Source organism: Halomicrobium zhouii (assembly GCF_900114435.1).
GTDB classification, from domain to species: domain Archaea; phylum Halobacteriota; class Halobacteria; order Halobacteriales; family Haloarculaceae; genus Halomicrobium; species Halomicrobium zhouii.
Genome location: NZ_FOZK01000004.1, coordinates 55,434 through 165,680, shown reverse-complemented (window position 1 = coordinate 165,680; position 110,247 = coordinate 55,434). Strand labels below are relative to the sequence as shown.

General features: G+C 63.9%; 117 protein-coding genes and 6 pseudogenes (1 of these 123 cut by a window edge). 64 read left to right on the top strand and 59 right to left on the bottom strand.

Features of this window, described 5'->3' with window-relative positions:
* Window positions 1–122: the end of a redoxin domain-containing protein gene (locus BM337_RS17945; RefSeq protein ID WP_089818510.1), read on the top strand. 358 nt of this gene lie to the left of the window's left edge; only the last 122 of its 480 coding nucleotides appear in the window; its start codon lies off the left edge, out of view; it ends in the stop codon at window positions 120–122.
* Here BM337_RS17945 and BM337_RS17940 read toward each other — a convergent pair.
* The 3 genes from BM337_RS17940 to BM337_RS17930 form a co-directional block, all read right to left on the bottom strand.
* The gene (locus BM337_RS17940) at window positions 119–976 is read right to left on the bottom strand and encodes an MBL fold metallo-hydrolase (protein WP_089818508.1); all 858 of its coding nucleotides are present in this window, start codon (window positions 974–976) and stop codon (window positions 119–121) included. The genes BM337_RS17945 and BM337_RS17940 overlap by 4 nt on opposite strands.
* Before the next feature lie 35 nt (window positions 977–1,011).
* Window positions 1,012–1,881 carry a bile acid:sodium symporter family protein gene (locus BM337_RS17935; protein ID WP_089818506.1) on the bottom strand — a complete coding sequence of 290 codons (870 nt, stop codon included), beginning with the start codon at window positions 1,879–1,881 and terminating at the stop codon, window positions 1,012–1,014.
* A 409-nt stretch (window positions 1,882–2,290) separates the two neighbouring features.
* Complete coding sequence (locus tag BM337_RS17930) at window positions 2,291–2,923, bottom strand: hypothetical protein (RefSeq protein ID WP_177227670.1); 633 nt, start codon at window positions 2,921–2,923, stop codon at window positions 2,291–2,293.
* Window positions 2,924–3,038: 115 nt separating this feature from the next.
* On the opposite strand from BM337_RS17930, the gene BM337_RS17925 reads away from it, so the two are divergent.
* Entirely contained in the window at window positions 3,039–3,848 is an 810-nt protein-coding gene (locus BM337_RS17925; RefSeq protein ID WP_089818504.1) for a DUF8170 family protein, read from the top strand.
* 54 nt (window positions 3,849–3,902) lie between these two features.
* Here the strand turns inward: BM337_RS17925 and BM337_RS17920 are convergent, their stop codons facing one another.
* The 5 genes from BM337_RS17920 to BM337_RS17900 all read right to left on the bottom strand — a co-directional run bounded on the left by BM337_RS17920 (window position 3,903) and on the right by BM337_RS17900 (window position 7,563).
* Window positions 3,903–4,559, bottom strand: a complete 657-nt coding sequence (locus BM337_RS17920) for a lactate utilization protein (RefSeq protein WP_089818502.1) — start codon at window positions 4,557–4,559, stop codon at window positions 3,903–3,905.
* A gap of 187 nt (window positions 4,560–4,746) precedes the next feature.
* Window positions 4,747–5,193, bottom strand: coding sequence for a low molecular weight phosphatase family protein (locus BM337_RS17915; protein ID WP_089818500.1), 447 nt, complete (start codon window positions 5,191–5,193; stop codon window positions 4,747–4,749).
* A 10-nt stretch (window positions 5,194–5,203) separates the two neighbouring features.
* Window positions 5,204–6,367 carry an ACR3 family arsenite efflux transporter gene (gene arsB / locus BM337_RS17910; protein ID WP_089818498.1) on the bottom strand — a complete coding sequence of 388 codons (1,164 nt, stop codon included), beginning with the start codon at window positions 6,365–6,367 and terminating at the stop codon, window positions 5,204–5,206.
* Window positions 6,360–6,758 (bottom strand): ArsR/SmtB family transcription factor, encoded by a 399-nt coding sequence (locus BM337_RS17905; protein ID WP_089818496.1) that lies wholly within the window; start codon window positions 6,756–6,758, stop codon window positions 6,360–6,362. Before BM337_RS17905 ends, arsB begins: the two co-directional genes overlap by 8 nt.
* A 244-nt stretch (window positions 6,759–7,002) precedes the next feature.
* Window positions 7,003–7,563 (bottom strand): class I SAM-dependent methyltransferase, encoded by a 561-nt coding sequence (locus BM337_RS17900; protein WP_089818493.1) that lies wholly within the window; start codon window positions 7,561–7,563, stop codon window positions 7,003–7,005.
* Between the two features lie 285 nt (window positions 7,564–7,848).
* On the opposite strand from BM337_RS17900, the gene trxA (BM337_RS17895) reads away from it, so the two are divergent.
* The 15 genes from trxA (BM337_RS17895) to BM337_RS17825 all read left to right on the top strand — a co-directional run bounded on the left by trxA (BM337_RS17895) (window position 7,849) and on the right by BM337_RS17825 (window position 19,923).
* Window positions 7,849–8,268, top strand: coding sequence for a thioredoxin (gene trxA / locus BM337_RS17895; RefSeq protein ID WP_089818491.1), 420 nt, complete (start codon window positions 7,849–7,851; stop codon window positions 8,266–8,268).
* Window positions 8,269–8,433: 165 nt separating this feature from the next.
* On the top strand, window positions 8,434–9,171 hold the full coding sequence (locus tag BM337_RS17890) for a DsbA family protein (RefSeq protein ID WP_089818489.1): 738 nt from the start codon (window positions 8,434–8,436) through the stop codon (window positions 9,169–9,171).
* Entirely contained in the window at window positions 9,168–9,761 is a 594-nt protein-coding gene (locus tag BM337_RS17885) for a hypothetical protein (RefSeq protein WP_245778697.1), read from the top strand. The genes BM337_RS17890 and BM337_RS17885 overlap by 4 nt, the downstream gene beginning before the upstream one ends.
* 53 nt (window positions 9,762–9,814) lie before the next feature.
* Window positions 9,815–10,228, top strand: a complete 414-nt coding sequence (locus tag BM337_RS17880) for a hypothetical protein (protein ID WP_089818487.1) — start codon at window positions 9,815–9,817, stop codon at window positions 10,226–10,228.
* Window positions 10,229–10,327: 99 nt separating this feature from the next.
* A complete protein-coding gene (locus tag BM337_RS17875; protein WP_245778696.1) occupies window positions 10,328–10,624 on the top strand; it encodes a hypothetical protein in 297 nt (98 codons plus the stop codon).
* 142 nt (window positions 10,625–10,766) lie between these two features.
* The gene (locus BM337_RS17870; protein WP_089818485.1) at window positions 10,767–11,177 is read left to right on the top strand and encodes a helix-turn-helix domain-containing protein; all 411 of its coding nucleotides are present in this window, start codon (window positions 10,767–10,769) and stop codon (window positions 11,175–11,177) included.
* 216 nt (window positions 11,178–11,393) lie between these two features.
* Complete coding sequence (locus BM337_RS17865; RefSeq protein WP_089818483.1) at window positions 11,394–12,746, top strand: FAD-dependent oxidoreductase; 1,353 nt, start codon at window positions 11,394–11,396, stop codon at window positions 12,744–12,746.
* Window positions 12,743–13,966: a M20 family metallopeptidase gene (locus tag BM337_RS17860; RefSeq protein ID WP_089818481.1), complete on the top strand. Its 1,224-nt coding sequence runs from the start codon at window positions 12,743–12,745 to the stop codon at window positions 13,964–13,966. Before BM337_RS17865 ends, BM337_RS17860 begins: the two co-directional genes overlap by 4 nt.
* A gap of 166 nt (window positions 13,967–14,132) precedes the next feature.
* Window positions 14,133–15,545: a multicopper oxidase family protein gene (locus BM337_RS17855; RefSeq protein WP_089818479.1), complete on the top strand. Its 1,413-nt coding sequence runs from the start codon at window positions 14,133–14,135 to the stop codon at window positions 15,543–15,545.
* Window positions 15,546–15,624: 79 nt separating this feature from the next.
* Complete coding sequence (locus BM337_RS17850; RefSeq protein WP_089818477.1) at window positions 15,625–15,843, top strand: YgaP family membrane protein; 219 nt, start codon at window positions 15,625–15,627, stop codon at window positions 15,841–15,843.
* A gap of 2 nt (window positions 15,844–15,845) precedes the next feature.
* On the top strand, window positions 15,846–16,439 hold the full coding sequence (locus BM337_RS17845) for a class I SAM-dependent methyltransferase (protein WP_089818475.1): 594 nt from the start codon (window positions 15,846–15,848) through the stop codon (window positions 16,437–16,439).
* A gap of 146 nt (window positions 16,440–16,585) precedes the next feature.
* Window positions 16,586–16,828 carry a sulfurtransferase TusA family protein gene (locus BM337_RS17840; protein WP_089818473.1) on the top strand — a complete coding sequence of 81 codons (243 nt, stop codon included), beginning with the start codon at window positions 16,586–16,588 and terminating at the stop codon, window positions 16,826–16,828.
* Entirely contained in the window at window positions 16,825–17,970 is a 1,146-nt protein-coding gene (locus BM337_RS17835) for an NAD(P)/FAD-dependent oxidoreductase (protein ID WP_089818471.1), read from the top strand. Before BM337_RS17840 ends, BM337_RS17835 begins: the two co-directional genes overlap by 4 nt.
* 2 nt (window positions 17,971–17,972) lie before the next feature.
* Window positions 17,973–18,617, top strand: coding sequence for a helical membrane plugin domain-containing protein (locus BM337_RS17830; RefSeq protein ID WP_089818469.1), 645 nt, complete (start codon window positions 17,973–17,975; stop codon window positions 18,615–18,617).
* A 190-nt stretch (window positions 18,618–18,807) separates the two neighbouring features.
* The gene (locus BM337_RS17825; RefSeq protein ID WP_089818467.1) at window positions 18,808–19,923 is read left to right on the top strand and encodes an aminotransferase class V-fold PLP-dependent enzyme; all 1,116 of its coding nucleotides are present in this window, start codon (window positions 18,808–18,810) and stop codon (window positions 19,921–19,923) included.
* A 39-nt stretch (window positions 19,924–19,962) separates the two neighbouring features.
* Here the strand turns inward: BM337_RS17825 and BM337_RS17820 are convergent, their stop codons facing one another.
* Genes BM337_RS17820 through BM337_RS17810 form a run of 3 tightly spaced genes read right to left on the bottom strand, consistent with a single transcriptional unit; the run spans window position 19,963 to window position 21,054 of the window.
* Window positions 19,963–20,184 carry a HalOD1 output domain-containing protein gene (locus BM337_RS17820; RefSeq protein WP_245778694.1) on the bottom strand — a complete coding sequence of 74 codons (222 nt, stop codon included), beginning with the start codon at window positions 20,182–20,184 and terminating at the stop codon, window positions 19,963–19,965.
* A gap of 44 nt (window positions 20,185–20,228) precedes the next feature.
* Entirely contained in the window at window positions 20,229–20,807 is a 579-nt protein-coding gene (locus tag BM337_RS17815; RefSeq protein ID WP_089818463.1) for a DsrE/DsrF/DrsH-like family protein, read from the bottom strand.
* Between the two features lies 1 nt (window position 20,808).
* On the bottom strand, window positions 20,809–21,054 hold the full coding sequence (locus BM337_RS17810; RefSeq protein ID WP_089818462.1) for a sulfurtransferase TusA family protein: 246 nt from the start codon (window positions 21,052–21,054) through the stop codon (window positions 20,809–20,811).
* 249 nt (window positions 21,055–21,303) lie between these two features.
* On the opposite strand from BM337_RS17810, the gene BM337_RS17805 reads away from it, so the two are divergent.
* The 4 genes from BM337_RS17805 (at window position 21,304) to BM337_RS17790 (ending at window position 24,787) form a co-directional block, all read left to right on the top strand.
* The gene (locus BM337_RS17805) at window positions 21,304–22,497 is read left to right on the top strand and encodes an MBL fold metallo-hydrolase (RefSeq protein ID WP_089818460.1); all 1,194 of its coding nucleotides are present in this window, start codon (window positions 21,304–21,306) and stop codon (window positions 22,495–22,497) included.
* A gap of 15 nt (window positions 22,498–22,512) precedes the next feature.
* Window positions 22,513–23,067, top strand: coding sequence for a YeeE/YedE family protein (locus BM337_RS17800; RefSeq protein ID WP_089818459.1), 555 nt, complete (start codon window positions 22,513–22,515; stop codon window positions 23,065–23,067).
* A gap of 1 nt (window position 23,068) precedes the next feature.
* The gene (locus BM337_RS17795; protein ID WP_089818457.1) at window positions 23,069–23,530 is read left to right on the top strand and encodes a YeeE/YedE family protein; all 462 of its coding nucleotides are present in this window, start codon (window positions 23,069–23,071) and stop codon (window positions 23,528–23,530) included.
* A gap of 75 nt (window positions 23,531–23,605) precedes the next feature.
* Window positions 23,606–24,787 carry an inorganic phosphate transporter gene (locus tag BM337_RS17790; protein ID WP_089818455.1) on the top strand — a complete coding sequence of 394 codons (1,182 nt, stop codon included), beginning with the start codon at window positions 23,606–23,608 and terminating at the stop codon, window positions 24,785–24,787.
* An 18-nt stretch (window positions 24,788–24,805) separates the two neighbouring features.
* Here BM337_RS17790 and BM337_RS17785 read toward each other — a convergent pair whose 3' ends face one another.
* From BM337_RS17785 to BM337_RS17775, 3 genes are all read right to left on the bottom strand, one after another.
* Complete coding sequence (locus tag BM337_RS17785; RefSeq protein WP_089818453.1) at window positions 24,806–25,234, bottom strand: toxin-antitoxin system TumE family protein; 429 nt, start codon at window positions 25,232–25,234, stop codon at window positions 24,806–24,808.
* Window positions 25,227–25,793, bottom strand: coding sequence for a DUF7342 family protein (locus BM337_RS17780; protein ID WP_089818451.1), 567 nt, complete (start codon window positions 25,791–25,793; stop codon window positions 25,227–25,229). The genes BM337_RS17785 and BM337_RS17780 overlap by 8 nt, the downstream gene beginning before the upstream one ends.
* A gap of 366 nt (window positions 25,794–26,159) precedes the next feature.
* Window positions 26,160–26,996: a universal stress protein gene (locus tag BM337_RS17775; protein ID WP_089818449.1), complete on the bottom strand. Its 837-nt coding sequence runs from the start codon at window positions 26,994–26,996 to the stop codon at window positions 26,160–26,162.
* Window positions 26,997–27,387: 391 nt separating this feature from the next.
* Between BM337_RS17775 and BM337_RS21290 the strand changes: the two genes are divergently transcribed.
* The 9 genes from BM337_RS21290 to BM337_RS17735 all read left to right on the top strand — a co-directional run bounded on the left by BM337_RS21290 (window position 27,388) and on the right by BM337_RS17735 (window position 34,051).
* Entirely contained in the window at window positions 27,388–27,537 is a 150-nt protein-coding gene (locus BM337_RS21290; protein WP_177227668.1) for a DUF7512 family protein, read from the top strand.
* A 1-nt stretch (window position 27,538) separates the two neighbouring features.
* Window positions 27,539–28,570 carry a sulfite exporter TauE/SafE family protein gene (locus BM337_RS17770; RefSeq protein WP_089818447.1) on the top strand — a complete coding sequence of 344 codons (1,032 nt, stop codon included), beginning with the start codon at window positions 27,539–27,541 and terminating at the stop codon, window positions 28,568–28,570.
* 84 nt (window positions 28,571–28,654) lie between these two features.
* On the top strand, window positions 28,655–29,056 hold the full coding sequence (locus tag BM337_RS17765; RefSeq protein WP_089818445.1) for a helix-turn-helix domain-containing protein: 402 nt from the start codon (window positions 28,655–28,657) through the stop codon (window positions 29,054–29,056).
* A 386-nt stretch (window positions 29,057–29,442) separates the two neighbouring features.
* The gene (locus tag BM337_RS17760) at window positions 29,443–30,864 is read left to right on the top strand and encodes a cytochrome ubiquinol oxidase subunit I (protein ID WP_089818443.1); all 1,422 of its coding nucleotides are present in this window, start codon (window positions 29,443–29,445) and stop codon (window positions 30,862–30,864) included.
* Window positions 30,857–31,858, top strand: a complete 1,002-nt coding sequence (gene cydB / locus BM337_RS17755; RefSeq protein WP_089818442.1) for a cytochrome d ubiquinol oxidase subunit II — start codon at window positions 30,857–30,859, stop codon at window positions 31,856–31,858. Before BM337_RS17760 ends, cydB begins: the two co-directional genes overlap by 8 nt.
* Window positions 31,858–32,094 (top strand): hypothetical protein, encoded by a 237-nt coding sequence (locus BM337_RS17750; protein ID WP_089818440.1) that lies wholly within the window; start codon window positions 31,858–31,860, stop codon window positions 32,092–32,094. The genes cydB and BM337_RS17750 overlap by 1 nt, the downstream gene beginning before the upstream one ends.
* 98 nt (window positions 32,095–32,192) lie before the next feature.
* The gene (gene trxA / locus BM337_RS17745; RefSeq protein WP_089818438.1) at window positions 32,193–32,552 is read left to right on the top strand and encodes a thioredoxin; all 360 of its coding nucleotides are present in this window, start codon (window positions 32,193–32,195) and stop codon (window positions 32,550–32,552) included.
* On the top strand, window positions 32,553–33,599 hold the full coding sequence (locus BM337_RS17740) for an NAD(P)/FAD-dependent oxidoreductase (RefSeq protein ID WP_089818436.1): 1,047 nt from the start codon (window positions 32,553–32,555) through the stop codon (window positions 33,597–33,599).
* Complete coding sequence (locus BM337_RS17735; RefSeq protein ID WP_342713988.1) at window positions 33,599–34,051, top strand: DUF7968 family protein; 453 nt, start codon at window positions 33,599–33,601, stop codon at window positions 34,049–34,051. The genes BM337_RS17740 and BM337_RS17735 overlap by 1 nt, the downstream gene beginning before the upstream one ends.
* A gap of 30 nt (window positions 34,052–34,081) precedes the next feature.
* Here the strand turns inward: BM337_RS17735 and BM337_RS17730 are convergent, their stop codons facing one another.
* The 5 genes from BM337_RS17730 to BM337_RS17710 form a co-directional block, all read right to left on the bottom strand.
* Window positions 34,082–34,441, bottom strand: a complete 360-nt coding sequence (locus BM337_RS17730; protein WP_089818434.1) for an SHOCT domain-containing protein — start codon at window positions 34,439–34,441, stop codon at window positions 34,082–34,084.
* Window positions 34,442–34,444: 3 nt separating this feature from the next.
* A complete protein-coding gene (locus BM337_RS17725; protein WP_089818432.1) occupies window positions 34,445–34,879 on the bottom strand; it encodes a DUF302 domain-containing protein in 435 nt (144 codons plus the stop codon).
* 126 nt (window positions 34,880–35,005) lie between these two features.
* A complete protein-coding gene (locus BM337_RS17720) occupies window positions 35,006–35,440 on the bottom strand; it encodes a universal stress protein (protein ID WP_089818430.1) in 435 nt (144 codons plus the stop codon).
* Between the two features lie 225 nt (window positions 35,441–35,665).
* Window positions 35,666–36,424: a glucose 1-dehydrogenase gene (locus BM337_RS17715; RefSeq protein ID WP_089818428.1), complete on the bottom strand. Its 759-nt coding sequence runs from the start codon at window positions 36,422–36,424 to the stop codon at window positions 35,666–35,668.
* 107 nt (window positions 36,425–36,531) lie between these two features.
* Window positions 36,532–37,254 (bottom strand): TVP38/TMEM64 family protein, encoded by a 723-nt coding sequence (locus tag BM337_RS17710; protein WP_089818426.1) that lies wholly within the window; start codon window positions 37,252–37,254, stop codon window positions 36,532–36,534.
* A gap of 310 nt (window positions 37,255–37,564) precedes the next feature.
* Between BM337_RS17710 and BM337_RS17705 the strand changes: the two genes are divergently transcribed.
* From BM337_RS17705 to BM337_RS17690, 4 genes are all read left to right on the top strand, one after another.
* Entirely contained in the window at window positions 37,565–38,818 is a 1,254-nt protein-coding gene (locus tag BM337_RS17705) for an MgtC/SapB family protein (protein ID WP_089818424.1), read from the top strand.
* 117 nt (window positions 38,819–38,935) lie between these two features.
* On the top strand, window positions 38,936–39,364 hold the full coding sequence (locus BM337_RS17700) for a universal stress protein (protein WP_089818422.1): 429 nt from the start codon (window positions 38,936–38,938) through the stop codon (window positions 39,362–39,364).
* A 158-nt stretch (window positions 39,365–39,522) separates the two neighbouring features.
* Window positions 39,523–40,422, top strand: coding sequence for a universal stress protein (locus BM337_RS17695; protein WP_089818420.1), 900 nt, complete (start codon window positions 39,523–39,525; stop codon window positions 40,420–40,422).
* A 67-nt stretch (window positions 40,423–40,489) separates the two neighbouring features.
* The gene (locus BM337_RS17690; protein ID WP_089818418.1) at window positions 40,490–40,936 is read left to right on the top strand and encodes a pyridoxamine 5'-phosphate oxidase family protein; all 447 of its coding nucleotides are present in this window, start codon (window positions 40,490–40,492) and stop codon (window positions 40,934–40,936) included.
* Between the two features lie 16 nt (window positions 40,937–40,952).
* On the opposite strand, the gene BM337_RS17685 is transcribed toward BM337_RS17690, so the two are convergent.
* A complete protein-coding gene (locus tag BM337_RS17685; RefSeq protein WP_089818416.1) occupies window positions 40,953–41,534 on the bottom strand; it encodes a VIT1/CCC1 transporter family protein in 582 nt (193 codons plus the stop codon).
* Between the two features lie 5 nt (window positions 41,535–41,539).
* Entirely contained in the window at window positions 41,540–41,830 is a 291-nt protein-coding gene (locus BM337_RS17680) for a DUF211 domain-containing protein (RefSeq protein ID WP_089818414.1), read from the bottom strand.
* Between the two features lie 158 nt (window positions 41,831–41,988).
* Between BM337_RS17680 and BM337_RS17675 the strand changes: the two genes are divergently transcribed.
* A complete protein-coding gene (locus BM337_RS17675; protein WP_089818412.1) occupies window positions 41,989–42,849 on the top strand; it encodes a universal stress protein in 861 nt (286 codons plus the stop codon).
* Window positions 42,850–42,933: 84 nt separating this feature from the next.
* On the opposite strand, the gene BM337_RS17670 is transcribed toward BM337_RS17675, so the two are convergent.
* On the bottom strand, window positions 42,934–43,353 hold the full coding sequence (locus tag BM337_RS17670) for a universal stress protein (RefSeq protein ID WP_089818410.1): 420 nt from the start codon (window positions 43,351–43,353) through the stop codon (window positions 42,934–42,936).
* A gap of 219 nt (window positions 43,354–43,572) precedes the next feature.
* On the opposite strand from BM337_RS17670, the gene BM337_RS17665 reads away from it, so the two are divergent.
* Both BM337_RS17665 and BM337_RS17660 read left to right on the top strand, forming a co-directional pair.
* Window positions 43,573–44,790 carry a CBS domain-containing protein gene (locus tag BM337_RS17665; protein WP_089818407.1) on the top strand — a complete coding sequence of 406 codons (1,218 nt, stop codon included), beginning with the start codon at window positions 43,573–43,575 and terminating at the stop codon, window positions 44,788–44,790.
* Window positions 44,791–45,024: 234 nt separating this feature from the next.
* Entirely contained in the window at window positions 45,025–45,729 is a 705-nt protein-coding gene (locus BM337_RS17660; RefSeq protein ID WP_089818405.1) for a DUF2238 domain-containing protein, read from the top strand.
* A 27-nt stretch (window positions 45,730–45,756) separates the two neighbouring features.
* Here BM337_RS17660 and BM337_RS17655 read toward each other — a convergent pair whose 3' ends face one another.
* Window positions 45,757–46,653: a universal stress protein gene (locus BM337_RS17655; protein WP_089818402.1), complete on the bottom strand. Its 897-nt coding sequence runs from the start codon at window positions 46,651–46,653 to the stop codon at window positions 45,757–45,759.
* 135 nt (window positions 46,654–46,788) lie between these two features.
* Between BM337_RS17655 and BM337_RS17650 the strand changes: the two genes are divergently transcribed.
* Window positions 46,789–47,250 carry a DUF2267 domain-containing protein gene (locus BM337_RS17650; protein WP_089818400.1) on the top strand — a complete coding sequence of 154 codons (462 nt, stop codon included), beginning with the start codon at window positions 46,789–46,791 and terminating at the stop codon, window positions 47,248–47,250.
* Window positions 47,251–47,284: 34 nt separating this feature from the next.
* Window positions 47,285–47,734 carry a pyridoxamine 5'-phosphate oxidase family protein gene (locus BM337_RS17645; protein WP_089818398.1) on the top strand — a complete coding sequence of 150 codons (450 nt, stop codon included), beginning with the start codon at window positions 47,285–47,287 and terminating at the stop codon, window positions 47,732–47,734.
* Window positions 47,735–47,749: 15 nt separating this feature from the next.
* Here the strand turns inward: BM337_RS17645 and BM337_RS17640 are convergent, their stop codons facing one another.
* Window positions 47,750–48,325, bottom strand: a complete 576-nt coding sequence (locus BM337_RS17640; RefSeq protein ID WP_089818713.1) for a cysteine hydrolase family protein — start codon at window positions 48,323–48,325, stop codon at window positions 47,750–47,752.
* Window positions 48,322–49,167, bottom strand: a complete 846-nt coding sequence (locus BM337_RS17635) for a YqcI/YcgG family protein (RefSeq protein WP_089818396.1) — start codon at window positions 49,165–49,167, stop codon at window positions 48,322–48,324. The genes BM337_RS17640 and BM337_RS17635 overlap by 4 nt, the downstream gene beginning before the upstream one ends.
* 157 nt (window positions 49,168–49,324) lie before the next feature.
* Between BM337_RS17635 and BM337_RS17630 the strand changes: the two genes are divergently transcribed.
* Window positions 49,325–49,690, top strand: a complete 366-nt coding sequence (locus BM337_RS17630; protein ID WP_089818394.1) for a hypothetical protein — start codon at window positions 49,325–49,327, stop codon at window positions 49,688–49,690.
* Between the two features lie 68 nt (window positions 49,691–49,758).
* Window positions 49,759–52,383 carry a cation-translocating P-type ATPase gene (locus BM337_RS17625; protein WP_089818392.1) on the top strand — a complete coding sequence of 875 codons (2,625 nt, stop codon included), beginning with the start codon at window positions 49,759–49,761 and terminating at the stop codon, window positions 52,381–52,383.
* Here the strand turns inward: BM337_RS17625 and BM337_RS17620 are convergent, their stop codons facing one another.
* Window positions 52,384–53,775: an ATP-binding protein gene (locus BM337_RS17620; protein WP_089818390.1), complete on the bottom strand. Its 1,392-nt coding sequence runs from the start codon at window positions 53,773–53,775 to the stop codon at window positions 52,384–52,386.
* A 266-nt stretch (window positions 53,776–54,041) separates the two neighbouring features.
* On the opposite strand from BM337_RS17620, the gene BM337_RS17615 reads away from it, so the two are divergent.
* On the top strand, window positions 54,042–54,551 hold the full coding sequence (locus BM337_RS17615; protein WP_089818388.1) for a universal stress protein: 510 nt from the start codon (window positions 54,042–54,044) through the stop codon (window positions 54,549–54,551).
* A 39-nt stretch (window positions 54,552–54,590) separates the two neighbouring features.
* On the opposite strand, the gene BM337_RS17610 is transcribed toward BM337_RS17615, so the two are convergent.
* Both BM337_RS17610 and BM337_RS21285 read right to left on the bottom strand, forming a co-directional pair.
* A complete protein-coding gene (locus tag BM337_RS17610) occupies window positions 54,591–54,947 on the bottom strand; it encodes a DUF8147 domain-containing protein (protein ID WP_143117752.1) in 357 nt (118 codons plus the stop codon).
* Window positions 54,944–55,105 (bottom strand): hypothetical protein, encoded by a 162-nt coding sequence (locus BM337_RS21285; protein WP_177227665.1) that lies wholly within the window; start codon window positions 55,103–55,105, stop codon window positions 54,944–54,946. Before BM337_RS21285 ends, BM337_RS17610 begins: the two co-directional genes overlap by 4 nt.
* Before the next feature lie 245 nt (window positions 55,106–55,350).
* Here BM337_RS21285 and BM337_RS17605 point away from each other — a divergent pair, with 245 nt between their 5' ends.
* Together BM337_RS17605 and BM337_RS17600 are read left to right on the top strand one after the other, a co-directional pair.
* Window positions 55,351–56,349, top strand: a complete 999-nt coding sequence (locus BM337_RS17605) for a two pore domain potassium channel family protein (RefSeq protein WP_089818710.1) — start codon at window positions 55,351–55,353, stop codon at window positions 56,347–56,349.
* Window positions 56,346–56,876: a DUF421 domain-containing protein gene (locus tag BM337_RS17600; RefSeq protein ID WP_089818384.1), complete on the top strand. Its 531-nt coding sequence runs from the start codon at window positions 56,346–56,348 to the stop codon at window positions 56,874–56,876. Before BM337_RS17605 ends, BM337_RS17600 begins: the two co-directional genes overlap by 4 nt.
* 250 nt (window positions 56,877–57,126) lie before the next feature.
* Here the strand turns inward: BM337_RS17600 and BM337_RS20780 are convergent, their stop codons facing one another.
* The gene (locus tag BM337_RS20780; protein WP_143117751.1) at window positions 57,127–57,735 is read right to left on the bottom strand and encodes a hypothetical protein; all 609 of its coding nucleotides are present in this window, start codon (window positions 57,733–57,735) and stop codon (window positions 57,127–57,129) included.
* 9 nt (window positions 57,736–57,744) lie between these two features.
* A complete protein-coding gene (locus BM337_RS20775; RefSeq protein WP_143117750.1) occupies window positions 57,745–58,059 on the bottom strand; it encodes a hypothetical protein in 315 nt (104 codons plus the stop codon).
* 75 nt (window positions 58,060–58,134) lie between these two features.
* Here BM337_RS20775 and BM337_RS21280 point away from each other — a divergent pair, with 75 nt between their 5' ends.
* On the top strand, window positions 58,135–58,281 hold the full coding sequence (locus BM337_RS21280) for a hypothetical protein (RefSeq protein WP_177227663.1): 147 nt from the start codon (window positions 58,135–58,137) through the stop codon (window positions 58,279–58,281).
* A gap of 188 nt (window positions 58,282–58,469) precedes the next feature.
* Here BM337_RS21280 and BM337_RS17590 read toward each other — a convergent pair whose 3' ends face one another.
* The 6 genes from BM337_RS17590 to BM337_RS17565 all read right to left on the bottom strand — a co-directional run bounded on the left by BM337_RS17590 (window position 58,470) and on the right by BM337_RS17565 (window position 65,699).
* Window positions 58,470–58,772 carry a hypothetical protein gene (locus BM337_RS17590; protein WP_218155589.1) on the bottom strand — a complete coding sequence of 101 codons (303 nt, stop codon included), beginning with the start codon at window positions 58,770–58,772 and terminating at the stop codon, window positions 58,470–58,472.
* Window positions 58,773–59,212: 440 nt separating this feature from the next.
* Window positions 59,213–60,202, bottom strand: coding sequence for an AbrB/MazE/SpoVT family DNA-binding domain-containing protein (locus tag BM337_RS17585; protein WP_089818380.1), 990 nt, complete (start codon window positions 60,200–60,202; stop codon window positions 59,213–59,215).
* Window positions 60,203–60,204: 2 nt separating this feature from the next.
* The gene (pstB, locus tag BM337_RS17580) at window positions 60,205–61,194 is read right to left on the bottom strand and encodes a phosphate ABC transporter ATP-binding protein PstB (RefSeq protein ID WP_449271697.1); all 990 of its coding nucleotides are present in this window, start codon (window positions 61,192–61,194) and stop codon (window positions 60,205–60,207) included.
* 11 nt (window positions 61,195–61,205) lie between these two features.
* A complete protein-coding gene (gene pstA, locus BM337_RS17575; RefSeq protein ID WP_089818376.1) occupies window positions 61,206–63,392 on the bottom strand; it encodes a phosphate ABC transporter permease PstA in 2,187 nt (728 codons plus the stop codon).
* The gene (gene pstC, locus BM337_RS17570) at window positions 63,389–64,498 is read right to left on the bottom strand and encodes a phosphate ABC transporter permease subunit PstC (RefSeq protein ID WP_089818374.1); all 1,110 of its coding nucleotides are present in this window, start codon (window positions 64,496–64,498) and stop codon (window positions 63,389–63,391) included. The genes pstA and pstC overlap by 4 nt, the downstream gene beginning before the upstream one ends.
* 67 nt (window positions 64,499–64,565) lie before the next feature.
* On the bottom strand, window positions 64,566–65,699 hold the full coding sequence (locus BM337_RS17565) for a PstS family phosphate ABC transporter substrate-binding protein (protein ID WP_089818372.1): 1,134 nt from the start codon (window positions 65,697–65,699) through the stop codon (window positions 64,566–64,568).
* Window positions 65,700–66,159: 460 nt separating this feature from the next.
* Here BM337_RS17565 and BM337_RS17560 point away from each other — a divergent pair, with 460 nt between their 5' ends.
* From BM337_RS17560 to BM337_RS17540, 5 genes are all read left to right on the top strand, one after another.
* Window positions 66,160–67,419, top strand: a complete 1,260-nt coding sequence (locus BM337_RS17560; RefSeq protein ID WP_089818370.1) for a tyrosine-type recombinase/integrase — start codon at window positions 66,160–66,162, stop codon at window positions 67,417–67,419.
* Between the two features lie 613 nt (window positions 67,420–68,032).
* Window positions 68,033–68,944: a ParA family protein gene (locus tag BM337_RS17555; RefSeq protein ID WP_089818368.1), complete on the top strand. Its 912-nt coding sequence runs from the start codon at window positions 68,033–68,035 to the stop codon at window positions 68,942–68,944.
* Window positions 68,941–69,546, top strand: coding sequence for a DUF7970 domain-containing protein (locus BM337_RS17550; RefSeq protein ID WP_089818366.1), 606 nt, complete (start codon window positions 68,941–68,943; stop codon window positions 69,544–69,546). Before BM337_RS17555 ends, BM337_RS17550 begins: the two co-directional genes overlap by 4 nt.
* 259 nt (window positions 69,547–69,805) lie before the next feature.
* Window positions 69,806–70,537, top strand: coding sequence for a ZIP family metal transporter (locus tag BM337_RS17545; RefSeq protein WP_089818364.1), 732 nt, complete (start codon window positions 69,806–69,808; stop codon window positions 70,535–70,537).
* A gap of 119 nt (window positions 70,538–70,656) precedes the next feature.
* Complete coding sequence (locus tag BM337_RS17540; RefSeq protein ID WP_089818363.1) at window positions 70,657–70,884, top strand: DUF7970 domain-containing protein; 228 nt, start codon at window positions 70,657–70,659, stop codon at window positions 70,882–70,884.
* Window positions 70,885–70,960: 76 nt separating this feature from the next.
* On the opposite strand, the gene BM337_RS17535 is transcribed toward BM337_RS17540, so the two are convergent.
* The 9 genes from BM337_RS17535 to BM337_RS21980 all read right to left on the bottom strand — a co-directional run bounded on the left by BM337_RS17535 (window position 70,961) and on the right by BM337_RS21980 (window position 81,759).
* A complete protein-coding gene (locus BM337_RS17535) occupies window positions 70,961–74,056 on the bottom strand; it encodes a VirB4 family type IV secretion system protein (RefSeq protein WP_089818361.1) in 3,096 nt (1,031 codons plus the stop codon).
* Window positions 74,057–74,058: 2 nt separating this feature from the next.
* Window positions 74,059–75,192, bottom strand: a complete 1,134-nt coding sequence (locus BM337_RS17530) for a TrbL/VirB6 family protein (RefSeq protein ID WP_143117749.1) — start codon at window positions 75,190–75,192, stop codon at window positions 74,059–74,061.
* 423 nt (window positions 75,193–75,615) lie between these two features.
* Window positions 75,616–76,083 (bottom strand): hypothetical protein, encoded by a 468-nt coding sequence (locus BM337_RS17525; RefSeq protein ID WP_089818358.1) that lies wholly within the window; start codon window positions 76,081–76,083, stop codon window positions 75,616–75,618.
* 95 nt (window positions 76,084–76,178) lie between these two features.
* Window positions 76,179–76,775 carry a hypothetical protein gene (locus BM337_RS17520; RefSeq protein ID WP_089818356.1) on the bottom strand — a complete coding sequence of 199 codons (597 nt, stop codon included), beginning with the start codon at window positions 76,773–76,775 and terminating at the stop codon, window positions 76,179–76,181.
* A 39-nt stretch (window positions 76,776–76,814) separates the two neighbouring features.
* Window positions 76,815–78,614, bottom strand: a complete 1,800-nt coding sequence (locus BM337_RS17515; RefSeq protein ID WP_089818355.1) for a type IV secretory system conjugative DNA transfer family protein — start codon at window positions 78,612–78,614, stop codon at window positions 76,815–76,817.
* On the bottom strand, window positions 78,604–79,119 hold the full coding sequence (locus BM337_RS17510; RefSeq protein WP_089818352.1) for a hypothetical protein: 516 nt from the start codon (window positions 79,117–79,119) through the stop codon (window positions 78,604–78,606). The genes BM337_RS17515 and BM337_RS17510 overlap by 11 nt, the downstream gene beginning before the upstream one ends.
* Entirely contained in the window at window positions 79,116–79,628 is a 513-nt protein-coding gene (locus BM337_RS17505; RefSeq protein WP_089818350.1) for a hypothetical protein, read from the bottom strand. The genes BM337_RS17510 and BM337_RS17505 overlap by 4 nt, the downstream gene beginning before the upstream one ends.
* A 1,006-nt stretch (window positions 79,629–80,634) precedes the next feature.
* On the bottom strand, window positions 80,635–81,207 hold the full coding sequence (locus BM337_RS17500; protein WP_089818348.1) for a hypothetical protein: 573 nt from the start codon (window positions 81,205–81,207) through the stop codon (window positions 80,635–80,637).
* Window positions 81,208–81,378: 171 nt separating this feature from the next.
* Window positions 81,379–81,759 carry a DUF7509 family protein gene (locus tag BM337_RS21980; RefSeq protein ID WP_089818346.1) on the bottom strand — a complete coding sequence of 127 codons (381 nt, stop codon included), beginning with the start codon at window positions 81,757–81,759 and terminating at the stop codon, window positions 81,379–81,381.
* Window positions 81,760–81,882: 123 nt separating this feature from the next.
* On the opposite strand from BM337_RS21980, the gene tnpA reads away from it, so the two are divergent.
* Window positions 81,883–82,272, top strand: coding sequence for an IS200/IS605 family transposase (gene tnpA / locus BM337_RS17490; RefSeq protein WP_089818344.1), 390 nt, complete (start codon window positions 81,883–81,885; stop codon window positions 82,270–82,272).
* On the top strand, window positions 82,269–83,507 hold the full coding sequence (locus BM337_RS17485; RefSeq protein WP_089818342.1) for an RNA-guided endonuclease InsQ/TnpB family protein: 1,239 nt from the start codon (window positions 82,269–82,271) through the stop codon (window positions 83,505–83,507). The genes tnpA and BM337_RS17485 overlap by 4 nt, the downstream gene beginning before the upstream one ends.
* Before the next feature lie 71 nt (window positions 83,508–83,578).
* Here the strand turns inward: BM337_RS17485 and BM337_RS17480 are convergent, their stop codons facing one another.
* Window positions 83,579–83,992 carry a DUF7509 family protein gene (locus tag BM337_RS17480; RefSeq protein WP_089818340.1) on the bottom strand — a complete coding sequence of 138 codons (414 nt, stop codon included), beginning with the start codon at window positions 83,990–83,992 and terminating at the stop codon, window positions 83,579–83,581.
* 142 nt (window positions 83,993–84,134) lie between these two features.
* Here BM337_RS17480 and BM337_RS17475 point away from each other — a divergent pair, with 142 nt between their 5' ends.
* Window positions 84,135–84,527 carry a winged helix-turn-helix domain-containing protein gene (locus BM337_RS17475; RefSeq protein ID WP_089818338.1) on the top strand — a complete coding sequence of 131 codons (393 nt, stop codon included), beginning with the start codon at window positions 84,135–84,137 and terminating at the stop codon, window positions 84,525–84,527.
* 44 nt (window positions 84,528–84,571) lie between these two features.
* Here BM337_RS17475 and BM337_RS21830 read toward each other — a convergent pair.
* Window positions 84,572–84,685: pseudogene (locus tag BM337_RS21830) on the bottom strand (AAA family ATPase); the annotation flags it as partial.
* A gap of 323 nt (window positions 84,686–85,008) precedes the next feature.
* Here BM337_RS21830 and BM337_RS17470 point away from each other — a divergent pair.
* The 3 genes from BM337_RS17470 to BM337_RS20765 all read left to right on the top strand — a co-directional run bounded on the left by BM337_RS17470 (window position 85,009) and on the right by BM337_RS20765 (window position 87,925).
* A complete protein-coding gene (locus BM337_RS17470; RefSeq protein ID WP_089818336.1) occupies window positions 85,009–85,698 on the top strand; it encodes a hypothetical protein in 690 nt (229 codons plus the stop codon).
* Between the two features lie 138 nt (window positions 85,699–85,836).
* Window positions 85,837–86,661: a hypothetical protein gene (locus BM337_RS21275; protein WP_177227661.1), complete on the top strand. Its 825-nt coding sequence runs from the start codon at window positions 85,837–85,839 to the stop codon at window positions 86,659–86,661.
* Between the two features lie 697 nt (window positions 86,662–87,358).
* A complete protein-coding gene (locus BM337_RS20765) occupies window positions 87,359–87,925 on the top strand; it encodes a hypothetical protein (protein ID WP_143117747.1) in 567 nt (188 codons plus the stop codon).
* A gap of 171 nt (window positions 87,926–88,096) precedes the next feature.
* On the opposite strand, the pseudogene BM337_RS17460 reads toward BM337_RS20765, so the two are convergent.
* The 5 genes and pseudogenes from BM337_RS17460 to BM337_RS17440 form a co-directional block, all read right to left on the bottom strand.
* Window positions 88,097–89,365 (bottom strand): annotated as a pseudogene (locus tag BM337_RS17460) (type B DNA-directed DNA polymerase); the annotation flags it as partial.
* A 553-nt stretch (window positions 89,366–89,918) separates the two neighbouring features.
* Window positions 89,919–90,122 (bottom strand): DUF2061 domain-containing protein, encoded by a 204-nt coding sequence (locus BM337_RS21665; RefSeq protein WP_089818708.1) that lies wholly within the window; start codon window positions 90,120–90,122, stop codon window positions 89,919–89,921.
* 229 nt (window positions 90,123–90,351) lie between these two features.
* Window positions 90,352–90,658, bottom strand: a pseudogene (locus BM337_RS21660) (hypothetical protein).
* A gap of 3 nt (window positions 90,659–90,661) precedes the next feature.
* Window positions 90,662–91,186: pseudogene (locus BM337_RS17445) on the bottom strand (hypothetical protein); the annotation flags it as partial.
* Window positions 91,187–91,304: 118 nt separating this feature from the next.
* Window positions 91,305–92,231 carry a DMT family transporter gene (locus BM337_RS17440; RefSeq protein WP_089818331.1) on the bottom strand — a complete coding sequence of 309 codons (927 nt, stop codon included), beginning with the start codon at window positions 92,229–92,231 and terminating at the stop codon, window positions 91,305–91,307.
* A 2,107-nt stretch (window positions 92,232–94,338) separates the two neighbouring features.
* Between BM337_RS17440 and BM337_RS17435 the strand changes: the two genes are divergently transcribed.
* Together BM337_RS17435 and BM337_RS21655 are read left to right on the top strand one after the other, a co-directional pair.
* Entirely contained in the window at window positions 94,339–95,628 is a 1,290-nt protein-coding gene (locus BM337_RS17435) for an orc1/cdc6 family replication initiation protein (protein ID WP_177227680.1), read from the top strand.
* 630 nt (window positions 95,629–96,258) lie between these two features.
* Window positions 96,259–96,584 (top strand): annotated as a pseudogene (locus tag BM337_RS21655) (cell division control protein Cdc6); the annotation flags it as partial.
* Window positions 96,585–96,837: 253 nt separating this feature from the next.
* On the opposite strand, the gene BM337_RS17425 reads toward BM337_RS21655, so the two are convergent.
* Both BM337_RS17425 and BM337_RS17420 read right to left on the bottom strand, forming a co-directional pair.
* Window positions 96,838–97,263 (bottom strand): HVO_A0114 family putative DNA-binding protein, encoded by a 426-nt coding sequence (locus BM337_RS17425; protein WP_089818327.1) that lies wholly within the window; start codon window positions 97,261–97,263, stop codon window positions 96,838–96,840.
* Complete coding sequence (locus BM337_RS17420; protein WP_089818325.1) at window positions 97,244–97,558, bottom strand: toxin-antitoxin system TumE family protein; 315 nt, start codon at window positions 97,556–97,558, stop codon at window positions 97,244–97,246. Before BM337_RS17420 ends, BM337_RS17425 begins: the two co-directional genes overlap by 20 nt.
* Window positions 97,559–97,873: 315 nt before the next feature.
* Between BM337_RS17420 and BM337_RS17415 the strand changes: the two genes are divergently transcribed.
* A complete protein-coding gene (locus BM337_RS17415; protein WP_089818324.1) occupies window positions 97,874–98,374 on the top strand; it encodes a hypothetical protein in 501 nt (166 codons plus the stop codon).
* Here BM337_RS17415 and BM337_RS17410 read toward each other — a convergent pair.
* A complete protein-coding gene (locus BM337_RS17410) occupies window positions 98,368–102,603 on the bottom strand; it encodes an Eco57I restriction-modification methylase domain-containing protein (RefSeq protein WP_089818322.1) in 4,236 nt (1,411 codons plus the stop codon). The genes BM337_RS17415 and BM337_RS17410 overlap by 7 nt on opposite strands.
* A 275-nt stretch (window positions 102,604–102,878) precedes the next feature.
* Here BM337_RS17410 and BM337_RS17405 point away from each other — a divergent pair, with 275 nt between their 5' ends.
* Both BM337_RS17405 and BM337_RS17400 read left to right on the top strand, forming a co-directional pair.
* Window positions 102,879–103,955: a transcription initiation factor IIB family protein gene (locus BM337_RS17405; RefSeq protein WP_089818320.1), complete on the top strand. Its 1,077-nt coding sequence runs from the start codon at window positions 102,879–102,881 to the stop codon at window positions 103,953–103,955.
* 226 nt (window positions 103,956–104,181) lie between these two features.
* The gene (locus BM337_RS17400) at window positions 104,182–104,457 is read left to right on the top strand and encodes a TRASH domain-containing protein (RefSeq protein WP_089818318.1); all 276 of its coding nucleotides are present in this window, start codon (window positions 104,182–104,184) and stop codon (window positions 104,455–104,457) included.
* A gap of 17 nt (window positions 104,458–104,474) precedes the next feature.
* Here the strand turns inward: BM337_RS17400 and BM337_RS17395 are convergent, their stop codons facing one another.
* A complete protein-coding gene (locus BM337_RS17395; RefSeq protein ID WP_089818316.1) occupies window positions 104,475–104,786 on the bottom strand; it encodes a hypothetical protein in 312 nt (103 codons plus the stop codon).
* Window positions 104,787–104,908: 122 nt separating this feature from the next.
* Window positions 104,909–105,718, bottom strand: a complete 810-nt coding sequence (locus BM337_RS17390) for a hypothetical protein (protein WP_245778690.1) — start codon at window positions 105,716–105,718, stop codon at window positions 104,909–104,911.
* Window positions 105,719–105,887: 169 nt separating this feature from the next.
* On the opposite strand from BM337_RS17390, the gene BM337_RS17385 reads away from it, so the two are divergent.
* Window positions 105,888–108,155 (top strand): heavy metal translocating P-type ATPase, encoded by a 2,268-nt coding sequence (locus BM337_RS17385; RefSeq protein ID WP_177227657.1) that lies wholly within the window; start codon window positions 105,888–105,890, stop codon window positions 108,153–108,155.
* 24 nt (window positions 108,156–108,179) lie between these two features.
* On the opposite strand, the gene BM337_RS17380 is transcribed toward BM337_RS17385, so the two are convergent.
* The gene (locus BM337_RS17380; RefSeq protein WP_089818312.1) at window positions 108,180–108,575 is read right to left on the bottom strand and encodes a CopG family ribbon-helix-helix protein; all 396 of its coding nucleotides are present in this window, start codon (window positions 108,573–108,575) and stop codon (window positions 108,180–108,182) included.
* Between the two features lie 106 nt (window positions 108,576–108,681).
* Here BM337_RS17380 and BM337_RS17375 point away from each other — a divergent pair.
* Window positions 108,682–109,484 (top strand): annotated as a pseudogene (locus BM337_RS17375) (HoxN/HupN/NixA family nickel/cobalt transporter).
* 122 nt (window positions 109,485–109,606) lie between these two features.
* A complete protein-coding gene (locus tag BM337_RS21650; protein WP_089818310.1) occupies window positions 109,607–109,813 on the top strand; it encodes a hypothetical protein in 207 nt (68 codons plus the stop codon).
* A gap of 48 nt (window positions 109,814–109,861) precedes the next feature.
* On the opposite strand, the gene BM337_RS17365 is transcribed toward BM337_RS21650, so the two are convergent.
* The gene (locus BM337_RS17365; protein ID WP_089818308.1) at window positions 109,862–110,059 is read right to left on the bottom strand and encodes a heavy-metal-associated domain-containing protein; all 198 of its coding nucleotides are present in this window, start codon (window positions 110,057–110,059) and stop codon (window positions 109,862–109,864) included.
* Window positions 110,060–110,247: the final 188 nt, after the last annotated feature.

The following is a 110,247-nucleotide window of genomic DNA, read 5'->3' as shown; positions in this document are numbered from 1 at the left end:
ATCGCGCGACGTTCGTCATCGACGAGGACGGCACGATCACGGACAGCTGGGTCGCCGACGACCCGACGAACGAACCGGACTACGACGAACTGCTCGAGGCGGTCGAGTCGGCGTCGTCCTAGGGAGCGACGGTGAGGCCGTCTTCGGCCACGATCACGTCGCCGTCGAAGGCCGCTTCGGCGTCGCGTCGCATCGCCTCCAGGTCCCGGTACGGCATGACGTGGGTGAGCACGAGCGTCTCGACGCCGGCCGCTTGTGCGATCTCCCCGGCGTCGGTAGCGTCACAGTGGTTGGTCGTCAGCGTGGACTGGTTCAGGTCTCGCCCGCCCGCGGCGTGCTGTTGCCAGACGAACTGGTCGTCGCCCTCGGGCACGCGGTCTTCGTCGACCGGCGCGGTGTTGCAGTCCTGGACGAGGACGTCTGCACCCTCGGCGAACTCGGCGAGCGACGGGATCTTCCGCGTGTCGCCGGAGAAGACGAACGACGACCCCGAGGCCGCTTCCTCGAAGCGGTAGGCGTACGTCTCGATCGAGTGTTCGACCGGGAGCGCCTCGACCGACCAGCCGTCCATCTGGCGACTGAACCCCTCGGTCACGAGGCCAGTCTCGATGTTTGAGATACCGTCGGTCGGGTAGATGTCCTGGCGGTACTCGATGTCTTCGGCGTACACGTCGTACAGCGCGTCGACGAGCCGGTCGGTCCCGTCGGGGCCGTAGACGGTGAGCGATTCCCGGCCACCCTCGGTCCAGCTCGTGAACGCGAAGTGGAAGAACGAGGCGTTGTGGTCCATGTGGTGGTGGGTGAAGAACATCGTCTCGATCTCCCCGAACGGGATCCGCGCCTCCATGAGTCCGTAGACGGTCCTGGGCCCGCAGTCGATCAACACGCGCTCCCCGGCGACGTCGAGGGCGATACTCGTTCCGCCCCGTTCCGGGATGGGGACGGGACTGCCGGTGCCGACGAGAGTGATCTCCATGCGTCGTGCTACGGCACAAATACGTTAGTACGTTATTACGTCTGTTCGTTTGCAGGTTGTCCCTGAGTATCCCGGCCCCACAGACCGGCAACGGGGCCCGAGACGACGAGACTGAGGAGCCCGAACGCGACGATGATCGTGAGCACGGCCGGTTCGGGAAAGCTCGTCGTGGCGATGAGCAGGGCGATGGCCACGTTTCGCGCGGCGGTCGTCGTCGCGAGCACCTCTCGCGTACTCTTCGCCGGCCCGCCGAGCGCGTAGCCGAGCAGTAGCGAGCCGCCCACGACGACCGTGGAGATCAACAGCGTCCCGGTGCCGACGAGCTGGCGCATCTCGCCCGCGTAGGCGGCCGTCAACAGGACGACCAGGAGGACGAGCAGGGCCGTCGAGAGTTTCTGGACCGGCGGGTGCAGCCGCGTGGCGACGGACTGGAAGCGCGCTCTGACGGCCAGTCCACCGACTAGCGGGAGAAGCTGGGTGAGGACGACGATCCGGGCGATTCCGACCGGGTCGGCGGCGACGTCGCCGGGCATGAGCAGCGCCACCGTGACCGGTATCGTCGCGACGGAGACGACGCCGAGCACGGCCATCAGACCGCTCGCGAACGCGACGTCGCTGCGGGAGATCTCGGCCAGTTTCGGCCCGAAGGGCGCCCCCGGTGCCATGGCGATCAACAGGAGACCGACGACGTGACCGGTCTCCATCGGCACCGTGAGGACGAACGCGAACGCCAGCAGTGGGGCGAGCACGAGGTTCACCAGCAGCGACTTCGCCATCAGTCGGTGGTGGCCGAGCGACGCGAGAATCTCGTCGGCCGTCAGCGCGAGCCCCATCGAGAACATCGTCGCGAGCACGAAGACGACCGTCACGAAATCGACCACTGCGGTGACTGTCATCGCTCCCATTCGTTCGGTGGGAAGTTCGTCATTCCGCGTGAAAAGTGGCCTGAACGAGGTCGACTCACACCTCCGCGCGATTCAGACGTGGCGCCGATGAGCGCACCGCCGATCCTTGGTGGTCGGTCCCCCTTTCAGCGCGCGGACGCGAAGCTGGTCGATTAGTGGACACTCACGCGGCAAGCTATCTGGTAAATACATCATAACAAGGTAGTTAGTGGATGGATCTGGCTCTATGGCTTGCACCAACTGCGACACGGAGATCCGGGCGTTCACGCTGCAGGTCGAAGCGTCGGACATCGAGCTACCGTTCTGCTCGGCGGACTGCGTCGACGCCTGGGTGTAGGTCGTCGTCGGTCGCATTGGCTGCCAGGAGACCTCTTCTCCGGGGTTTCCAGAGAACTATCCCGGAATCCCGTCAGAACAGCTCGTCGATCGGCCGGTCCGCGTCCCCTTCGGTTTCGGCGTCGGGGTCCGGATCGACCGGTGGTGCGTCGAACAGTTGGCCGCCCTCGACGAGTGCGGAGTGCTCTGTTTCCAGCAGTTCGCGGTTCTCACCGTCCATCTCCTCGGGCAGGTCGAATGCCTCCGCCACACTCTCTGGCAGGTCCGGGCGTCGCGCGTCACGATGGCGCTGGATCTTCTCGGTCACGTAGAGGTGGTCCTGAACCACCCGCAGAACCGGCACGTAGCGGAGGTAGTCGAAGTCGTACAGTAGCTCGATCCCGAACTCGGTGAAGCCCCAGAACTCCGTCGGCTCGTTCTGGGCGCTCTCGTCTCCCGTGTACTCGTACTTCGCGAGGAGCTGTTTCCCTTCTAGCCGGTCTAGATGCTCGTCGATCGTCGACCGATTCTTGGGGACCAGGTACTCGAGCTCGTCGAACGAGGCCAGGTGGTGTGGGTGACCCAGAAGGGCCTGGATGATGTAGTAGCGCGTCTCCTGGGTGAGAAACCGATGTGCCTGGCGTTGTCGCTCGAACGACAGGGTATCCTCGTCGCCAAACGGGTTGTCGGACACCGGGGTCCCGGGAGGCTTCGTGCGCTCGCTCATGGGCGACGATACGAACGTTCCCGCTGTAACTGTTTGGGTTAGACAGGTTGGGAATATTGGCAATTTCCAACCCAAACCGGCAGGCTTTTTTCCAGTAGCGTGAGTAGGGAAGTCTATGGCGGGGCCACGGGTACCACGGAACGATCCGTGGGTACGAGCGGCGCTCGAACGCATCCTCGACGACGTCACTGTTCCACAGGGGGATCTGCACGAGATCTGTCGGTTCATGAACCACGAGCTGCCCGGGTTCGAACAGGCAGCTGTGAGCTATCTGGTTCTCGGGAGCTACCGGGGCTCGTATCACGTTCGATTGCGCACGTTCACCCACCGGCTCGAACTACCTACCACGACTACAGCGACCATCCTCGGGGACACGATCGACCTGGAGACGAACGTCCTCCCAGCGTTCGATATCAAGATCCACCTGCTCGGCGAGGCTGCCGACTACATCGCTGGCGTGTACGAGAAAGAGGACGGCGGAGAGGCGCCCGAATTCGGCGTCGTTCGGAGCCTCTTCGCGCCCAAATCCCACGTCCTCCCGCGAGACTACGCTGGCCTCTCTCCAGACGAACTCGACACTCCCGAGACAGTACGCAGAGCCGCCGTCGAGATATTCTTTGCCGACGTCGACGACGACGCCCGTCGTGATGAACTTCTCCGATTGCTCTCTGTGGCCCGGGACAACGGGGTCGATATCACCGAACGCGAACTCGTCGACTTCCTCGAGCAACGTCGACAGGGGATGGACGAACCGCCCGCGAGTTACAGCTGGTCCCACCTCTCCTTTTTCCGACGGTTCGACGCGATGGGACAGTGCTATCCGTGGGACTCGGAAGCAGAACTCTACGCTCACGTCGACGAGTTACCGGGGCCGGGCCGACCCGAGTGGGAACACGAGTACGACCCGGCTGACCTTCCGGAGTAGTGGCTGGCTGGCCGCCACTCGGCCCTGCGTCCGTCCTGGCAGCCGCCGGTTCCGCTAGTACCCGAACTGGTCGCGGATGAGGACGACGGTCGTCCGTCCCTCTTCGAGTTCCTGTCGGAAGATGAGCTGCTTGGCGATGGCGGAGTCGACGCCGTAGGCCTCCTGGGCGCGCTCGTTCTCGAGGGGGTAGGCGACGGACTCGAGCCGGTCGAGCGCGTCGTCGACCGTCGGCACGATCTTGTTCACGCCGCTGACGATGACGACGTTCTCGGCGGCGAACGGATACGCACCGATGCGACTACCCGACCGGTCGGCAGCGACGAGTTCGCCGGACTGTGCGATCCCGTTGATGCCGCCGAGGAAGAACTCCGCCGTCTGCGATTCACGGCGAGCGGCCTGTCGCTCCGCGTCGTCTTCGATGCTCCAGATCTCGTCGGCCAGGCTCTCCCACTCGTGGTCTCCCTCGCTCAGGTACTCGACGAATCCGATCTCCTCGAGGGTCGTCGAGTGGCCGTTCATCACGGACGAGCCCGCCGGGATGAGCGACTGCAGTTCCGCGAGCGCGGCGTCGGCGGAATCGACGACGACGACCTCGAACCCGTTCGCTTCGAGGTTCTCGACCGTCTCTTCGATAGCGTCCGCCGCGGGCAGGTCGTCGAGCGATTCGTCGATATCGGCGTCGTCTACGTAGTCAGGTTTTCGTTGGGACATTTCGGGTGGTGAGTCGTCACCCAGAGTTCGTCGTCACTCGGCCATAAATGCCTTCGAGACACCGGTGCCGGGAAGTAACATCGGTGTCACTGGTACCGCTCCTCGGGGCGGACGGATGCGAGTATCCGACCGGACGCCGACTGCTCGATAGCGGTGAGCGGAGCGCTGCTCGCTCGGACGGGGAGACTCACTCGGACGGGGAGAACTCGTCGAACAGCGCGACCACCCGCCGCTCGATTTCGTCACGGATCTCCCGCACCCGATCGAGGTCCTGGCCGTCGGGGTCGTCGAGCGCCCAGTCCCGGATATCCACGTCGTCGCCGACTTCGCCGACGTCGAGCGTCGAACAGCCCATCGTCGCGACGTAGTCACAGGAGCGCAGTTCCGCCAGGGAAATCTCTCGCGGCGTCCGGTCGGCGAGGTCGAACCCCGCCTCGTCCATCACCTCGACGACTTCGTCGTGGACGTGGTCGGCCGGGTGGGTCCCGCCGGTACGAATCTCGACGCGGTCTTCGAGCCCACGTCGGTCCCGTTCACGCTCGGCGAAGGCCGTCGACAGCTGGGAACGGCCGGCGTTCTGGACGCACACGAAGGCGATTCGAATCGGGTCGTCTGTGGCAGTGTTGGATGACATGGTTCTGTGGTCAGTCGTCGGTCGTCGGGTCGGGTGCGGACGAATCGAGGCTCCCGGTCGTGTGGCCGCCCCAGTCGTACCGTCGCTGGAAGTACAGCGCGACGTGGACCAGCGCGAGCAGGACGGGCACCTCGATGAGCGGGCCGACGACGGTCGCGAAGGCGACGCCGGAGCCGACGCCGAACACCGCTACCGCGACGGCGATCGCGAGTTCGAAGTTGTTCGAGGCCGCGGTGAAGCCGATGGCCGTCGTCGTCGAGTAGTCGGCGCCGATGCCCCGTCCCATCCCGAAGCTGACGAGGAACATCACGACGAAGTAGACGGTCAGCGGCACGGCGAGCAACAGGACGTCGCCAGGTGCGGCGACGATGGTGCCGCCCTGCGTGGCGAACATCACGACGATGGTGAAGAGCAGTGCGACGAGGGTCAGCGGGTCGATCGTCGGGACGAACTCCTCGTCGTACCACTCTTCGCTCTTCGCCCGCGTGCCGACGTAGCGGGAGAGAAAGCCCGCTGCGAAGGGAATTCCGAGGAATATCACGATAGCCTCGAACACCTGCATCGGGGTGACGTCGAAGGTGGTGATGCCCGCGACGAGCGTCTCCATCCCGAGCAGCGGCGGGAGGAACAGCGCGAAAAAGTAGACGTACACCCCGTAGGTGACGATCTGGAAGAGGCTGTTGAACGCCACGAGGCCGGTGACGTACTCGGTCGACCCCTCGGCGAGTTCGTTCCAGACGAGGACCATCGCGATACACCGGGCCATCCCGATGAACACCAGTCCGAGGAAGTACTCGGGGCGTGCCGGTAGTCCCGGGACCAGGCCGCTGAAGAATATCACCGCGAGCCCGAACATCAGCGTCGGGCCGATGAGCCAGTTCTGGACGAGGCTCAATCCGAGCACGCGCCAGTTGCTGAAGACGGTCCGAAGCTGCGAGTAGTCCGCCTTCGCCAGCGGCGGGTACATCATCAGGACGAGGCCGATCTCGACGAGGTGGAGCTCCTGGATCGGTTGGGTCACCGACGGCGCGACGAAGCCGAGGCCGACACCGATCGCCATCGCGCCGAAGATCCAGACGGTGAGGTACTTGTCGAGGAAGTCCATCGACCGCGGGTCGCCACAGCTCTCACACTCGCAGTCGGGGCCGTGGTCGTGGGCGTCGCCGTTACGCATCGCCCACGCTCCCCTCGAGCACGGTGACGAGTGCGACCGCGCGATTGGTGGCGCGATACATCTTCCAGCGCCCGTCCTTCCGGGCGTCGACGAGGCCGGCGTCGACGAGCGTCGAGAGCGCGTGACTGAGCCCGCTCTCGCTCACGTCGACGACCGCGTGCAACTCGCAGACGCAGAGTTCCTCCCCGGCCGCGACGAGGACGCGAACGAGCGTGTACCGCGTCTCGCTGGAGAGCGCCGAGAGCACGCCGAGTTCGGCGTCGACCTGCGCCTCCCCGAGCGCCGCTTCGAGGGTGCCGAGTTCGTCGAGTCGGCGCTCGACGTCCTCGTTTCGACACTCCCCGAGTTCGTCGTCGAGATACCGCCGCAGTCGGTCCGTCGCTTGTGCCATCGACGAATAGTTGAACAGAACTTGAATTAATGGTTTCGATTCGGTTGGGAGGATAGCGGTAGAATTCCAGACTACCGGCGAATAATCCGATTTATGGGAATTGGCAGGTGTGATATAGTTGATTGAATCCTAAAGCAAACTCCGGAGAGACACGCGACGAACGACGCCCAGCTAGTTCGAGCCAGCGAACGCAGAGTTCCGGCAGATGGCGACCGGTTCGACTGCGCCGTCCAGACGGCGCGAACTACTCCGCCGTGGCAACCAGGTAGAACGTCTCCGGACGGACCGCCTCGTGTTCGGTCCGGAACCCGTTCGCCCGGAGCGCCTCAGCCGCTTCGGCCGCGGTGAAGCGCTCGTCGAGCGGCGGTCCGTGCTCGCCGCTGCCGGTGGCGGCCCAGTCCACGACGACGAAACGCCCGTCCGCCCGGAGTACCCGGTGCACCTCTGCGAGCGCCTCGTCGCTCGCAAACTCGTGGTAGGTCATCGTCGAGAACGCGGCGTCGAGGGCACCAGTCTCGAGGGGCAAGTCACCCACGCCGGTCGTCAGCAGCTCGACGTTCTGCGGGACGCCTTTCTCGCGGTAGTAGTCGTGCATCTCGGCCTGGACGTCGACGGCGTACACCGTGTCCGCGTGCGGGGCGACGTCGTCGGTGTAAAAGCCCGTGCCGCTGCCGAGGTCGGCGACGGTCGCGGCCGGGGAGAGATCGAGGCCCCAGACCAGCTCTTCGGCCGAGAGGAACCGGTACCGTCGCTCCGGCTGTTCGAGTTTGTCGGCCCGGGACGCGTCGAACGTGTGGTATCCCATGTGTGCAGTATTGGGTCCGCCAGGAATATCCTTTCGACTGGGTGGCCCAGCGACGACCTCGATGGCGCGACGGACCGTCACCTGGTCCGCGACGAATCCCGGGAAAACACGTCGATCGCGTACGGAACGCTCACCTTCCGGAACGGCGCCGGACGACGTCGACGCCCTCCCGTCTGCACTGTATTGTCCCGTCCGGGAACACCCCCGGACGGCCCGCCTCGCCAGACTGTCTTGTGCATATCGTGCAAAACAACTAAGCGTTGCCGCGCCGAACGGACCACCGAGATGACCGAGGACGACGCCATCGAGGAGATCCGCCAACAGAAGATCGAAGAACTCCGCGACCGGACCGGTGGCGCGGACGGGGAGTCGACCGCGGAATCGGCCCCGGAAGAACCCGTCCCGGTACACGGGGCCGCGGAGCTGAACGACGTCGTCGGGAACCACGACGTGGTTCTGGCCGACTTCTACGCGGACTGGTGTGGGCCGTGTCAGATGCTCGAACCCGTCGTCGACTCCATCGCCGCCGAGACGGCCGCGACGGTCGTGAAGGTCGACGTCGACGCCAACCAGCGACTCGCTTCGGAGTACGGCGTCCGCGGCGTCCCGACGCTCGTCCTCTTCGCCGACGGTGAGCCCGCCGAGCGACTCGTCGGGATGCAGGACGAGGCGCAACTGCGCACCACGGTCGAGAACTACGCCTGATCAGGCGTCCCCTGCCGGGATGGACGCTTCCGGTGGGACTGGACGCTTCCGGTGGGACTGGACGCTTCCGGTGGGACTGGACGCTTCCGGTGGGACGCTCCCGGCCGCCGTCTCTCGATCGGACCGAAAAGCCCTTCGGTGGAGCGGGAATAGGATTGTCCATCGATGGACGAAGGGGGCAATATTACGCGGCGTCGAGCGCTCCTCGCCGGCGGTGGAACGCTCCTGTTCGGTGGCGGCGTCGCGTACGCCGCCTCGCGCTCCGGGTCGAACGAGCAGGCGTACGTCCCCTCGAACTTCCACACGAGCGAGGAGACGACCGGCTTCGGGGTCGAACTCGCCGGGAGACCGATCGTCGGTGAGCCCGACGCGCCCGTGGACGTCTACTACTGGACTGACTACCTGTGCCCGTTCTGCAAGGAGTTCGAGACGGAGACGCTCCCCGAGATCGGAACGGACTACGTCGAGACCGGTGACGTCAGAGTCGTCTTTCTCTCCTATCCCAACATCGGGGAGTACTCGCTCCCGGCCGCCGTCTGGAGTCGCTGCGTGTGGGACAAGGTCGCCGACTCGGAGCCGGCGGCGTACTGGCACTGGCACGAGTCGGCCTTCGACGCCCAGTCCGAGTCCGGACACGACTGGGCCGACGAGGAGACGTTCGCCCGGATCACGGAGGAGACCGAGAACGTCGACCGTTCGGCGGTCGAGAACTGCCGGGAGAACCGCGGCGACGCGGTCCGGGAGAGCATAGATGCCGACCTCGAAACCGGTCGCTCGGCGGGACTCCAGGGAACGCCGGGCTTCGTCCTCTACAACCGCGAGGCCGACGTCGCCGGGAAGATGGTCGGTGCTCACCCCTACGAGAACTTCGCGAACGCCATCGAAAAGATACGTGACGCATGAACGGAAGTGCTGATACGGACGGACGGGCTGACGCCGAGGGACGGACTGACCCTGCGGGACGCGCTGGTGCTCACGGCCGCCGCTGGCTCCGGGACGTCGGCGACGCGGTCGCCTATCCGCTCACCTCCAACGGCCGGTTGCTGGTCGCCGCCATCGCGACGGCGGTGACCACCGCCGTCCTCGTCCTGAGCAGCTTCCCCCAGTTCTCGCTGCAGCTCCTCGGGAACGACCCCACGGACCTTCCCTACGCCCTGGTGACGCTCACGCGAGAGTCGTACCTGACCACCGGCTGGCTGGGCCTCGCGCTGCTGACGGCGTACGCGCTCCTGACGGGCGTCGCGGTGACGAACGCCGTCGCCCTCGTCGGTCGTGCTCGACGGCGGAGCGCCTCGACGCTCGTCGGGGTCGCCCCCGGGCTGCTGGCCGCTGGCTGTGCGAGTTGCGGCGCTGGCGTCCTCGGCGCGCTGGGCTTCGTCGGCGCGATGGCCGCGCTCCCGTTCGACGGGAATCTCCTGCGGGTCGGCGGCATTCTCCTGCTCCTGTTCTTCCTCGGCCGGGCCGGGGACCCGCGGACCTGCGCGATACAGTGACTCGAACCCATGAATGGAACACACCGACGAGATGACTGGACGGTGACTGACTGATGTCCCTGCCCTATCCAGCCCTGCTCAAGAGCGTCGGCGCCGGCGTCGGTGCCTTCCTGCTGTTCGGGGCGGTGACCGGCCTCGTGCCGAACCCAGTGTACGTTCGCATGGTCCCGAGTACCGCCGCGGACTACCTGTTTCTCGTCGCGACGTCGGCGTTCGCCGCGGCGTTCGTTTACCAGCGCTCGATCGTCGACCGACCGGTCGGGGACCGGTTCGCGACCGGCGGGATCGTTGGCGGCTTCCTGGCCTTCGGCTGCCCCATCTGTAACGCCCTCTTGCTCGCGCTGTTCAGTTCGTCCGCCCTCATGACCTATTTCGACCCGTACCGGCCGCTGCTCGGCGTCCTCAGCGTCGCCGCGTTCGGCGCGATACTGTACTGTCAGCGAAAGAAAGGGTGTAAGACGTGCTGAGTTCGTTCTGGGACCGCCGGCACTGGGGCGAACCGGTGCCTCCGGTTCCGGTGCGACCCGAAGCTAGATGGAACGTACCCACGTCTGGTGATCGTACAGATGCGTGAGGCGGAGTCCAGTGAAACGACCGAGCCCAGCGAAACAGCCGAGCCCGGCGAAACGACCGAGTCTGACGACGGGTCGCGGTGGTCGCTGCTCGGCGTCGGCGGGGCACTGAGTCTCTGCTGTCTCTTCACGGCGCCCGTCGCGACCGGTGCTGCGAGCGGCGTGACCGCGGGCGGCGCGACGGCCGCGCTCGGCGCGACGCTCCTCCAGGTCGCGGTTGCGGCGCTGGCCGTCGGCGTCGCCGGCGCAGCCGTCCGGTGGCGGTCCGGTTCACGCCGTTGTGACACGTAGCTCCCGGCCGAATCTCGTGGGCTCGAACACCGATCGTCAGCGTCGGTCAGGCGTGGTGTAAGTGGCGTGCCGACCGAATCGTATTGGACCGATTCGCATTTGAGCGAAACGCATTTGCACGCGCTACATGAACTGTAGCGTAATGAGTACCTCCGATCACACGCCAGGCGACCTGGAGTCCGTCCGGGAGCGACTCAACGTCGTCACGCAGGAGACGCGATTCGCGCTCCTCCAGGATATTCTCGGCCATCCGTCGGAACTCCCGACGCTGAAGGAACTCGATTACGTCAACCCGAGCAAGAGCCAGACGACGATTCGGCAGCACCTTCAGCAACTCGTCGACGCCGGTGTCGTCGAGGAGGTACTCCTCCCGGAGGACCGCCGGCAGAACGACCTGCCGTACAAGTTCTACGGGATCAGCGAGAGCGGGCGCCCGTTCCTCGAGGAGCACAAGCTTCTCCGAGCGCAGGAGACACTCCGAGAGATCTACGACCGAGTGGAGAAGACCGACGAGATCGAACGATACGAGACCGCTCCGCGACCTGAGCGCTAACAGACCCCTCTATTTTAAAGCGTGAAGCGCGAAAACCGTCGCTTCGATATTTGATCGCCGATGGTCGGTCGTCTCGGTCCGCCCTCGAACTCTGGCGGCGTCGATACCGGTCGATTCTGACACGCCGAACGAAGCCGCTGTTGCCGCCCCGTTGCGTGTGTACAGTAATGGGAATTTCCGGGAATCCTTTTGCCGCTCTCGCCCCTCTCTCCGCGTATGAGCGACACCCTCGTCGTCGTGGGCGGTGACGCGGCGGGACTGAGCGCCGCGAGCAAGGCGAAGCGCGAGGACCCGGAGATGGACGTCGTCGTCTTCGAGAAGGGACAGTGGGTCTCCTACGCGGCCTGCGGGATGCCCTACTACGTGAAAGGCGACGTCCCCGAACTCGCGGATCTCGTCGCGCTGACGCCCGAAGAGATCCGCGAGGAACGGGACATCGACCTCCGGACGGGTCACGAGGTCGTCGCCGTCGACACCGGGAGCCAGACGGTCACGGTCGCGGCCGACGGCGAGCGGTTCGACCAGGCCTACGACCACCTCCTGATCGGGACCGGCGCGAGCGCCGTCGTCCCGCCGTTCCACGGGACGGATCTGGACGGCGTGTTCACCATCCACGACATGGACGAGGCCGACGCCATCGAGCGTTACGTCACGGAGCGGGCGCCCGAGACCGCCGCTATCGTCGGCGGTGGCTACGTCGGGATCGAGATGGCCGAGGCGCTCTCGGCGCGCGGCCTCGACGTCAGTCTCTACGAGATGCTGCCCAACGTCCTCCAGCCGTTCGGCGAGGCGGTGGCGGACGTCGTCGAGGACCACCTGCGAGAGCAGGGGGTCGACCTGCACCTGGAGACGGCCGTCTCCGGGTTCGCCGGCGAGGGACGCGTGGAGGCGGTCCAGCTCGACGGGGGTGAGAGTCACGCCGCAGACGTCGCCGTCGTCGGCGTCGGCGTGAGGCCGAACGTCGTACTCGCCGAGGACGCGGGGATAGAACTCGGGCCGACCGGCGCCATCGCGATCGACGAGTACGGCCGCACGAGTGCGGCGAACGTCTACGCCGCGGGCGACTGTGCGGAGAACGTCCACGTCGTCACCGGCGAGCCCGACTACGTCCCGCTGGCGCTGACGGCGAACCGCGCCGGTCGCGCCATCGGCCAGACTCTCACCGGATCGCCCACGGCGATCGGCGAGACCGCCGGCACGGCCATCGTGAAGGCGTTCGACCTCGGCGCGGCCCGGACCGGCATCCTCGACGAGGAGCGGGCCAGCGACGCCGGCTTCGACCCCGTGTCGGTCACGATCACCGACGCGACGCGGGCTCACTACTACCCGGGAAGTGAGGAGATTCAGGTCACGCTCGTCGCGGACCGCGAGACGGGAGCCGTCCTGGGCGGGAGCGTCGTCGGTCGCGACGGCGCGAAGCGAATCGACACCGTCGCGACGGCGCTGCACGGCGGGTTGACCGTCACCGAGTTACAGAACGCCGACCTGGCGTACGCGCCCCCGTTCAGCCCGGTGTGGGACCCGGTCCTCACCGCGGCGAAGGTACTCGCCGGGAAACTGGAGCGATGACCGAGAGCGACGAACTGGTCGACCTGGCGCTCGACTTGCTCGCCATCGACACGTCGAATCCGCCGGGCAAGACCGGGGAAATCGCCGACCTGATCGAACAGTACCTGTCCGCCCGCTCGGTCGACGTCGAACGGATCACGGTCGATCCGGCGAAGCCGAACCTCCTCGCGACGATACCGGGCGAGCGGGACCGGACGTTGCTGTACGTCGGTCACCTCGACACAGTCCCGTTCGACGCCGACGAGTGGTCGTTCGATCCGCTCGGGGAGCGCACCGGCGACCGGATCTACGGCCGCGGGGCGACAGACATGAAGGGAGCCGTCGCCGCGATGCTCTCGGCGATCGGCGTGTTCGCCGAGGCCGACGAAGCCCCGCCCGTCGACCTCCAGTTCGCGTTCGTCAGCGACGAGGAGGTCGGCGGCGACGCGGGCCTCCCCGCACTGCTCGAGGCCGACCGACTCGACGCCGACGGCTGCGTCATCGGTGAACCGACCTGTGAGGAGGGGCGCCACTCGGTGACCGTCGCCGACCGTGGGAGCATCTGGCTGACGATGGCGGCCACCGGCGAGGCCGCACACGGTTCCCGGCCGGTGCTGGGCGACAACGCCATCGATCGGCTCTACGGGGCGATCACGACCCTCCGGGAGCGGTTCGGGACGCGCGAACTCGACGTCGACCCGGTCCTGGACCCGATACTCGCGGAGTCGGTCGAGTACTACGCGCCGACGATGGGCGCGGACGTCGCCCGGGAGCTCTTCGCGTCCCCGTCGATCAACCTCGGGACTATCGAGGGCGGTGAGGCGATCAACAGCGTCCCCCAGTCGGCCCGCGCCGAGGTCGACGTCCGGCTGACGGCCGGGGTGGACACGTCCAGGCTGCTCTCGGACGTCCGGGACTGCGTCGCCGACTGCGAGGGTATCACGCTCGCCGACGTCTCTTGGAGCGTCGGGACCGCCGAACCGATTGACAGCCCGCTCGTCGAGGCGGTGGCGTCGACGGCCGAGACGGTGACGGGCGAGCGCGTCTACCGTCGGAGCGCGACCGGCGGCGGCGACGCGAAGACGCTCCGGAACGCTGGGATTCCGACCGTCGAGTTCGCGCTCGGCACCGACACCGTCCACGCCGTCGACGAGTACACGACCGTCGACGCGCTCGTCGGGAACGCGACGGTGTACGCGCGACTCCCCGGCGTCTGGGCAGACGCGTCCTCCGGCGCGTAACTCGGTCGCCGCTCGTCGCGAAAGAGTAATACGACCAACAGACACTATTGTGTAGTATGGGATGTACTATACAACAGGATGGCGAACGGTTCGAGCGCATGCTCGGGTCGCTGTGAGCCCGCCGTCCACTCCCACCAGACGTCGCTTCCTGCAGGCGCTGGCTGGAATGGGCGCGAGTGGACTCGCCGGGTGCCTGTCGACCGAAGGGACGGGTCCAGGTGATTCGTCCCGTCCGACCCCCCGCAGTCCGCCGTCCGGCTCCGCCGACGTACGGGCCGCATTGGCTGCGGCACCGGGCGAGGTCCAGCCCGGCGCAGACGCGACGACCGAGAACTGGCTGTACGACGGCGAGTTCCCGGGACCCGAACTCCGCGCGAGCGAGGGGGACGTGGTCGAGGTCGAACTGGACAACGAACTCGCAGACGGAACGACGATCCACTGGCACGGCGTCCCCGTGGCCAACGAGATGGACGGCGTCCCGGACGTCACGCAGGATCCGGTCGAGTCCGGCGGTTCGTTCACGTACCGGTTCCGGGCGGAACCCGCGGGAACGTTCTTCTTCCACAGCCACGTGGGGCTCCAGCTCGACCGCGGGCTCCTCGCGCCGCTGATCGTCGAGGAGGACGACCCGCACGTGGAGTACGACCGCGAGTACACTGTCGTCGTCGACGACTACCTCGCCGGAGAGCCCCGCCCGCTCTCCGAACTCGAGTCGGGGAGCGGGCCGGCTGGCGGTGGTCCCGGTGGGGGCGGCGGGCCGATGGGCGGTGGTCGCGGCGGGGGCGGTGGCCCAATGGCCGACCGACGACCGCCGTACGCCGGCCTCCTGATGGGGGGACGCTTGCCGGATGACCCCCGGACGTATTCGGTCCGGGAGGGAGAGCGGGTCCGGTTTCGGTTCGTAAACGCGAGCAGTGCGACGGCGTTCCGGGTGCACGCCGGTGGTCACCCCCTGACTGTGACCCACGCTGACGGACGCCCGGTCGAGCCGGTGACCGTCGACTCGTTCGTCTTCGGCTCTGGCGAGCGATACGATGCGGTCGTCAAGGCCGATAACCCGGGTACGTGGGAGGTCCGTGCCGAGGCCGTCAACGGGGACGAACCCCCAGCGCGAGCCCTCGTGACGTACGAAGGGGTCGACGACTCCGCGGCACCGGGGGTGCCGTCGAACGGCGGACGAGCACTCGCGTACGGCGACCTCCAGGCGCGCTCGCCGCTGGCGGGCATCGACGGGAGTCCGGACAGGTCGTTCGATCTGACGCTGTCGGGACGCCAGGGCGGGACCGAGTGGCTCATCGACGGACAGGCCTACCCCGACGCCGACCCGCTCGATGTCCGACAGGGAGAGCACGTCCGGATCAGGATGGTGAATCGCAGTCCAGTGCTCCACCCGATGCACCTCCACGGCCACTTCTTCCAGTTCGGGGACGCGGTCAAGGACACCGTCCTCGTCCCCGGGCACATGGGCGAGGTCACGCTCGACTTCGTCGCCGACAATCCGGGCGACTGGCTGTTCCACTGCCACAACCTCTACCACCTGGAGTCCGGCATGGCCCGGGTGGTGCGATACGTCGGGTGATGCGCCGCATCGACGAACCGCTCGGGACGGCCCGCCGGGTCGGGAAACGCTTAACCCGAGATAGTGTGTTGAATTGGGCATGGAATACAATATTGGCACCGCGGATCGCGCCGTTCGACTGGCTGTCGGTGGACTGCTGGCGGCGCTGGGCGGCGCCTCACTAGCGGGCGCACTGGAGACCGGGCCGCTCGTCGGCGTGCTCGCGCTCCTGGTGGGCGCCGTTCTGATCGGGACGGCCCTGACCCGCGTCTGTCTGGTGTACCGGGTGCTCGGGATCGACACCGCGGACGCCCGGTGACGATGGAACCCTTCGAGAACACCGGCCAGCCGGACTGGGACTGGTGGGGGAAGCTGTGGCCGACGCCGGGAGCGACGCTGCGGGAACTGGGCGTCGAGTCGGGCGACGCGCTCGCGGAGGTCGGCTGCGGGAACGGGTACTTCGCGCTCCCCGCCGCGCGGGTCGTCGACCCGGCGCCGGTGTACGCCTGCGACCTCGACGAGTCGCTCCTCACGGAGTGTTCGGCCCTCGCCGACCGACAGGGCGTCGACAACGTCGAGCCCGTCCACGGTGACGCCCGCCGACTGTCCGAACTCCTGCCGGAGCCGGTCGACGTCGTCCTGCTGGCCAACGCCTTCCACGGCGTCGACGACCGCGACGCGCTCGTCAGGGAGGTCGAGATGTCACTTTGCCCGGGCGGCCGGTTCGTCGTGGTCAACTGGCACGCCCGGCCGCGCGAAGAGACGACCGTCGCGGACGAACCGCGGGGCCCGCCATCTACCCTCCGCATGACGCCCGACGAGACGACGGCGGACGTGCTGGGCGCCGCCGACTTCTCGCTCGACGAGCGGATCGCCCTCCCGCCGTACCACTACGCGCTCGCGTTCGAGCGATAGGATTCGGGTCGCCGGTCACCCGACCCGTCAATCGCGATGGACCGTCACCACACCGCGTCGAGCACCTGTACTGCACGGGGATTTTCAGAATCTTGGAATTGATGTACAATACTAAAGCGATCCGGCCCGGAGGTTCACCTGTAACGATGACCGAAATTGACGTCGAAGCCGACGAGACGGTGGACGCCCGTGGGGCAGCGTGTCCCGGGCCGCTGATGGACCTCATCGGCAAGATGCGGAGCGTCGAGCCGGGAACCGTGGTCCGCCTGTTGAGCGACAACGACCAGTCGCTCACCGACGTCCCCGAGTGGACGGCGGAGGCCGGCAACGAACTCCACGGGGTCGAGGAGGGCGAGGACCACCACGCGTTCTACGTGGAGAAGACATGACCGAGCACGTCGTGATCGTCGGCGGGGGCACCGGCGGGACCGTCCTCGCCAACAACCTGGCCGAGCGACTGGCCGGGGAGATAGACGCCGGCGACGTCCGCCTCACGCTGGTCAACGACGACCCGGACCACGTGTACAAGCCGGTGTGGCTGTACGTGCCGTTCGGCCAGCGCGAACCCGGGGACGCCCGCCGGCCGCTGACCGAACTCGTCGAGGACCGGGTCGACGTGCGTATCGACCGCGTGACCGCTATCGACACGGATGCACAGCGCATGCAGAGCATGGAGGGCCCCGATCCGATCGAGTACGACGCCCTCGTCCTCGCGACGGGGTCGACGCTCGCGCCCGACGAGGTCCCGGGACTGGCCGACGCTGGCCACGACTACTACAGCGAGGACGGCGCGACCGCCCTCAGGGACGAACTCCTCTCGTTCACTGAGGGGCACCTGGTGCTCAGCGTCGTCGGGACGCCGCACATGTGCCCGGCGGCGCCCCTGGAGTTCGTGTTCATGGTCGACGACTGGCTCCGCGAGCGGGGCCTCCGCGAGGACGTCGACGTCACGTACACGTACCCGATCCAGCGGGTCCACGGCAACCCCCACATCGCCGAGTGGGCGCGGCCGATCATGGACGAGCGCGACATCGGCGTCGAGACGTTCTTCAACGCCGAGGAAGTCGACCCGGACGAGCAGGTCCTCCGGTCGATGGAGGGGACGGACATCGACTACGACCTCCTCGTCGCCATCCCGCCCCACCGGGGCGTCGACCTGATCGAGGAGGCCGGCCTCGGAGATCGGGGCTGGGTCGAGGTCGACAGGCACACGCTGGAAGCCGAGGCCGCGAAGCACGTCTACGCGCTGGGTGACACGGCCGACACCGGCATGCCCAACGCCGGGAGCGTCGCTCACTACCAGGCCGGCGTCGTCGCCCGGCGCATCGCGAGCGAGATCCGCGGCCAGCCGGCGACGGCGACCTACGACGGCAAGACGCTCTGCTTCATCGAGACGGGGATGGACGCCGCCTCGTTCGTGGAGTTCGACTTCGAGCGACCGCCGTCGCCGGCCCAGCCGTCCCGGAAGCTCCACTGGTCGAAACTGGCGTACAACGAGGCCTACTGGCTCACCGCACGGGGGCTGCTCTGACGATGGCCAGCGAACTCGACGGCGACGGTGACCCCGACACCAACGCCGACCCGCTCGCGGACGCCATCGCCGAGAACCCCGAAGCGGTCGCGACGTTCGTCCGGCGGCTCGACGGCGTCAACGAACTGCTCGACGTCCTCGCACTCGGCGAGGGGGCGCTCACCGACGAGATGGTCGTCGAACTCGCCGACACGACGTCGACGCTCGCGGAGTCGGCCGACGGCCTCGCGACGGACGAGACAGTCGCGCTGGCGGAGACGGTGGGAGAGAACGGCGCCGAACTGCAGGAAGCCCTGGAGACGCTTGTCTGCCTCCAGCGGACCGGGACGCTGGACGAACTCGCAGAACTCGCCGACGTCGGGTCGCTGGCGACGGCCGCCCTCGACGACGAGATGGTCACGTCGCTCGCGGGAACCGGCGCCGCGCTGGGCGAGATCGCCGACACGGCCGCGGACGAGGACACCCGCGACGGACTGGAGACGATGCTCGACGGCGTCGGTGCGGCCGAACGCGGCGACACGGAACCGGTCGGTCCCGTCGGCCTGGTCAGGGGGGTCCGGGACCCCGAGATCCAGCACGGACTCGGCTACCTGTTCGCCGTGGCGCGGGCGATCGGCCAGCAGCAGTCCCCGCCGACGTCAGACTGAACAGGGACGGTGTCCGAACGGGGACAGCACCCGAACAGGGACAGCACCCGAACGGGGGATCGCGCCCGAACGGGGGCCCAACCCGCCCCCGGCCCATCCCCGCCCCGTCCCTGCCGGCGATCAGTATTGTTGGAATGTCACAAAACTATTAACGCGACCAACCGTACACAAACCACCGACATCATCGCTCATGAACCCCACAGAACTCCGCGCGGACGTTCCCGCGCTCCAGGATGACGTCTACCTCAACTTCGGGGCCCACGGCCCCAGTCCGCGGTACGTCGTCGACGCCGCCGACGAGTTCGTCCAGCGTCACGAGTACCACTCGCCGGTCCGGGACGACCCCTACGAGACGGCCTTCGACGCGTTCGACCGGACGCGCGAGACCGTCGCCTCGTTCGTCGGGGCCGAGCCGGACGAGATCGCACTCACCGAGAGCACCACCGGCGGGATCAACGCGCTCGCGAACGCCATCGACTGGCAGCCCGGCGACGTCGTCGTGCGGACCGACGTCGAGCATCCGGCCGGGATCCTTCCCTGGCAGCGCCTCGAACGGGAGGGCGTCGAGGTGCGCGTCGTCGAGACGGCGGCGGGGCGAGTCGACCGCGACGCGTTCGCGGACGCGGTCGCCGACGCGCGGCTGGCCTGTTTCAGTGCCGTCACGTGGACCCACGGGACCAGGCTCCCCGTCGCGGATCTGGTCGACCTCGCCCACGACGCCGGCGCGCTCGCGCTCGTCGACGCCGTCCAGGTGCCCGGCCAGCTGTCGATGGACGTCGGCGAGTGGGGCGCCGACGCCGTCGCGGCCGCGGGCCATAAGTGGCTCCTCGGGCTCTGGGGCGGCGGGTTCCTCTACGTCGACCGCGAGGTCGCCGAGGGGCTCGAACCCCGGGCCGTCGGCTACCGGAGCGTCGAGACGCCGACGGCGGACCCCTTCGAGTACGCGGCCGGGGCCCGTCGCTTCGAGGTCGGGTCGGCCAACCCCGCGCCGCACGTCGCACTGGGCGAGGCGGTGAACGCCATCGACGAGGTCGGTCTCGGACGCATCGAGGACCGCATTCACCGGCTGGCCTCCCGGCTGGTCGACGGCGTCCCGGCCGACCGGGTGCTCAGCCCGTCGACGCCGGAGTCGGGGCTCGTGACCATCGACGTCGACGATCCGGCGGCGACGGTCGAACGGCTGGCCGCCGACGACATCGTCGTCCGCGACCTCCCGTGGCCGAACGCGGTCCGGGCGTCGGTCCACGCCGTCAACACCGAGGGGGACGTCGACCGGCTGCTCGACGGGCTGACACCGGAGTTCTAGTGGCTATTCTCTTCGTCGTGTACGCCGCGCAAAAAGGAGTTACTGCAGTTCGACGTCGCCGTCCGGGCCGACGGTGACGTCGTGGCCGCGGTAGGTGAACTGGACCGTGACGTCGGCGCCAGCCCGGTCCTGACTGCCGGAAACGAGCGCGTTCAATGCGTCGGCGTCGACGACGTCGCCGAGCGGGGGCTGCAGCGAGAGAAGGTCGGTCTCCTCGGCCGCGGCGACCGCGGCGAGGACGCGATCTACGGGTCGTTCCATCGGTTGGGTGTGTAACATGGGCAAACTGGTTCGTCGGGGGGTGATCAGATGAGGAGCTGGACGTCCGACTCGGCCATGTGCTGGAGCGCGGTGGCCGCGCCGACGCCGACAGTGACCTCGTCGTAGAACTCTGACTCGTCGTAGTCCATCAGTTCGATGGTCATCTGGCAGGCCTGGAGGTCGACGCCCTGGTCGAGGGACAGTTCGATGAGCTCCTCGATGCTGGCCGTGCCGTTCTCGTCGATCTTCTTCTGCATCATCTTCGTCGCCATGCGATCCATCCCCGGGAGCGCGGCGAGCGCGTTCGGCATCGGCATGCTCGGGTTGCCGACCGCCGAGAGCTGGAGGTTCTTGGAGTTCTCCTCGTGGAGGATGTCGAGCCCCCAGAAGGTGTGGAAGACGACGACCTCCCAGCCGAACGCCGCGGCCGTGCTGGCGAGGATCAGCGGGGGATAGGCCATGTCGAAGCTCCCCTTCGTGGCGACGATGGTCATCTTCTTCTGGTCGTCGCCGGCGTCGGTCTCGAGCGTGGCGACCTTGTCCTCCAGTTCCTCGACGCGGGCCTGGAGCTGTGCCTCGGTCAGGGGCTCGTCGTCGTCCGACGACTGCGTGTCCGTACTCATCTTACGCCGTCTTCTCCACGTAGTGTCTGTAGACGTCGCCGTCCTCGACCTGGTCGAGGAGTTCGACGCCGTTCGTCCCCTGGGCCCAGCCGTCGATGTCGCTCATGCTACCGGAGTCTGTCGCCAGTACCTCGAGGACCTCGCCTTCCGCGAGCTCGTCGATGGCGGACTTCGTCTTGACGACCGGCATGGGACACGATGCACCTTTGACGTCGAGCGTCTCCGTGATGTCGAATTCTGCACTCATGATCTGTAATCTCTGTTGCTCTGTATTGGAGCTACCTCACAATATTATTGTCGGAGGTAAAAGGATGTCGATTCTTGTGGGATGTGCGAATTACTACGGCGGGGGGTATGCCGGATCTACCCACCATATTACGGGGGGATGCGGTGTATTCACCCATCTCGCCCGGGTGTGGGGCAACGGTATTGTGCAGAATTCGAATTACTATGAAAACCCTTTTGTATACCCGTCCGATAGAAGGCAGTGTACGAAATGAATCCAGAAGACTTCCCGACGCCGGACGCGGACGTCGAGACGGTCCAACCGGAAACGCTGAAAGGACGCATCGACGCGGGCGAGGACGTCACGCTCCTCGACGCGCGGATGCAATCCGATTACGAGGAGTGGCGGATCGACGGCGACACCGTCGAGTCGATCAACGCCCCCTACTTCCACTTCCTCGAGGACGAGATCGACGACGAGGTACTCGAACAGATCCCCGACGACCGCGAGGTCACCGTCTTGTGTGCGAAAGGCGGCGCCAGCGAGTTCGTCGCGGGCACGCTCGCGGAACGCGGGTACGACGTCAACCACCTCGAAGACGGCATGAACGGCTGGGCGCGCATCTACGAGGCCGTCGAGGTCGACGGCTACGACGGCGCCGGCACGTTGGTCCAGTACCAGCGCCCCTCCTCGGGCTGTCTGGGCTACCTGCTCTACGACGACGGCGAGGCTGCCATCGTCGACCCGCTGCGCGCGTTTACCGACCGCTACCTCGCCGACGCGGACGAGCTGGGCGTCGACCTGAAGTACGCACTCGACACGCACGTGCACGCGGATCACATCTCTGGAGTGAGAGACCTGGACGACCAGGGAGTCGAGGGCGTCATTCCCGAGGCCGCCGTCGACCGCGGCGTCACCTACGCGGACGAACTGACCACGGCCGCCGACGGCGACACCTTCCAGGTCGGTGACGCGACTATCGAGGCCGTCTACACGCCTGGCCACACGACCGGGATGACCTCCTACCTCCTCGACGACAGCCTCCTCGCCACCGGCGACGGGCTGTTCGTCGAGAGCGTCGCCCGCCCCGACCTCGAAGAGGGTGACGACGGTGCGCCCGAGGCGGCGCGGATGCTCTACGAGTCCCTGCAGGAGCGCGTCCTCTCGCTGCCCGACGACACGCTCGTCGGCGGCGCCCACTTCAGCGACTCGGCAGAACCCGCCGACGACGGCACCTACACCGCGCCCATCGGCGACCTCGTCGCAGACATGGCCGCGCTCACGATGGACGAACAGGAGTTCGTCGACCTGATCCTCTCGGACATGCCGCCACGGCCGGCCAACTACGAGGACATCATCGCGACGAACCTGGGTCAGAACGCCGTCGACGACGAGGAAGCGTTCACGCTCGAACTCGGACCGAACAACTGCGCCGCGAGCCAGGAGTCGCTCGCCGGTGACTGACGCGGGTATCCACCAGTGATCGAACCAGTCCCACTGCAACTGACCGCCGAGCTGTTCCCGAACGGGGTCAGTCGCTACGCCGTCGGTGGGTTACTCGTCGGCCTCGGTGCCGTCGTCATCTACCTCGGGACGGGGATCGCCGCCGGGGCGAGCACCTTCCTCGAGTCGACGCTGTCGTACGTCTCCGACCAGTCCCGGTTCCAGCAGTACGTCTCCTCGCGCGACTGGCGCGTCGTCTTCACGCTCGGCATCGTCCTCGGCGCCGCGGTGTTCGCGCTGACGTTCCAGTCCGGCCTGGTGACGAGTTCGCTCTACCAGCCGGGGACGACCGGACAGCTCTACGACGTCGCCGGCGTCACCCTCTGGATGACCGACGTCCAGCCCTGGCGCCTGTTCCTGGGCGGCATCCTCGTCGGCATCGGCACCCGGGTCGGCAAGGGCTGTACGTCCGGACACGGCGTCTGCGGCGTCGGATCGGCTTCGAAGACGTCCATCGTCGGCGTGATCACGTTCCTGACGGTGGCCATCGGGACGGCCCAGGTCGTCGCTGCACTGGGGGTGAGTCCGTAGCATGACTCAGGATCGTCATCCGCTGTTCATGCCGCTGATACTCGTCGGCGGCGTGATCTTCGGCTTCGGGCTCGGCTTCAGCCAGATGGCCCGGCCGGAGGTCGTGCTGGACTTCCTCCAGTTCGAAGACTTCGGCTTGCTGTTCGTCATGTTCGGCGCGGCCATCGTCTCCGGCATCGCCTTCGCAGTGATGCCCCGGATACGCGACAGCGCCCCGCTGACCGGCGACCGCTACGAACGCCGGCTGAAACCCTTCGACCGGAACGTCCTCGTCGGCGGCGCCATCTTCGGCGTCGGCTGGGGGCTGTCGGGCATCTGCCCCGGCGCCGCCTACGCCAGCCTCGGCACCGGCAACGTCGCCATCCTCTGGGCGCTCGCCGGGATGTTCCTCGGCGCGTACCTCCAGGGTCGCTGGCGGAGTCGGGCGGCCACCGGCGAGCCCACGCCAGCGGGCGCGGACTAACTGACTGACTGATCGACTGACCGACTGACCGACTGACCGACTGACTGACTCGAATTCTTTCAGGCTACACCAGTAATGGAACTCGCTATCGTCGGCCTGTTCGTCGTCGCCACAGTCGCGAGTCTGTTCATGGCGTGGGTCATCGGCGCCGGGTCGAGCGGCGCGACGCCGTTCGCGCCCGCCGTCGGGGCCAACGCCATCACGACGATGCGGGCCGCCTTCGTCGTCGGCGTCTTCGGCTTCGCCGGCGCCGTCACCCAGGGCGCGAACGTCTCGGAGGCGGTCGGCCGCGGCCTCGTCGGCGGCGTCAGCCTCCCCGCGACGGGCGTCATCGTCGCGCTGGCCATCGGCGCCGGGCTGATGGCCGTCGGGATCAAGACTGGCTACCCCATCGCGACGGCGTTCACGGTGACCGGCGCGGTCGTCGGCGTCGGCCTCGCACTCGGCGGCACACCGGTCTGGGCGAAGTACCAGCAGATCGGCGCCGTCTGGGCGCTGACGCCGTTCGTCGGCGGCGGGATCGCCTACGCCATCGCCAGCGTCCTCCCCCGGGCGGACGTCCCCGAACGGTTCAGCGTCGCCGCGCTGGCCGGTCTCGTCGGCGCCGTGATGGCGAACGTCGGGTTCTCGTTTCTCGGCTCGGACGGGTCGGCGGGGTCGCTCGTCGAGGCCAGCCAGCGCTTGCTGGGCGCCGACGGCGTGTTCGTCGCCGTTGGCCTGTCGGTGCTGGCGGCAGCCGCCATCGCCACGCTCGTCTACGCGGACATCCGACGGGACGAAGCCGGCGGCCTGCGACGGGTGTTGCTGAGCCTGGGGTCGCTGGTTGCCTTCTCCGCGGGCGGGAGCCAGGTCGGACTGGCCGTCGGGCCGCTGCTGCCCATCCTCGACGACGTCGGTGCGATATCACCGTTCGTCGTCCTCGTCGGTGGCGGGGTCGGCATCCTGGTCGGCTCCTGGACCGGCGCGCCGCGGATGATCAAATCCCTCTCGCAGGACTACTCCTCGCTGGGACCGCGCCGGTCTATCTCCGCGCTCGTCCCGGCGTTTCTCATCGCCCAGCTGGCCGTCTTCCTGGGCGTCCCCGTCTCGTTCAACGAGATCATCGTCAGCGCGATCATCGGGAGCGGCGCCGCGGTCGGGGGCAGCGACGCGCTCAGCGCGCGAAAGATCCTCGTGACCGTCGGCGCGTGGGTCGGTTCGTTCGCCCTGGCGTTCGCACTCGGCTACGGGTCGATGGCCGTCCTGCGAGTCGCCTGACGTGAATGCTCCCACATCTCAGTCCCAGAACGACTGAATTCGCGCATCTAACTCCGACAGTACACGCGAAATCACCGCCCGCCAATCACCAGCAAACGTCGCATCCTCACCCGGCGTCGCCGCATCTGGCGGCGGATGCAGATGCTCCCGGTCGTTGTGACTGTTCGGATGCCTGTCCCACCGGCACTCCCACGACTCCCCATCGCGATACTGCTCCGAGTAATGCACGTTGAAATCGTCCGTCTCGAACCAGCGAATCCGAAGATACGCACGCTCCACACCTGCTGGAAAATACCCCGTATCGAACTCTGCAACGATGGCGTTTGGCGCGTACGGAGGCCAGTACTCGACGCTCGAGAACCGGGCGCTCCCGCGCAACCGCCGACCGATCCGCTCTAACACGTCACTATCGATACCACCGACACCACCTGTCGTATCCTCAGGCATTGACTCTCCCAGCGCGCCCACCCGACAGATCGTCACGACGTGCCGCATCTAGCAACGCCGCACGCTCCTCGACCGTCTTCCAGTCAGAGATCGCTTCCCAGACGTCCTCGACAGCGGCTTCGCGACCTGCATCGACCAGCGACACTTCGCCGGGAGATTCCGCATCGAAGCGCTCCCGGTACGCTTCTGCCGTGTCGAGTGTATCCTTGAGTCGCTCGACGATTTCCGTCTCCGAATACTGCTCGCGGATCTGCTCGACTCTGCGCCACCGTAGATACGAATCGTTCCGCTCGTACCGCACAGGCCGACCCGATAGCTCACGAACCATTCCCATCTCCGTAAACCAGCCGAGATAATCACGCGCAGTCTCCGTGTCACAGTCCGCACGCTCGGCTATCTCCGATACCTTCGTCGGCTCCCGCAACTGCATCACGACATCGAGCAGCCGCTCTCTCGTCGGGCCGCCCTTCAGCAGTTCCTCCGGCGACTCCCACGCATCGAAGTCAGGTGGCTCCTCGTCCTCACCGGGCATCCTGTCGGACGTATCGGTCGTATCCATACACCTACTATCGCCATTCTCTGTGATATATCTGGCGCACACAGAATTATTTCAGCACCCTGCCTTTTTGACACCCGCGGTTGTGCGTAGGGGTGATATATTGAACACATCGAGACCGGTGTGTTCCTGCGGACCGGCTCCGCGAAACACATCGATAGAGGGGTGTCTCTGGATTCCTTCCGGGGCTGGTATACGCCTGTTTTCCTCGCTGCCACCATCGAAGCGTAACCAACGCACTACGAGGGCTCTACCTGTACTAGTTGAATTCGAGCAGTCGGACACGTCCACGACACCGTCAGCGAAACGCCGTCCGGACGAGAGAAAAAGATCCGACAGCGTTTCGCCCCGCGATACCTCCCGACGAGGTCAGGCCGTCCGCGGCGGCGGCACCAGGTAGACGTTCCCGTCGGCCCGGGCGACGATCTCCTCGGAGACGCTCCCGAGCATCAGCCGGCGGAGGCGGCTTCGACCCCGTGACCCGACCAGCGTCGTGGTGGGCGTCACCTCGTCCTCGACGGCGAGGATTTCGTCGGCCGGGTCGCCCTGGCGGACCCGGGTCTCGGTCTCGATGTCCCAGTCTTCGAGCGTCGACGCGAGATCGGCGAGCCGGTCCTCGGGGTCTTCGGCGCCCTGGTCCTTCGGCGACCGGACGTGGACGAGCGTCGCCTCCTGGGTCGCGTGCCGGAGGTAGGAGAACGCGTCGAAGGCCCGCTCGGCGTTCTCGGAGAAGTCGGTGGCGTAGAGGACGCGCTGGAACAGGTGCTCGTGAAGCACCTCGGGTTCGTCCTCGGCGCGCTCGATGCGGTTGACCAGCAGCGGCACGACGGTCGACCTGGCGAGGTTTCGCGCCGTCGACCCGATGACGCGGTTCTCGAGGGGACTCTGGCCGCGCGACCCGACGATGGTCAGGTCGGCGCGGACGGTCTCGGCGATGCCGTTGATCCGGCGGTGTGGCGTCCCCCTGACGACGTGGGTCTCGACGTCGAAGCCGGCGTTCTCCATGACGTTCGCGTACTGCCGGAGCCCGCGCTCGCGTCGCCCTTCGAGGTCCATCCCGGGCATCCCGGCGTGGACGTTCGAGGGAACGACCGTGACCAGGTGAATCGTCTCGACGCCGATGCGCTGGAGACACTCGAGACAGGTCTCGTTCTCGATTGCCGCTTCGCTCGCCGCCGAGAGGTCGGTCGCGTAGATCGCTCTCATGATCGAACAGTCGCGCCCGTCGTATAATATTGTTTTGATTCCACAATACATGGGCCCGTCACTGGCGCCGCACAGCCGTCCCCTGTCACGCTCTCCCCTCGCGTTCGAGCGCAACCCGCACATCCTCGACCGGCGTGGGGTGCGCGTTTCGAATCGCTCCTGGACGGCGCGCGTGACGAATTTTCGGGCTATTTCGCCCTCGTTTCGACGGACTGCGAATCGGGCCGTATTCACGTAACGTACGAGAATATCTCCGTGGGTTTCCCGTGCCATCCGCTGCAGTAATATTGTACGTCTTTTCCAAAACTCCTATTACCACCCTCCGGCTAGCATCGAGCGAGCAGAACGGTATGATATTCACAAAACCATTCACATTCGGAGGTCGACAGCGATGATCGAGGTCGGAACGCTCTCACCGGCGGTACAGGCCGGTGTCCTCATCGGGGCGGTCCTCTTCGAGGCGATGATCCTCTACGTCGGCTACGGCTTCGTGGAACAGGTAGTCGGAAATCGACTGATCGAGCGCATAGAGAACAACTAACATGGACGTATTCGGAATCAGCCTGGCCGTGCTCGTGCTGTTCGTCGGGTTCGGCCTTCTGATCGGCGTTCTGTTCGGGTTCTTCGGGATGGGCGGGTCGTTCCTCGTGACGCCAGCCCTCCTGGTCATGGGGTACCCCTCGCGCGTCGCGGTCGGGAGCGGACTCGCGTTCGTCTTCGGGACGTCCGTCATCGCGACGCTGAAACACCGCGACCTCGGGCAGGTCGACTACAAGCTCGGCGTGTTGATGATCGCCGGGACGACCGCCGGTATCGAGGTCGGTAAGGAGGTCGTCCTCCACCTCGAGGAACTCGGTATGGCGGGAAGCATCATCAGCGTCACGTACGTCTTCCTGCTGGGCGGAATCGGGCTCTTCGTGACCTACGAAGCGCTGAAGGGCGACGGTGACGGCGGCGTCGACCACGACGCGGCCGACGCGGACGTCGACGCCGACGACATCCCCGACATCGCGAAGACGATCCAGTCCTATCGCGTGCCGCCGATGATCTCACTCCGCGGCGGGGTCTCGGTCTCGCTGTGGATGATCCTCGGCGTCGCGTTCGCGACCGGGCTCCTGTCGGGCTTCCTCGGCGTGGGCGGCGGCTTCATCCGCATGCCCGCGCTGTTCTACCTGATCGGCGTCCCGGTGCCCATCGCGGTCGGGACCGACCTGTTCGAGATCGTCTTCTCGGGCGGGATCGGCAGCTTCCTCTACGCGATGGACGGCGGCGTCGACCTCTCCATCGTGCTGCCGCTGCTGGCGGGCAGCGCACTCGGTGCCCGGGTCGGCTCCGCCGCGACGAGCATCGTCGACGAGGGCGATATCAAGGTGTACTTCGGCCTGATGCTACTCGGTGGCTCGCTCGCCGTGGCCGTGCGTGAAATCGGAAACGTCTACGGCATCGGCGTCTTCGACACCGTCAGTCTGGTGTTGATCCTGGGCTCGGCGCTCCTGGTCAGCGGGGCTGTGGTGTACAGCAGCGTCACCGCGCTCCGCGAGGAGTCCGGGTCACCCTCACACGCGCTGGACTAGGACTGACGTCGCATTCTGGCGCAGCATTGTGCGATCTATACACAAGTCTTTTAACGGTATACCGATTACCTAGGTTCGATACAGATGCCAGATTCGATGTCGGAACAACTCCAGCAGGACATGGAGTGCGAGGGGCTCCTCGAGTGTTTCCACGGACTCAAACAGCTCGACAGGGAGTGCTTCCAGGCGCTCGTCGGCTCCGAGGAACCGCTCACGGTCGACGAGATCGCCGAGGCCGTCGACCGCGAACGGTCGACCGCCTACCGCGCCGTCCAGCGCCTGCTCCAGACGGGCTTCATCCAGAAAGAACAGATCAACTACGAGCAGGGCGGCTACTACCACGTCTACCTTCCGACCGACCCCTCGAACATCGCCGACGACATGCAGCGGATGCTCAACGACTGGTACGCCAAGATGGGCCAGCTCATTCAGGAGTTCGAGGACAAGTACGAGCAGACCGAGACGGCCGCGCCCGTCGAAGGGTGAGGCGCCACCGCCCCGTATAGGCGCCACCGCCCCATATAGGCGCCACCGCTTCCCGTATAGGCGCCACCGCTTCCCGTATAGGCGCCACCGGTCCCTCGTTTTCCACCCCTCGCGCCCCTACGAGGTTCTATTTTCCAGCCGGTCTTGCTATCCAGTCGAACGCGACGGCCACGTTCCAGCGAGTGAGCGGTGCCGTCGTGAGCCGCAGACGTCGACCACCAGCGAGGGCGGCGACGGTGACCAACGGTCGGACTCTATTTCGAGGAATAAAACATGTTCGGCTGATCTTACTTCCCGGGATTCGTCGCGACGAGTTACTTGTACCAGCGCCTACGTAGCGACGATCGGATCCGTCGGTTCGAGCGTGCGCCCTCACTTCCCCACCCATGATCGACCCAGTGATCGCCAGTCGGCTCCAGTTCGCACTGACCACGATCGTCCACATCATCTTCCCCGTGATGAGCATGGGACTCGCGCCGTTTCTCGTCTACTTCACGTGGCGGGAGGTCCGCGGGGGGCCGCCGGTGTACGAACAGCTCCGGCGGTTCTGGACGAAGGTGTTCGCCGTCTCCTTCGTCGTGGGGACGGTGACCGGCATCGTCCTGGAGTTCGAGTTCGGCACCAACTTCGCGGCGTTCTCGGCGGTCGCTGGGGAACTGTTCGGTGGCCCGCTCGCGCTGGAGGGGATGATGGCGTTCATGCTGGAGGCGACGTTCCTCGGCGTGTTCGTCTTCGGGCGGGAACGCGTCAGTGACGCCCTGTACTTCGTCTCCTCGGTGGCGGTCGGGCTGGGGACCTGGCTCTCGGCGGTGTGGATCCTCGTCGCCAACTCGTGGATGCAGACGCCGCGGGGCTACGAGCTCGTCGAGCGCGGCGGTCGTGAGATCGTCACCCTCACCGACCCGGCGGCGGCGTACCTGAACCCGCGCTTTCCCTACATGTTCGTCCACATGCAGAACGCCGCCGTCCTCTCTGTCGCGCTGTTCATGGCGGGCGTCGCCGCCTACTACGTGTTCCGCCACCACGTCTGGGGGTACCCGGTCGAGGGCGTCTCGTTCTGGGAGACCACACTGAAGATCGCCCTGATCGCGCTCGTGATCACGGCGCCGCTCCAGGCGATCCACGGCGACCTCTACGCCCGCCACGTCTACGAGACCCAGCCCCAGAAGTTCGCCGCGATGGAGGCGGTCTGGGAGACGGACTCGTACGTCCCCGAGTACATCGTCGCCTTCCCGACCGACCTGGGCGACCTGACCGACCCGAAGGCCAAGGAAATCTTCGGCATCGGCATCCCCGGCGGCGCCTCGTGGCTGGCCAGCGGCGGCGATCCGGGGGCGACCATCACGGGACTGAACGAGTACGACGACGCGCCGCCGGTCGCCATCGTGTTCTGGTCGTTCCGGATCATGGTGGCGCTGGGGTTCTGGTTCATCCTGCTCGGGTTCTGGGGCGTCTATCGCTGGTGGCGGGGTGAACTCTACGAGGACGACCTCCTCCACAAGGCGCTGATGCTGTCGTCGCTCCTGGGCATCCTCGCCGTGGAACTGGGCTGGATCGTCACCGAGGTCGGTCGCCAGCCGTGGGTCATCCAGGGCGTCCTCCGCACATCAGACGGCGTCTCGCCCGGGTTGACGGGAGGTGAGGCGACCCTGACGCTCGCCGGGTTCGCGGTGGTCTACCTCGGCCTGCTCTCGCTGTACACCTACGTGATCGTCCGGATCATCCGCGCCGGCCCACCGAAGCGCGCGGAACTGCGAACGCGCGAGGCCGCCCCGGCGACCCCGGCGGAGGGGACCGCCGATGACTGAGTTCCGCCCCCTGCTGGCCGATACGCTCGCGACCCTGCCGCTCCCGGAGCTCTGGTTCGGCCTCGTGTTCTTCATCCTCGCGACGTTTCTGCTGCTGGACGGGTTCGACTTCGGCGTCGGTGCGCTGTTCGCGACACGCGCGGACGACGGCGAACGGGAGCAACTGATCGCCAGCATCGGGCCGTTCTGGGACGGGAACGAGGTGTGGCTGGTCGTCTTCGGCGGCGCGCTGTTCGCCGCGTTCCCCCGGGTCTACGCGGCACTCTTTAGCCGGCACTACCTGCTGATGTTCGCCATCCTCGGGGCGCTCATCCTGCGTGGGCTGGCTCCCGAACTGTACGAGCAACGCCACGACGAGGCCTGGCGCCGGTGGTGGGGCCGCGCCTTCGTGGTCGGGAGCGTGGCCGCCCCCTTCCTGCTGGGCCTGTTCACGGCGAACTGGGTGCTCGGGGCCACGCGGACGCTGACGCTCCCGGGGGTCGTCGTGGGACTCGCCGTCGTCGCCCTGACGGTCGTCGACGGGGTGGCGTTCCTCCGACTGAAGACCAGGGGCGACCTGCAGGCCGACCTCCGACGGAGCGGGCGACGGGCCGTTGTCGCGTACGTCGCGCTCGCGGTGGCGTCGCTTGGCGTTATCTACGCGACGACGCCCGCCGTCCGTCCCGAACTCACGTCCCCGCTCGCGCTCGCCCTGGTCGCCCTGACGGTCCTGTTCGCCGTCGGGTACGCCGTCGCGCTCGGACGCGACCGTCACTACCTCGCGTTCGCGGCGACGGGCGGGCTGGTCTACGGCCTCGTCGCCCTCGTCGCGACGCTCTCCTTCCCCTACGTGGACCGGGCGACCGGGTTGACCATCCAGGAAGCCATCGTCTCGCCGCTCTCGCTCCAGATACTGTCCGTCGGCACCCTCCTCTTGCTCCCGCTGGTGTTCGGGTACTTCGTCGTCCTCTACTCGGCGTTCAGCGGTCCCGTGGACCCGGAGGAGTCCTACTGATGACTGAATTGCTCTCCCGGATTCTCGTCACGTGGATCGAGTTGACGGTCGTCGGGACGGTCGGCGGCCTGGTCGGGACGACGCTCGGCGGACCGCCCGGTTTCATCGTGTACCTGGGGACGACGCTGCTCTCGGTCGGCGTCCTCCTCTACAACGTCGACCAGCTGGTGGCCGCCCGCGTCGACGGAACCCAGCGTACGGAGCGGCCGGGAACACCCGAAGACCGGTCTCCGTGACGTTCTCGTCCGCGGCCCCAGCGGCACAGGGCGGACGGCATACAGTATTGTATGATTGGCCCAAAACCCTTAACTACTCCCGGCCCCTAGAGAGAGTGATGACAGCTGAGAACGCAACCGAGACCAGTGGGGGCACCACAGACGAACCGGTCCACGTCGACGGCCAGACCCAGCTCGACGAACTCGTCGACACCGGGGAGGTCGTCCTCGCGGACTTCTACGCCGACTGGTGTGGCCCGTGCCAGATGCTCGAACCCGTCGTCGAGAAACTCGCCGCCGAGACGGACGCGACGGTCGCGAAGGTCGACGTCGACGCCAACCAGCGCCTCGCTTCCGCCTACGGCGTCCGCGGCGTCCCGACGCTCGTCCTCTTCGCCGACGGCGAGCAGGTCGAGGAGATCGTCGGCCTCCAGGGCGAAGACCAGCTCCGCGCGCTGATCGAGAACTATACGGCGTAAATGAGCACGGACACACGCGACCTCGTGATCGCTGGATCGGGCGTCGCCGGCCTCTCGGCGGCGGTCTACGCCGCCCGTGCCGACCTCGACCCCCTCGTCCTCGAGGGCGACGAGCCCGGCGGCCAGCTGACGCTCACGACCGACGTCGAGAACTACCTCGGCTTCCCCGAGGGCGTCGGCGGGATGGAGCTGATCCAGCGCGGGAAAGCACAGGCCGAGGAGTTCGGCGCCGAGTTCCAGCACGGGGCCATCGAGTCGGCCGACGTCGACGGGCGACCGATAGAGCTCTCGCTGTCGAACGGCGAGACCCTGCGGACCCGTTCGCTGATCGTCGCCACCGGCGCGAGCGCGCGCTGGGTCGGCGCCGACGGCGAGGACGAACTGATGGGCTACGGCCTCTCGACGTGTGCGACCTGCGACGGCGCGTTCCACCGCGGCGACGACGTCCTGGTCGTCGGCGGCGGCGACAGCGCGATGGAGGAAGCGACCTTCCTCGCGAAGTTCGCCGACAGCGTGACCGTCGTCCACCGCCGGGACGAGCTCCGGGCCTCGGAGATTATGGCCGAGCGCGCCCGCGAGCACGACGACGTCGAGTTCGCCTGGAACACGGAACTCCTGGCCATCGACGGCTCCCAGTCCGAGGGCGTCACCGGCGCGACGCTGGTCTCCCACCCGGACGGCTACCCGGTGGACCGCTACGAGTCGGGCGACGAGGACGTCACCGTCCGCGACGTCGACGTCGGCGGCGTGTTCTACGCCATCGGCCACGAGCCCAACACCGGCTTCCTCCGCGACACGCCGGTCGAACTCGACGACGACGGCTACGTCGAGACGCTCGCCCCCGACGAGGCGTGGGCGACGACGGCGACCGGGGTTGAGGGAGTCTTCGCCGCGGGCGACGTGATGGACACCGAGTACCAGCAGGCGGTCACCGCCGCCGGGATGGGGAGCATGGCGGCCCTCGATGCCGAGGAGTACCTCGAATCCACGCCCGACGCTGCGGCGACGACCACTGCCGCCACGACCGCCTCGGAGGCCGACGACTGATGCCGTCGGCCACCAGCGGCACCGACGAGAGGGTCGACGAGACGAACGACGACGGTACCGACAACAGAGTCGACCGACGACCTGAGGACCGGATCGACCCGTCGGCGGTCCCAGACCAGGCCGACCGCGTCGTCGTCTCGTTCCGGGCACCGGAGGCGGAACCCGACGAGAACGACAGCTGGTGGATCGCCGACAGCGCCTGGCTCCGGGACGGCATGACCGACCCGACCTATCTGCGATACCTTCGTTACGCCCACGCCGGTCCGGTCGCTGTCGGCGACGAGTGGGCGGAGTTCGTCAACTGCGGCTGTGCGAGCCCGGAAGACGTCGTCCTCCGCGTCGAACGGATCGACGGCGGGGCGGCCATCGGAGCCGACACGACCATCGACGTCGTCGCCCGGAAGGACGTCGTCGAGGCCGACGGCGATCCGACGGCCGAGACGGACCTGTGAGCGGCGACGGACCGGCCGACTTCTGTTACATTACTCCGACCGTTCGAGTCGTTCGCGGCGGGTCTCGAACTCTTCGTCGGTGAGATCCCCGCGAGCGTACGCGACGCGGAGTTCTTCCAGGGCGGCGTCCCGAGACGGTCGATCACTGACCAGACGCCTGGCGAGAACGTAGCCGCCGCCGAGGAGAACCAGCAGGAAGAGCAGTGGGACGAGCAGACCGAACAGCGGCCACCACCCACTCCCGGCGCCCATCGCTCCGCCGCCCATCATCCCGCCGTACCCCATCATGCCGCCGAAACCGAGTGCCATCACGATCATCGGGAGCGCGACGATCGCTCCGACGACGAGGAGCACGACTGACACCGCATCGAGTTCGGTCGGCGAGGACATCCCTCAGGCCTCCACCGGGGATTCGAATTCGTCGTCGATCGCATCAAGTACGCGCTCGAACCGGCCACTGACGTCGGTCGCGATGGATTCGAGCGCGGGATTGTCGGCGATCCCGACCAGCTGTGCCGGATCGACGGCGCTCACGGTGACTGCGCCGTCTTCGCCCCCGGTCTCGTCCTCGGACTCGTAGACGATCACGTTACACGGGAGCAGCGCACCGAGTTCGATCTCCGCGTCGAGTCCCTCGCGTGCGAGGCCGGGGTTGCACGCGCCGAGGATCCGGTACTGCCGGAACTCCTCGTCGAGTTTCTTCGCGAACGTCGCCTGCACGTCGATATCACAGAGGACGCCGAACCCCTCGTCTCCGAGGGCGTCGACCGTCGCGTCGACGACGTCGTCGAACGATCCTGCGACACGCTGTTGTGTTGTATAGGCCATACTGTACATTTCGGCCCCACCGATGATGACTGTTGGGGACGCACGGACCGGTCCCGCGAGCCCTGTCCGCCACATTCTCCACCTGGACGACGGCTGTCGAGGCTCACACCACCTCGATCGGGTCGACTAGCGGACGACGAGCACGGGGACCGGGGCCCGGCGGACGACGGTCTCGGCGACGCTGCCGAGCAAGATTCTGGCGGGGATCGACCGGCCGTGGCTCCCCATGACAATCAGGTCGACGTCGTGCTCTTCGGCGTAGGACACGATGCTCTGCGCGTCTTCACCGACCGTCGTCTCGGTGGTTATCTCGACGTCGTACTCCGCCGCGATGTCCCGGGCTTCCTCGAAGAGTCCGTCCGCGTGCTCGTGGGCCTCGTCGAGCCAGTCGTCCCAGTCGTGAGGCGTCGACCCCCATCCACCCGGACCCATGTCGCTCGCGTGCCAGTCGATGACGTGCAGGACGACCACCTCGGCGTCGGGGTGCAGCGAGAGCGTCGTCCGCAGCGCCTCTTTCGACAGCTCGGAGTAGTCCATCGGAACGAGAATCGTTTGCGTCATCTGTGATCAGGCCAGTCGAACGCTCACTCCGGGATTCGATCCGGCGGTCGATTCGCGGGCTACTCGACGCCACTCGACGACGTCGTCCACCCGCGGAGACGGCGTCCCTGGGCTGTGTACCATACCGGTGCTTGGACTGCTGTCCCCAAATACTATCACTCCAACAACAGTTCAGGTAGTCTCCACCGCCCGGAACCGACGGAGACGGCGGCGGAGGCGGACTCCTCACTGGGCCAGGTAGCCGCCGTCGACGGGGTAGGCGTTCCCGGTGACGAACGACGCCTCCCCGGAGCAGAGCCAGACGATGGCGCTGGCCACCTCTTCGGGGGTCCCCTTGCGGCCGAGGGGTTGCATCCCGACGAACTGGTCGATCGCCTCGGGGTCGGCCTCGCCTGCGCGGTCGACCATCGGCGTGTCGATGACGCCGGGACAGACCGCGTTGACGCGGACGTTGTCGCCCGCGTACTGCGTCGCGGCGACGCGCGTGAGCCCGATCACGCCGTGCTTGCTGGCGACGTACGGCGCGCCCCCCGCGGAGACGAGCCCCGCGATGGACGAGAGATTCACGATGGCGCCGCCCTCGCCGGCCACGAGTTCCGGGAGTTCGTGCTTCATACACAGCCAGAGGCCTTTCAGGTTGACGTCGAGGACTCGATCCCAGGCGTCTTCCGACAGGTCGGCCAGCGGCTCGGTCTCCCCTTCGATCCCCGCGTTGTTGACGGCGACGTCGACGCCGCCGTACGCGTCGACCGCTTCCTGCACCATCGCCTCGACGTCGCCGGCGTCGCTCACGTCCGTTTCGACGAAGGTAGCCGTCCCGTCCGCGGATTCGATCCGTTCGACGGTCTCTGCGCCGCCCCCGGCGTCGACGTCGGTGACGACGACGTTCGCGCCGCCCGCCGCGAACTGCTCGGCGGTCTCTCGTCCGATGCCCGACGCCGCGCCGGTGACGATCGCCGTCTGCCCCTCGAAATCGTACGTCATGGTTCTACATGTCACCGTAGCGTAAACTAGCTGTGGGGGATTCCCGCAAACGGGGAATGCCCGGTCGCTTCCGTGGGCGGGCTTCCGCGATCGGACGAGCGACGCGGTCACGCCTCGAAGTACGCGAGTATCTCCTGATGATAGCGGTACGCCAGCACCGAAATCGCGACGACGAGCGCCGCCAGTGCGAGTCCGGCTGCGAAGCGTCCGGCGCCGAGGTACTCGCCGACGACGTTGACGAGGAAGAACGCGGGCGCCCGGCCGACGGCCGCGATCACCACGAGTTGCCAGAGCGGGAGCCTGGTGAGGCCGCCGACGAAACAGAGCGCGTCGTCGGGCAACCCGGGGAGGAGGAAGAAGACGAACAGTGCCGCCCGGGTCCGGTCGTCGTCGACCCCGTCGAACCTGTCGAGGATGTCCGGGTGGACGATGCGCTCGACGTACGGACGGCCGTAGCGGCGGGAGAACCAGAACGCGACCGTACTGCCGAGCGTGATCCCGATCATGTTGTACAGCGTCCCCCACCACGCGCCGTAGAGGAACCCGGCGACGATGGCCAGGACCTGGCCCGGGACCGGTGCGACGACGACCTGTATCGCCTGCAGGAGTACCAGCACCAGCGGCCCCAGGGCGCCGAACCCCTGGATCACCGTTCTGAGCGCCATCGCGTCCGTCAGTATCGGTACGTACCGACGGATGAAGAGGACCGCCACGGCGACGACGACGAGCAGGACGGCGGCGTGGATCAGGAACCGGCGCCGGGTACGGGACGACCTGAACAGCCGAACGTCGCCGACGAGCGCCCGTACCCGTTCGAAGCCGAGGTCCATCGATCTGTCTACCGGCGTGACGTGGCCGTGCTGTATAGCAGTGCGGGGTTCTCCGGTACCGTCTCGACACTGGCCCGGCGCAGTAGGCCGACGGTTCCCCCGGCAAGTCGATGGGCTCGCCTGGCAAGTCGATGGGCTCTCCGGTCGATCCCCGTGACCGAGAACGCCCGTCATCACTTATCTGGCCCCCTCTCGTACGTATTTGCATGGACGGCCGCCGAACGTGCGCCGAATCCACGTGATCCCTGCGAGTCGGCACCCCCCGTAACACTGGGCCTGTCGATACCGCCACTTCACTCCACTCTCCACGATGCTCGATCCAGCAACCGACCCGCTCCTCGACGTCCTCCTGCACCTGCTCGTCGCGTTCGGGATCGGTGCGCTGATCGGGCTGGAACGGGAACAGAGCGAGTCGGCCGGGACGTTCGCCGGGAGCCGTACCTTCCCGCTGTTCGCGCTCTACGGCGCGCTCGTCGCGCTCTTTTTTCCGGCGGCGCTCCCGGTCGCCCTCGGCGTCCTCGTCGTGCCGCTGACGGTGGCCTACGTCGCGAAAGTCTGGTACCGCCGGGACGTCGGCCTGACGACGCTGCTGGCCGCCCTCCTCACGACGGTGCTGGGCGCCGTGGCGATACACTCCCCGACCGGCGCCACGGTCGCCGTCGTCGTCGGCGGCGCGGTGACGGTCCTCCTCTCGGTCAAGGACCCCATCCACGCGTTCGCCGACCGGATCGACGAGACCGAGCGGCGCGCGTCCGCGAAGTTCATCCTCGTCGTGCTGGTCGTGCTCCCGTCGCTACCGGACCGTTCGCTGGACGTCCTGTTCGGGCTCAATCCCCGATTCGTCTGGCTCATGGTCGTCTTCGTCACCGGGCTGGGCTTCGTCGCGTACCTGCTCGGCCAGTTCCTCGGTCCCGAACGGAGCATCGCGCTGACCGGCATCGTCGGCGGGTTCGTCTCCTCGACCGCCACCACCGTCTCGATGGCCGAGAAGTCCGCCGAGAACGAGACGCTGTATCACGTCTGTGCCTTCGCCGTCGTCGTCGCGTCTATCATCATGTTCCCCCGCGCGCTCATCGAAATCGCGGTCGTCAACCCGGGCCTGCTGGCGAGCGCGGCGCCGCCGCTGCTGGTGATGACCGCCGTCGGCGTCGTCGCCGCCGGCGTGCTGTACTGGCGGACGGCCGCCGACGAGACCGTCGAACCGGAGGAACTCGAGAACCCGTTCCGGTTGCGGCCGGCGCTCGCGTTCGGCCTGATCTTCGCGGTCGTCCTGCTCGTCTCCGAGTACGCGAACGAGTGGCTCGGGACGTCGGGCCTGTACGCGACTGCGTTCCTCTCGGGACTCGCTGACGTCGACGCGATGACGATCACGCTGAGCAGGCTCGCGGCCGAGGGGACGGTCTCGACGGACGTCGCGACCACGGGAATCGTCGTCGCGGCCATCGCGAACACGCTGGTCAAGGCCGGCCTGGCGTGGGTCCTCGGTAGCTCGCGACTGGGGCGTCTGGTCGCCATCGTGCTGGGCGTCGTCGTCGTCACCGGCCTGGTCGTCCTGGCGGTCTAACTGGCACCGGACCGCGACAGTCGGACTGACGGCCGGTGGCACGCACGTCCACCCCCAGGCTGCGAGCGCCGTCGCTTGCACCACGTTCATTCTCGCAGGGCCCCAAACGGTGACCCGATGACGCGCCGCATCCTCGTCCCCTACGACGGGTCGCCCCTCTCCGAGCGCGCACTCGAACACACGCTCGAAGAGTTCCCCGCCGCGTCCGTCACCACGATCTACGTAATCGACCCGGTGAGCTCCGTCTACGACGTCGAAACAGGGGGCCTGCCTGTGTCCGAGGACTGGTACGAAGACGCCCAGGAGCGAGCCAGCGAGATCCACGCGGCAGCCGAGCAGCTGGCCGGGTCCCACGACGTAGAACTCACGACGATTACGGTCGTCGGCCAGCCGGCACGCGAGATACTCGACTACGTGTCGGACCACGACGTCGACCAGGTCGTGATGGGCAGCCACGGGCGGAAGGGGATCGGACGGGCGTTCCTGGGCAGCGTCGCGGAGACGGTGACCCGCCGCGCCCCCGTTCCGGTGACGGTCGTCAAGTGAGCGATTCTGTGCCGACGGGGAGATCCGGTCACGACGACGGGAGACGGGCCGGATCTGTCGGGTCTGTCGGCCTGCGGATCTGCCGCGTCTGTCGGACCGTAGCGGCCCGTAAACAGAACTATACTGTCACTCTCCCACGTTTCACACGAGACCGTTCCATGTACGAGCGCATCCTCGTTCCGACCGACGGTAGCGAACACGCCGCCCGCGCGGCAGCACACGCGCTCGCGCTCTCGCGGGCCTTCGACGCGGAACTGCACGTCGTCACCGTGATCGATGTCGTCGAGGCGGCCGGCCCGTTCAGCGCCGGGGGCCTCGACAAGGAGTTCATCGAGCGCCTCGAAGACAGGGGCGAGGAGACGATCCGCTCCCTCGACGCCGTGCTCGACGAGGCGGACGACGTCCAGACCGACGTCGTCAGGGGCACGCCGTCCGACGCGATTCTCGACTACGCTGCCGACCACGGGATCGACCTGATCGCGATGGGGACCCACGGCCGGTCCGGGATACGGCGGTACATCGCCGGGAGCGTCGCCGAACGCGTCGTCCGACGCTCGAACGTGCCGGTGCTGACGGTCAGGAAGACCGAGCGAAGCCGCGTCGACGACGGATACGACGACGTCCTCGTCCCGGTCGACGGGAGCGACCACGCGCTCGCCGCCGCCGACCACGCCATCGCCATCGCGACGCTGTTCGACGCCCGGATCCACGCGGTCCACGTCGTCGACGTCGGTGCCGCGTCGACGACGCCGCGCGTCACGCCGCCGACGACGCTTGTCGAGCAACTCAGGACGGCGGGCGAGGAGGCGGTCGATGCCGTCACGACCCGCGCGAACGACGCGGGCGTCGACGTGACGACGACGGTCCGCGAGGGATTCCCGGCGCGTGACCTCCTGGCGTACGCGGACGACCACGACGTCGACCTCGTCGCGATGGGGACCGCGGGACGGACCGGACTCGACCGGCTCCTCCTCGGGAGTACGACCGAGAAGCTGATCTCGCGAGCGGAGATGCCCGTCCTCTCCGTCTCCGCGGACGAGCAGTCGACGGACGAGTAACGCGACCAACGGCCGACTGACGACGGCCGACCACGGACTTATCCTCTGTCTGTCCGTTGTCTCTAGCATGAGCGCTGACAGCCCCGTCGAGATGGACGACGCTGCGCGGGACGAGTTCCTCGGGAACGGCGGCACCGGCGTCATCTCCCTGTCGTCGGCGGCAGACGACCCGCCACACTCCGTACCGGTGTCGTACGGCTACGACGCGACCGAGACGACGTTTTACTTCCGGCTGGCGACGGGCGCGGACGGCTCGAAAGGGGAACTCGAACACCGTCCCGTCTCGTTCGTGACCACCGACGAGGACGGCCGGTGGCGTAGCGTCGTCGCGCGTGGACGGCTGGAGGACGTCGAGGACGAGGGCATCGCCACCGAGACGCTGGCAGGGCTCGACCGGGTCGACATCCCCTTCGTCGACGTGTTTCACCGCCCGCTCCGGGAGGTCGAGTTCGATTTCTACCGACTCGTCCCCGACGAGTTGACGGCCAGGGTCGAATCGAAGACGGACAGCTGACGTCACGTCTCCGTGCTCATCCGGGGAGGAAGACGTTGATGACGGCGACGACGAGCCCAGCGAGCGCCATCCGACCCGCCGCGACGTACCAGCGCTGGCCGGAGATGGAGCCCATGTAGGCGCCGAAAGCGCCGAGTATCGAGATGCCGAGCGCGACCGAGATCAGGGCGGCCTCGACCATCGTGAGGACGGTCGCTTCGAACAGGAAGGGGATCAGCGGGACGAGGACGCCGATGAGCGGCCCGAGCCCGCTCATCGTGGCGTGGACGAGTCGGGCCCCCTGCTGGTCGCGCTGGACGCGCGTGTCGTCGAGGTCGGTCAGCATCGCCCGTTCGAGGCGCAGTATCTCCGCGCGCGTCTCGGCGCGTTCGATCTCCCAGACGCTCCACACCGCCGAGGTCCCCAGACCGACCGCCGCGCCGAGGCCGATCTTGACGACAGTGAACCCGTCCGGGATGCCCGAGAGGACGGCGCCGACGACGACGCCGATGCAGGTGAGCGTCCCGTCGAACCCGTTCGAGACGAAGTATCGCCGCGAAATCGACCTGACGTCCTCGTCGCCGAGCAACCGACGGAGCTCCGAGAGCGGTGACGCCACGGGGATCAGTGGTCCTGCAGCGTCGGGTGATCCCGGACGACGTGCTCGCCGCAGGCGACCTGGTCGACGGAGTGGACGGTGCCGCCCAGTTCCTCGACGGCCGCCTCGACGGCGTCGACGTCGAGCGATTCTCCCTCGAAGGTGAGTTTCACGTTCTGGACCTCCTGGTCGAGTTCGATGAGCGAGCTGGTCACGGCCGCCACGCTGTCCGTCTCGCTGACCTGCTCGGTGAACGCGACCAGCGACGGGTCGTGGGGCTTCAGCACGTCGACGACGAGGCGGCGAACGGGTGCCATACGGGAACGTTCGCCCGTCTCCCACTAAACTGTCCCCGGGATCTGTGCCCGAACTGGGACGACGAGTGCTGATCCGGGCGCGCGCAATCGAGAGCTGTCACCCGGGGCTGGCACCCGGGTTTACAACATTGGGACTCGTTGCCACGACCAGGATAGTCATGTACGACCGACTGCTCGTTCCAACGGACGGCAGCACCGTCGCGGACGCTGCGGGAGAGACCGCAGTCGCGCTCGCACGCCGGTTCGACGCCGAACTCCACGTGCTCCACGTTCGCGAACCCACCGAGCGGCCAGTCGGTGCCGGCGGCGCCCCACCGACGGACGGCGACGAGGCGACCGCGACCGTCGCGGAGATGGCGGCCGACGCCGGCGTCGAAACGCGGACGGCGACTCACCAGAAACGCGAGACCGTCCACCAGGCGATCCTCCAGTACGCCACGGACCACGAGATCGACCTGATCGCGATGGGGACCCACGGCCGGACCGGGCTCGACCGCTTCGTCCTGGGAAGCGTCGCGGAGCTGACGCTGCGCCAGTCGTCGATCCCAGTGATGACCGTCCACGAGGACACGGTCGTCGACCCGGCGTTCGACGACGTCCTCGTCCCGACGGACGGCAGTTCCTGTGCCGCCGCCGCGGCGGACCACGCGATCGACCTGGCGCGGTCGACGGGCGCGACCCTGCACGTTATCAACGTCGTCGACAGCGGTGCCGTCTGGGGCGGGGCCAACGTCGCGATGGTACTGGACGCGCTCGAGGAGATCGGGGAGCAGGCCCTCGACGACGTTCGCACCCGTGCGAAGGCCGCCGACGTGACGGCGATCGAGGGGGCAGTACTCAGCGGCATCCCCTACCGGGCGATCGCGGAGTACGCCGAGGAATCCGACGTGGACTGCGTCGTGATGGGAACCCACGGCCGGACGGGGCTCGACCGCTATCTCCTCGGCAGCGTCACCGAACGGGTCGTCCGGCTTTCGGACGTTCCCGTTCTCTCGATCCGGGAACGAGAGGGCGACTGACTCCCGTCGCGAACGGCGCCGCCGCGGCCGCCGCGGTCACCGGGACCGCCGCGGCCGTCGCGGTCTCCGGGGCAGAATCGGCCGTCAGACGACCTGCACCGGTCGACCCGCGTTCTGGACGACCCGGTCGGTGACGCTCCCGATCAGGTCGGTCTTCGTGTGGGAGTGGCCCTGGTAGCCGACCACGACGAGGTCGGCGTCTATCTCGTCCGCGTAGCCGATGATCTCCACGTTCGGCTTCCCGTGGCAACACCGGGTGACGACGTCGATACCGAGGGAATCGCCCCGCTCCGCGACCTCGTTGAGCTGTTCGTGCCCCCAGTCTTCGACGTCGGCCGTCTCCAGTTCGATGCTACTCAGCCCGGGCTCGGCGTAGCGGTCGGTGTCGACGACGTAGATCGCGTGCAGTGTCGCGCCGTGCTGTTCGGCCTGTTCGAGCGCGTGGGTGACTGCACGGTTCGCGGACCCACTGCCGTCCGTGGCTACCAGTATAGTATCGTACATGCAGAAGTGTTGGACTTCCAACTATATCAACGAACCGTGGCTTTCCGGCGAATCTCTCCGGCGGTCTGTCCCGACCCACGGCTCCCGGGCCGAGAGAACGGGGGTCGGTTTCCACAGCCTGAGAACGGACCGTGAGTACTTGGGATTCGACGACCAACGCTGATACGTCGGCTGCGCAGTTCCGCGGTGCCGAAGCGTGGCCACCCGGCTCTCAAACCCATGGACATCACCGACATCATCTCGGAAGAGTACGCCGAGTTCAGCCCGGAGACGCCCGTCTCGAAGCTCACGGGGACGTTCGAGGACCCCGCCGTCAGGGGCGTCGTGGTCCACGGCGACGAGTTCGAGGGCGTCGTCACCAGGCGACAGCTCGCGACGTCGCACCACCCGCCCGACGAGAAGCTCGGATCGCTGGTCTGGCACGTCCCCCGGCTCGACCCCGGTGAAGACGTCCGCAAGGTCGCGCGGCTCATGATCGACAGCGACTCGCAACTCCTGCCCGTCTTCGAGGGCCGCGAGTTGGTCGGCGTCGTCACGGTGGACGCCATCCTCCGGAAAGTCAGGCCCTTCCTCGACGCGGCGACGGTCGAGGAGGCCTGTACGACCGACCTCGTCACGGTCGAACCGGCGTCGACCGTGGGGGAGGCCCTCCACGTCTTCAGGGAGAACCACATCACCCACCTCCCGGTCGTCGAGGACGACGACGCGGTCGGTATCCTGAGCCTCTACGACGTCACCGACGTCACGGTCCGGTCGACGGACCGGAGCCAGGGTGGGAGTGCCGGGGGGACCGATTCGTTCGGTGGCGACGTCTCCGCGAGCTCCGGGCGCACCCGGGGCGGCGGGTTCGGCGCGCGCGAGGGGGAACTCGCCCGCCTGCTGGACCTCCCGGTCAGGGACGTCATGGTGTCGCCGGTCCGCTCGATCCGCCCGGACGCGACGCTCGACGTGGCCGTCGACGAGATGTTCGACGTCGGCGGCTCGTCGCTGGTCGTCACGGACGACGGACGCCCCTTCGCCATCGTCACGAAGACGGACGTCCTGGACGCGCTCACCTGGGAGGCCGAGGGCAACCGCGGCGTCCAGGTGTACGGCGCCGACCTCGTCGACGACATGAGCTACGACGAGATCGTGTCGATGGTCGACGGTCTCGACGCGAAGGACCGGGAGATGAACGTCCTGGAGACGAAGCTCCACCTCCACGAGCACGACGAGAAACAGCGCGGGACGCCGCTCCTGCTCGCCCGGATCCGACTGCACACCGACCGGGGACTGTACGTCGCGTCCGGGGAGGGATACGGCGCGAGTCAGGCCATCAAGGAGGCACGTGACGTCCTCGAGCGCCAGATCCGTGAGGAGAAGACCTACGGTCGCACCAAGAAGCACCCGGACGAGGAGTTCTGGGAGAAGCGCTTCGGCTGGATGCTCCAGGAGTGATGCACCGCCGAAGTGCTGACGCACTGCCGAAGCGCTAACGCGCCAGCGACGTGCTGACGCGTCGTCGATGTGCTGACGGGGTGCGTTGACGCGACACCCCGACAGCGTCCCGTTCCGGCACCCATCGAACGCATCGTTTCGGCACACATCGAAGGCCCAAACGCCAGTGAACCGACGCAGTAGCGACGAACGGAAACGACTACCTGGCAGCCACTGCCAGGAGAGCACGAACTGATGGCGCAACTCGTGACGGCCGGCACCGTCGTGTTCCAGGCCGGAATCGTCCTCCTGCTGCTGGAATCGCTCCGACGACGGGACTTCGCCGCTGCCGTGAACGCGACCGTCTCCCTGGCCGCTTCGCTCGTTCCCGCGGCCCTGGAGATCGTCGTGCCGCTTCTCTCCGGACGGACCGTCACCGTCGGTCCCGAACTCTCGCTGTGGATCGCCGCGGCGGGACTGATCCACTCGTTCGGGATGCTCGGACCGTACGACACTATCGAGTGGTGGGACTCGGTCACGCACACCGTCTCTGCGGGGCTCGTCGCGGCGCTCGCCTACGCCGGCCTGATCGTCGTCGCCCCCCGTGTGGCCATCCTCGACGCCTCGTTCGGGGGGCTCGCCGTGCTGACCGTCGTGCTCACGCTCGCCGCGGGCGTCTTCTGGGAACTGATCGAACTGATCGCGCGCGACGTCGGGCGGCGCTACGACGTCGAACCGGTCCTGGTGCACTACGGCCGGCGCGACACGGCGCTCGACCTCGTCTTCGACGTCGTGGGCGCGCTCCTGGTCGTCGGCTTCGACGTGCGCGCCTTCGTCCCGATCGCCGCCCAGTCGGTGCGCGCGACGACGTGGGTGCTGGTCGCGAGCGGCGTCGTGATCCTTCTCGGGTCGCTGGCGATGGCCGTGTACGTCGAACGGAGTTCGGTCCGACGCGAGTGACGCGTGCACCCGCCAGCGTCGACGCGGTCAGTTCTCGCCGTCGTCGCGGGCGTTGACTGCCAGGACGGGGACGTTCGCGTGCCTGACGACCCGCTCGGTGGTGCTCCCGAGGAGGAACCGGTTGAGCCCGGTGCGACCCGCCGTCCCCATGGCGATGCAGTCGACGTCGTTCTCGTCGGCGTAGTCGAGGATACCGGACGCCGGATAGCCGCCGTCGACGTTCGTGACGACGTCCACGCCCGCTTCCCGGGCCCGGTTCGCGACCGCTTCGACCGCACTCTCCCCGTGATCCCTGAGACGGGCGAGCAACGCGGCCGAGTTCGCGTGTTCGACGCCGACGTCGGCGTCCCCGACGTTCAGGACGTGGACCGCGTGGACGCGGGCGTCGAACCGCGCCGCGAGTTCGAGCGCGGGGTCGACCGCGGCGTCGGCGGACTCGCTGCCGTCGGTGGGGATCATCACCTCGTCGTACGCGCCGGCGTGCCGACTCGATTCGGTCGCCCGGACGGTGAGGACCGGTACGCCCGCCCGCCGGACGACCTGTTCGGTCACGCTCCCCATCACGTACCGTTCCACGCCGGTCCGGCCGTGGGTCCCCATCGCGATCAGGTCGATTCCGTGGTCGGCAGCGTAGTCGAGAATCTCGTCGACGGGGTCGCCCTCGCGGACGGTGGTCTGGAGCCCCTGGGACGGGTCGACAGCTGCCTCGACGGCGTCGATACTGTCCTCGGCGTCGGCTTCGAGGTGCTCGAGGAACTCCTCCCGGAGGCCGCCGGCGTCGAACGGGCCGGCCGCAGCGCGGACGTCGACGACGGTCAGCACGTGCAGCGTCGCGTCGAACGCCTCGGCGATGGCGACGCCGTGCTCGGCGGCGCGAACCGCGTGCTCGCTGCCGTCCGTCGGGACGAGAACGGTGTCGATCATGGTCGTATCTCCGTGTAGGTACCATCGCCGGATAAATCGGCCTGCGCTTCTGACCAGTCGGGCGCGGCAGCGATTCTCGGCCGTTGGGAACTGGCAAGTTGATTGACATTCTCGCGATGCGAAGTCAGAACCGGCATGAACTTCGACGAATTCACAGGGCAGGTACAGCACCGACTCGAACTCGCAGAGACCGGCGAAGCGGTACGGGCGATCCGGGCGACGCTGTCGAATCTGGGCCGGCGCATCCCCGAGGGAAACGCGGAGGATCTGGCCGCGTCGCTCCCCATGGAGATCAAGTGGTACGCGACCGGCGCGGTCCCCGACCACGGCCAGCGCTTCGACTGGTCGACGTTCGTCGAACGGGTCGCCGACGTCGAGGGAATCGACCGGTCCGAGGCTGCCTACCACGCCCAGGTCATCGTGGACCTCGTGGCTTCCGTCGTCCCGCCGTCTGACCTGCAACAGCTCCGCGACCAGTTACCCGAGGACGAGGACGACGAGAACTGGGGAAAACTGTTCGAAGTCGTCGACGCCGGCGGCTGGGGCGAGGCCCAGGAAGCCCAGGCCGGCGGCGGGCCACAGCCCGGGAACGAGTGATGACGGGGAGCGGACACACTCGACACGTATACCAATGAACGAACTCCGGTGGCTACAGATGACCGACGAAGAGATACACGACTTTCTCGGGAACGGCGGGACCGGTGTCCTCTCCTTCTCGGCGCGCGACGGGGGTCCGCCGTACTCGCGACCGGTCTCGTACGGATACGACGCCGAGTCGGGGCACTTTCACTTCCGACTCGTGGAGCCGTCGAGCAGGCAAAAGAGAGGGCTGCTCGACAGTCCCGTCTCGTTCGTCTCACACGGCGAGCAGGAGGACAGATGGCGAAGTGTCGTCGCGACCGGCGAACTGGAAGACCTCTCGGACGTGCCGTCCGACTCGGCTGCGATGGCGGAACGGTGGGGCGTGGACATCCCACTGGTCGATATCTTCGAGAGTTCGTCCGACGACGTGATTTTCCGGCAGTTCCGTCTCGTTCCGGACAAACTGACGGGGAGAAGAGCGGTCAAAGCCGAGGACTGAACGGTTCGGCGGGTGTCACTCCTCCGGAGACCGTATCGCGTCGACTATCTCCTCGCTGCGGACGACGGTCGCGAACTCCCCCTTCAGGTGCGCGAGGGCGATTCGGTGGACGGTCTCGGGGTCGAACGACTCGCCGTCGAGCGTCCGGTCGAACGTCCCGGTGGCGTCCCGGACCAGCCGGACGTCGAACCCGAGATTCTCGGCCATTCGCGTCGTCGTCGAGACGCAGTGGTCGGTCGTCAGTCCGCAGACGACGAGGGTGTCGTATCCCCGGTCACGAAGCCAGGGCTCCAGGTCGGTGTCGACGAACGCGCCGTTGACTCGCTTGACGAACTCCGCCTCGCCGTCGTGCGGTTCGAGACCCTCTTTGGCGGCGAATCCGGGCGTCCCCCGCCGGAGCGGCGACGACGCCTCCGTGGAGTCGTGTCGGACGTGGACGACCGGGAGGTCCCGTTCCCGCCAGACCGAGAGCAATCGCTCCGCTTCGGCTTCGGCGTCCGGGTTGTTGCGGGTCCCCCACTGCGGGTCGTCGAATCCCCGCTGGAAGTCGACGAGGACGAGCACCGGGTCGGCGGGCAGGTCCACGGTCATCGAGCCGCCCCCGGTGACGACGGGTCGGCGTTCGACGCTGTCTCCTCCGTGCACAGATCCGTCGCCTTCGGATGCTCGCGCGTGACCTTGATCGGACAGCGGTCCGGCGCCTGCGCGTCGTCGCTCGACAGCATGTACTGGCGCCATTCCCGGTCACCCTCGATGCCCCAGTCGCCCAGGTCGGCGTGGGGACAGACGCCGTCGTACTCCTCGAGGCGGTCCTGGATGATGTCCCTGGCCTGCTGTCCCCACTCCGTGTCCCCCGTCACGTCCAGGGACTCGAACAGGGCCCGGGGCTGGAACGTGACTTCCAGGCCAACGGGGCAGTGCCGGCTCAGCCGCTGGTCGTAGAACGGCGCGCGACAGGTCGGAAACATCGGTTCGCCGCCGAAGGAGAACTCCCAGTACGGGTCGTCCGGGTCGGTCGGGATGTCCGCGGGCCACGGCTCGGGGTCGTGCACGTGCAGGAACTGGAGGATGTGCCAGAGTCCCTCGTGATACTCCCGCTCGGTTCGGTCGCGTTCGGGCGGTCTGAAGAAGGCGACCAGCGACGCGCGGTCGCTGTGGTCCTCGTACGTGTCGAGGTACTCCAGGAGCGTCCGGCCCAGGTCGAGCAGCGCGTCGCGACTGGTCATCGACGGCACGGCCGTGTACAGCGGGTCGCCGTTGGCGACCGACTCGGCCCCGAAGAAACACGGGAACGGCGCCCCGTCGTGGTCGCCCACGAGCCGCTCGCGAAACGAGTGCCAGTGGGCGGCGACCCAGTCGGGCGCCGCACCGCTCTCGACGCGCTGTTCGACGGTCGCCTGGTCCTGGAGACCACCGACGATGCTCTCCGTCATCGTGTCTCACGTCCCGTTCGGTCGGTTTCTATCCGTCGTTGTCGACGACGTTCCATCGAGCGTCCGGTACGGACGCCGGGACAAAAACTGCGAGGCGGATTCCCGGCGGGCGACAATCGGCGAAAGAGGTTGCTGTCTGCCGGGCGTACGTTCAGGCATGACCGACCAGTCTGCCATCCGATCGACGTCGGTGCTGGAACGAATCGTCCTGGACGAGTTCGCCACGCTCGCCGACAGCGGTCGGACGCCCGTCCAGGCACCCACACTCGTCGGGCAGTGTCGTGGCCGGCTGGAAACCTTCGACGACGTCGTCGGCAGTCGGTGCAGCGAGGCCGACGTCGTCCGCTGTTGCCGGTCGCTGGCGGACCGCGGACTCTTGACTACTGTCGAACTGAGTGAGAAATCGGCGGTGGGAATGGGCCGACCCGCCTACGAACTCGCCTTCGATCCGGCGGTGTTACGGGAGGTCGTCGAGGAGGACGAACGCCTCCAGGCACGGGAACTCGACGCGCTGGCCCCGTAACGAGCCGCGCAACCGCCGATACCGAGTTGCGGCCAACCTACATACACCCCGGGCGAGACAGTCACACCGTGTCTCAGTCACCGCACGAGGAGTCGGCAGACGACGTCCTCGCGTCGGTCGACAGCGACCGGGACGGGCTCTCGGCGGCGGAGGCCGACCGCCGGCTCCGGGAACACGGCCCGAACGAGGTGGCCAGGGGGAGCGAGCGGACGGCGCTCGACATCTTCGTCGCCCAGTTCGACAGCGTCCTCATCTGGGTGCTGGTCGCCGCGGCCGGCCTCTCCGTGTGGGCCGGCCACACCGTCGACGCGGTGCTCATCGCCGTCATCGTCGTCGCGAACGGGCTGTTCGGTTTCGTCCAGGACTACCGCGCCGAGGAGAGCCTCGACTCGCTGCGAGAGCTGACCGCGCCGACGGCGACGGTCCGGCGCGACGGCCGGTCGGTCGACGTCGACGCGACGGACCTCGTCCCGGGCGACGTCGTCGAACTGACCGGGGGTGACGTCGTCCCCGCGGACGGGCGCGTGGTCGAGGTGAGTTCCCTCGAGGCTGACGAGTCGGCGCTCACCGGCGAGAGCGCACCGGTCTCGAAGTCCACCGAACCGGTCGCCACCGACGCACCGCTGGCCGAGCGCGAGTCGATGGCCTACAAGGGCACGAACGTGACGCGGGGGTCGGGCGCCGTCGTCGTCACGGCGACCGGGATGGACACCGAAGTCGGCGCCATCGCCAGCGAACTCGCGAGTACCGAGGAGACCGACACGCCGCTCCAGGAAGAACTCGACGCGCTCGGGCGGACGTTGGGCATCGGCGTCGTGGTGCTGGCGGCGCTCGTCATTCCGCTGTTGCTCCTCCGGGACACGCCGCCGATCCAGGCCGGTCTCACGGCCATCTCGCTCGCCGTCGCCGCCGTCCCGGAGGGGCTGCCCGCGGTGGTGACGCTGACGCTCGCGCTGGGCGTCCGCAAGATGGCCGACGAGAACGCGCTCATCCGCCGGTTGCCCGCCGTCGAGGCGCTCGGCGCCGTCGACGTCATCTGCACGGACAAGACCGGGACGCTCACCGAGGGTCGGATGGCCGTCAGCCGGCTCTGGGTGAACGACGCAGTGATCGACGTGGACGCCTCGTCGGACGACCAGGAGATCAGCGAGGACGACGACCGTATCGCGAGGGATGGCGACCGCGTCGACCTGCTCCTGCGGGCCGGCGCGCTGTGCAACGACGCCACGCTTGAGGAGGGTGACCCGACCGAACAGGCCCTGGTCGCGGCCGCCGCGGACCACGGGTACGACGTCGACCGACTGCGCGAGCAGCACCCCCGAACCGACGAGGTTCCGTTCTCGTCGGAGCGCAAGTGGATGGGGACCGTCCACGGCGACGCGGCCTACGTCAAGGGCGCCCCGGAAGTCGTCCTCGGGATGGCCTCGCGGGTTCTCACTGCGGACGGTCCCGCCGACCTGACCGAGGAGCGCGCCGACCGGATCCGCGAGCAGGTCGAGGCCTTCGGCGACGACGCGCTCCGCGTGCTCGCCGTGGCGACTACTGACGACCCCACGACCCTCGGCGAAGACGCCGTCGACCCGGACCTGACGTTCCTCGGTCTCGTAGGGATGATCGACCCGGCCCGGGAGGAGGTGGCCGACGCCATCGCCGCGACGAAGCGCGCCGGCATCGACGTGAAGATGGTGACCGGCGACAACGCCCGGACCGCCGCCGCCATCGGCGAGTCCCTCGGTCTGGGAACGTCCGCGCTCGAGGGCGGCGAGGTGGCGGCGATGTACGACGAGACACTCCGGGAGCGCGTCGAGTCGGTCGACGTGTTCGCACGCACGTCGCCGGAACACAAGGTCCGGATCCTCCGGGCGCTCCAGGCCAGCGGCCACGTCGTCGCGATGACGGGCGACGGCGTCAACGACGCGCCGGCGCTGAAGAACGCCGACGTCGGCGTGGCGATGGGAATCCGGGGGACCGACGTCGCCAAGCAGGCCAGCGACGTCATCCTGCTCGACGACAACTACGCCACCATCGAACGGGCGGTCGAGCGCGGGCGGGCCATCTTCGACAACGTCTGGAAGTTCGTCGGCTACCTGCTCAGCGCCAACGTCGCCGAGGTGGCCATCGTCTTCCTCGCGTCCCTGTTCGGCTACCTCGTCCTCCCCGCGGTCCAGTTGCTGTGGATCAACCTGCTCACGGACGGCCTGCCAGCGCTCGCGCTCGGGGCCGACCCGGAGAGCGGCGACGTCATGGAACGGCCGCCGCGGGATCCGGACAGCGGCATCGTCGACCGCGGGATGCTCGCGCTCGTCGGTGGCACGGGCACCATCTCGACGCTCGTCATGCTCGCGTTGCTGGTCGTCACGCTCGACGGCGCACCGGCGGTCACGCCGTACGCGATGACGATGGTGTTCACCGGCTTCGTCTTCCTCGAGTTCGAGAAACTGTACGTGATCCGCTGGCTCCGCGAGACGCCGACGCTGTCGAACCGGTGGCTCGCGACGGCCGTCGGTGGCTCGATCACGTTACAGATCGCCGTCCTGTACACGCCGCTGGCCGACTACTTCGGCACGGTTCCGCTCGGCCCGGCCGACTGGAGCCTGATCGGGGCCGTGCTGGCCGTGGCCCTCCCGGGGTACTTGTTGGTCGCCCTCGGCGTCCGGCGTCTGCAGTCGGCGAACCGGGGAACTAACGGGTAACTAGCGTCCCCTGCCGCGTCGCGTGAGGTCGTCCAGGTCGAACAGCCGGAGGTCGTCACGCTCGGACACGGCTTCCCGGACGGCCTGTGTTGCACCACTACGGGTGAACAATGCGTATTCCGTATCGACGTCGCCGCCGTCGGGGGTCCACCGAATTTCCGACGCGTGATCTTCGAGCGAGGTGAGCGCGCTGTAATCGAGCGGAGCGCTGGTGAACTTGCACTCGCCGACGACCATCGTGTTCCCCGTCGTGAACCCGACGACGTCGACCTCGTGTTCCTTGTACCACCACCGCCCGATGTCGAGAAACGTCTCCTCCGGGTACAGGTCGGGTAGCGCGTCCTGACAGAGCCGCTCGAACTCCTGGCTCACGAAGTCCGGGAGTTCCGGTTCGACGACTGCCTCGTAGGCATCCTCGCCGAGACGTTCGTATCGATCTTCCGTACCGTAGACGAAGCGGAACCAGAAGCGGAACAGGGGATCCAGGATTCGATAGCGTCCGCGGCGTGACTTCGCTTTCTCTTCGGTGACCGGGACCTCACGCTCGACGAGCCGTAACCGTTCTAACTTCTGCATGTACGTCGAGATCTGTTTGCCGTCGATCCCCACCGCCTGTGCGATCTCGTTCGACGTCGCCTTCCCTGCAGCTATCGCGGTGAGGATGGCGAAGTACCGATTCGGCTCTCTGAGTTCGGTCCGGAGGACGTACTCCGGTTCGTTGTGGAGGTAGCCCTTCTGTGAGAGCACTTCTTCGGTGAGGACTGTTCCGAGGTCTCGATCGAAATCGACGCCATCCAGGTAGTACGGAATACCACCAAAGATCCCCCACGTCAACATTCGCTCTTCGGGGGAGTAGTCGTCCGGAACGAACGCCTGTGCCGCGGAGAAGTCGAGTGGCCGGAGGTCCAGTTTCTCCGTGAATCGGCCGTACAGGGGGCTGTTTCCGAGCAGCGTCGCTTCTTCCATCATGCTGATCGACGACCCGACCAGCACGAGCGTCCCCGAGGTGTCCTGGAATCGCTGGTCCCACAACCGCTGGATGACCGACGGAAGACTCCCGTCGGCGTCGATGAGGTAGGGAAGCTCGTCGAGGACGACGATACCGTCGCGGTCGCCCAGATACCCCAGGAGGGCTTCCCAGTTCTGTTTGATGTCCGTGATTCCGGGGAACGTATCGGCGGCGACGTCGACGAACTCGTCGAGTTGTACCTGTGACGTCGTCTCCGTGGCCTGATAGACGACGGCGTCTTCCCGGTCGGCGAGAGAGTGCTGGACGAGTTCCGTTTTCCCGAGACGTCGGCGGCCGAAGAGAACGACCATCTCGGCGTCGGCAGATCCGTAGCACTCCCGTAACCGCGAGAGTTCATCTTCCCGATTCACGAATCGTTCCATACGTCTCGTCGGGAGCGACGGGGGAAAGCCGTTTCGAATAACCAATTCCAAAATAGGCTAATCTAGAATAGGCTATTTTGAAATAGGCTATTTTGAAATAGGCTATTTTGGAATTGGTTAATTGCCCGGGCGCCGGTCACTTGCTGATGGTCACGGGGACCGAGGCCTCGTCGACGGCACGTTCGCTATCGCCATCTAGCAAAGCCCGTTCTCGCGGCGCGGCGATCGACTCGTATCTATTTGGGACGGCGGACGAAACAGCCGATATGACCCTCGTCGTCCCGTTCGACGGTTCGGAACTCTCCGAGGCGGCGCTGCTTCGCGCGGACCAGTTCGGCGTCGTCTTCGACGAGTCCGTGGTGGCGGTCACCGTCATCCCGGACGGCAACGTCGACTACGCGAGAGAACGCGACTGGATCGACTCCGACGAGGCGTTCGACCGGTCCGCCGTCGTCTCGAAGATACACGGCCAGGTGTCCGACCTGTGTCCGAGCGCCGACTTCCGCCACTTCGTCGTCGGCCGGTACGCGCCGTCCGGCGCCATCTCGAAGCGGATCCGCAAGGTCGCAAAGCGCGAAGACGCGTCGATGGTGTTCGTCGGCAGCGACAACGCCGGCCGCCTCGTCACGTCGATCAGTAGCGTCGGTGGGAGCGTCGCGACCGACGAGGCCTACGACGTCGTCATCGTCCGCCACAGCGGCCCCGCCAAGTCCGCCAGGCTCAGGGGAGCGGCCAGTCGACGGCAGCCGAAGTCGGACTTCTTCCTCCCCGAGTGACGACCCGATCGCCATTCCACGGCCGCAAACCGCGGACGGTCACGAACTCCGAACGGAAGTGGCGACGGCTGCCGCGACGCCGGAGAGCGTCGCGAACGCAAGTGCCGTCAGGGTACCGAGTCCGAACAGTCCCGCCGCGACGAGGAGCACCGCGAGGAAGACACCGCCGAACGCACCGGCGGCGAGCGCGACGCGCCGTCGCCCTGTGGACGTCTCGTCCCCGAGGCCGAGGTACACGCCCGCAGAGACGAGGACGCCGGCGACGACTCCCGCTGGGAGGCCGACGAACAGGGAGAACTCGATCGACGGACGGAGGAGTTCGGTCACCGCGACGCCGACGGCGAGGAACGCTGCGAGGCCACTCGCGACGACGAGTGCGACGTTTCGGAGCCTCATCCCGTCCACCTCCCGAGCACGGCTTCGCGGACGAACCGACAGCGAGCGAGGCGGTGTCGTGTCGGGACCATGATCGACTTCCGATTTCGGAAGCGGCCATATAGCTCTTCCGCGGCGTTTTCGGCCTCCACGAGCGTGGATTCGACGCCGACGGTCACTGCGCCCCGTCGGCGACGTGCCCGGAGACGACGAGCGCGTAGCCGAGCAACAGTGCGTACGCCCAGACGGCGCCGCGGACGGCAGCGCGCCTGCGACGAACGTATTGGTTGCTTCGCTAACATTTTGCACGTCAAGCACCTACGCCCGCGTGAGAATGTTCGCGGACACGCTGGGACTCGTCCCGTCGGCCGCCTACGGTTCCGGGGTGACAGTGGACCTCGTCCCGCTACAGGGGGCCGAGACGATACGACCGCTGTATCTCGTCGTCGGGCTGGTGTTGCTCGTCGTCACCATCGTCGACATCCTCTGGACGACGCTCTGGGTCGACGGCGGCTCCGGCCCGCTCTCGGCGCGGTTGACGACGTGGACCTGGCGCGGACTCCGGCGGATCGGTGACACGCGGTCCCGGGCGCTCAGCCTCGCCGGGCCGATCATCCTGACGCTGACGCTCGTCACGTGGGTCGGCCTCATCTGGGGCGGCTGGACGCTCGTCTTCGCCGGCGGCGAGAACGCGCTGCTGGCCGCTCGCGACGACGTCCCCGTCACCTGGTCGGGCCGGATCTTCTTCGTCGCCTATACGATGTTCACGATGGGGAACGGCGACTTCTACCCCCCGGCGGGGATCTGGCAGATTGCCGCGTCGCTCACGACCGCCAGCGGTATGCTGTTCGTGACGATGGGCGTCTCCTACGTGCTCTCGGTCCTCGGGGCCGTCTCGAACAAGCGCTCCTTCGCGAGTAGCGTCTCCGGGATGGGGGCGGAAAGCGAGACGGTCGTCTGCTCGGCGTGGGACGGCGAAGACTTCGACGGACTTCACCTCCCGCTCAATTCGCTCGCCTCACGGCTCGACACGCTCGCAGACCAGCACAAGTCCTACCCGATCCTCCACTACTACCACAGCGAACAGGCCAAGCACGCCTCCGCGATGGCGGTCGCCGTCTTCGACGAGTCGATGACGGTCCTCCGGTTCGGCGTTCTGGACGAGGACCAGCCCGACACCGTCCTCGTGGAGAACGCGCGGTCGGCGAGCCAGAACTACCTGGAGACCCTCGACAACGCGTTCATCGACCCGGCCGACGAGGCACCGCCACCCCCCGATCTCGACCGGCTTCGCGACGAGGGAGTCCCGACCGTCTCCGACGACGAGTTCGCCGACGCGCTCGACGAGCTGGCGGTCCGCCGCCGCAAACTGCTCGCGACCGTGACCGCCGACGCCTGGCACTGGCCCCCCATAGACTCATGACCGAGGTCACCTTCTTCGTCTCCGGCTGGAACCCGCTCGTCCGAATCGTCGTCGTCGGCGTCTCGATGTACGTCGCGCTCGTGCTCTTCCTCCGTCTCTCGGGGAGCCGAACGCTCTCGAGCATGAACGCGTTCGACTTCATCGTGACCGTCGCCATCGGCTCCGTCTTCGGCCGCGCGCTGACGGCCAAGGACGTCGCGCTCTCGGAGGCCATCGTGGCCTTCGGACTCCTCGTGGCGCTCCAGTACGTCGTCACCTGGATCCAGATCCGGTGGCCCTTCTTCAGACGCGTCGTCACGAACCCGCCCGCCCTGTTGTACTTCCGCGGCGAGTTCGTCGACAGGGCCATGCGCCAACAGCGCGTCACGGAGTCGGAGATCAAAAGCGCCGTTCGCAAGAAGCAGTTCGGCTCCGTCGACGAGGTCGAGGCCGTCGTCCTCGAATCCAGCGGCGAGTTCTCCGTCATCGGATCCGTCGAAGACGAGCCGTCGTTCGGCGAGCAACTGGAAGAACAGCTCTGGGAGTGACCCAGGGAAGCTCGGATCCCGTCCCCTCGCCGCGTTCGTCGGGCAGTCACGTTCCAGTGATCGGGTGGGCTTTCGCCTCGCTGGCGCTGTCCGTTCCAGTGGTGCCTTCCTTCGGGAGAGAAACGACGTCTTTCTCCCACTCTTCCGGGTACTGGGGCTATCCGTCCCGCTGACAGTTCCAGTACGACCGCCTTTCTGGACTCGAATCGGAGTGATCAGAACCCGCGGTCGATAATAGAATCATTCTCGACTAAACGGTCTCGGTCGTATTTCTGGGCTTCACCCATTCCGTCACACGCGGGTCGTCCACACGTGGACGGCCCCACGCGCTAGCGGTGTTCCCGCTGGCACGACAACGAGGTACGATACAATGAGTCCACACGAACAGCGTAACCAGGGCCGAGGCGGACAGTACGATCAACAGCAGGGCGGCCAGCAACAGGGCCGTTCTCGCGGTGGCCAGCACTCCGCGCAGTCCCAGCAGCGGGACCAGCAGGGCCAGTTCACCGGCCACCAGGGCGGACAGCAGCAGGGCCAACACTCCCAGCAGCAGGGCGGTCAGCAGCAGTACGGCGGTGAACAGCGACAGCAGGGCGGTCAGCAGCGACAGCAGGGACAGCAGTTCGGCGGTCAGCAGGGTCGGAGCATCGGTGGCCAGCATTCGGCCCAATCCCAGCAGCGGGACCAGCAGGGCCAGTTCACCGGCCACCAGAGTGGACAACAGCAGCAGAGCCAGCAACCCCAGCAGCAAGGCCAGCAGGGACGGCAGCAGGGTGGTCAGCGGCAGTATAGCCAGCAGGGTGGCCAACAGGGACAGCAGTTCGGCGGGCAGCAGGGCCGAAGCATCGGTGGTCAGCACTCCGCGCAGTCACAGCAGCGGGACCAGCAAGGCCAGTTCACCGGTCACCAGGGAGGACAGCAGCAGGGCAGTCAGCGACAGCAGAGCCAGCGTGGCGGTCAACAGCAGTTCGGCGGACACCAGGGACAGAGCCGCGGTGGCCAGCATTCGGCCGAGTCCCAGCAGCGGGACCAGCAGGGCCAGTTCACCGGCCACCAGGGTGGACAACAGCAGTACGGCCAGCAAGGCAGTCAGCAGCAGTACGGCGGTCAACAGCGACAGCAGGGCGGTCAGCAGCGACAGCAGGGACAGCAGTTCGGCGGGCAGCAGGGCGGCCAGCAGCAAGGTCAGCAGCAGGGCGGCCAGCAGAATCAGCAGCGCAGCAACCAGCGGAGCCAGAGCGGTGGCGGCCAGCAGCAGATGTACCGCCAGCAGAGCGACCAGCGCAGTCAGGGCGGCCAGGGGAACACCCAGGGCCTGACCCAGGAGGCCCGGTCACGCGGCGGCAAGCACTCCGCTCAGGAGCAGGAACGCGACGAGCAGGGCCAGTTCACCGGGAACAACTGACGACCCTCGCCGAGTCGCCGTTCGTTCCCGGGCGCCGTTTCCGTCTTCCACGAGGGGGTTCGACGACGCCTCGTCGAATTTCCGCAGGTTCCGCCGCCCGTCAGTCACTTCGCTACGGATCAGGCCGGACGAACGTCGACGGACCGAACGACGAGATCGCGAAAACGTGACGGCAGGTGCTGCCGGGGTCAGTCGGCGTTCGGTGCGGCGGCCTTCGGCGTCGCCGACTCCTCCTCGTCGTCGAAGAACGGCAGCGGATTGGGGGACCGGAGCGTCGCGATGGCGCTCCACATCACGCCCGTGCACATCGCGCCGATCGCGGAGAACGTCATCCCGAGCGAGAGGAACGTCCCGCCGTAGACGAAGCCGATGGTGGCCGACGGGAGCGACGTGCCGAGGGGGACGTGGGCCATCGAGTCGCGCAGCGTCGGCATGAGGAAGAACAGCGAGAGGGAACTCCCGGCCATGAAGACCAGATCCTGCCACATCATCGCTGGCTTACCTCGGCTGGGGGTGTGACGGCGGTGATTTCGGCACGAGACTCGGGGGCGGCGCGGGGATCGTAGGGGACTGTTATTCGCATTACTAGAGCGGGAGCCCCTGACGTAGATAAGACTTACTCACTATTGAGTAAATACATTCGTGACGGATCCATATGGTGACGTCTCGCACGTTCGAGAGGTCCTGAACCACCGCTCCGTCCCCGAAATAGACCGGTATCTCTGGACGTATTTGTCGGATAAGGTGACGTTACCGGGCGGTCCCGAAGGAAGACGGCGAGGTCGTCGCCGAACACCGACTCCAGACGGCGGGCGAGCCCGCACGGGTCGAACTCGACGCCGACTGCGCATCCATCCCGGCGGACGGCCGCGACCTGGTCTACGTCGAGGCGACCGTCACCGACGACGACGGCGGCTAATTCCCACGCCGCTCACTGATCGTACTCCCCGTCTCTGAGCGCCGCCCGGAGCGCGACCGCCGCGATGGCACCGCTGGCCTCGACCGCGTCGACGAGCGATCGGAAGACGACGCCGAGCCACGCCGGCGCGTCGTCGTCGAGCCGGTCGAACTGCGCGACGTCGACGCGCTCGCAGTCGTCGAGGACGTCGCAGGCGGTCGCGGCGGTGCCGCCGTCGAGCAGGACGCTCATCGACCGCTCGATACCGTCACGGGCGTCGTCAGCCGTGGATACGAGCGTCTCGGCGACGTCCTCGGGAACCGGCGTCCGTCGCCGTCCAGCGACCGTCACGACGGTCGTAGCGTGCTCGACGATCCGTTCGAGTTCGGTCGCCGCAGCGTGGTAGTCGAACAGCGTCGTCCGTTCGACGCCGAGGTCGTCGAGCACGGCCGGGTCGTCGAGCGAACGGACGAACTGTCGACCGACGAGTGCCGCGAGCCGGCCCGCCTCGGTGGCGCGCTCCTCGATCCGGTGCGGGGAACGGTCCTCGTCGACGAGGGCCGACGCGGCGTCGCCGAGCGCCGAGTCGGCGACGAACTGTAGCTGGCGGAGCGACTGTTCGAGCGAGACGGTACTGGCGTCGAGCAGACTCCGGTAGCGGACTCGGTCCCCGGAGCGCTGGACGACGTCGACGCCGAGGAGGGACGCCGCGACGTCTCGCAGCGCGCGCTGGTCTGCGGCCGCCACCGCGTCGCCGGTCACTTCGACGGCCTCCCGGCCAGTCTCGTACGCGGCCCGGACCTGACGCCGGAGGGTCTCGACGGACGCGTCGGTCGGGGCGAGACGCAGCGGATCGCGCTCCGACTCGGCGTGGCCCGCCGTCTGGACGAGCAGCGAGCCGTCCTCGTAGGGATGGACGCGGACCCGCGCGCCCGCCTCCAGGTCGTGGTCGCTGGCCCACTCCTTGGGGAGCGACACCGTGTACGTCGTCCCGCCGGCGATCTGGATCTTGCGGGTCTCCATGGTCACCCGAACTTGCCGGTGACGTAGTCCTCGACGCGCTGGCTCTCGGGGTTCTCGAATATCTGGTCCGTGTCGCCGTACTCGACGAGTTCGCCGCCGGTGAGGAAGACGGCGGTCTGGTCGGAGACCCGGGCGGCCTGCTGCATGTTGTGGGTGACGACGACGACGGTGTACTCCTCGGCCAGCTCCTCGATCAGGTCCTCGATCTTCGCCGTGGCGATGGGGTCCAGCGCGGAGGCCGGTTCGTCCATCAGGATGACCTCGGGGTCGGTCGCGAGACAGCGCGCGATGCAGAGGCGCTGCTGCTGGCCGCCCGAGAGCCCCAGCGCGTTGTCGTCGAGGCGGTCTTTCACTTCGTCCCAGAGGGCCGCGTCGCGGAGACAGCGCTCGACCAGTTCGTCTTCCTTCTCCCGCTCGTCCCGGCCGAGCAGTTTCGGGACGAGGCCGCGCTCGATGTCGCCGTGCTTGCGCGGGCCGTAGGCGACGTTGGCGCGGATCGACTTCGGGAAGGGGTTCGGGTGCTGGAACACCATCCCGACCCGCTTGCGGAGTTCGACCAGGTTAGTCCCGTCCGCGTAGACGTTCTCGCCGTCGAACGAGACGGTCCCCTCGATGCGCGCGCTCTTGATCCGGTCGTTCATTCGGTTGAGGCAGCGGAGGAACGTCGACTTGCCACACCCCGACGGGCCGATGAGCGCGGTGACGCTCCGCTCGGGGATCTCGATCGAGATGTCGCGGAGCGCGTGGTCGTCGCCGTACCAGACGTCGAGGCTCTCGGCCGAGAGGACGGGATCGCCGGGGAAGGAGTACGTCCGCCAGGCCGGGTCCGTCCGTTCCTCCGACTCGCCGGTCGTCGTCGTATCGGCCGTCGCCGACTGGTCGATCGCCGTCGTCGGTTCGGTGCGCGACGCCGTTCCGTCGGCCGCCGTCGCGTCGTCGGCCGCCGCCGTTTCGTCGGGGTCGATCCGTTCAGCCGCCGTGTCGTCTGTCACAGTCGAGTTCGTCATTGGTGTAGTTTCTGCCTGAAGTAGCGTCTGGTGGCGATGCCCATCGCGAAGAAGCCGACGACGACGCCGAGCAGGACGAGCGTCGTCCCCCAGCCGAAGGACTCCTCGGCACCGACGCCCGCGGTGATGACCGCGTACAGCTGGTAGGGGAGCGCGCTCGCCCGTTCGAGCAGTGCGGGGTTCGAGACGTGGACGAACGGGGGCGTCGTTCCCAGTTCGAACGTGAAACTCGTGAGGACGCCCGGCGCCGCGTTGGGGAAGTTCGGGCCGTTGAGGACGAGCAGGAGGGGCGCCGTCTCGCCGGCGATTCGCCCGACGCCGAGGATGACGCCGGTCGCCACGCCCGGCATCGCCGCGGGGACGACGATGCTCCGGATCGTCTCCCACCGCGAGACGCCGAGGGCGGCGCTCGCGTCCCGGTACTCGTCGGGGACGCTCTTCATCGCCTCCCGGCTCGTGATGAGCACGAGCGGGAGGAGCATGAACCCGAGCACCAGCTGTGCGGCGAAGATGGACGGCGTCCCGCCGAAGCGCGGGACGAGGAAGGCGAGGCCGAACAGTCCGAAGACGATGCTCGGCGTGCTCCAGAGGCCGTTCGTCGCCACGTCGACCGCGCGGGTGAACGCGCTGTCTTCCGCGTACTCGGTGAGGTAGACGGCGGCGCCCACGGCCAGGGGGACGGCGAACGTCACGGCGCCGACGACGATCCAGACGGTCCCGAGGATCGCCGGCATGACTCCCTTCTGGATGCCGAGGCCCTGCGAGGGGTTCATCACGAACGGCCACTCGAGGGTGCCGCCGCCGACGCCGACCGGCCCCCAGCCGACGGGCGCTCCCGTGACCGCGACGTGGAGGCAGACGAAGACGAACGCCCACAGCGCGATACCGCCGGCGCGCCATCCCGGCGGCGTCCACGCCAGGCGGTCGGCGGCACCCGACGGGCGCGCCGCGCTGCCCAGTGCGAGCGAGCCCAGCGAGACGCCGCCGACGACCAGCGCGAGCACCGGTACGAGTCCGACGCGGCCGGCGGCGAGTGCCGTCCCGGTCACGCCCTCGACCAGCACGGTCGCACCGAGGAGGACGACACCGAACCGCAGCCCCACGTCGAGTCGACGACCGACGTCGGAGTCGGGCGTCCACGACCGCCCCGACTGGCGGGCGACTGCCAGGAGGACGGCGCCGGCGACGAGGCCGGGGACCGCACCGAGGGTCGTCGTCGGCTCGACCGTGATCGTCGCCCGCGAGATCGCGCTGTTCGTGGCGATAGCGGTCACGAGCCGCAGACAGCCGAGGGCGAGGGCGACCGCGAGCGCGAGCCGGACGAACGCGACCACCCGGTCGGTCCCGTCCGCAATGGTCGGCCGGAGCCGGCCGGACCGCACCAGGACGAAGAGCGCGGTCCCGACGACGGCGAGCGCCGTCACGGCGCCGACGGTCGCGTTCTCGACGACGACGGCGAGGCCGCGCTCGACGACGAAGACGACGAGGAAGGCGAGGACCGAGAGGACGAGCAGCACCACGAGCGAGATGAGCAGGAACGCCCCGCTCTGCCTGCCGCGCGTGCCGAATCCCTCCGCGGCCGAGGCCGACGCCCAGGCGGTGAGGAGGGCGCCGAGCATGCTCAGCAGGGGGACGACGATCGTCCCGGGGAACGTCGCTTCGAAGGCGGCGACGTTCCACGCCCACGCGGGCGTGATCACGCCGGAGAGGAAGAGGGCGCCGACGAGACAGGCGAACAGGCCCGTCGGGACGGTCGCCCCGACGTCTTCCCTGGACGCGATAGTGAGATAGCCGGCGAGTGCGCCCACCGGCACCGCAGCGAGCCAGCCGGCGCCTCCGAGGCCGAGGCTGTTGCTCGCGACCAGGCCGGCGGTGACGGCCCAGAGAACGGCGTGAACCAGACCGACGGCGAGTCCCGGCGAGCGGTCCGGCGTCGTCTCCGTGCCGCCCCGCCGCGAGCGCAGCCCCAGCCAGCCGGTCGCGACCCCCAGCGCGACGGTCGCACCGCCGAAGGCGGTCGCCGCCGGGACGCCGCCGACGCGTCCCTCGACGGGGACCCAGCCGAACAGCGCCCCCAGTGCGAGGACGAAGACGCCGAACGAGCCCGCGACCACGCCCGTCGCGAATCGCTCGTAAGCCGCGCCGCCGTCGTCGACGAGCCGCCGGTCGTAGGCCTCGCTCATTGGCTCCCCTCCAGCTTACGGTGCATGTGCTGCTGGATCAGCTGCGAGACGATGCCGAGCCCGGTCACGATGACGAGCAGGACGACGCCCGCCGCGAACAGCGCGCTCCAGAACAGCTGTCCGGGCGTCACGTGCCCGTAGCTGGCGGCGATGAACGTCGTCAGCGTCTCGGTGCTGTCGAAGACGTTGTACAGCTCGGGCCTCGGCAGCCGCCGGCTGTGGGAGATCATGACGGTCGCCGCCATGGTCTCGCCGATGGCGCGACCCACCCCGAGCAGGACGGCGGCCGAGACGCCGGAGAATGCGGTCGGGATCGAGACGCTCTTCAGCGTCTGCCAGTCCGTCGCGCCCATCGCCACCGACCCGTCCTTCATCGCCTCCGGCACGGCCGAGAGCGCGTCCTCGGCCACCGAGACGACTGTCGGGAGTGCCATGAACCCGATGACGAGTCCGATGGCGACGAGTGCGCCCGGGTTGATCGAGAGCAGGTTCCCGATGTACGGGTTGATGACGGTGAAGCCGATGAACCCGTACACGATCGACGGGATCCCGGCCAGCAGTTCGACACCGGGTTTGACTATCTCGCGGAGCCAGTCCGGGGCGACGTCGCTGATGAACAGCGCGCCCGCGACCCCGAACGGCGCCGCGACGAGGATAGCGACGGCCGTCGTGAGCGCCGTGCCCCAGATCATCGGGACGAGCGAGAACTGCCCCTGGGAGGTGCTCCACGCGTTCGAGCCGAACGGCCAGAGGATGCCGAAGCCGGCGTGGCGGAAGATGGGAATCGCCTCCAGGACCAGGAAGACGGCGATGAGTCCGAGCGTCGAGAGGGTCGCGGCGGTCATCAGGAACGTCGTCACCTTCGCCGTCAGCGCCTGCCGGCCGACCCAGCCGATCCCCGCGACGACCAGGAACCCGTACAGGAGCGTCGTCGTCCACGTGGACTGCAAGATAAAGCCAGCGAACGTTCCGGTGATCAGCAGTATCTGTGCCGTCGCGACGACCAGGCTCACCCGGTCCATGTCAGTCGCGGTTCGGACCATCGAGACCGCCCGGTTCCGGAACCACGGCACTGCCTGCGACGTCTTCGTACGTATTTCGAGCATGATGAGTGAAAATCGTGAGACCGCTACCCGCGAGGGTAGCGCGGATCCGATAGCCGGTCCGGGCCTCTCAGGCCTGGTCTGCCAGTTTGGCTCGCTCTTCCTCGCGCCGCGCCGGCGGGAGCTTGAAGTAGTTGTTGGGCTCGACGAAGTACTGCTGGCCGAACTCCGAGAGGATCATGTTGATGAAGGCGCTCTCCCGGTTGTCGGTCCCCTCGAAGGTGTAGCAGTGGAGGTCGCGGCTGAGCGGATAGCCCTTCGACCCGAGGTTCTTGCCGTACTCGTAGAGCGTGCCGTCGAGTTCGAGGCCGATGGGCGGCGTCGCGCCGTCCGGTTCCACGAAGGCCAGCGCGATGTACGCGATGGCGTTGTCGTTTTGCTCGACCAGGGTCGCGACCTGCTGGTTCTGGCCCTTGCGCGTGTCCGGTTCGATGGGTGCGTCCGGGTCGCCGTAGAGGTTGGCACGGAACGCCGTGTCGGTCCCCGAGTCCTCCGCGCGGCCGATCGCGTAGATGTCCTTGTCCGGCCCGCCGAGTTCGCTCCAGTTGGTGATCTCCTGTTTGTAGATCGCGCGCAGTTCGTCGCCCGTCACTTGGGTCACGCCGGCCTCGCGGATCTCACGACTGACGACGATCGGCTGGCCGTCGACGCCGACGACGTGGTCGACGATGTCGTCCATCGCCTCGTGGTCCTCGCCGAGGATGGATCCGGCCGTCGAGCTGGCGTCGCCGATGTCGACGCGCTCGTTGATCACGCCCTCGACGCCGGTGCCGGAGTGGCTCAGGGCCACCTGCGTCTGGAAGGGCGGTACACTGCGTTCCTCAGTGGGTTCGAAGCCGTACAGCCCGGCCCAGTAGTCGGCGAGGTTCTGGTCCGTGTCGATGTCGTACTGGCCGGGGCCCCAGTACTCCTGGTCGTCCGCGGGCGGGTTGCCGTTCCACAGCGAGGACGCCAGGTTCGTGATCGGGTACACCGTCGACGACCCGTCGGCCGTCAGCGAGGGGATCTGCTGGGAGTCCGAGTCGGACCCGTCGGCGTCGCGAGTGACGGTCTTGACGACCGTCTCCTGCTCGACGCGCGGCGTCGGCGTCGACTCGCTCCCACTGCCACCCGAGCACCCGGCGAGCGCCGCCGTCCCCGCCGCACCGGTCGCCAGGATGAATTTCCGCCGCGATACGTCGTCCGGACGCTGGTCACGCGTCATCACCTGAGACGGGTGGGAGTACGGATATGAACGTTCATATGAGGTGTACGGCCCGATCTGGAGGGGTACCTTCCGCTCGGTGGGGCACGTTCTACTATGAGATCTATATACAGCTTCGTACCGTTCTGTTGTCTCCTGGCCGTGCAGATCGTGCCTGATTCGTACGCGCGTATCAATCAGCCCGCCATCGCTACGAACGTCTTAGAACGTCCCCGCACGGCGATCTGGACCGATCTCGCCGAATACACCGTCGACGTGCCCGATCTCGTCACAATTGGCTGTATAGGGCGCGGTTACCGCTCTCGCCTCGCAGTACCGTCGCGATCCGAGCCAGAATGATATAGCGATATACGATTTATTCGATATCATTCCTATCGCTCATGATCGACCGTTGACTGCGCAGACTCTCGCAGTCTGCGCAACCACAACACCTATCTGAATACCGAGATATAGGCGCTACATGGCGAAATCGGGGCACTCAGATTCCACGGCCGACGTCCGGTGGACGCTCCTCGACCCCGACGGCCTCGAAGACGCGTACTGGGACGTCGTCGCGCCGGCCATGGAGGCCGACGGGCTCGACCCCGAGGCGGACCGTCCGTCACACTCCTGGCTGTCCGAACACGGCTTCCGCGGCCTGGTGTACGCGCTCCGGGAGTACCACGACCGCAGCTTCGCCGAGTTCTGGAACGACGACCTCGGGCTCGAAGCCGGGGGCTACGACTGGGGAATCGACCACGAACCCACCGTCGACGCGCTCGAACGCTACCTCGACCGGCAGGCTCAGCGCCTGTCCTGGAGCGACAGCACCGTCGAGGCCCACGCGTACCGCCTCGGCCGGTACGTGCGCGCGTACGAGGACGTGAACGGCACACCCGATCTTCTCACGCCCGTCGCCCGGGACAGCGACGTCCCGCCCCACGAAGCCGTCGACGCCTGCTGGGACACCTTCGACGAACTGGACCGGGAGGTCGGCCGGCGCACACTCCGGCGGATCTACCGGACCACGTCGAACTGGTACACGACGCTGGTCAGCCGGCGCGAAGCGGCGCTGAACCCCACCGACGGCCTCGACTACGACTGGACCGTCGACGACCGGAGCGGGGACAACCCGGCACTCTCCCCTGACCACGTCCGGGCGCTGTTCGACGCTGCTTCGAATTCGCGGGAACGACTGCTCGTCGTCGCGCTCTGTGCCTGGGGCCTGCGAACGAGCGAAGTGGCCGCACTGCACGCCCGCCAGCTGGTCCTCGACGACGAGAACCCCCACATTCGCTTCGACGAACGCAAGAATGGCCCGGGGACAGTCGCCGTCATCTACGGGGCCGACACCGCTCGCGAACGCCTCGCCGAACTGGCCGACGAGGCGGACTGGTCCGGCTATCTCTTCCCGTCGTCACGGTCCGCGACGGGCCACCGGTCGAAGAGCACCATCGGGAACTGGTTCGCCAACCTCGTCACCAGGGCCGACGTTCCCACGCAGATCGTCGGACAGAACACGGTCCCGCAGATGGGACGACGGTTCTGGTACGACCGCTACTCCGACACTGTGGAGATGCTCGTCGAACACCAGGTCTCGGAGATCGCTGACGAACAGGGCAGCGCCTCTGCAGACGTCGTCTGGCACGACTACCTCTCTGCCGACCGTCGACGTGAGCTGCGTCGCCAGTTCATGCGAGAGAAGCTGAGTACCGCCTTCGAGTCCGCCGACGGGGAGTGAATCGGCGCTCTGCCGCGCCGAGTATGCTCTGGCCGAACGCTTCGTCGGAGCCGTAGTTCGTTTCTACCCTCCCTCCTACAACCAGTAGCCGGCGCAAATAGTCGTTACAAACAACTGTTGCAACCGACTGGTGCAAACAGTTGTTGCAAATAATTGTTGCAACCAATCTTCGATCGTCGGTCTCGCCCTCCGTCTTGATCGTCCCAGTCGATGCGATCGATCCCTGTGGCCGTCGCCATCGAGCCAATGGTGTAGTCGTTACAAACAACTGTTTCAAACAGGCGTATGAAACAATTGTAGCAACCAAGCGCTACAAAAAACTGTTTCAAACAGACAAAACGTACGTTGAAATCGATTGATCGTTGGGAATGTAGGATACAGGTGCTACGTCTGGCGTCTCTCGCCCTGATTGTCTCGAACGGTCGTTTCAGACGATTGCTCTGAACGTTCGATGCAAACCACTGCTACAATCATCCGTTGCAAACGATTGTTACAACCGACTGTTTGAAACGGGTGTTGCAAGCAAACGTTGCAAACAACTGTTTGGTGTACGTGGTACGTTGAATTGAAACGTCTGACGAAAACTTATACTCGAAGCCTCGCAACGGAGGGTATGCTCTCGTATGCGGTGTACAGTGAGGCCGGTGGGGTCGGGAAGACGACGCTCACCGCAAACCTGGCTGTCGCGCACGCTCGCGCCGGGCTCGACGTCCTCGTGGTCCCGCTCGACCCGCAGGACGGCGACCTGAGTTACCTGTTCGACGCTGACCACGACCGGGCGGACAGCGACGTCGACACCCTGGTCCACCACCTCGTCGGCCGGGGAATGGGCGAGTTCTCGGACCTGATCCGGACCGTCGAACACGGCGTCGACATCATCCCCGAGCACAACCGGCTCGAGGACCTCGGCGAAGCGCTCCGGAAAGAACAGGAGGCCCGGAGCGACTTCGGCGAGTCGTTCCCGATGTGGACGCAGCTCCAGCGCGTCCTTCGCGAGGAGAAGATCAACGAACAGTACGACGTCCTCATCGTCGACCCGCCGGCCAGTTCCGGCCCGCAGCTCTACAACGCACTCGACGCGACCCGGAACCTGGTCGTTCCGATCGAACCCTCCGGAAAGGGCCAGGCCTCCGTCAGCGGGCTCGACGACCTGGTTACCAACCTCGAAGAGCAACTCGAGATCAACATCGGCGTCCTGGCGGCCGTGCCCAACCGGTTCAAGGGGACGCGCGACCAGGACGACGTCGTCGCCGAGGTGGAGGACGCGGGATTCGACGTGCCGGTCATCCTCCGCGACCGGACCTCGCTGCTGGAGGGCTGCTGGCGCGCTCACTGCAGCGCGTTCCGGTACGTCCGCGACCACCGCAGTCGCAAGCGCGACTACGAAGTCGAGACGCTCGCGCAGTTCGACGAGCTGGCCCGGCACCTCGAATCCGAGGGCGGCGTCGAAGCGCCGAACCCGCCCGAGCCCGGTGAGGTCGAGCCCGAGGACGCCGAAGCCGACGACGCAGAGGTGGAAGCATGACGGGCCTGAAATCGGGGTCCGGCGACGACCTCTGGGGCGACGACGGGGACGAAGACGACGAGGCGGACGACGCTCCGGCTACTGCGACCGGCGATTCCGAAACCGACGACTCCAGCACCGGGGCCGGCACCGACCGGACGTCAGAGCAGCAATCGGAGACGCCCGACAGGACTGATACCGGATCGAGTGTAGAATCCGACCGCGACGCGGACTCCGAATCGTCGGCGGCGTCGACGTCTTCCCCGTCGGCGACGGCTGGCTCGTCGACCGAGCCCTCGGACTCGTCCGCAGGCGACGCCGGACCTGCCCTCGACGCGTCGTCGGTCGACGTCGGGTCGTCGTCCGGGGGACAGCCCTACATCGTCCGCAGGGCCATCCAGGACAAGTCGGTCCAGTTCGAGCGCGACGAGCGCCTGACCTTCTTCGTCCACGACGACGTCGCCGACGGTGAACGGGACCTGATCACCGACCTGGAGACCGCGCTCGGCCGGGACCTCCCGAAGTTCGACGTCCGCGAAGCGGTGTACCGCGCCGCGCTCCGGAACCCCGAGGCCGTGCTCGAAGAACTGCTGGCGATGGGCTACTCGGCCGACGAGGAGTAGGTCGCTAGTCACAGACGACCCCTGTTCACCCCAGATCAAGTTTGTTCGCTGACTATACTCCATGTCGATATATCGAGAGATGGTTAACTGAACGGTGAGCCAGAGTCGAGTCGGTGCCAGTCGGACGGACGTCGTTTTTAATATTTAACGGCAGTAGGTGCCACATGGGAAAGTCAGCGAGACCCGGACTGGCAGACCGGACGTCTCTTCTCGTGACCGAACGTGAGCGGTCGAGGCCGAACGGAAACGAGAATCGGCGATGGTAGCGTTGCCAGGGACGTTCTACTGGATTGCAGCGTTCGCCATCGTCGCCGTACTGGTAAACGGCGCGGGCATCGTCACGATATCTCGACACCGGGAGTGGGCGGAACGGTCGCTCCCGTATCTCATGTGCTTTGCCGCGGGGATCCTCATCACGACGCCGCTGATCCACGCCCTCCCGCACGCGGTCGCGAACAACGCTGCTGCAGGGTTCACCGCCCTGACCGGCTTCCTCTTCATGTATCTCTCCAACCAGGTGATCAGACATCGCACCGGGGAGGAGCCGCTCGCGTTCGGGGTGACGGCGGCAGAGGGCATCGGGATCCACTCCCTGGTCGACGGCGTCGTCTACACCGTCACGTTCAACATTTCACTCCTGACAGGGGTTCTGGCCGGTACCGGGCTGGTCGTCCACGAATTCGCCGAAGGGGTCATCACGTATCTCGTCTTGCTGAAAGGGAACGTGACGGAACGAACGGCAGCGATGTATGCGTTCGTCATCGCGGCGTTGACGACACCGATCGGCGCCTTCGTCGCCTACCCACTGGTGAGCAGGCTCGGTCGAAGCGACCTGGGCCTCATGCTCGGATTCGTCTCGGGCGTGCTGATCTACGTCTCTGCGGCCCATCTGCTCCCCGAAGCACAGTCCTACGAGACGGACCATTCGATGCTCGCCCTCCTGGCCGGTGTCGGCCTGGCGCTGTTCATCGTCTTCGCACGGTCGGCCTGACTCGGTTCCACGAGGACGACCCGACTTCGGGCTGAAGGTCACCGTCGATCGCTTTTCGCTTCGGGTAATGCCGCGCCTGACGGACGTGGCCTCTGTCACGTTCGTCTCTCCCGCGTGATGTGTACGCGATCACCGACAGCGACGAGCGACTGACCTTCTTCGTCCACGACGACGTCGCCGACGGCGAACGGGACCCGATCACTGACCTCGAGCCTTCGCTCGGCCGGGACCTCCTGAAGTTCGAGGTGCACAAGGCGGTGTACCGCGCTGCGCTCTGGTATCCCGAGGACGTGCTCGAAGAACTAGTACAGATGGGTTACCATTCCATGTCCTCGAACTGCAGGTAGAACAATCACCTCTCGGTGCGGTACTCGACAACGTTTTCAATGGACTGTTTCATGCGGCTAATCGATCTCTCCATTGCTATGGCTGTGTGGGGTTCCTACTATCTGACTCAGGCCCCCTGCGTTCAGTATCACTTTTCCCGTTTGATGTATGCTGTCGCTGGTCGGGTATCCGATCATTAGTCCCTGTGACTGTCGGACTCCCCTCAGAATCTCCTCCCAAAACGTGCTCGACGTATTCGCTGTAATCCCCGTGTTCACGGCGGCTGTACTGGAGGACGGTGTCCTCGAACGGTGACGCCTCGACGTACGTCGGTATCCACGACTGGTAGTCGTCGAGTTTGATCAGGCACTCCGAGTGTCCCGCAGCGGCCTTCCCCGGCGTCGCCTTTCGCTTGACGAACTGGATCTGGGTGCTGTTCAGCCCGAGTTCCCGCAGAATCTCCGGTTCGACGCTTGGCGTTCGATAGCACTGGATCGTCGAGCACTGGTCGACGATGGTGCGGCGGTGACTCTCTTCGGCCGCACCGTGGCCCTGCATCGACGACAGGAACTCCCGCGGACTCTGGCTGACGAACCACAGCGCCGCGTCGTAGCGTGCCCACTCCCGTGCCGCCTTCTGGAGCCAGGTGACCATCCGCTCACTGTGGAGGAGGACGTGTGCCTCGTCGATGAGGAAGACGACCTTCTGCCGGGAGCGTTTGACCTTCTCGTAGACCTGACCGAGCATCAGTTGCAACATGACTGATTTCTCGGCGTCCGACGACCCGCGGAACTGGCGAAGGTCCAAATACGCCATGTCCAGATCCGAGTCGGTCAGGCTCTCTTCGGTCTGCCCGACGAGATAGCTGTACTTCCCGCTGGGTTTGAACCCCGAGAGTTTGTCGAGCAGGTCCGACACCCGGGCAACCTTGCGCTCGATTTCCCGCTCGTGATTCGTGTGGGTGTACTCGCCCGGGTGTTCGAGGATGTCTTCGAGCGTCTCCAGGAAGTCCGCGACCGTCGGGCTCTCGTTCGCGTGGCTGTCGAGGTCCTCGGGATAAATGTCGAAGCGTGCGTAGGTCTCTTCGAGCCCCTCTTCGATAGTCGACGTGTACGAGCCGGGGTCGACGCCCTGGGATTTCAGGACGCCCGCGAAGAACTGCGTCGCCTCGTTGACCTTCATCTGGTAGGGGTTGACCTGCCCGACGCTCTCGCGGACGTACTCTGGCACCGGCTGGATGTCGAGCGGGTTGATCGTCTTCGAGCCGTCGACGACGTAGTGACGGCCGCCGAGCTGCTCGGTCAGTCCCTCGAACCCGGCCTGCGTATCGCAGACGATGAGCGTGTGCTCGTCGCTCTCCATGAACCACCGGGCCGCCGCCTTCGAGCAGCCGTAGGTCTTCCCCGAGCGGGACTGCCCGATCGTCATCATGTGCGGGGCGACGCCGCGGTCGAAGGGGTCGGCCTTGATCGCCGTTCCGTTCTGCTCGTTGCGGCCCCACTCCATCCCGCCCTCCTCCTCGATAGTGACGTGGCCGAAGGGGAACATCGCGCCGATGGCCCCACCGGGCACCGATCGGGTCTTGTCTTCGACTGTCTGCTCCTGGTAGTGATCCCGGCCGACTGGTGAGCTGGCCCGAAGCGCAGCGAGCTGGTTCTTCGACGGTGGGATGACGGTCAGGTCAGCGGGATTCGCTTCGGCTCGATCACGGACCTTATCGGCCGCATCGTCGAGGGCAACGCGCTGGGCCGCGTCGACCGACGCAAATCCTTCAACGGCCCCCTCGGCACGCTCGGCAGCATCCCGGGAATCCGCCCGCACCGTGACGTATCCCGAAATCTGCCATGGCTGGGTCGGCGTCTCCTGGAGCAGTTCGCGATACGTGATGTGGGCGTCGACGTCGCGGTCGACGTCGACCGCGCTGACGTCGGCGTTCCGCTCTCGCTCCATCCCTTCGGACTGGATGTCCGCGATCTGGTGTTCCAACTGGGTGATCTTCCGCTTCTTGTCCTCGCTTCGGACGTGGATGCAGAGGTCGACGTCGACGCCTCGCAGCGAGACGAGGTTCTGGAGGAAGAGTCCCTGTGGCTCGACGGGCCACGAGGCGATCCAGAACGTGCGCACGTACTCACCGTTGAGCTCGACGAATCCCTGGTGTTCGTCGAGATGTGACGGTCGAAACGCCTGTTCGGCCGGCGTCACCGCCGCGTTGTCGCGGCTCTCCTCACGGTCGAGGCTGTCGCGAAGATCGTCGGTGATCTCTCTGTCGGTCCAGAACCGTGCCAGCAGGTCGGCCTGCTCCTCGGCGGCGACCCGTTCGGCGTCGAGCCCGTCGATACCCGCGAGCCCGTTGACGACCTGGTCGATACGTTGTCGGAGTTCCCCCTCCAGTTCGCCGTCGGACCGCTCGTTCTCGGGATTCGCGAACGGTAGCAGCAGTTTCCACATGCTTACGTCGTGGCGGAGCACCGACGGTGACACCGGAACGGCGACGTAGAACGTCCAGTCCGTCGCCTCCCACACCGAGTGATTGTCGGCCCGCCAAGCGACCAAGTCCGCCAGATGGGTGCGTTTCCTGAGCGCGACGTCGCGGTCGTCGTCCAGGTCGTCGAGGTCGCCGTCCCGTCGGCTGGCGAACTCGCTGGTGAGGCGCTCGGGGTCCGTCTCGGTCGTCGTCGCGAACAGTTTGAAGTCGAAGGCCTTGATCTCCTCGTCGACGACCGAGCCCAGTTGCGACGCCAGCTGCTCCTTCGTCGACTGTTCCATCATCGCCGTGTTCGTCGGATCGACGCGGACGAGTCCAACCAGCCGCCCGTCCTGCATCTCGGCGATGCCGTCGTCGAGCCGCCGCACGCCGTGGACGTCGACCGTCTCGTCCGGCCCCCACGGGTACCGCCGCTGTCGTCGCACATAGGAAAGCCCGTCGCGCACTCGCTCCCGGGGACTGGTATACCACTTCGTCGTAAGCTTTCCCACCATGGCGAGGAACGCGCTCGCAAGGGCCAGTAGCCCAGCCACCCAGGCCAGCGTCGTCGCCCCCAGGTAGAGCGCCCCAAGTGCGACGACGGCCAGCAATCCGGCCGGAACGAACAGGAGGAGGTCCTGCGTCGTCACCCCACGATACCACTCGATGTGCGTGTTCACGGACGGCGGAATGAGCTGTGTCGGATCGCGACTGTCTGTCTGCGGCATTGTTAGTTCGAGAAACGGTCTGGATCGGTTGCGTGTTCGATGCGACGCTGTTTTCGCCGGCGTTGCCGTGCGAGGCGACGCGCCTCGTCGTTCGACCGGTCGGCCGGCTTCTTCGCGGGGAGTCGCGGCGTCCGTTCACCGGGCAGTTCCGGCGTCTCGCCTCCCGGGAGTCGGGGTGTCTGTTTCTCCGGAAGTCGGGGTGTGCGTTTCTCCGGGAGTTGCCGACTGGTCGGTACGCCGACGGTGCCGTTCGTCGCCGAACCGCCGACGCGCGTCGGGATGTCCCGTACTCCTGACGGGACGCCGGGGCGGGCCTGCCGGTACTGTTGACGGAGCCCCTTCGCGATCCGCTTGCGTTTCTGTTTGACCCGGTCGACCGTCCGCTGGTCGATCGACCGCGTGAGCGCCGCGACCGCCCGCGGCGCCAGCCGATCGAACAGAACCCTCGGGAGGACGAAGAACGCGACGAACAGCCCACCGACGGTCACGATGACCGTCGTGACGATGTCTAACCCCTCCAGTGGCAGGGCGAACAGGACCCGCAGGATAGCGGTCTGGGCCACGAGGATCAGCGGGAGCGTCATGTACGCGCCGATGCCGACCGACCCCGCCGTCTGTAACGTCCGGAACGGCGCCGCGTACAGTGCCCAGTATAGCGGCCACAGAGCAGCCACGAAGAACGCGACCACGAACAGCGTGTAGTACGCCAGCAGCGCGAACAACACTGCAGCCAGATTGACGTACGCGATGAGCAACGCCATCCCTATCCCGATCCCCAGCCGTGCGACGTTGCCTGGCGTCTGGAGGAACTCCGTCCCGCTCGGGGCGATCGCCTGTGCGAAGACGGACCCGATGTGATAGCCCAGGGGCATCACGACGGGCCCGGTAAGGATCAACGCGGCCCCGATCGCCAGTCGACGGAACGTCGACCGCCGCCGGCGAGCGTCCTGCCCCATCGCGAGCATCGTCCACGGGATCAGCGTGAGGATCGCGATGAACGAGAGGATCCAGTACGACTCCATCACTCCACTCCACCAGCCCCGTTCCGGATCGGCCCACGACGCCGGATCGTCTGGCTGGCCCGGCGCCGGGAGGGAGAAGAGGTACGCGTTGGCGTTGTCAATAGCGTCAAGCACGCCATCATGAATCGCTTGTTGCCCATCCCGAGCGACACTGGTGACCATTTTGCGGGCATTCAGTGGGCTGATTTTGATACTCAGTGGACTCGGTAGATCCACGCTGGCCGAATCGTTTCCATCGGCGGTATCGCCACTCGGACTGCTATCACTGGTTCCGTTCACACTGGTCTCCGGCGGTGTTTCCTGCTCACTTACCGCTTCGCTTGGCGTCTCTTCCGCTGTATTTTCATCTGCATGGCCTGGCTCGCACGGATAGCGATCCGGGACCGTGCTACAGTGGTTCGGAAGCCGCTCCCCATGACCTAGCTCGGCTGCACCAGTCGCCGATGGCACTGTAGCACTCCCCACCGTGACTGCTGAGAGGAGGGCCAGGCAGACCAGAACGCCAATTCCGCATCTGTACAGCGTTCGTCCAGTCATTTAGAATAGCAGAGAGCTCATCATCAGACCGATATCGAACGAAAGACACGAGACCGTATTCATCCCGACTACCTCGAGAATCCCGCCGAATGCGACCGGGACAAACGCGCCACCTAGTGTTTTGCCGGCACCGGCGAGTTGCTTTTTACCCTCGAACTGTGTTTCCGACCGCGCTTCTCCCAGCTTGTCGAAGGCCATCGTTGCCCGGATCCCGGCCTTGACAATGAGGTACATGGAAATCGCCGCAAGAAGTAACGCAACGAGGTCACCGATGCCGGTTCCGCACATTGCGTCGCCCACTTCGTCGATGGGGGAGCCCTGCGCCATGGCGGGGGCGGCCACAACGTTCAATCCGATGACCAATATCGCAACTATCCGAGCCTGTACGAGAGATAAGCGAAGGATATACGATTCAAATGACAGCCACTCATCGAACGCTACCTGCAATCGGAGATCTCCTCCTACCATAGTGCCGCTGTTGTATTATATTCACTTTCATAAACGGTAATTACAATATGTTAATCACGTATTATATCGGCCAAGCCCCCTCTCAATCGGCGGCATCACGGTTTGATTGCGGTGACGTCTGTACATCCATAGTCGGGGGCCATCTCATCGAACTCGACTGATTCTCCATCGAATACGAGCTCGATGTCTCTATCGACGGTTCCCTGCTCTTCTGTATCGAAATGGAGCGTCGCAGCGCGATTTTCACCAGTACAGGTAGAAGCGTCTAATTCTTCCTGTGTTCGTCCCTGCTCTGACGAGAGATCGACGTAGTATAGCGGTTCGTGGCGCACCCGGAGCTTTTGCGTTTCTTTTGATCCAAGTTCTACCTCGTCAACGAGATCTTGTGAGGGGATGGTGAATCGGCCTGTTTGGGTCTCGTCGTGAGGCCGAGGTACGTCTCCCGAGATTCGGAGCGCTGTGATCGTGAGCGGCGCAGACCCGGTGTTCTCAACTGTTACCTCGATCGAACCCGCAATCTTTGGTCGGTCCTCGTAATCTTTCGGCTTGTACTCGATAATCGAGATGTTCGTCACAGCCAGTCCCGCTTTCTTGCTCTCGGTGTTGTCCTCGCCAGACGTACCGCCGCCGAGACAGCCAGTGCTACCGACCAGTCCGCCGAGGACACCGGTGAGATAGCCACGTCGGTTCATAGCCGATGGTGTCCTGTCGATTCATCATTACTAGCCACGTCATAGGCGCTGGCGAACGGCCTCGAGTTGCTCGATACGACCGATCCACCAGTGGCCAGGTGACTTCACGATGCACTCACCGGCCGTGAATTGCTTCAGGTCGCCAGAGGGGATCGGTGCCCGGTCCGTTTCTCGGACCGTCCGTGATCGTGAGTAGCGAGGGCTGTTGAACTCCGAGTGCTGGTTTCGCTTCGACCGGGAGACTGACTTCGATGCGACGTCGTGGCGATGGTCGCCGATTTCGTCGAGGATGTACTCAGTAGTCTCGCTGTCACCCGGTGCGAAGTAGACGCCCTGCGGGCAGTTCCCCAGGACACCCGACGAGGCGCCCCCGTACCGATGCTTGAGCTGGCCGACGGTCTGGACGCCGACGAGCGCTCTCGCCCCCTCGGCCCGTCCACGCGCCGCGAGTTCCGGCAACTGCTGGAGCTGGGGCAGCCGGTCTACCTCGTCGAGGATGAAGTTCGCTGGCGTCGACGACGCCATCGCTCGCTTGATCGCCCAGTCCAGGAGCAACCGGAACATCGGGCCGCAGGTTTCCAGGTCACCTGTCGAGGAGTCGACGACGAGTACGCCCGCTGGGTCGTCGAGATACTCGCGGATCGAGAACTCACCGTGGGCCGCGAAATCGCCGACGAAGACGTCCCGGACGTGCTCGTGGAGCGTCGAGTACACTGTCGGCGCACCGCGCCCGCTATCCGGGTCGATGTGCGAGGCCGCACCGACCAGATCGTCGTAGGAGGTGAGCGCACCGTGTAACTCTCCCATCTCTTGGTTGACGAACCGGACGACGTCGTCGTGGCCGAGCCTGTCGAGCCTGTCTCTCGCGGCGGCCTCGCGATAGAGGAAGACCAGGACAGCCTCGAACACCTGCAGTGCCGGATTGTGAAACGGGTCGTTTCCGTCGGGCTCGCCGAACACGGCGCCGGCGACCTCACGGAGGTCCTGTTCCCGCTCGACGTCCCGAAAGAGGTTCCAGACGACGTCGCTATTCCGCGCTGCCACGCGCATCACCTCGCCCGTCTCGTCGGGGGCGGTGACGTGCTCGGTTGCCTGCTCGGTCGCTTCGTCGGATTCGTCGCTCTGCTCGGCGTTATCGCCACTGTCCCCGTGCGCGAGACGGTCACCGTAGAACTGCTGGAAGTCGTCGCCGTAATCGTGGACGAACACGGCCACATCGTCGTCGTTCGGATACTGCTCGGCGAAGAGTTGCATCGCCGACGTCTTTCCCGACCCCGTCTCCCCGATGAACGCCGTCGACACCGACTGGTCCATCCGTGGGACGGCCGGCGCCTGTTCGCTTGCATTGTCGACTTCCGCCATCGGGACGACGAACTCGTCGTCGTTCCGGTGGAGTTCTGGGCTCGACAGGCCGAGCCACGCCGGGTGTCGCCGTCGCGTCCACTCGGCACCGGCGACGAGCCCGAGCGCGAGGACGTGCAACAGGAGCACCGACCCGTCGGAGAGGATGGGATACGAGACACCCGGGGCCGAGCCAGTGACGACCGTACTGAGGAGCAGGCCACCGACTGCCACGTGGAAGACCGGGGCGAACAGCAGGTACTCCAGATGCCCGGCGAGAAGCGTCGGCCCGAACAGGGTCACCGTGAGGACGAGAAACGAACCGTAGACGAATCGCCATCGGACGAATCGCTGGAGCGGTGGGGCATCACGGTCGACCAGTAGCGGCGGGATGCATGCGATTATGGCCAACCGCAGCCAGCGCCAGAGTACTTCGAGGACGAGGACTTCCTCGTCGTAGTAGACGGATTCCGACTCCTGGTCGCGCTCACTCGACATCGTCGCGACTCGGGCCCCGTGCTGATTCCGGTATGGCTTCCCGTTCGCCCTGCTGTTGGCGCTCCCTCGTGGGCAATCGATCGGCTTCGCGGAAGGCGTCGCGCGCCTGCTCCCGCAACTCGACGACGTCGTCCCGCCCCATCCAGAGGTCGCGCTCCTGCCCGATGACCGCGGCGTGGACGTGTGGTTTCTCACCAGCGTCGTGAATCGCGTAGACGTAACTCGCTGATGGTCGCCCAGAGCGCCAGTCGCTCAGTAGCCGGCGTGTCCCCCGGTCGAGGTCTGTCGACGACATGGTCGCGTCCGGGTCAGGGGAGATGATGAAGTGGCGTTCCATCCCTTTCGCTTCCGACCGCTCGACAAACTGTTCGAGGTCGGCGTCGCTGAGGTCGCGACCGGACGGATCCCGCACCGGCACGCGCTGCTCCTCTGCCTTCCGGTCGTACTTGATGTAGTCGACGAGAGCGCCAGCGTCCCCACGCTGGAAGTCGGTCTTGACGATCATTGATTCCACCATTTTCCGTCATCGGCTGTTGATTCCCCGTCCGAATCAGCCGCTGCTGTCGTCGCTGACTCCGTCGTCGACTCGGTACCCGCCGTCGACTGGCTCGCTGCCGTGGACTCTGTGACCTCGATGTCGATATCGAGCGCATCGGTATCCCGGACCCGGCTCGCCGCGTCGGAGAGGGCGTCCTGGCGCTGTACCTCGCCGATGTCCTGTTTGACTAGTTCCCAGGTGGCGATGGAGTACACGCCCGACTTGATCTGCGTCTCGCGGAGGTCTTCGGCCGCCGCCTCAATCTCGTCCGTTGCGCGGGCGATCAGTTCTTGGAGTCGTTGTTCCGCCTGGTGCTCCTGTGACTTCGCCTCGAGTGCGTCGTTGTGGAGGATTTCGTCGATCCGACTTGCACACCACGTCGAGACGGTCGTCTCAGCCTCGTCCGCCGCCTGTACTATCTCCTGCTTCTTGTCCGGCGTCACGTAGAACTCGACCTTCTCACTCCGATTGGCCATCGCTGCTACTTACTCGTGTGGCGAAATCCTATATTAATATCTGCTGTCTAGGCTGCGGATATTACACGAAGGCGGTGGAACTTGAAGAAGTATAATTGGAGCGTTCGGTTTCTCTGGTACCGATCAATGCACGCACAGATGGCATGGCTGGAGGTGACCTAGCCATCGCACCCACCCCACTGGTTCCGCTGTTAGGCACTGTTCACCCTAGTACGTCCAACTGGAGTGAAACCGGCAAAAGGCAGTGTTGACCGGCGGCGCCTGTGTCCGTTCAATTCATCTTGATGTCGCGGGAATTCCTGTATTTCACTTCACCGCTAATTTCCTCATTTTTAGGTCCGGGTGTACCGGCTAGCAGTTCAAAACTGAATATTTCGAAGCAGGCCGACGCAATCTGGGCATCCACACGCTTTGGCCTCCATCCGAAATTGCTTTTGAGCCCTGTGAATTCCCCGAACCGATACTGATCGAGTACACCCATCGTCAGCTGATGTGTTACTGCAGGTCTGGCATCGATCGTCATCGCACTCGGGATGGAGGCGCAAATCGCACTCCTGGCAAACTCGTGCCATCGGATACTGAAACCGTTGCGAGCTATCCACTTAGGTGATACACCCGGGGCGGTCGTCGCTCGCCATATATTCATCTTACCCAATCGACAACGCATAAGCCAACTACTTGGGTGAAATTGATCGGCGTTTCTCGCTTGGACTTGGATTCCGGTTTCGGCCCAATCAGAACCCGACAACACCCCCCGTTATCGATCTGTAAATACCTCGAATTCGGCAGCTACATGACCGCTACGCCAATTCAATTTCGAGATTTTATCTCGCGCGAGGCGTTCTCAGGCGTTCGAACGCTTGGGGTGGCGAGTCGATAGCGGCCCATATATGACTGAGTCTGTGAACCCGCGTACGACGGAGATCGGTGGGGGAAGAGTGGAAACGAGGAGACGTACCGAGATACGCTTGAGTCAGTTCGGCTGAGCTAGGTTCGATTGCCCCACTTAGAGGATATCTGCTGCACCGAGAAGCACGAGTCCCGAAGTAAAACACACAACTGACAGCTTCAATACGAGGCTCCCTTTGTAGCGCTCGATCGCCTCGAGAAACGGGCCATTCCGCATCTCGATTTCACTCACGGGCACTTGTTCATCACTCGATTCGGTGCTTGCACCGAGCGAATCGACCGCCTCTGGTGGAATCATTCGAAGCACAATCCCCGAATTGCCCAGATAGTGCTCTCCCTGTTTCTCGATACTGAGGAGTGTATATCCCTCGTATGGTCCAAGATCAGTCCTCTGCAGAAAGGTAATCTCTGCACCGATCTTCCACAAAAAACCGGGATCGCTGGGCGGCTTGTATGTTCGCCACTCTCGCTGGAGCGCAGCCCGAATCTTCTCGAATCCAGGGTCTTCACTTGTGAGTTTCCCGTCCGTCTCGTAGAGCTGGCGGCCCCCCTTTTCAATCGTCGAAAACGGCGGAATCCGATGTAGCACGTTGTACAATTGTACCGACCAGTGAGGGAGCAGCAATGAGATACCGATGAACGTCAGCAGTGTTCCTGCCATCGCGTACATGTGATGGTGTATTCGACATATCGAAGAATGGAATTAAATATGGGGTGACAAAACTGAGTCTCGCTTGTCCTGCGGTTTCCAGGTCCTGGCCCGATAACTGGAGGATTCTGATGTAGTGAAGGGCCCAGCACCCACTGAACAATCTCTCCGAATAGTCACCGAGTGAGGAGATTACGCATCAGTACCAGACGAGTAGGTCTCTCCGGGAACGAATACCGGAAGGTCTGTGTCGCGGGTTTCCCGGTCAAGACTATCGAGCCAGTTGCGGACTTTTTCGTGGAGGCCACTCTTTGTAGCGAACGAGTTGTATTGAATGTCGTAGCCTCTCGGGAGTTCGTCGATAGTGGCGCTGCTGAAATTCTCATCCAGGTAGAGACCGATGCGCTGACCTGGCTTGTGCGTAAGCGCAGGATTCCCTCGACGGAGGTGAAACTCACCGAGGATTCCGCCAGTTTCCGCGCCGACACCGGTTGTGAGGCCACCCTGTGTGAATAGAAATAAAACGGCGTCGCTGTGGGCAGCGAACGCGATTGATATAGACCGATAGCACATACCTCCGTCTTTAGGCGGAGGTCAAGCGATAGGCATAGTGTGCGTCCACGAGTTCCGAAATCGCTAGATTTCCAATGCTCAACGAAGATATTAAGACACAAGCGTTGATAGTGTGAAGCACGGATGAAGACCACACGGCACGCGACTTACAACCTCAACTACCACATAGTGTGGCTATCGAAGTACCGTGACACGGTACTCGTCGACGAAGTCGCCGACCGTGTGCGAACCATCCTTCACGAAATTGCCGACGACAAGGGCCTCGAAATACTCGACTTGACCGTTCAGCCCGACCACATCCACCTGTTCGTCAGTAGCCCACCGAAGCACGCCCCCTCTCTTCTCGCCAACTGGTTCAAAGGCATCAGTTCGCGGAAGTACAACCACCGCTACACCGACCACGACGACGAGAAAATTGGCTGGGCAAGAGGCTACTATGCAGGAACAGCTGGGCAGGTTTCCAGTGAGACAGTCCAGAACTACATCCAGCGCCACGAGGAGGACGAATCGTGACCGAACTGACGAAGACGCTGGAACTGAAACTGGTTCAGCCGAACGCCCACAAGCAACAGAAACTCCGAGAGACGCAGGAGGCGTACCAGCAGGCGCTTCAGGCTGCCTTCGATGCTGGCTGTGCCACACAAACTGAAGCGAACGATGTGGTGGTCGACTACGACCTGACCGGGTACGCGAAGAACGCACTCAAACAGTACGTCCCGCAGTTGACGACGACGTACAACGCGGGCGAACTTCACGACGACCACCCTGTTCGGTTCACGAACGAGGGGCTACGCCTCAACCACAAGCCCGAGAATGCTATCGAGTGGTACGTTAAAATCCCGCACCACGAAGACTACCATCTCTGGCTGCCAGCACAACCGAACCCCGAACAGCGGGACTGGCTCGAAGCAGTGAACGCTGGTGACGCTGAGATGGGTGAGAGTCGGCTCTTCCAGCGGAACGAGAGGTGGTATCTTCACGTTACCGCCACCCGCGACGTGGAGGACGGTTCCGAGTTGTTAGCGAAAGAACGGACGCCCATCGGTGTCGATATTGGGGAAGCGTCACTCGTCACGGTGTGTCACCGCGACGACGGCGGTTGCCCGACCGCTCCGGAACTGTGGGCCGACGCGGGGAAAACTGTTCGTCGGCTCCGAAAGACGTACTTCACCGCCAAGAGACGGCTTCAGAAGCGCGGAAGCGAACGTATCGCAGAGTCCTATGGTGACTGCCTGTGGAGCCAGATAGACGACGTGTTCCACCGCGTCACCCGCGAAGTCGTGGAGTACGCCGAGTCCGTCGAGAATCCCGTTCTGGTTCTGGAAGACCTGACGCACATACGGGAGTCGATGGACTATGGCGAATACATGAACCGTCGTCTCCACGGGTGGGGGTTCGCCAAACTCCACGCGCAGATACGCTACAAAGCCGTCGAGAAGGGCATCCCTGTCGAGACGGTAAATCCACGCAACACCTCGAAAGAGTGCCATGCGTGCGGTGAGGTCGCGTATCGCCCAAAGCAAGCGACGTTCAAATGTCCGAACGACGACTGCTGGGTCGGCGAGTATCAAGCAGACGTGAATGGAGCGGTGAACATTGCAGACCGCTACCTCAGCGGAGAGAGTCGTTCCAGAGAACACGAGAACGACGATGACTCGGCTGAGGATGGGGCGCGCTTGACCGCGCCACAAGACAGCCACGCCGATGCTGAAACCCAGCAGGAGACGCGTGGAACGTATGCGTCTTGAAACCACACGGCCGATTCGCTCGGCCTGACATCCCGTGGTGGGATTCCCGCGTCTTCAGGCGCGGGAGGAGGTCAATGTGCGAGCGGGTCCATCCCTTTTCCATCAGGGTCATCATCACTACTGGTTTCGGCCTGTTTCTCAGCCTGTTCGTGTGTCGGGATGTCGATATCGGTAGCAATGAATGCGCGACAATTGAGGTTCTCGCGAAGGTCCGCACAGACGTCCCGAAGGGCCTGTTCCATGTCGCCCTTGCCATCGTTGGTAACGTGACTGTCTGGATCGAAGAGCGGGTCGTCCTGAAACGGCGTTCGGAGTTTGTCGGCATCAGAATAGGCAACTTCAGCATTAAACGCGGTGTATGGGCCCATGACGTAAACGGTAAAGTCGTTGTGAGTGCTGAATTTCGGCGGTGCGGGGGCTTGTTCTGCAAGAATATCGGAGATGGGACGTTCGTTGTACTGGAAGTTCGTTTCACCGTCAAACATACTGGTATCTACTGTTTTGGGATGTCAAAGAGGTGTCCATCGAATATGCAAACCACGTGCAGAAAGTAAGGGCCAGATACAGAGAATATTTTCTCTGTAACCGCCAGTCTCATATAGAACCCTATCGTACGTCCACGTAACGATGGCCGCTGAAACTGCCCACAAAACCCCAGATCCGGACGAGGAGGATCTAGAACAGTATGTTGATCAGCGACTGTTCGACGACAGCATGGGCACGCTCGCGGACCACACTGCCCGCAAGGCAGCACTCGGTGATGAGCGGCGATACGCGATCCTGTTCCTGCTCTGGGATCGAGAGGAAGTGGCACGCAAGGAACTTGCTGCTGCCATCGACGATGACAGCTTCGACCTGAGCCATCATCTTGGCGAACTCGTCGATGTTGGTCTGGTCGCCCGGACAGGTGCGCCCGAAGGTACCGATAGACGACAGACGTTCTACAAAATCACCCATCTGGGACGCCAGGAGATCGATACAGATATTCGGAATATTACCGGCTCAGACCCCTCATCATGACCCTTTCCAACTTCTTGCTCAAATGACCTGAATGCTGCCTAGGTGATGATCCCCGAGTCTTCGATTTGGTCGACATCATCGAGGATGATGGCCGTCCGTGCGCCCTCGTACTGCTGCAGCTGGTCGATGATTTCGTCGTGGGGCGTCGACTGGCGATGGAACTAGAAGGGAGCGATGTCTAGTGATCCAAGCATTTGTGGAAATCATACCCAGGTTTTTACGGGATGACGAGGGAAGCGTGGCTGCCATGACTGGCCGAGAATCGAACCGACGGCGGCCACTCCCACAGGGACCGCGTTCCACAGATGGACGACGACATCTCTCACGCCAGCAACGCGGGTGTCCGGACGACGCTCCCGAAGCACTGCAACCAGCCCAGTATCGCGCCCGTGACGTCGACAGTTCACCCGCTCCGAGGACCGATGGCTCCTGGTCGTTCGGGCGGGTCGTCCTGGCGTTCGTTCCAGCCAGCACTCGGTATATGGCGATCGCACTGGGGACAGCGGCATTCTCCCTGCAGGAAGCGTTCGTCGACGAGCCCGGCGTGGTCGACAGCGACGTCAGGCCCGTGTACGATTTCACGTCTTCGCCGGCCGGGCCCCTTGTTGCGGACTGGGGCGGGGACCTCCCAGCCGCCGTCCGTCGCGATATGGACCGGGGCTGTGCGTTACTCGATACGGCTCTAGAAAAGACGGCCCAGACCTCAGCGTCGACGCCTCGCCTGTACGACGAGGCAGGCACGCCCCTCGTCAGCCGAGACGACGTGGATGGCGTCGTCGAGGACGGTGCTGACGACGAGACGTACTGGCTCGTTCCCGGCGTCGTCCGGCGACACTCCGTCGATGTGCCGGACGGGCCGAAGTCCCAGCTTACCTGTGACTGCCGAGCGGTTGCGACGCCCCACGCCTTCGTCGGATGGGGTGGTGCGCCGCGTTCTATCCCCGAACTCGAGCGACCCATCTGGGTCTGTCGCCGCTGTGGCCGGCCAGCCTACGGTCCCGACCCGGACGGTGATTCTTCCGAGAAGGATTCCGATGTGATCCCCGGGCCCGACGGCACGCCGGTCCAGACCACGCTCCCCGGCGGGCCCGCTGCCGAGCACGAACGACAGCTATCGGCATTTTACGATGAGTACGGACGATATCCGTGGGACGACGGTCCCGACGGCTAGTCCCGGCGGGCCCGACTCGTCGCCTGAGCCTCGGCGCTTCGAGCACTCCCTTCGGCCTGTAGAATCCAGCCGCCTCGACGGTATTTGTTTGCCCTCGCGGGGTGGAGGGCGCACGCCGTGCGCGCTCCGGAGCTTCCAATGTCGACAGACGACACATCCGTGAGCAGCAGCGCCGAATCGCTCAGCCAGCTTCCCGACGCCGTCGACTATTGCGCCGTCTGCGGCAGTTCCCTCGAACGCCGGAGCCAGCACTCCGCCCCGAACCGGCAGACACTCCTCTTCGGCTGCGGGGATTGTCAGACCGGCGCCGTCGCGGTCGTCGACGTGCAGGGACCGTCGTCCGACCGGTGTCGCGACCGGCTCGACCATACGCAGAGTCGCGCCATGACCGGCCTGAACGTCTACCGCGTCGCCGCGTTCGTCACCGACGATTTCCCGCGTGGTCGCTACACGATCGAACGGGTCGACGAGCACGAGTTCACGGTCAACCTGCCGGCGATGGCCTCTCCGTGGGATGTTCTTCGGCTGGCCGATGCTCTCTCAATCGGACCGCTATCGACCGACCGCATCGACGGCGGTATCTCCATCACTGACGCCCGCTGGACGAGCGTCAACGACCGAGACCAGCCCGACGTCGCCACTGATGGCGGGGCGCTCGCAGTTCCGGGGGACGATGCCGAACCCTCCCGTGACGATCCGTTCGCTGTCTCGGATGCAGACCAGCCCCGGACGGAACGCGCGAAGACTGAGGACATGGACGTCTCTCTCCTCCGGAAAGGTGGCGTGTACCAAGTTCACTCCGCCTCCGACAGCTACTACGACGTCGACGTCGCCGCGGAGTCCTGTAGCTGCCCCGACACTGCCGACCGGTGTAAGCACCTCCGACGTGTCGGCCTGGAGATCGAGGCCGGGCTGGTTCCCCGGCCCGACGGGCGGTTGCCCGACGGTCGTCGAAGTCGGTGACGAGACACTCCGACACCCCGTCTGCGAAATGAAAGACGGCCGTTGTCAGTGCTTAGGCCGCGGCGCAGTCTCGTAGCGCTCGCCTTCCTCCGTCTCTCCGAGGATCGCTGGTGGCGGTGTTCTTTCCTTGCTTCTCTTGGATATCGTCGGCGACTTCACTGTAATTGGGAACAGCGTCGTTAACGATCGGGATAGAATGGAGTTCTTCTGCTGTTTCTCTGGGTCCAGATATGAAATATATTGACCCGCCGCTTAGCTCGTGGAGTACTTCGTACCCACGTTCTTGCAACCTACCCCGAAGGCCATCCCCTCCAGCTAGTACGAGATATATTGCCTCTTCGTCAGCCGATCGGCTCGCTGTTGCTTCTACTCCTAGTGTGGAGAGACAGATCCCGCTAGCACTTACCCTTTTGATCATCCACCATCTCGTTTGACACGAACCAAACCGCATGAAAAATAATAAGTAAATTACATTTGGATCCTGTCAATTATCTGTCGTCATTGGGAGGAATATTTGTCTCAGCGATTCTATTTCTGCCCGCTGGAGGCCATACCTTCAGATTCTGGGATGTCCTCTACGAGAGGATGATCGGTCGAACCATTGTCCCACTGTCTAACCGCCTCGCTTCTCGTCCGTGGCTTCCCCAAACAGTCAGCCAAACAGAAGGTATATGCCTCGTCTCGAAGGTGCCGAAATATGGACGACCAGAGCCCGCCATCACGCCGATCCGTTCTGGCAGTGGGAGCCGCTGCAGCGACTACAGGGTGTATTGGCCCGCTCAGCAATGGCCCGACCTGTACGCTCTCCTTCGGCGAGGAGATCGAGCATGACGCACTCTACAGGATATACGTCGGTCACACGAGTAACAACGCTTCCAATGAAGGAAGCTGTGATCGATGGACGGCGAAGCGATGTTTCGAAGCAGAACTCTGGGTCGACACGGACGTGATCGACAGAATCGAAGCGAAAGCGGTAGATGGTGACGTCGTCGCTGCCTGGGACGCCGATACCTCTTCAACCGCTGGTTCGTCGTCGGCGAGTGAGACTGAATTAACTACTCGTGCCACGGACGACGTTTTCGAGGGTGTCACAGAGACTGCATCCACCGAAGACGCTGATTTCGGTCCTGATGTGCCCGACAGTGCGTATAGCGTTTACCTGGAATTGGGATCTCTGGGCAGTGGTGACTCAGCGACTCGTGAGATAGTTATTTATAGCGACGGGTCTGTCCTCGGCAGTTCACGATTTTCGTTGGATTGCTGACGGCGGTTGGTATTCGCTGCTGCTACCCTCTTGACGGCTATGAAGTGGCGCGTCTCGACGGGTAAGGGAGCAGGCCGATGTCGCGGGGCATCGGCCTAGTTACGGGAGTGCGAGGAGAAAGCCCCGCCCTTTAGGGCGGTGAGGATGTCAACTGCCGAGAAGTGGCACTGCTTCGAGTTCTTCGAGTCGCTCCTGGTCGGGAGCGTCCCGCTGCTTCTCGCGCTGGATTGCGGCTTTGATCTCGTCCCGGTCGTCGATGATCGGCTGGAGAACGTCAACGAGGTACCCCCGCTCGTCACAAATCGCGTAGCCGAGGCCAGGTACGTCCTCGCAATGCCGATGGCAGTCACACCGAATGACATCGGGCGAGACGTTCTGTGTACAGATGATGTTCGGGTAGAGGCTCGAAAAGTCGAGTTCGTGGACGTCGTCGTGGAGGCCGACGTCGGGGGCGAAGATGAACCCGCCCCGGTCGGCGTCGTGGAGCGTCCCCATCGTCTTATAGCGCTCGTGGCGCCAGGAGTTCCAGGGAACCAGGACGTCGCGGTCGTGGGCTTCGCAAATCTGGATGGCGGTGAGGACGTTCCCGATGCTCGCCCACGCGGTCTCCTGGACCGGCTTTTTGGACCGTGAAACAAGGTCGAGGATGCCGTCGAGGTTCGTCTCGCCGTAGAAGTACGTGTTCGACTCGTCGACGATTGCTCGCCCAGGGACGTTGTACCGGGCAGGCGAGTGGCCAACCTGACCGTAACTCGCGTACGTCGACCGACTGGCGAGCTGCTGGTAGCCGACGTCGGGCCAGCGGCTCAGCGTGAACTCGTCGAACCCGGCAGTCTCGGCCATCTCGTACAGCGTCGGGACGATGTCGCTCGTCGAGCAGACGAGCACGTCCAGGCCGTGGTCGTCTATCGCGGTCTGTACCGCGGTTAGAACGGCCGCGGGCGGTCCAGAGACAGTCTCGCCGTCGACGGCGAGTTCGTCGTAGGCCTCGCCCGCCGTCTCTGACAGTGGAACGCCAAGTCGGAGTGTCGACAGCTCCGTAGTCGGTGTCGGATCGACGCCTGTCTCGAGACAGTAGCGGAACTCCCGGGAGAAGTCGACGTTGAAGCAAGCGAGGTCACCGACAGGGTACTCGGCTAGCTGTCGGGCCTTTCGAGCGAGCGCCGTCACCCGGTCGATATGGTCGACGTCGACGGCGAGGACTCTCTCGTCGTCGCGACGGAAACTTGGACGGCGAGCTGTGACCTCTGCTGCGGCGACGTCCGGATGTCGGTCATATAGCGAACGGAGGGGCGTTAGATCATTATCCGCATCGCGGTCGCGAGGTGCGACGTAGAATCTGGGCGTGTAGTCTTCTCGCTCGGTCACGACGGCGCCGCCTTCCGTCGCTTCCCATTCGAGGACGCGGCCATCAGCGAGAAAGACGATCGTGAACGGCATGGCTACGTGCGCTCCCTCCTCATATCCTAGTTGACGGCCAGCGACCGGATAACTCGGCCCGTGTCACTTCCGGAGTTCAAGGATGGCGTTGCATTCACTGTAATCTCACCTTCTTCCCATGGTTTCGGGCTCTCTCCACGGGTTCCGGGTTCCCCTCAGTAGAACCAGCGGCCAATTCCGAAGCCGAAGCTACTGAGAGTGAATACGGAAATGTCCAGCCGTGATAGGTGATGGCCTCAGCGGCTGGATTTGTGGGGTGGGTGGAGTGCCGGACGAACCACAAATGATGCCCGACAATCCTCTATTTGAGGGAAGGGGGATAATTCCCTGGCCTACTGAGTTAGGTTTGCACGAATAGTAAAACGAATCGGGCGCCAGCCGCGGTCATGGAGGCCAACACCTACGCCGCTGGAGCCCACCGGCTGTCGAGTTGTCTGAGTCGTACCGGCTCTGCGAAATCGGCATTCAATCCTCCGTAGTGACGGAGAAGACTTGCCGAAATCCAAGTAGTGTGACGCGCTGTGGAGTGAAATCGTTATAGGATCGAACGTGCCTATTGACCAGTGGTGGCTACGCCCCACGAGATTCTGTCCCAGAGACGTTCATACCCATAATATGTCCCTGTTTTGATGACGTTAGAGACAAGTCCGATACTGAGGGCATCGCCGGTATTCTCCGTGAAGAAGAACGCGACAGCGACGGTGATTACCACCATCAGTGTCCGATACAGGAGGGTCTTGACGAGTGCCCGTGACATACGCTGATGGGGAGACTGAGAAATGACGGCCCGTATCGCCAGCTTCAGACGATTAAACCAGGTCATTCTTCGATACGTCAGGTAAGTCCCGTGCAGAGATACACGTTGTGAATGACGCTATATTGAGCACTACGTTGCCCAGGTAACGAGACAAAGGGTCTTGCAGGGAGCCCCAGCAGTGAGGTACTTGGTGCTGGCAATGCCCCCTCACTGCCCGATGCCGGGAGTTCTATTCGACGGACACAGGTGGCTTACTCTCCTGCTCGTCGCTGACTTCTAGTGAAGCCTCAAGTTCGTCGAGGCGCTGTTCGTGATCGTCCAGCCGCGTCTCCTGTTCGAGGTCGATACTGAGCAGTGCGGGGAGTAGCGGGTTCTGGTGGTTCAGCAGCCCGCTCGCGTCGGTGTGCTCTCGGGCGTAGGTGAACAGGCTGGTCGAATCGTGGCTGGTCGCGACGCCGGAGTGCTTGCCGGAAGTCTCCCCAGCGCTCCTGGATGGCTCGGAGTGCGTCCCGATAGGTTGGATTTGTCCGTCCCATCGTTTACCACCCGCCAGCGCTGGCAGCCCCGGTCCAGGCGTCGAGTAGCGGGTCCGTCGTGAGTGTCGCTGTCGACCCGTCGGCTGTAACTCCAGTACCGACATCGTCGGTCTGCCGCGGCAGCGTCGCCGGCTGCAGTCCAACCTGGTCGGCACGGGCAGCGAGCATCTCCTGCCAGTAGGCGAACGTCGTCTGGTAGTACGACCCGTCACCGACGGGGTAGACGAGCGTTTTGAACTCGTCGCCGACGAATCGTGGCCCCATTTCCGTCTGGACACATTCCAGGTGCTGGTCCACGACGGTCTCGACCGGCGCCGTGAACTCGTCGTCGCTTGTCCGGGTGAGGAGGACGGGGACGTCGTACGCTTCGGCGTAGTCTCGAAGCCGGGCGGGCGCCCGTGCCTGGAGCGTCTCCGCGTGGGCGTCACTGAGGGTATCGTCTGTCCGGTACATCGCGTCGATAGCGGACGCGACGACGAGCGCCGGCGTATGTGGTGAGCTTTCCTGTTCGCGGTCGGGCCGCTCTCGCCGCTCTTCTCGCCCGGCGACGAGCGGATCGGTGACCGCCGACTAGCACATCCATCAGTCGCAGAGACCGTACGTTGATTGTCGTCTGTGGAAAGCAGAGAGTGGGATGAGATCTGTCTTAGTCAGAGGAGGCCTGGGTAGAACCGGCCTCGGTGAGTTCTTGGCGGATCTCGTCCTTCTTGAGGAGAACGAAGCCAGTGAGTATTAGCCCGTATCCGGTGAGGGTATACACAGTAATCTGCTCGTTGAGAACAAGCCATCCAATAAGAGCGCCGAAAACCGCTGCTGCGTAAGCTATGAAGTTCATTTCAAATGCCCCGAGATGGTCAAGCAAGTGAAAGTAGATGAAATACGCAACAGCGCTTGAGAGTAGAGAGAGGTACAGTATCATGGCGATCAGCGAGTTTGTCCACCGAACGGTCGCTAATGCCTCACCCGATCCCAGCGCCGCAAGGTGGAGGAGTACCGCACTGATGGCCATTGACCACGCTTCCATCGTAATCGCAGGCTGATCGGCATCGAACCTCTCGGTTAGTACACTTCCGATAGCCATGCTCGCGGCGGCGAGGAGAACAAATGCCTGTCCGATAATACTGCTTGCGAGTAGATTCGACGGATCGGGGCGTGAGATAGCAAGTATGCCAATGAATCCAAGGATGACGCCAAGAATTCCGGTGGGTTTGAGGTCTTCCGTGGAGAGCAGCACTCCGGAGAAAACGGTAGTGAAGATAGGCATCAGCCCAACGAGGATTGCAGCGATAGCGCTCGGGACAGTAGTTTCGCCGATGAAGAGGAATGCGTTGTAGGCGCTAATAATCAGTACACCCCCTATTGTGGCGTTGATCCAGTCATCACGGGTCCGAGGTCGCCAGTACTCTCTAAAGGCGATGATGTACCCGAGCATAACGAGAGCCGCAATGTCATACCGAACCGCTGCGTAAAGGACGGGGGGGATTGAGTTGAGTCCGATTTTGATTGCGGGATATGCCCCACCCCAGATCACTCCGAGGAGGAGAAACAGGACGATATTCTTATATTGATTCATAGCATATTATTCGTGTCGCAAATTTATTTAATATTTCTATGCCAACATTTCATACTTAAATCCGATATTGCCTGATCCAAATTTCGATACACATCAAAATTGATTCTCTGTTGTGGACAAATAGACATCCGACATCAATCTGCAGCACACGTCAAACTGTAGTAATGGCCCTCTATCTCAAATCAGATATCCTTGCAGGCAACTCACAGGTGAGACGGCGGCCTATGATAGCGCCGACAGATTTCGGCTTCTTGGCGGTTTAAGCGGTCAGGGACTATTGATCCCCGGATGATCGTACGCGACTACGTTACAATTTTCACATTCATTTATACTATTATATTCATTCCATACCATAGAAGCTATATCTGTTCGTGCTAATATTTGTAATATATGGCATCTGTTAGTGTCATTGGGTCCGGTAACATGGGTCGAGCCATGATCAGAGGACTCACTCGGACCTACTGAAGCTAAAACTCCACCCCGCGGATAGAGGGAAATTGCAATCGCTGGTTTCAGGGATAGAACCTATGCGGGTTGGGCAAAGACACACCACTTTTTCAAGTGATGATCGATGCGTTCGGCCCGCTAAGTACGATTCACCGACAATGCGGTGAACCAGACCCCCCGTCATCGAAGTGTAACTCCGCGGGGATTGGCCTTCTCACTCGATCGGTATTCCTACGCACCCGCCCCACGTTTCCGTCTATATTCTGAGAACATCGGGACGATTCCGATTACCCGTAAAACGTTGAGTAGATCGGCACCACACACGCCATCGTTTCCGGAGCTTTCCTCAAACAGAAGCAGTGGCACCACGTGAAGATGCAACAGTCAGAGAACAATCCCGAGCGCAGCTCCAACTTTCCCAAGACGGCTGAGCCACGACAAAGCTTCGGAAATGGTGGTGTGTGGGTGATTAATAAACAGTGGAGCTTCGGAAGCTCCGGAAACGGTGGTTAGGGGATGGTAGAGAATGGCTGTGGCGGGTGACATATCTCCCTAGTTCTCGAATCACCTCCGTTCCTGCCCACCCCTTCGCATGGTTTTTCACATCGATCACGGGGGGAGGGGTGTAGTGAGACGTCGATTAGTAGTCGAGCACGCGTCCCCTCGATTCTTATTACTCCCCCTCGAAGAGAAGGACTCTCTCTACCCACCCACCCCACGTTTCCGTCGTTTCCGCGAACTGCCGACGACTCGATTGCAGTTCTCTTCGTGAATAGGACGGTCCCGTTCGCTCTGCAACGCCGGACTTCTGACAGCCGTCCTGTGGCCGAAGTGTACTCCTTCCACTAGTGACGACAACGCTGGGCCTCAGTTCTTACGTAGGGCCCGCCCCCGGGGGCGTCCGCAATTCCTCTTCGAGGATGACTTTCGTTCTGTAGATCACGAGTTGTCTCACGAAATCGAAGGAAGGAACTCCATCGTCGCTGGATCTAGGCGAGGGGATTACCAGAATATACGCTTGGTATCGACTTGACCCGATCACCCCGGCCCCCGGGGTTGTCCGCAATTCGAATACCCTCGCGACCTAGTAAACACGAGATAATTCTGGAGCAGATAGTCACCAAGCCGACGTAGTCTCCCAAGACTGCGACTGGCGGACACCCGATATCGAACTGTATCGTAACCCACCCCACGTTTCCGTCGTATATCCTAGGTACATGGGGAGATTCCCCCAAAGTAGCAGATCTAACGAAGCTTCGGAAGCGGTGGTGAGGTTGTAGAGATTGTTTGTGATGGCTCCCTATTCCCCTCGTTCTCAAACAATCCACGTCCCTATCGCCCCTTTCCAAGTTTTTCACATCGATCACGGGGAGTGTGCTGAAACGATTTTTCACTTCGATGACGGAGAGTCATATATTGAATATACTTCGATCTCGGTTCTATCATTGAGGGACGGATCTAATGATTATAGTCATTAGAGAGCCTGTTGCGCCCAGATACAAATCGACGAAGCCGAATATTTTAACAGAATCGGGCTGTAGAAAGAAATATGCGTGGCAGTGATCAAGAAGGGATGGATCAGTCGCTACGGGGAAGAGAAAAACACCCAGATCAGGATGGAGAAACAATTGGGGCTGAATCCAAACAGTCGATCCGGGAGATGCTCGACGAGGATGAAATGGTCTCGGTCTTTGCCGATCGAGATCTCGTCGAACCGAACACGATCATCGACGAGGAGCGCATCGTTGGTCGCGATGACCAACTCGACTCTGTCGTCTCGTATCTGAAGCCAACTCTCCACGGAAATCGGCCACCGAATATGTTACTATATGGTCCTGCTGGAACGGGGAAGTCACTCATCATCGGGGCAGTCACCCAACAGATTATCGACCTCTGCCATTCGAAGGGCAAATGTTTCGGTGTGGTGTCCATCAACTGCCAGCCAATCAATACGCTTGACCAAGCGGTCTACGAACTCATTCAGACGGTTGCAACAGACGTCGACGCAGAAGTTGGTGTCCCAGAGACGGGCGTCTCTACGAAGCGCAAGTATCGACGTCTGTACCACCTCGTCAACGAGCACTACGACTCCGTCATCTTCATCCTCGATGAGATCGACCTTCTGTCCGGCCGCCGCGTAATCGACGAACCCGCCTATTCGAGACTCCTGTACCAGCTGTCCAGAGCTAGTACCACGAACGCTATCGAAGGCCGCGTGTCGGTCGCTGCGTTGACGAACGACCCGAAGTTTATGGAAGATATCGACGGCCGTGCCGAGAGTTCGTTCAATCCACGGGACGTCTACTTTCCTGACTACGATGCCACGCAGTTGCGTGAAATCCTCGATAATCGCCGTGATGCCTTCCGCCAGGATGCGCTCGAAGATGACGTGATACCACTCGTGGCGGCCTTCGCTGCACAGAGTCACGGTGACGCCCGGAAGGCGATCGACCTCTTTCGTGGCGCCGGTGACCTCGCCGACGAACGGGGCGACGATCGAGTTACCGAAGCCCACGTTCGCAAGTCCCAAGAGGAAATCGACAAGGACCGCTCGCTGAAACTCGTCGATGGACTCACGACGCAGAAGAAAATATCGCTGTACGCCACAGCAGCCGTCACCCGCTACTCGGATCCGTCCCAGTGTTCTGTTCCGAGTCCGGTCGGTTTCAGCGTCTATCGCTGGATTACTGATGAACTCGATGCTGACCAGATGACTCGCGAGACCTACGTCAAATACGTCAAAGAGCTCTCCACGTATGGTCTGGTCTCGACCGCTCGGAAGAGTCGAGGGCGTGGAGGCGGAATGTACATGGAATTCACGTTCACGGGCGATCCCGTAGCGATAATGGAGCGAATCGTCGAGGACACCCGGCTCGAAACTGTGGCCGAACAAGAGGAGCTTCTCCAGACTATCGTCGATGCCCAACTACAGGAATTTCATACGAAGTGAGATCGCAGTCTCTGTGAGACGTACTGTTCGACCCCCTCCCCCCGTGATCGATGTGTAAACCACTGCTCCAGTACGGGCACCCATCACGCTCAACATCGACTGGAAACGAGCAGCGAGAGGTCGAAAGCGGTGTAGAATACCTTTCTGAGGGGTGACGGGGGCAGATCGTGTCTCATTTTTCTTGAACTCCCTCCCCCCGTGATCGATGTGTATCGGATGGAGGGTACGGTGTTCGAGACCGAACGCAGATCCCAAAAGAACAGTACCCATCTTCATCAATCCAGTTTCGGCGAATAGACCGCTCAAAGTTCCGTCTAAACGCGGGATCGATTTTCAGTGTAAATTGAGATCCCTATCCTTTTCTTCGAAAGAGTCTACTACGGATATTATTTGATGTGGTTATGTATATAATTTTCGAATTATATACTGCTGATTATGACGTAAGGCTGATCGAGTAAACTCAGTCTTGTGGCAGAACCCGTATCTCTCTCCAGCTCTCGGTTCCCACACTTCCCACCCCACTCCTTTCGTAGGGATTTACACATCGATCACGGGGGGAGGGGGTGCACGGAGACAAATCTCCGGACCACCCCCGGGGGCGTCCGCAATTCAATTGTCCATGAGATGTGAGAGCTAACGATGCACGACTGGCTCGCGTTACTGGCCGTGGTCACGGAAGCAGCGAAGGAAGTACCACCGTGCCGGATCCGTAGTATCTACGAAGCGTACACGACCCTCTGTGAGTCGTCTGGGACCGACACGCTTGCCCAGCGGTCGTTCACAACCACCTCTCTGATTTGCGAATGCTGGGCATCCTGTCCGCCCTCGAAAACCGGAGTGGCTCACGAGGCAACTACTACAGTTATGAGGTAGATGTCCCCTTCACGAGCGCCGTCGAAGCGATGTCGGATGTTCTCAGATTGGACGACGAGATACGATTCATCAAAGATATCGCGGATCTAGAGATGGGGTTGACACAGGCGCGAGTAGATATCGATGACAACAGTCAGGCGGTCGACGTCGTTGAGGAGATGGGTAGTCGACTCGACGATCTCGAACAACGCGTCGACGAACACGAATCGGCGCTGAAGAAACTCGACGAACGGACGCGAGAACTGCACTAGCGCTTCGAGGAAATCGATGCCCGTACTCAGGAGCTCGTCGACGAGGGTGGGGAGTAGATCTGTTGCCAGTCCAGTCGCTCACCGGTTAGGCGTCTGCTGTATCGTACTCGCCGTCTGAATCGAGTAGCGGGAGGTCGACTTCGATGGTGTCGTACCAGACGTGCGGGTGCTTCGACTGGCCATCCGTTTCGAAGTCGATCAGGCCGAGATCTTCGAGTTCTGTGAGGTTTCGGTGGACCTGTCGGACGTCGCGGTCGACGAGACGAGCAGTCTCACGAATGCCGTCGGGCTCTTCCCGGGCGATAGTCCGAAGCAACTCCAGATTCTTCGGGCGCGTCACCTGATGCAGCTGGTCAGAATCGTGGAACGTACATTCGAAGTACGGTTCGGGCGTTTCGCCGGCATCGATCGCCTGGAGCGTTTCCTCGATGCGGTCGCTGTCGCTCCGCTCGAAGCGGATGTGCAGGACGCGTTCGGATTCAGACGGTGGGTTAGTTCCAGTCGTGGCCATGGTCGTTTACCTCGGATTTGAACCGCCGAAACAGCGCCGCAACGCCGTCGAACTCCACACCTTCGACACTGCCATCCGTCGTGTGCTTATGGTGGTGTGGCGCATCGGGATGGTCCGGGAAGTTGTCGTACCGGAAGACGGTGTCGCCATCGAACTCGCCGTATTGGAAGCTGTATTTTACGCCGTCGGGGTAGCGGTCGGATTCGGGGACGTCCCACGCTTTGACTTCTGCATACCGGGTATCGAAGTTTTCCCGTTCACGCAGGAGGAGCGTGGCTGACTCGTCCCCGTCCATCAACCGTTGCTACCCTCTCCAACAGAATAAAACTGTTGTTCCACCCTCCAACAGAGGGTGGCTTAATCGACGCTCACCCCTCTCCGCAAGCGACGGCCCGCCAGAACGCGCTCGCTCCGATTACTGTCGCACCGCTCCGCAAGGCGACCGGCAATCTGGTTTTGGCTTTCCTACAATGTTGGTATATCATCACAGTAAGCATATAACCGATGAAACTCGTCAACAGAATGCTCTCAAATCAACCCAAGCTATTGAATGGGACAAGAATCCACCAACCGGCGGTACGGTTTTAACAGTGCTCACAATGGAATAGACATGCCGATCGATCTTAACTCAGACATGTGGAAGAATGCACGAAGCTATGACGTAATAGGTACGGAAATCACTTCTCTCCTTACAGATCACAGAGAACAAGCGTTTTCAGTGAAAGAAATCGAGGAACACCTCTATAACGAACATCAGCACCTATTCCCTGACGATCTCGTTGGTGACGACCCAATCGACGGTGCGAAAGCTGCTCGGCAGTCCATAGTGTCTAATATCCTCGAATATCGCTACTGGCGCTCAGAGGTCACATTCCAGTATGTCTCTGAAGATGACGTTAACCCAGGACTCTACTATACTTGGAAAGGCGTCGGAATCAGCCCAATTGCAGAAATCGATGACGTGACAGATCCCAACCCTGATTCTCCATTCGGAGTACTCTCTAGCCGGTTCCGACAAATTGAGAAAGACGTCGACGACGACGTTTCCGACCTAGAAGAGCGAATCTCTCACCTGGAGTATCGGTTTCGTGAAGAGATAGGGTCCTACTGAAGTTCGAGTCCAACCCCGTTCTCATCCTCTACCCGGTCAATTTCCTCATCACTCATGTCATAGAGGTCGTACACGATTTGGTCTACCCCGCGATAAATCTCCATGATGTCTGCTTCGAGTTCATCTATTTCGTCCTCTAAATCAAAATACGGGTCCATATCTACACTATCAACAACTGGCAGAGTCGCTTTCTCTAACTTCTCCTGCACAGTACGAGTCCTCCCACCAGGGAACCCATTCTTCGGAGACTTATTCTCGAAATCGTCGTAGTTCTCTAGCACTACCTGATATTTCCGCATTCGATTCTGATCCACAAGGTTGCCTGGGAAAGAATAGAGCTTCACCCACTGACGGACAATCCCGTTCCCATCCTCGTCATCACGTTTCCATTGATAGTCCTCACCCACCTTTTCTCGCATCTTCACCTGACCGCGTAGGACCCAGTCATCCGAATCGCTCTTCTCCACTAGCTCCAAGTCAGTGATATCATGCCGGCTATCGAAGACTATATCGTTGACCTTCGATCCATACTTCATCTCTTCATTCAATACATCGGTCAATCCGTTAACCGAAGCTGTACGAGAGAGATATTTGAACGGGTCTAGCCCCTCCTTCAGCGTTTTACGCTTTTCATGCTTCTCAACCATAACATCATACACATGGCTCAGAACAGATTCTACATCATCGTCTTCCGCACCTGCAATTACTGAATCCGGCAGCACAGTTACGTCAGCATCCCTGTCAGCCGGTTCAAGACACAGAGGGATGTCTTGCAGTGAATTCCCGAAGTACTCGTAGAACCCGTCCCGCTTGAGTTTCGCGTGGTGCAGGTGATAGAACTCTATGAGTGTAGAGTTCAGTAAACAGACAAGGTACCTGTTGTCAGGGAGATTATTGATGTCCGGAACAATGACCTCCACGTCCCCGCCGTCATTGTAAAGCCCATCACTGTCTACTATGAAGCGGTTTTCTGTAGCCACGAACGGGCAGATAATCTTCTCGTCAGGACTCTCGAAGAGCTCCTTGTTAATCGGATTTAGAAACCGATACCACTCCACGTTATCCTTTGCTCGATTCTCCAGATCTGGTTTATACTGACTCAGGTACTCCTTCGTATTCGGATAATTAGAGATGTCCTTGTTTTCCAAGTAGAGCAATTGTAACCCTCGGGAGGTGTACTGGTACTTCCGCAGGTCTCCGTTCTTGACAAGTGGTTTTAGGACCTCGTCTTCTATGCCCCACGTTGATATTTCGTCATCAGAGACAGTGAAGGCTTCATTCAACCCAGTCATCATTCCCTGTCCTGTTCGATAGTCCTCTCCGAGACGGGTCCCGTTGCTTTCTATGGAGTCCTTGATATCGAGAAGCGTTTTCGATAGAATCCCCCATCGATCACTACCAAAGGACGACTCCGGGATAGTATACTGACCTCCCATATCAGTTTCTTCACCAACAGTTAATTTCTCCATGGTCTGCTGGATTTCCTGTGCATCAGACTCCAGCTCATCCAACAGATACGTTATTGTTGTGTCCTCCACAGGCCTGTTCTTGGCAAGCTCTAGAACGACTGTAAGTGTATCAACTCCAGGAAAGACTTGGTTGTTCCCGAAATCAACGATTTCGTGGATGTCAGCGTTGTCCGAGACAGATTCACGGAAATCTTTGGCGAAGTGAGCCTCGGTGAAATACCGGGAAACAATGTAACCGAGGTTTCCCCGGTCTCGAATCAGGTTGATGCCAAGCCCGACAAAGAAGTAGAGGATGTCGGCCTTACCAGCATAGAGGTCGTCGTAATTCCACTTCAGAGTCTCGTTAACTCCTTCATCGTCGACGATTTCGAGGTTAAAGTAGGGGGGATTGCCAACAACCGCGTCAAAGCCCTTCTCTGATTGTTTTGCACTCCCGTTGAAGAACGCCTCTACGAATTCAAGTTTCCAGTGAAGGAAGTCATGTTTCTCGGCCATGGCCTCGGCTTCCTTGAACCAACTCTTCTCGGTGAATTCCTCCCAAGAGGTTTCATGCTCGCCGCTAAGTGCCTTTTTCAGGTTGTCGTAGGCGTCAGCCGGAACTTCTACATCGAAGTGAGTGGCAGTGTAGACGTTCGCTAGCTGCTCAAGACGTAACCGCATCTCCTCGTGCTCAAGCCCCTCGTATTTCTCCTTCTTCTTCTCGATCTCGTCAATCGTATCGTCCCCGATTTCCTCGAACTCTGCGTACTCCTTCAGGTATTTTTTGATAGTGTCTTGGACGGTATTCTGGAATAGATTCAGGGTAGACTGCTCCTCTTCAATTTCATCTTCATCAGATTTGTGACCAGGAAGGGCGTCAATCTCATCGAGGTCAGCCCCTATTAGTGAATTCCCTTGTTTGAAGTGGTGGTCAAGGAAAGTGAGGGGCTTATCACTCGCTAGGGTTTCCAACCACATCGACAACTTCGCCAACTCAACAGCCATTTCATTCAGATCGACCCCGAAAATGCATTCTTTGGCTATTTCTCGCCGGATCACTTCTTCCTTGAGTACACTGGAGAGTTCTGCGTCTCGCGCAGTTTCTTGCACTTGCTCGGCAAGATAGCTGGTGACCGCAGTGAGGAAATGCCCGCTACCCATCGCTGGGTCTAAAATGTTCAGTTCGAGGACTCTAGCATAGAATTGACCAGCGTATTCGTGAGAGCCCTGTTCATAGCCATCCTCAATGAGCGACTCACGAATATCGTCGATTAGCGGATCTAGGGTATTCTCGACGATGTACGTGACAATATAGTCTGGCGTGTAGTATGAACCTGTGGAACGCCGTTCTCCTTCATCGTTGACAACGTACAGGCTATTTTCATCGGCGGTATCCACAGGCTCCTCATCGTCGATTTCGGCGGCGGTCTTCCAAACTTGCCCCCCGTCCTCGCTGATTGCCACCATCTTCTCCTCTGCTATCTTAAATTGGTGCTCAAGCAACCCTTCGTAGACTGATCCAAGGTGCCTGGTATCCAAATCGGCGTAGTTAGCATAGACTAATTCGCCGTCCTCATTGATTGCGGTTGATAGATAGTAGATAACCTGTGCGAGGTAATAGTCCGTCACGTGGTTCTCGGTAAGGAATTGGTGTTCCTCAGCATCGAATAGACCGCCGTTGTATGCGGGAATCCCTAGCTCTTTGTCTCCCTTATCGATTAGCTCGAAGAGCCGGTTGAGGCGGTCCCAATAGTCACGAGAACGGGTGCTAAAGTCCTCGAAGAACCCTCCGACACCGGCTTCTTCGACGATATCTTTCCGTCTTCCTTCAAGACTGAAATGTTCCTCAAACTCATCCCTTGCATGAGGGTCCTCAGGCCGAATGAGATCTTTTCCTTCCGCGTAGAGGATGAACATCAACCGATAAAGGTAGACGAGAGACTGCTCTTTCAATTCTGCCAGCTCTTCGTCATCACCGGGTTCGATATCTAGGTCATTACATTCGACGAGTCCTTCTCCAAGAAGCCTCAAGGCAGTGAATACGTTGTCTTGAAGGTCTTCCCCGAGTTGAGCAGAGTAATTCTCGCTCTCGGTCCAAACCTCATCGAGGAATGAATCGCCGATGGACCCTCGCAGGGAATGTGGCCCGAAGAAGACGTAGAAATATTTGAAATCCTCCAGATCTCCTTTGGCGATAAGCTCTACTAAGTCAACCTCGTAGTAGATCTGGGTTTCGTATTCTCGGTTGCCATAGATGCGCCATTTGCGACCGTTCGTTAGGATACCCCAACGGACGTTACTCGGTGTTCGGTCTAGGTAGTGACAGACCTGGGAAGACGCGTTTCGATATGCTCTCCCAACATATTCTCGTTCGAAGTCCTCGTCCCACTGCTTCGCCTCAACGAATCCTAATGAATGTCTGAACGTTTCATTGCTGTCTCCGGATTTATTAAATCGTTGAGACTGTCTACGTTCACTCTCTGAATTGAAAAGGACATAGTCTACTTGGCCATTGCCGCGGGGAATAGAAGTTTCATTCAAAAAGTCATAGCCGAGTATCCTAAGGATCTTATCGATCCATGTTCCGCGAAGCTCATCCTCGTTGTATCCATCAAGAAATTCTCCTTCATCCTCGTAGAGTTCAGAAATGGAATCTAGGGCTTCCTGGGCCCCATCGTCACAGTCCCAGAGATCAAATTCTGGGACAGAGGTGTAGAGATAATCGCCATTGAAAAGCCCAGAATTGTCGTAGGGCCTTGGACCAAGCGTGAGCTGACTCATGAGTGCGTGCACCAGTCACATTCTTCAAGCACTATAACCCTACCTAACAGCCTCCAATCAACTCGCTAAACAGATACTTCATCGGTTTGCGCCTGTACCAAGGTCTAATTTTATAGAATGTGTCATTCCAGCGAACGCACGACTATTTTTTAGCCCGGGGGGAGGGTGGAGGGCGCGAACGTGAGCCCGTCGCTGAGTAGTTGTATGTCGTGAAAACGCCGCGATGTTACAGCATCGCGGCAGCAGGCGCGTGAGCGCCCTCCGGAGTACTTCCAATGGCAACTTCGAACGCGATTACACAAGTAGTTTCGCCAGCACAGCGTGCAGCCAGCGAACAGGACAGTCCCGACGCCAGAGTCGAACACGGCCCGGCGAGTCGGTCACAGTGCCCCGAGTGCGACGGCGACGTCGTCACCCAGGACGAGGAGTCGTTCTGTGCCGATTGCGGCGTCATCGTCGCGGCGGAGTGGGTCGACCGCAGCCCGACGCTCGTCGACCTGGGCATGGTCGGCGACGCGTCGAAGAGCATCGAGACAGTGAACCCGCTCCGGACGGACAAGGGCCTCCACACCAAGTTCTCGCTCGGGACCGACGGCTACGGCAACTCGCTCTCGGACCCACAGCGTCGGAAGTTCCGCCGCCTGCGAAAGCGCCACCGGCGCTACCAGTTCGGCGCCCAGCGCAAACGGACGAAGCGTCTCAACGAGGGGCTGCGAGACGTCGAGATGATCGGCGGCAACCTGGCCCTGCCCGACCACGTCGTCGAGACGGCGGCCAAGTACCTCCGAGAGGCGTCGGCGGCCCGTCTCCCCGGTGGCCGGATGGCCTGGGAGTCACTCGCCGGCGGCGCCGTCCTCCTCGCAGCGCGGACCAGTGGGCTTACCCGGTCCGACATCGACGTCGCCATCGCCGCCAACGCCAAGGCGACCCACGAGCGGGTGTGTGCCGCCGCACGGAAGATCCGGTGTGGCTGCGGCGTCGACGCCCCGCCCGTCCGTCCGAACGCCACACAGGCCGTCGTCGACGCGCTCGACGATGCCCTCCGTGGTGGGGACGCCGTACGTATCTGGCGGATGGCCAGGCAACTCCTCACCCTCGGTGACGACGTCCCAGTCGGGCCGGGGACGCCGCGCCTCACCGTCGCGGCGGCGGCCGTCTACGCGGCGGACCGGCTGACCTCTGGGAAGTCCCTCACCCAGCAGCAGGTCGCCGACGCCGCCAGCACGGTCGTCCCGACGACGAAGAGCAAGATCGCTCGCTACAACTGCAAACTCGTCGACGCCTACGTGGCTCGCCACGGGACCGAGGACCCCAACGTCGTCCTGGAGCGCGAACCAGCTGCCCCAGCGTAAGCGGCGGGGTCTCTCTTCTGGTAGCAATAAGACTTGAACGCCATCACCGCCTCTAGAATCAGTCGAGTATCTCTGTCAGCAGGCTCTCGGCCTCGATTTTGAACTCCTGTTCGTCCTCCCATTTGCGCATTCGATCTTTGTATTCGAACAGATCGAATCCCTCCGCGTCTAGCATCCAGTTGTACTTCTCGTGTTCTTCGCTGTCTGAATAACTTCGTTTGAGTAAATGAGAGCAGTCCTGGTACTCAGAGAGGATGAGGAGCATATCGACAGCGACCGGCTCAGGGATTACGAAATCCGGAAGGTCGCGAATTCGACGTTGAATCCGCAAGTCGACGAAGGAGACCTCGCGCTCGAATGCGCCCAGTGCGGGAAATCGGTCCACGGGGACGGTGTGTCGGCGACTGTGGAGGAACGGCGGTACTACCTCTGCTGTACCTCGTGTGAGTCGCTCTTCCGCGAGGAGTACGAGGCGTTACGAACCGCCGCCGACCGCGGGTGAGTGAGGACGCCCTCCCGCTACTCGATTTCCGTGACGGCGACCGTCACCATCGCACCATCACGTACTTCGCGCGCCACACGCAACTGGATCCCCTCTTCCGTATCCGACTGCTCGACTACGTTCACTATTTGCGGGGTGGCTTCGGAATCGAGCATCGTCACGCGGTCGGCCTCAGTGACGATACCGTACCCACTTTCGATGCAGTGGCCCATGAGGGCGCAGTCTCTGGTGTGGACGCGTGCCTTTTCCAACAGCTCGTCTCGCGCGTTTTTACGGATACAACCGGCGTCCATAACGTACCCTTCGACCGTCTCTGCGTCGTTGCTCATAGCACGTACCGCTTCGCGTCCACGACAGAAGTGCCTTCACGCGATTCCGGTTCGTTCGTCTTCCACTCACTAGTCAGCGATTCCAAGAGATTCGGTCCAACCCAAGGGCAGGCGAACTCGGGTCACTCGTTCACCTGGACGTCGAAGTGTGTCGTCACGAGGTGGTCGTCTGGACGTGCCTGGAGAAAAAGGCGGTACCGTCCCGGCGTCGGGAACCGGGCACCAAAGGAAACTCGTCCTTCCTCGAGGTCGGTCTCCATCGGATGGACGTGAAGATAACCGAGGTCTCCCTCCCGTAGCGCGACGAGATGCCCGCGAGCACCCAGGTACTCGCCGAGGTGGGACACGAGCTCGGCATCCCGTCGGAATTCGAACTCCAGCTGCACGGAGTCGTCGACGGATACGTCGTCCACGAGGAGACGCACGTCGTACCCGTCGGCGTGTGCCATCCTCGACGAGGTCGGTCGCGGCGCAACGTCGAACTCGCCCGGGGCGAACAGGTCGTACCCGAGCGTCGTCGGGTGACCGTCGACGACGACGTCGACGAACGCGCGATACACACCAGGGTCGGGAAGTTCCAGATCCTGAACATTCCAAGTCCCGTCGTTGGATAGTGACGGGTGACGATGCTGGAAGCGAGAGAGGTCCCGACGAACGACGATCAGGTGACTCGACTCGCCGTGCGCCCGATCGAACGAGGTGACGATGGTGTCGTCGTTCGCTATCTGAAACTCCCAATCAGTCTCCACCGTGGGCTCGAAGCGAGTCTCGGCCGGGACGAACCGAAGACCATTCGCAGCGAGCGCTAATCCGCCAGGGACTGCATGCCCGGCAGGGCCGTATCCCTGGGGTGTTTCATCTGGGAGTAAGCTGTGATCGTGGCCTTCCATACGAACCCTCTCAGGTGGCTGTCTCCTATCGGTTCGTCCCATCGCCGGACGCAGTATTCAGCCGATGGTTGCGGATTGGGTACGGAACGGTAGAATCGTTCGCAGCGTGGAGGGTGTTCCGTTTCGAGGGAAAATTCACAGGTGTGAAGACGCTAGAATAGACCACAAATCCATCACCCCTGGTGCCGTACTTCTGCCCACTGAGAGACTAATGGACGACCACTCCCACCACGATGCGGAGAATGGGGAGGAAGGCGGAGATTCAGCCGACTCGCGGACGGAACAGTCGGTGCTCGAAGCGGAGGCCGAAGATGCGGACGAGGTCGAAGCGGAAATCGAGGAGAAACACGAGCACCACGGGGGCCACGGCGACGGTCACGACGGACATGATGGACACGGCGGAATGCACGAGGGACACGAGCAGATGTTCCGGCGGCGTTTTTTCGTTTCGACGCTGCTCTCTATTCCGGTCGTCGTCTACAGCGGGTTCGTCCAGGAGAATCTCGGGTACACTGCACCACCGTTCCCGGGCGTCGAGTGGGTGATCCCCGGCCTCGCCGTCGTCGTCTTCCTCTACGGTGGCGTCCCGTTTCTGAAGATGGCCATCCCGGAGCTGAAAGACCGTTCGCCGGGCATGATGACGCTCATCTCGATGGCCATCTCGGTCGCGTTCGTCTACAGTCTTGCGACCGTCACCATCGACTTCGGTGAACCGTTCTTTTGGGAGCTAGTGACGCTCATCGACATCATGCTGCTCGGCCACTGGATCGAGATGCGGTCGGTCCGTCGTGCTTCGAGCGCACTCGACGAGCTGGCGAAGCTGATGCCCGACACCGCCGAGCGGATAATGGAGTCCGGAGAGACGGAAGACGTGCCGGTGAGCGACCTCTCCGAGGGCGATCTCGTTCTCGTCCGACCGGGAGCCAGTGTCCCGGCCGACGGCGTCGTCGAAGAGGGCGACTCCGACGTCGACGAGGCGATGATCACCGGCGAGTCGAAGCCGGTCTCGAAAGAGCCCGGCGACGAGGTCATCGGCGGGACCGTCAACGGCGACGGGAGCCTCCGTGTCCGGGTCGACGCGATCGGTGAGGACACGACCCTTGCGGGGATCATGCGCCTCGTCGAGGAAGCCCAGAGCAGCAAGTCGAAGACCCAGGTGCTCGCCGACCGGGCGGCCGGCTGGCTGTTCTACGCGGCCCTCGCCGCCGCTGCCGTTACTGCCGTGGCGTGGACGGTCGCGACGACCTTCGATGCCAACGTCGTCGCCCGGACGGTCACCGTTCTCGTCATCGCCTGTCCCCACGCGCTCGGCCTCGCGATCCCACTCGTCGTCGCGATCAATACGTCGCTGGCCGCACGAAACGGGATGCTCATCCGCGACCGGATCGCCATGGAGGACGCCCGCAACCTCGATTCGATCATCTTCGACAAGACCGGGACGCTCACCGAAGGCGAACACGGCGTCGTCGGGATGGAAACTGTCGAGGGCGTCGACGAGGACGAAGCACTGGCGCTGGCCGCAGCCGTCGAGTCCGACTCGGAGCACATGATCGCCCGGGCCATCAGGGAAGCTGCCGAGGAGAGAGCTGTCGACGTGCCAGACGCCGAGGACTTCGAGGCCATGAAAGGACGCGGCGTTCGGGCCTTCGTCGACGGCGACGAAGTCTACGTCGGTGGGCCGAACCTGTTGAACCACCTCGACAGCAAGGTTCCGTCTACGCTCCAGTCCTTCGCTAAGGAAGCGGGTGAGAATGCACAAACGGTCGTCTACCTCGTTCGCGGGGCCGCGCGGAGCGAGGCATCGGAACGAGCGAGCGGGGACGAAGGACCCGCGAGCCGGAAGGGCGAACTGGTAGCCGCCTTCGCGATGGCGGACGTGATCCGTGAAGCGAGCTACGCCGTCGTCGACGCGCTTCACGAACTCGATATCGAGGTCGCAATGCTGACTGGGGACTCCGAGGACGTGGCAAACGCCGTCGCCGACGAACTCGGGATCGACACGGTGTTCGCCGAAGTCCTACCCGAAGACAAGGATGTGAAGGTCCAGGAGCTACAGGATCAGGGCAAACTGGTCGGGATGGTCGGCGACGGCGTCAACGACGCACCGGCGCTTACGAGAGCCGACGTCGGTATCGCCATCGGCAGCGGGACCGACGTCGCTGTCCAGTCCGCAGACGTAATCCTCGTCCAGAACAATCCGATGGACGTCGTCCGGCTCGTGAAGCTGAGCAAAGCGAGCTACCGGAAGATGCAAGAGAACATCGTCTGGGCCGCCGGCTACAACGTCTTCGCCATCCCACTGGCTGCGGGCGTCCTCGCGCCTATCGGCATCCTCCTGTCGCCCGCCATCGGCGCCCTCCTGATGTCGTTGAGCACGGTCATCGTGGCGATCAACGCACAGCTCCTCCGCCGCGTCGACCTCTCCGTACCGAGTCTTCCCGGCGTGTCGCCGACCACGGACGCTCGGCCCGCGGATTAGCTGTCGCTTCTTCCAGCGACCCGGTCACGGTTGACCGTCGCGGATGACCATGATCTTCACCCGCCGGACGCCGTCGAAGTCTCGAAGTCGATTGCTCAGCTCCCGAACGCGGCCGACTGGACCCCGGCAAAAGAGCGATTCGAGACACCACTCACCCTGATGGGTGTGGCTCGTGTTGAGGATCACGTCCTGATACTGGTGCTGGACGGCGTGGAGTTCCCCGATGACGTCGTGGTGTCGGTAGTCGAAGGCGACCAGCGCGACCACCTCGCCGGCCAGATCGTCGAGGCGCGAATGGGCCTCAACGTACTCCTGCATCGCCTCGCGTACCGCTCGCGACCGGTTGTCGATTCCCTGATCCTGCCAGACCCGGTCGAATTCCTCAACGATCTCGTCCGGGATGTTGAAACTCGTCCGCATGGTCTGCTCCTTAGACGCGCCACGTAAGGAAGGTGAGTATGACGAGACGCCCGTTTCGGTATTAACAACCGTTATTCTTCCACTTCACCGAGAGTGACGTACGACGATGTTGCACGGTGAAGCACTGGGACTACTGGTCGGGGCCATCCTCCTCGGGGCCGTTCACGGTATCGAACCGGGTCACGGGTGGCCCATCGCCGCTTCGTACGCACTCGATCAATCCAACAAGTGGCTGTACGGGTTCGCAGCGAGTTTCATCATCGGGGTCGGCCACCTCGTCAGCAGCATCGCGATGGTCGTCGCGTTCTTCTACGCGAAGGGATATTTCAATTTGACCCAGGTCAACGAACCCGTCAGGCTATTCGGCGACGTGCAGATCGGTGGGCCAGTCAGTCTCGTCGCCGGCATCTTACTCGTTCTCCTCGGCATTCGAGAGTATCGCCACGGCCACAGCCACGCTCACGGGAGCCACGAGGAGGAACACGAACACGGGCACGAACACGAACACAGTGATGAGGAACTTCACCATCATTCACACGACCACCGTTCAGGCAGCATCGTCGCCCGCTTGCGAGGGCTCGTGCCGTTCGTCGACGGGGCTCACTATACCGCCGCCAACGCTACGGACCGGGGCCTCCTGGGAATCGCCTGGTTCGCATTTCTCCTCGGCTTCGCGCACGAGGAGGAGTTCGAGATCATCGCACTCTGTACCGGCTCCGAGTACTGCCTCGAACTCATGACTGCGTACGCGATTACGGTCGTCGTCGGGATCGTCGGGTTGACGATGGTCCTCATCGGTGGCTATCACCGCTACGAGGAGACGGTTGAACGTTACACGCCGTACCTCCAGCCTTCTCCGCTACGATTCTGATCATCATGGGGTTCGGGTTCGTCGCCGGTGTCTTCTGATGTCCGAGGTTAGGTTGAGGGAGGGCGAGTGATTCGCTGTGCCGGCGAATAAGCGTTTCAACCCTTGACAGGACCACCCGACTACGCAAAGCGATTTCCCGATTCGCACCGTTGGACTTACCATGTCGACGACTGTCTCGACCCCCGACGCGGATCAAACCTGTGCGTATTGCGAATCCCCGATCTTCGATCACGATCCGATCTGCGTTCGCGATTGCACCGCCGATTGTGGCTCGCCGACGTACTTCTGTAACTACGCCTGCCTCTCTGCCCACGTGGACGACAACGACCTCACCACAGGTGACGCTTGCGAGTGGAGACCCGAGTGACTGTGGATTGAGAAGGCCAATCGTCGACAGCAGTCCCTACTGCGGCCGTCAGGCGCTCGCTTCGTATCCCGCGTCCTCGACGGCGGCGACCATGACGTCCGGGTCAGCGTCGCCCTCGACCGTCGCCTGTTCGGTCTCGCGGTCGGCCGTCGCGTCGGTCACGCCAGCGACACCTTCGAGAGCTTCTTCGACGGTCTGCTCGCAGTGGCCGCAGGTCATCCCTTCGACGATCAACGTTCTGGTCATTGCATTTCACTATATGACGGGGCTGACTTTCTCAGTTGCGCCTTGGAAACTGGAGCTAGCCATGACACTCGATTGTGGACTACGGAGTGCGGGTTGCTGACTTTACCACATTCGAAACTCCAGATTACCATGGCTCCTACCTTCGAATTCTATGTCAGGGATTCGATTTGATTTGACATGCGAAGGAC

Excerpts from the sequence above, each read along its gene's own strand:
- BM337_RS17510 (WP_089818352.1), bottom strand. The coding sequence starts at position 79,119 with ATGATCGTCAAGACCGACTTCCAGCGTGGGGACGCTGGCGCTCTCGTC.
- pstC (WP_089818374.1), bottom strand. The coding sequence starts at position 64,498 with ATGCTCGAAATACGTACGAAGACGTCGCAGGCAGTGCCGTGGTTCCGG.
- BM337_RS17920 (WP_089818502.1), bottom strand. The coding sequence starts at position 4,559 with ATGTCCCAACGAAAACCTGACTACGTAGACGACGCCGATATCGACGAA.
- BM337_RS17810 (WP_089818462.1), bottom strand. The coding sequence starts at position 21,054 with ATGAGTGCAGAATTCGACATCACGGAGACGCTCGACGTCAAAGGTGCA.
- BM337_RS17765 (WP_089818445.1), top strand. The coding sequence starts at position 28,655 with ATGCCAGATTCGATGTCGGAACAACTCCAGCAGGACATGGAGTGCGAG.
- BM337_RS17400 (WP_089818318.1), top strand. The coding sequence starts at position 104,182 with ATGAGAGCAGTCCTGGTACTCAGAGAGGATGAGGAGCATATCGACAGC.
- BM337_RS17855 (WP_089818479.1), top strand. The coding sequence starts at position 14,133 with ATGGGCGCGAGTGGACTCGCCGGGTGCCTGTCGACCGAAGGGACGGGT.
- BM337_RS17720 (WP_089818430.1), bottom strand. The coding sequence starts at position 35,440 with ATGACGCAAACGATTCTCGTTCCGATGGACTACTCCGAGCTGTCGAAA.
- BM337_RS17515 (WP_089818355.1), bottom strand. The coding sequence starts at position 78,614 with ATGTCGAGTGAGCGCGACCAGGAGTCGGAATCCGTCTACTACGACGAG.
- BM337_RS17415 (WP_089818324.1), top strand. The coding sequence starts at position 97,874 with ATGCCGATCGATCTTAACTCAGACATGTGGAAGAATGCACGAAGCTAT.
- BM337_RS17560 (WP_089818370.1), top strand. The coding sequence starts at position 66,160 with ATGGCGAAATCGGGGCACTCAGATTCCACGGCCGACGTCCGGTGGACG.
- BM337_RS17435 (WP_177227680.1), top strand. The coding sequence starts at position 94,339 with ATGCTCGACGAGGATGAAATGGTCTCGGTCTTTGCCGATCGAGATCTC.
- BM337_RS17935 (WP_089818506.1), bottom strand. The coding sequence starts at position 1,881 with ATGGGAGCGATGACAGTCACCGCAGTGGTCGATTTCGTGACGGTCGTC.
- BM337_RS17395 (WP_089818316.1), bottom strand. The coding sequence starts at position 104,786 with ATGAGCAACGACGCAGAGACGGTCGAAGGGTACGTTATGGACGCCGGT.
- BM337_RS17850 (WP_089818477.1), top strand. The coding sequence starts at position 15,625 with ATGGAATACAATATTGGCACCGCGGATCGCGCCGTTCGACTGGCTGTC.
- BM337_RS17635 (WP_089818396.1), bottom strand. The coding sequence starts at position 49,167 with ATGACGGAGAGCATCGTCGGTGGTCTCCAGGACCAGGCGACCGTCGAA.
- cydB (WP_089818442.1), top strand. The coding sequence starts at position 30,857 with ATGACTGAGTTCCGCCCCCTGCTGGCCGATACGCTCGCGACCCTGCCG.
- BM337_RS21275 (WP_177227661.1), top strand. The coding sequence starts at position 85,837 with ATGTCGACAGACGACACATCCGTGAGCAGCAGCGCCGAATCGCTCAGC.
- BM337_RS17805 (WP_089818460.1), top strand. The coding sequence starts at position 21,304 with ATGAATCCAGAAGACTTCCCGACGCCGGACGCGGACGTCGAGACGGTC.
- BM337_RS17865 (WP_089818483.1), top strand. The coding sequence starts at position 11,394 with ATGAGCGACACCCTCGTCGTCGTGGGCGGTGACGCGGCGGGACTGAGC.
- BM337_RS17535 (WP_089818361.1), bottom strand. The coding sequence starts at position 74,056 with ATGCCGCAGACAGACAGTCGCGATCCGACACAGCTCATTCCGCCGTCC.
- BM337_RS17715 (WP_089818428.1), bottom strand. The coding sequence starts at position 36,424 with ATGACGTACGATTTCGAGGGGCAGACGGCGATCGTCACCGGCGCGGCG.
- BM337_RS17645 (WP_089818398.1), top strand. The coding sequence starts at position 47,285 with ATGAACGAACTCCGGTGGCTACAGATGACCGACGAAGAGATACACGAC.
- BM337_RS17650 (WP_089818400.1), top strand. The coding sequence starts at position 46,789 with ATGAACTTCGACGAATTCACAGGGCAGGTACAGCACCGACTCGAACTC.
- BM337_RS20765 (WP_143117747.1), top strand. The coding sequence starts at position 87,359 with ATGGACGACCAGAGCCCGCCATCACGCCGATCCGTTCTGGCAGTGGGA.
- BM337_RS17425 (WP_089818327.1), bottom strand. The coding sequence starts at position 97,263 with ATGGCCACGACTGGAACTAACCCACCGTCTGAATCCGAACGCGTCCTG.
- BM337_RS17410 (WP_089818322.1), bottom strand. The coding sequence starts at position 102,603 with ATGAGTCAGCTCACGCTTGGTCCAAGGCCCTACGACAATTCTGGGCTT.
- pstA (WP_089818376.1), bottom strand. The coding sequence starts at position 63,392 with ATGAGCGAGGCCTACGACCGGCGGCTCGTCGACGACGGCGGCGCGGCT.
- BM337_RS17505 (WP_089818350.1), bottom strand. The coding sequence starts at position 79,628 with ATGGCCAATCGGAGTGAGAAGGTCGAGTTCTACGTGACGCCGGACAAG.
- trxA (WP_089818491.1), top strand. The coding sequence starts at position 7,849 with ATGACCGAGGACGACGCCATCGAGGAGATCCGCCAACAGAAGATCGAA.
- arsB (WP_089818498.1), bottom strand. The coding sequence starts at position 6,367 with ATGCGTAACGGCGACGCCCACGACCACGGCCCCGACTGCGAGTGTGAG.
- BM337_RS17600 (WP_089818384.1), top strand. The coding sequence starts at position 56,346 with ATGACCGAGGTCACCTTCTTCGTCTCCGGCTGGAACCCGCTCGTCCGA.
- BM337_RS17795 (WP_089818457.1), top strand. The coding sequence starts at position 23,069 with ATGACTCAGGATCGTCATCCGCTGTTCATGCCGCTGATACTCGTCGGC.
- BM337_RS17730 (WP_089818434.1), bottom strand. The coding sequence starts at position 34,441 with ATGTCCTCGCCGACCGAACTCGATGCGGTGTCAGTCGTGCTCCTCGTC.
- BM337_RS17680 (WP_089818414.1), bottom strand. The coding sequence starts at position 41,830 with ATGGCACCCGTTCGCCGCCTCGTCGTCGACGTGCTGAAGCCCCACGAC.
- BM337_RS17870 (WP_089818485.1), top strand. The coding sequence starts at position 10,767 with ATGAGTACCTCCGATCACACGCCAGGCGACCTGGAGTCCGTCCGGGAG.
- BM337_RS17705 (WP_089818424.1), top strand. The coding sequence starts at position 37,565 with ATGCTCGATCCAGCAACCGACCCGCTCCTCGACGTCCTCCTGCACCTG.
- BM337_RS17885 (WP_245778697.1), top strand. The coding sequence starts at position 9,168 with ATGAACGGAAGTGCTGATACGGACGGACGGGCTGACGCCGAGGGACGG.
- BM337_RS17790 (WP_089818455.1), top strand. The coding sequence starts at position 23,606 with ATGGAACTCGCTATCGTCGGCCTGTTCGTCGTCGCCACAGTCGCGAGT.
- BM337_RS17565 (WP_089818372.1), bottom strand. The coding sequence starts at position 65,699 with ATGACGCGTGACCAGCGTCCGGACGACGTATCGCGGCGGAAATTCATC.
- BM337_RS17775 (WP_089818449.1), bottom strand. The coding sequence starts at position 26,996 with ATGAGAGCGATCTACGCGACCGACCTCTCGGCGGCGAGCGAAGCGGCA.
- BM337_RS17675 (WP_089818412.1), top strand. The coding sequence starts at position 41,989 with ATGTACGACCGACTGCTCGTTCCAACGGACGGCAGCACCGTCGCGGAC.
- BM337_RS17735 (WP_342713988.1), top strand. The coding sequence starts at position 33,599 with ATGCCGTCGGCCACCAGCGGCACCGACGAGAGGGTCGACGAGACGAAC.
- BM337_RS17550 (WP_089818366.1), top strand. The coding sequence starts at position 68,941 with ATGACGGGCCTGAAATCGGGGTCCGGCGACGACCTCTGGGGCGACGAC.
- BM337_RS17820 (WP_245778694.1), bottom strand. The coding sequence starts at position 20,184 with ATGGAACGACCCGTAGATCGCGTCCTCGCCGCGGTCGCCGCGGCCGAG.
- BM337_RS17470 (WP_089818336.1), top strand. The coding sequence starts at position 85,009 with ATGGCGATCGCACTGGGGACAGCGGCATTCTCCCTGCAGGAAGCGTTC.
- BM337_RS17630 (WP_089818394.1), top strand. The coding sequence starts at position 49,325 with ATGACCGACCAGTCTGCCATCCGATCGACGTCGGTGCTGGAACGAATC.
- BM337_RS17900 (WP_089818493.1), bottom strand. The coding sequence starts at position 7,563 with ATGGGATACCACACGTTCGACGCGTCCCGGGCCGACAAACTCGAACAG.
- BM337_RS17750 (WP_089818440.1), top strand. The coding sequence starts at position 31,858 with ATGACTGAATTGCTCTCCCGGATTCTCGTCACGTGGATCGAGTTGACG.
- BM337_RS17390 (WP_245778690.1), bottom strand. The coding sequence starts at position 105,718 with ATGGGACGAACCGATAGGAGACAGCCACCTGAGAGGGTTCGTATGGAA.
- BM337_RS17640 (WP_089818713.1), bottom strand. The coding sequence starts at position 48,325 with ATGACCGTGGACCTGCCCGCCGACCCGGTGCTCGTCCTCGTCGACTTC.
- BM337_RS17555 (WP_089818368.1), top strand. The coding sequence starts at position 68,033 with ATGCTCTCGTATGCGGTGTACAGTGAGGCCGGTGGGGTCGGGAAGACG.
- BM337_RS17785 (WP_089818453.1), bottom strand. The coding sequence starts at position 25,234 with ATGCCTGAGGATACGACAGGTGGTGTCGGTGGTATCGATAGTGACGTG.
- BM337_RS17780 (WP_089818451.1), bottom strand. The coding sequence starts at position 25,793 with ATGGATACGACCGATACGTCCGACAGGATGCCCGGTGAGGACGAGGAG.
- BM337_RS17690 (WP_089818418.1), top strand. The coding sequence starts at position 40,490 with ATGAGCGCTGACAGCCCCGTCGAGATGGACGACGCTGCGCGGGACGAG.
- BM337_RS17610 (WP_143117752.1), bottom strand. The coding sequence starts at position 54,947 with ATGAGGCTCCGAAACGTCGCACTCGTCGTCGCGAGTGGCCTCGCAGCG.
- BM337_RS17440 (WP_089818331.1), bottom strand. The coding sequence starts at position 92,231 with ATGAATCAATATAAGAATATCGTCCTGTTTCTCCTCCTCGGAGTGATC.
- BM337_RS17665 (WP_089818407.1), top strand. The coding sequence starts at position 43,573 with ATGGACATCACCGACATCATCTCGGAAGAGTACGCCGAGTTCAGCCCG.
- BM337_RS17385 (WP_177227657.1), top strand. The coding sequence starts at position 105,888 with ATGGACGACCACTCCCACCACGATGCGGAGAATGGGGAGGAAGGCGGA.
- BM337_RS17875 (WP_245778696.1), top strand. The coding sequence starts at position 10,328 with ATGCGTGAGGCGGAGTCCAGTGAAACGACCGAGCCCAGCGAAACAGCC.
- BM337_RS17770 (WP_089818447.1), top strand. The coding sequence starts at position 27,539 with ATGGACGTATTCGGAATCAGCCTGGCCGTGCTCGTGCTGTTCGTCGGG.
- BM337_RS17525 (WP_089818358.1), bottom strand. The coding sequence starts at position 76,083 with ATGGTAGGAGGAGATCTCCGATTGCAGGTAGCGTTCGATGAGTGGCTG.
- BM337_RS17930 (WP_177227670.1), bottom strand. The coding sequence starts at position 2,923 with ATGAGCGAGCGCACGAAGCCTCCCGGGACCCCGGTGTCCGACAACCCG.
- BM337_RS17615 (WP_089818388.1), top strand. The coding sequence starts at position 54,042 with ATGACCCTCGTCGTCCCGTTCGACGGTTCGGAACTCTCCGAGGCGGCG.
- BM337_RS17725 (WP_089818432.1), bottom strand. The coding sequence starts at position 34,879 with ATGGCCTATACAACACAACAGCGTGTCGCAGGATCGTTCGACGACGTC.
- BM337_RS17590 (WP_218155589.1), bottom strand. The coding sequence starts at position 58,772 with ATGATGTGGCAGGATCTGGTCTTCATGGCCGGGAGTTCCCTCTCGCTG.
- BM337_RS17845 (WP_089818475.1), top strand. The coding sequence starts at position 15,846 with ATGGAACCCTTCGAGAACACCGGCCAGCCGGACTGGGACTGGTGGGGG.
- BM337_RS17620 (WP_089818390.1), bottom strand. The coding sequence starts at position 53,775 with ATGGAACGATTCGTGAATCGGGAAGATGAACTCTCGCGGTTACGGGAG.
- trxA (WP_089818438.1), top strand. The coding sequence starts at position 32,193 with ATGACAGCTGAGAACGCAACCGAGACCAGTGGGGGCACCACAGACGAA.
- BM337_RS17710 (WP_089818426.1), bottom strand. The coding sequence starts at position 37,254 with ATGGACCTCGGCTTCGAACGGGTACGGGCGCTCGTCGGCGACGTTCGG.
- BM337_RS17480 (WP_089818340.1), bottom strand. The coding sequence starts at position 83,992 with ATGTTTGACGGTGAAACGAACTTCCAGTACAACGAACGTCCCATCTCC.
- BM337_RS17825 (WP_089818467.1), top strand. The coding sequence starts at position 18,808 with ATGAACCCCACAGAACTCCGCGCGGACGTTCCCGCGCTCCAGGATGAC.
- BM337_RS17925 (WP_089818504.1), top strand. The coding sequence starts at position 3,039 with ATGGCGGGGCCACGGGTACCACGGAACGATCCGTGGGTACGAGCGGCG.
- BM337_RS17670 (WP_089818410.1), bottom strand. The coding sequence starts at position 43,353 with ATGTACGATACTATACTGGTAGCCACGGACGGCAGTGGGTCCGCGAAC.
- BM337_RS17815 (WP_089818463.1), bottom strand. The coding sequence starts at position 20,807 with ATGAGTACGGACACGCAGTCGTCGGACGACGACGAGCCCCTGACCGAG.
- BM337_RS17545 (WP_089818364.1), top strand. The coding sequence starts at position 69,806 with ATGGTAGCGTTGCCAGGGACGTTCTACTGGATTGCAGCGTTCGCCATC.
- BM337_RS17660 (WP_089818405.1), top strand. The coding sequence starts at position 45,025 with ATGGCGCAACTCGTGACGGCCGGCACCGTCGTGTTCCAGGCCGGAATC.
- BM337_RS17915 (WP_089818500.1), bottom strand. The coding sequence starts at position 5,193 with ATGTCATCCAACACTGCCACAGACGACCCGATTCGAATCGCCTTCGTG.
- BM337_RS17890 (WP_089818489.1), top strand. The coding sequence starts at position 8,434 with ATGGACGAAGGGGGCAATATTACGCGGCGTCGAGCGCTCCTCGCCGGC.
- BM337_RS17840 (WP_089818473.1), top strand. The coding sequence starts at position 16,586 with ATGACCGAAATTGACGTCGAAGCCGACGAGACGGTGGACGCCCGTGGG.
- BM337_RS17500 (WP_089818348.1), bottom strand. The coding sequence starts at position 81,207 with ATGTACGCGATGGCAGGAACACTGCTGACGTTCATCGGTATCTCATTG.
- BM337_RS17365 (WP_089818308.1), bottom strand. The coding sequence starts at position 110,059 with ATGACCAGAACGTTGATCGTCGAAGGGATGACCTGCGGCCACTGCGAG.
- BM337_RS17830 (WP_089818469.1), top strand. The coding sequence starts at position 17,973 with ATGGCCAGCGAACTCGACGGCGACGGTGACCCCGACACCAACGCCGAC.
- BM337_RS17835 (WP_089818471.1), top strand. The coding sequence starts at position 16,825 with ATGACCGAGCACGTCGTGATCGTCGGCGGGGGCACCGGCGGGACCGTC.
- BM337_RS21665 (WP_089818708.1), bottom strand. The coding sequence starts at position 90,122 with ATGTCACGGGCACTCGTCAAGACCCTCCTGTATCGGACACTGATGGTG.
- BM337_RS17700 (WP_089818422.1), top strand. The coding sequence starts at position 38,936 with ATGACGCGCCGCATCCTCGTCCCCTACGACGGGTCGCCCCTCTCCGAG.
- BM337_RS17475 (WP_089818338.1), top strand. The coding sequence starts at position 84,135 with ATGGCCGCTGAAACTGCCCACAAAACCCCAGATCCGGACGAGGAGGAT.
- BM337_RS17585 (WP_089818380.1), bottom strand. The coding sequence starts at position 60,202 with ATGGAGACCCGCAAGATCCAGATCGCCGGCGGGACGACGTACACGGTG.
- BM337_RS17380 (WP_089818312.1), bottom strand. The coding sequence starts at position 108,575 with ATGCGGACGAGTTTCAACATCCCGGACGAGATCGTTGAGGAATTCGAC.
- BM337_RS17740 (WP_089818436.1), top strand. The coding sequence starts at position 32,553 with ATGAGCACGGACACACGCGACCTCGTGATCGCTGGATCGGGCGTCGCC.
- BM337_RS17860 (WP_089818481.1), top strand. The coding sequence starts at position 12,743 with ATGACCGAGAGCGACGAACTGGTCGACCTGGCGCTCGACTTGCTCGCC.
- BM337_RS21290 (WP_177227668.1), top strand. The coding sequence starts at position 27,388 with ATGATCGAGGTCGGAACGCTCTCACCGGCGGTACAGGCCGGTGTCCTC.
- BM337_RS17940 (WP_089818508.1), bottom strand. The coding sequence starts at position 976 with ATGGAGATCACTCTCGTCGGCACCGGCAGTCCCGTCCCCATCCCGGAA.
- BM337_RS17760 (WP_089818443.1), top strand. The coding sequence starts at position 29,443 with ATGATCGACCCAGTGATCGCCAGTCGGCTCCAGTTCGCACTGACCACG.
- BM337_RS21280 (WP_177227663.1), top strand. The coding sequence starts at position 58,135 with ATGTACCGCCAGCAGAGCGACCAGCGCAGTCAGGGCGGCCAGGGGAAC.
- BM337_RS17880 (WP_089818487.1), top strand. The coding sequence starts at position 9,815 with ATGTCCCTGCCCTATCCAGCCCTGCTCAAGAGCGTCGGCGCCGGCGTC.
- BM337_RS17695 (WP_089818420.1), top strand. The coding sequence starts at position 39,523 with ATGTACGAGCGCATCCTCGTTCCGACCGACGGTAGCGAACACGCCGCC.
- BM337_RS21980 (WP_089818346.1), bottom strand. The coding sequence starts at position 81,759 with ATGTGCTATCGGTCTATATCAATCGCGTTCGCTGCCCACAGCGACGCC.
- BM337_RS17405 (WP_089818320.1), top strand. The coding sequence starts at position 102,879 with ATGGCAACTTCGAACGCGATTACACAAGTAGTTTCGCCAGCACAGCGT.
- tnpA (WP_089818344.1), top strand. The coding sequence starts at position 81,883 with ATGAAGACCACACGGCACGCGACTTACAACCTCAACTACCACATAGTG.
- BM337_RS17905 (WP_089818496.1), bottom strand. The coding sequence starts at position 6,758 with ATGGCACAAGCGACGGACCGACTGCGGCGGTATCTCGACGACGAACTC.
- BM337_RS17420 (WP_089818325.1), bottom strand. The coding sequence starts at position 97,558 with ATGGACGGGGACGAGTCAGCCACGCTCCTCCTGCGTGAACGGGAAAAC.
- BM337_RS17520 (WP_089818356.1), bottom strand. The coding sequence starts at position 76,775 with ATGAACCGACGTGGCTATCTCACCGGTGTCCTCGGCGGACTGGTCGGT.
- BM337_RS21650 (WP_089818310.1), top strand. The coding sequence starts at position 109,607 with ATGTCGACGACTGTCTCGACCCCCGACGCGGATCAAACCTGTGCGTAT.
- BM337_RS17655 (WP_089818402.1), bottom strand. The coding sequence starts at position 46,653 with ATGATCGACACCGTTCTCGTCCCGACGGACGGCAGCGAGCACGCGGTT.